Raw genomic sequence first — 109966 nt, 5'->3', positions numbered from 1 at the left:
TAGGTCGCTGTCTTTGGCCCTTGGAATTTGGTATGTTTTTCAGGCTCGGATCGGGTTCCGCATCTCACTCTTTCGCACAAAGCTGTGAGAGCCTTGGCCCGGCTGTGGCGCGTTTCTACAAGGCCGCTATCCTGCCTTTTGTCGGGCGTGCGGCGCGTAGGCGAACCTTGTCCAACAGGTGGGCCATCCAAATGTTTTTACGATTTAGACGTCTTTTTTCGATTTCAATTTCAGCCGCAGCGCTTGCAGCTTTGGCCGTGCCGAACGCAGTTGCGCAATCCGCTGGGGAAAACGCTCATATCGCTATCGAGAACCCGGCTGAGTTGTCCAAGGATGAGGCCCTGCGCATCTATCAGTCGTTGCAGAAGCGCATGGCGCGGGGTTACGGCGCTGCGCACTTGGACCAATTGCTGAACTATCAGAATTGGCAGCTGTACAATGATGCCCCCTATATTTCGGCTACGCATGGCCAGAGATATGTGAACAGCTATGCCAATCGAATGGCGTACAACTACGGCACCCTTGAGGCGGGCGAGAAACTGCCCCTCGGTTCGGTTCTGGCAAAGGACAGCGTCACGGTGACGGATGAGGGGAACGTCCATCCCGGCGCGTTGTTCGTGATGGAGAAGCTGGCTTCGGGCGCCAGTCCCGATACGGCTGATTGGCGCTATATCATGGTACTGCCAGATGGTTCGCTCTTTGGGGATACAATGGGTGACCGTGCTAGTTCGGTCGCCTATTGCCACAGTTGCCACGAAATGGTTGCGGACCGGGACTATACCTTTTTTGTACCCGAAGAGTTCGTCGTAGGTAACTGATCTCACTTCCCGCCGAAGCGAGCCGTGCCAATTACCTTGATCAGAGCCTGACGCACCGGTTCCGGTTGCGTCTCTATTGCGTTCAACACCTCGCGCAGTTCCGCGCGTAACCCGTGCATCTGGTCAATCAATGAGATCATCATCGACAGGGCGTCAGGCTCCATCTCGTATTGATCATGTAACTCGCAGGCCAGTTCCAGGCGGGCGGCGTCGAGGGTTCGATAGACCGGGCCTTTCTCTGTCTGCTCCGGGATCACAATCTCGGCGGCCAGGTACTCGGTCAGCCGGGTTGAGGTCAGGTGGGTGACGGTCGCAATCAACTGCTCTTCGGTCAGGGTACGGGTCATGACGGCATTCCTTTGCGCGGATCATAGCGGTGGTTTTCGCGCCAGGTCTCCATGAATTGCTTTAGCTCGTCGTCAATCCGGTCCGGCATCGAAACGGTCAGTTCGATCAATTGATCACCGCGTTCGCTTGATCCGCGTTTCTTCACGCCTTTACCGCGCAGGCGCAGCGTTTTGCCACTGCTGGTTCCTGCGGGAATGTTGACATTTACTCCACCATCGATGGTGGGCGCGCGGACTTTGCCGCCCAGAATGGCCTCGTCAATTGTGATTGGCAGGGTGATACGGATGTCATCGCCCAGACGCTCGAATACGGGGTGATTGGCAACCGAAACCGTGACCAGAGCGTCACCCGGCGGACCCTCGCCAAATCCCGGATCACCTTTGCCGCGCAGGCGGATGGTCTGTCCGTCCGTAATTCCGGCCGGGATTTTTACTTCGATCCGGTCGCCATCGGGCAGGGTCAGTTTCTGGCTGGCACCAAAGACTGCGTCCAGAAAGCTGATTTGCAGGGTATAGCTTCGATTGTGCCCCGGCGCATGGAAATCACCTCTACGCTGCCCAAAGCCACCGCGCCCGTGCATGAACTCGGCAAAGATGTCTGACATATCGTCTGGGTCTGCCGCCCGTCCGCGATAAGGGTTTCCGGCAGCCTCGGCATATTCGCGATAGTATTGCTGTTGCTGACGTTCCTGGCCTGACGCGTCAATCTCGCCCTTATCATACCGGGCGCGCGTTTCGGGGTCTTTCAGCAAATCATAGGCGGCGGCCGCAGCCTTGAACTTGGTTTCGGCCTCTGTATCGCCCGGTTTCAGATCAGGGTGGCAGTCTTTGGCGATACGCCGGTAAGCTTTTTTGATTTCGGCGGCGCTGGCATCTTTGGCGACACCAAGCACGGAATAGGGATCGTCGCTCATCTCACCTCTCGCGGGTCGGGCTGAACAGGATTGGTTTTATCATGCGATTTCACTCGTCCGAAAGGAAGAGGCATTTGAAACCGCTCGCAAAATCCTGCAAGCTTGTTAACATATGCATATTTAGGACTGTTTATTGACGGAGATCCCCAATGACGCGCAGACTCAAGTCTATTCTGGCCCTGCTGGCCGGCAATGCCATCGGGTTGTTGCTTGCTGCGCTGTTGCTGCCGGAATTTGCGATAAAGCCAATCTCCTTCATCGTTGTGGTGATTGTCTTCACGCTGGTGCAGTGGATCGCCGAGCCGCTGATCCTGAAACTGGGCGAGAAAAAAGCACCCGCGATCAAAGGTGGTATCGCGTTGATCGTGACATTCATCGGCCTGTTGGTGACTGATCTGGTCACGAATGGGCTGACAGTCGGTGGAATTTCCAATCTGCTGGCGGCAACGCTGTTGGTCTGGCTGGGCGCGTTGGTCGCCAGTGTTGTGCTGCCGATCTATGTGTTCAAGGAACTGCGCGAGCCGAAGAAATAACTACAGCGCGTTCAGGCTGCCCTTGATCGCTTGCCATAGCTCTTCCACCGGTTCACAGCCCACCGACAGGCGGATGAAGGCAGGATCAACATCATCGCCCCACCGCGCGCGGCGCTCGGCTGAACTGTGGACGCCACCAAAGGATGTGGCGGGGCGTAGCATCGGGCAGGTGTTGATGAAGGTTTCAGCCTTTTCCTCTGACCCCAGCGTGATCGACAGCAAGAAGCCGAAGCGCGTGGTTTGAGCCTTGGCCAGAGCGTATGATGGATCATCGGGTAGTCCAGGGTAGCGGATTTGGCCTACTGCCGGGTGCTCTGCCAACCGTTCCGCCAGAACTTGAGCGGACGCACACATGCGGTCAAACCGAACATCCAGCGTTTCCAGCCCACGATGCAGCAGCCACGCCTCATGCGGTCCGGGGATCGAACCCGAAACTTTCCGCCATTCCTCTACCCGCTCCATGATTTGCGCATCGCGGCTGGCGACGTGACCCATCAGCAGGTCGGAATGCCCGCCCATGGCCTTCGTGTCCGACGCAACCACAGTGTCGATACCCATATCCAGCGGCCTTTGACCCAACGGTGTCAGGGTCGTATTGTCGGCAATCGTAATTCCACCAGCCGTGCGCACCGCTGAGGCGATGGCAGGCAAGTCCATCATATCCAAACCGGGGTTCGAAGGGCTTTCGACAAAGACCACATCGAATCCGTCGAATCCACCATCGGCAAAGGTGTTGGTCGGGCGTTCAGTGACAGAGATGCCCAGATTGGTCAGGAACCTGTCGGCCAGAACCCGCGTCACGTAGTAGCCGTCCGACGGTATAAGAATATGGGATCCGGACTTCACTGTTGCGAACAACGCCGCGGAAATTGCCGCCATGCCGGATGGAAAGGTCAGGCAGGGCGCGTTTTCAAGATGGGCTAGTACATGCTCCAGATGCTGCCACGTAGGATTGTCGACCCGGCCATAGGTAGGCAAGCCATCCGGCGCGCCGGGCAGGTGGTACATGCTGCTTTGGACAAGCGGTAGCGCCACCGGTTCACCTGGTTTCAGTGCATTGCCACGCAGATGCAGCATCTCTCCGGTCTTCGAAGTCATTCGTCAACGCCCCGGAATTTCGTCGCGGGCCGGGGCGGGGTCCCAGTTCTCGATAATGTCGACCGCCTGTTGCGCGGTGTCCACGAAACGGAACAGATCGAGGTCTTCCGCCGAGATGGTGCCGGCGTCGGCCAGCGCCTCCCAATTTATGACCTTTTCCCAGAATGCGCGCCCAAACAGCAGGAAAGGTACGCGTTCCATCCGGCCGGTCTGGATCAGGGTCAGGGATTCGAACAGCTCATCCATCGTGCCGAAGCCGCCGGGAAAGATAGTGATGGCTCGGGCGCGCATCAAAAAGTGCATCTTGCGGATGGCGAAATAGTGGAAATTAAAGCTCAGTTCCGGCGTCACGTAAAGGTTCGGTGCCTGTTCATGCGGCAGCACGATGTTCAACCCGATCGAGCAACCGCCCGCATCGCTTGCGCCCCGGTTTCCGGCCTCCATCACACCGGGGCCGCCGCCGGTGACGATGACGTTCTCGCGGCAGCCGGTTGCATTGGATTTCTCGGTCATCAGCCGGGCGAACTCGCGTGCTTCGTCGTAATACTGCGACAGGCTGGCCAGCGTTTCGGTTCGGGCCGCGTGTTTCTGCGACGGCTCGGGAATGCGCGCCCCGCCGAACATGACGATGGTTGACGTGATCTCACGCTCGGACATGATCATCTCGGGTTTCAGCAATTCCAGTTGCAGGCGCACGGGCCGCAATTCCTCACGGCACAGGAAATCGTCATCCGCGAAGGCAAGGCGATAGGAAGATGAGCGCGTCTGCGGCGTGTCCGGAACCTCGCTCGCGGTTGAGCGGTCTGTCTGTGCGTCGCGGAAAGGGCTGAGGCGATCTTCTTTCATAGGTGACAGTTCCCTGCTTGCGTGTCCCGCAAACAGCTATAGGGTTCGCGCGCAGAGCGCCAGTCACGGAAGAACAAGAATGAATTGGAAGAGTGAAATTTCAGCAGCGGCAGATCGGATTGCCGGATATGCCCAGGTTACACCGGTTATGGAAAGCCACGCATTGGGGCTGGACTATCCCGTCGAGATAAAGCTGGAACACATGCAACATACTGGCAGTTTCAAAGCACGCGGGGCGTTTAACACGCTGCTTAGCCTTGATGTGCCAAAGGCGGGTGTTGTTGCAGCGTCAGGCGGCAACCATGGGGCGGCAGCAGCTTTTGCGGCGCGGGCTTTGGGGTATCCGGCCAAGATTTTTGTGCCAGAGATGGCCGGGTCCTCCAAGATTGCTCTGATCGAACGAACAGGCGCTGATCTGAGTGTCGTCCAGGGCGAGTACGCAAATGCGCTGACCGAAGCCCAAGCCCATGAAAAGGCAACAGGCGCGATGCAAATTCATGCATACGATGCACCGGCAACCGTGGCCGGGCAGGGCACCTGTTTCGCTGAGTGGGAGGCGCAAGGGCTTCAGGCGGATACCGTGCTGGTCGCTGTAGGCGGTGGTGGTCTGATCTCGGGCGCGCTGGCGTGGTTGCAGGGTGCGCGCAAGGTTGTGGCGGTTGAGCCTAAAACCTCCTGCGCGCTGAACGCTGCTTTGCAAGCAGGAGAGCCGGTGGATGTTTCCGTCTCCGGCACCGCAGCCAACGCGCTGGGCGCGCGGCGGATCGGGTCAATCTGCTTTGGTTTGGCGCAGGGGATGACCTCTGTTCTGGTAAGTGACGAGGCCATCGCCGAGGCCCAAAAGTTGCTGTGGCGAGCACATCGAATTCTGGTGGAACCCGCGGGAGCCACGGCCTTGGCCGCGTTGATGTCGGGGGCTTATCAGCCCACAAACGGGGAACGTGTCGCGGTGCTGGTCTGTGGTGGCAATATCTCACCCGACCCGCTGAGTGACTGAATCCGCACACATCAGCCGCAAAGCACGCGTTCAGCGTCGCATTGCGGCCAGTCCTTCGCTTGCGTATAGGCAACACAAACGTGAACAGATTCTGCAGGGAGCCGCCAAATGTCCAACGCGCAACTGGAAGCCGCCATCGAAGCCGCCTGGGAGGCGCGCGATACGATCACCCCCGCCACCACTGGCGAACAGCGTGAAGCGATCGAAGATACGCTGAACGCGCTGGACAGCGGGTCGCTGCGCGTGGCCGAGAAATTGGACAACGGCGACTGGCACGTAAATCAATGGGCCAAGAAAGCCGTTCTGCTGGGCTTTCGCATCAAGGACATGGAAATCCAGTCGGGTGGTCCGCAGGATGGCGGTTGGTGGGACAAGGTGGACAGCAAGTTCGCCGGTTGGGGTGAAAACCAGTGGCGCGCTGCCGGCTTCCGCGCGGTGCCGAACTGCGTGGTGCGCAAATCGGCCTATGTCGCGCCGGGCGTGGTGCTGATGCCCTCATTTGTGAATCTCGGCGCCTATGTCGACGAAGGGACCATGGTTGATACCTGGGCCACCGTTGGTTCCTGTGCGCAGATCGGGAAGAACGTGCACCTGTCGGGTGGCGTCGGCATCGGTGGTGTGCTTGAGCCGATGCAGGCCGGTCCAACCATCATCGAAGACAACTGCTTTATCGGCGCCCGGTCCGAGGTGGTCGAAGGCTGTATAGTCCGCGAAGGCTCGGTCCTGGGTATGGGCGTCTTTATCGGCAAGTCGACCAAGATCGTCGATCGCGAAACCGGTGAGGTCACGTATGGTGAAGTCCCGCCCTATTCGGTTGTTGTTGCAGGTTCGATGCCGTCAAAGAACAACATCAGCCTTTATTGCGCCGTGATCGTGAAGCGGGTGGACGAAAAGACGCGTTCAAAAACTGCAATCAACGATTTGCTGCGCGACTAAGACTAGAGCTTTCAGGAAATCGGGCTGTAGCCGTGTGCTACGGCCCTTTTTTGCGCCTCTATCCTTTTATCGGATAGCGGTCAGCCTCTTCAAACGCATCAATGACCCGCGTGCCGGCCTTGATCCTTCCACCATGTTCAACGCCGGACGGAATCGAATAGCTGTCGCCCGGTCGATAGGTTTTGGTCACTCCGCCGATGGTCAATTCAACCTCCCCTTCGATCACGGTGCCCCATTGCGCCTTGTGCGCATGCGCGGGCAATTCGAAATCCTTCAGGAAGGTAAAAAATGCGACCAGACCGGCATCTGACCGGATCACCGCAGTTTGCACTGTATCCTCGGGGAAAGGCACGTCGAGGCTGGGAAACTGGGTGATGAAATCCGGAAAGGGCATGGAAACGTCCTGTGTGGTTCGAGGTTGCTTTGCTGGCACTATGGCGTCGAAGCTGCGGCCCCGCAATTCCCGACTGCTTGACCGGGGGCGGACGCGCGGATATGGCCCCCTGCATGGAAAAGCAAAAGAAACCTTCCCGTCAGCAAGTCTATACCCTGCTGGTACAGATCGGTCGCAAAGAGGGCGATGGCCTGCCCGAAGGCGCGACCGGTGCGGCGTTGATGTGTTTCGCCAGCGGCGTCGATGAGGCCGAAGCCGTGCGCGAAACGGTGGCGATCCTCAAGCAAGCCGACACCGCACCGCTTGATGTCACAGGGTATGGCACCCTAGCTGAACGCGAAGCGCAGGGGCATGACATTGATCCTGATGAGCGGGCACTGATGCAGCGGGCGTTGGACGAGAACGCGGTTATCGTTGCGCAGATGACGCCGTTTTACGGAGATGAGGCACAGGCCTAGTTCCGCGCCCCGAACCATTTGCGGTAAATCTCTTCATAGGTTCCGTCTTCACGCAGCGACAGCAACGCCTGATTGACGTCCTCGACCAGGGGCGATCCGGTTGGGAAGGCGATCCCATAGCTTTCGCGCAGAAAGACGCCACCGGTCATCGTGGCGATCCGGCGCCCCTCGTGCGCAGCGTAATAGGACAGGATCGGCGCGTCGAAGACCACGGCGTCCAGATCTTTGTCCTCGAAAGCGGCCAGCAATTCTTCGAGGCCGGGATATCCGGTGAACTCGATCTCGCGCCGGTTCAGGAAATTTGCCGCGGTTGAGTCCGAGATCGTACCGACCTGCTTGCCGTACAGGTCGTTCACGGAATTCACACTACCGCTGATCGCGTCCACCGTCATGACCGAGGTGATCCGCGCGGTGAAAACCGACACGATAAACAGCGATGACACCACAAGGATAACACCCAGCAGGCGGCCAAACGGGGTGCGCGGCATGCGTTCCTCGAACCCGCCGTTCACCACAAGGTTCAAAGCCCACCAGAAGGAGGGGAACCACGCCTCATCCAGCTTTCGGTCAAAGTAAGGCTGTGCCCTGCGTTCGAACATCCACATCAGCATGCCGCCGCCCAGCAGGATGGCAAAGGCCAAGCCGATGGCGATGAACAATTCGCGTGACAACAGCGCCTGCAGCAGGGAAGGCCGCCGTGCGGCGTCGGACGGGACCATGATCTGCAAGCCGGCCTCAAAGATCGGTTGGCTGAAGTCCATCTGCGTCTCACGCGCGGCGGTAATCGAAATATTGGCAATGGCAAGATCAGCGGACCCCTGCCGGACCGCGTCCAGCATGTCACCGAAGCCTTCGACCCTGTTCACTGCAAAGTCCCAGTCTAGCGCCTGTGCCAGCACCGTGAGCAAGTCTATGGAAAACCCGGCCTGAGCCCCGTCTTCGACATAGGAAAACGGAGTGCGGGTCACCGTAGCGACATTCAGTGTCTGCGCCTGACCTTGCAGTGCAAAAACAGTGCAGGCCAAGCAGACCAAGGCAAAAAGGGCGCGTTTCATAGTCAGTTACCTGTTTCGCGCGGCTCTAACGCAAATGTGAACGTTGCGGCAAGGTGGTCGCGGGGTAAAGGCCCGTGTTTTATTGGTGTGTCAAATTGAAATAAGGGAAAAAAGCCTTTGGATTTGAGGTTGCAGGGGTTGGCAATCGGGCCAATTCGTTGAATCTGTGCGCGATCCACCGTGCAAATGAAACAAAGAGGCGCGACCATGACCGATCCTGTTCAACTGACTGCGGACCTGATCCGTTGCCCATCGGTCACACCCGAGGAAGGCGGCGCTTTGGTTTTGCTGGAAAATATTCTGGTTGCGGCCGGGTTTGAGTGTACCCGCGTTGACCGTGGCGGCATCAGCAACCTGTTTGCGCGCTGGGGTGAAAAAGGCCATGCGCGCAGTTTTGGGTTCAACGGTCACACTGATGTTGTGCCGGTTGGGGATGACGCCGCCTGGACCATGCCGCCTTTCGGGGCGAAAATCCGCGATGGTGTGATGTTTGGGCGTGGGACCACCGATATGAAATCCGGCGTGGCGGCTTTTGTTGCGGCGGCTGTCGATTTCGTCCGCGACACGCCGCCGGATGGTGCGGTCATTCTGGCGATCACCGGCGATGAGGAAGGTGACGCCATAGATGGCACAACTGCGCTGCTGGACTACATGGGCAGCAAGAATGAACGCATGTCCGTCTGCCTCGTGGGCGAACCGACCTGCCCCAATACGATGGGCGAGATGATGAAGATCGGGCGGCGCGGTTCAATGACCGCGTGGTTCACGGTAACGGGCGTACAAGGTCATTCTGCCTATCCGCATAGGGCCAAGAACCCCCTGCCTGCCATGGCGCAGTTGATGCACCAGTTGGCAAGTCACAGGTTGGATCAGGGCTCGGATCATTTCGATGCTTCGACATTGGCGGTTGTGACGGTCGACACCGGAAACACGGCAACCAACGTGATCCCAGCGCAATGTCGTGGGGCGGTGAATATTCGTTTCAACGATCTGCATTCCGGAGCAAGCCTGAGTGAGTGGCTGCGGGCCGAGGCCGCCGCCGTGGCCAAGGCCCATGACGTTGAGATTGACGTAAAGATAAAGATCTCGGGCGAAAGCTTTCTGACCCCACCCGGCCCCCTGTCCGATCTGGTGGCAAAGGCGGTTGAGGCAGAAACAGGCATCCGGCCTGAACTCTCCACCACGGGCGGTACCTCGGACGCGCGATTTGTGAAAAACCACTGCCCGGTGGTCGAGTTCGGATTGGTCGGCAAGACGATGCATCAGGTGGATGAATGCGTTGAAGTGGCCCAGATCGAGCAGCTTAAGGCGATCTACACGCGGATTCTGCGGGACTATTTCGCCTGAACCATGCAGCGCACTCTGGTCATTATGGTGAAAGAGCCGCGCCCGGGCCGTGTCAAAACGCGCTTGGGCCGCGATATCGGAATGGTCGGTGCAGCGTGGTGGTTCCGCCACCAAACACGCGCCCTGATCCGGCGGCTGCGAGACCCACGCTGGCAAATAGTGTTGGCGGTGTCGCCGGATCGCGAGGGGCTGACCAGCCGTATCTGGCCCGCCGACCTACCGCGCGCAGCGCAAGGGAGCGGTGATTTGGGTGACCGTATGCGGCGGATGTTGCAGGGCATGCCAAAAGGACCCGTTTGCCTGATCGGAGCGGATATACCGGGAATCACGCGCGGACATATCGCCCAGGCGTTCAAGGCTTTGGGCAGGGAACAGATGGTGTTTGGCCCCGCGCCTGACGGGGGGTATTGGCTGATTGGCGCACAGCGATACGGTGCGTTGCCTTCAAGCTTGTTCAACAAGGTCCGCTGGTCGACCGAGAATGCTCTGGCCGACACGCTAGCGTCGGTTCCGGGTACGCGCGTGGCCTTGCTGGATCAGTTGCGCGATGTCGACACGGTTGCCGATCTTAGGCACTGATCCTTTTTGGTCATGACGCGGTCGCGTCCCCGTGCTAGGCCGGAATTATGACTCGCATCCCCACCAAGCAGGAGGTCCTTGACTGGATCTCGGCGAACCCCACACTGACCTCGAAACGCGACATCGCCAAGGCCTTTGGTATTAAAGGCGCGGATCGGATTGATCTAAAGCGCGTGCTCAAAGAGCTTGAGGCCGACGGGCATCTGGAAAAGCGCAAGCGCAGCTACCGTGACCCGGACCGCCTGCCGCCGGTCAGCGTATTGCAGGTCAAGGCTCCGAACGAGGATGGAGACCTGTTCGCGCGCCCGCTGGAATGGCATGGCGAAGGGGTCGAGCCGATTGTTCTGATCATCGCGCGCGCCAGTGACCCGGCGCTGGGCGAAGGCGACCGCATTCTGGCGCGCCTGACGGTGGTACACGAAGCCGACCACAATTACGAGGCCCGCCTGATCCGCCGTATCGGGACCAACCCGCGCAAGATCGTCGGTATCTTTCGCAAAGGGGCCGAGGGCGGCCGGATTGTGCCTATCGACAAGGCGGGGTCAACCGAATGGCTCGTGCAAGATGGCGCAGTACTTGGGGCCAAGGATGGTGAATTGGTCGAGGCCGAACAGGCCGGACCCAAGAACCGCATGGGCCTGCCCCGCGCGCGTATCGTCGAACGGCTTGGTGATCCCACGGCCCCCAAGGCAGTATCCCTGATCGCGATCCATCAACACGGCATCCCCGACGACTTCCCCGATAAGGTGATTGACGAAGCCGATAAGGCCAAACCTGTTGGCCTGAAAGGGCGCGAAGACTTGCGGGACATGCCGCTGCTGACCATCGACCCGTCGGACGCGCGGGACCATGACGACGCGTGTTATGCCCATGCGGACGATGATCCGAAAAATCCCGGCGGCCATGTGATCTGGGTCGCAATTGCCGATGTTGCCGCCTATGTATTGCCCGGCAGCGCGCTGGACCGCGAGGCGCGCAAGCGCGGCAACTCCAGTTATTTTCCTGACCGCGTTGTGCCGATGCTGCCCGATCGTCTGTCGGGCGATCTATGTTCACTGCACGAAGGCGTTCCGCGCGCCTGTATCGCTGTTCGGATACAGATCGACGCTGACGGCAACAAGATAGGCCACCGCTTTGTGCGCGGCCTAATGCGCTCTGCCGCGTCGCTGAACTATGCCGAGGTTCAAGAGGCCATCGACGGCACCCCTAACGACCGCACCGGGCCGTTGTTAGAGTCTGTTCTTAAGCCGCTCTATGCCGCCTATGCCGCACTGAAAAAGGCGCGGGCTGTTCGGCAACCGCTGGAACTTGACTTGCCGGAACGCAAGATTGTTCTCAGTGAAACGGGCAAAGTAACAAGCGTGGCTTTCCGCGAACGTCTTGATGCGCACAAACTGATCGAGGAATTCATGATCCTCGCAAATGTTGCGGCCGCCGAGACCCTGATCGCCCAGCGTCGCCCGCTGCTGTTCCGCGTGCATGAAGAACCCGCGCCCGAGAAACTGGAAAGCCTGCGGGAAACCGCGCAGGCGGCGGGGCTAAATCTGGCCAAGGGACAGGTGTTGCAAACCCGTCACCTGAATGCGCTGTTGAACGCCGCAGCGGGGACCGAAGATGCCGAACTGATCAACCTGACCACCCTGCGATCAATGGCGCAGGCTTATTACAACCCCGAGAATTTCGGCCATTTCGGGCTGGCGCTGCGAAGCTATGCGCATTTTACCTCGCCCATTCGCCGTTATGCCGACCTCGTCGTGCATCGGGCGTTGATCTCGGCCCATGGCTGGGGCAAGGACGGGTTGACCGAAGATGAAATCGCCAGGCTGGAAGAGACGGCCACCCATATCTCGGATACGGAACGTCGCTCAATGATGGCGGAACGTGATACGACCGACCGTTATCTGGCTGCCTATCTCAGCGAACGCGTGGGCAATGAATTTACAGGCCGGATCAGCGGCATAGCCCGCTTTGGCGCGTTTGTTAAGATGGATGAGACCGGTGCGGATGGGTTGGTTCCCGTGCGGTCTTTGGGGCGTGAGTATTTCCATTTCGACCGCGAGGCCGGAACGCTTATGGGGTCGGACACCGGGCTGATCATCGCCATAGGCCAGCGCGTTACCGTCCGTCTGACCGAGGCGACGCCTGTCACCGGTGGGCTGGAACTTGAACTGCTTTCGATTGATGATCAAGCATTGCCACGCGGACGCGGGCCAAAGGGGCGGCCAACGCGGCGCAAGGCAGTCAGCACTAAGCGCAAGAAAGATAAGATAAAACGCAAGGTCGAGCGCAAGCGGCGGGCCAGATAGTGATTTGGGCGGTGTAAATTCGCGCAGTCCAAAATCATCAGCGCTTTGAGAAGTTCCGGTTTTACGCTATCCTTGAGATGAGCAGTAATCAGGAATTTCGGAATGCGTAAATGCGCAAGTGGCATCATAGCCGCAGCATTATGGGCATCCATATTGCAGGCGGAAATCATCAATCAACCGGGTGAATTGACCTCTATTCAACTGGCCTCGGCGGATGTGACAGTGTCCATCAGACCAGTCGTGCGGCCATCAGCGAAGGAGTACCGGGTGTCGACCGAAGGAAACGCGCGGTTCCAAGCGTGGCTAGGGGCGTTTCGTGAACGTGCGGGTCAACAGGGCATTTCACATGCGACACTGGACCGGGCGCTGGCGGGCCTGACCTACGACAAAAAGGTCATCGAACGGGATCGCAACCAGGCCGAGTTTTCCAAGCCCATCTGGGAATATCTGGACACTGCTGTTTCGGATAGGCGAATAGCGAACGGACGCGCCGGGCTGGAGCGTCATGACAGGACACTGACGCAGATTGAGGCGCGTTATGGCGTCGAGAAAGAGGTTGTGACCGCGATCTGGGGGCTTGAAACCTCGTTCGGAACATTCCGGGGCAATGATCACACGATCCGGTCGCTGGCGACTCTGGCCTTTGATGCGCGGCGGTCTCAGTTTTTCGAAGCGCAACTGGTCGCGGCGCTACAGATCATTCAGGCCGGTGATGTCAGCCCCCGCAACATGGTCGGCAGCTGGGCCGGGGCGATGGGGCATACGCAATTCATGCCCACCTCATACCTTGATCACGCAGTGGATTTCGACGGTGACGGGCGGCGCGATATCTGGTCCAAGGACCCAACGGATGCGCTGGCCTCCGCCGCCGCGTATCTGGCGCGGCATGGGTGGACCAAAGGTCAACCTTGGGGGGTTGAGGTGCGGCTGCCCAAAGGGTTCGACTTTGCCACGGCCAAGCGGGACTATACCTTATTGCCATCAGACTGGGCGGCGCGCGGGGTGGTTGGGCGCAACGGAAAACCGATCCCTGACCACGGGCGGGCCTCCATCCTGTTGCCTGCAGGCGGGCAGGGCGTGGCGCTGATGATCTTTGACAATTTCGGCGTCATTGAGAAATACAATGGTGCGGATGCTTACGTCATCGGAATTGGCCACCTGTCGGATCGTTTGGCTGGCGGCAAACCATTTCAGGCCGATTGGCCTCGCGGTGATCGGGTGCTGAGTTTCACCGAAAAAAAGGAACTGCAAACCCGCCTGACCCAGGCCGGATTTGACACGCAGGGCATTGATGGGCGCAACGGTCCAAACACGATCAACGCCGTGCGAGAATATCAACTGGCGCAGGGGCTGCTGCCAGACGGATACGCGAGCTTAAAGCTTTTGGAGCGGCTGCGTTAAGAAATGAAGCGTCTCGCAAGCGGGACCGTTGTCCAAGGTGCTGCCCTGTCACTCATAGTCAGCGCCCCGGGAACGGGTTTTGGAGCTTGGCGACTTTGTCTGCCCCATTTCGTGCTCTATGAAAGGCTGTCACAAAGGATCGGAGAACCTGCCTCAGGTGCGCCAGACTGTCGCCGTTCCCTGGTTGGTGCTGTCTTTTTTCAGAACGCGCCTAGCTGTCTTCTCAAAGATGAGGAGATTTAAATGAAAGACACATACGACACCGAAAGGCCAGACGCTGTCGCGCAATACAAACGCGAATGCAAGCAAGCCGAGAGGGTAAGAGTACGAAACGGTATTGTGGCCATGGCCGCTTTTTCGCCCCTGTGGTCAGCCGCAGACCCCAAAAGCCGCTTGGCCTATTTTAACCGCATAGCGCCTTTTGTGTTGATCGGAACGGTCGTCGCATTCGCGGGCACGGTTGTCTTGGGGCTTGTCTGAAGCCTTTGGTAAATCCTGTGCCGTCGTGATCATGCGTAGCAAATATGATCCACGGTTTAGCATCAATAAAGGCGGCGTTTTAGCGCCGCCTTTCTGTCAGGTAAGAATGTTGGTTTAGGACGCCGCCTTCATCAACCCTTGATCGATAATGTCTTTTTGCGCCTCGTCCAGTGACTTGTGGATACGCACGAACATCTCGTCGATATCCGAAGGGGTTAGGATCAGCGGGGGCGAGATGATCATCCGGTCGCCCACATGGCGCATGATCAGGTTGTTAGAAAAGCAGCGGTCGCGGCAAACATAGCCAACCGTACCGGGCGCAGAGGCAAACTTGGCGCGGCTGGCCTTGTCCGGCGTCAAGGCGATGGATGCCATCATCCCGACGATCTTGGCTTCGCCAACCAATGGATGATCGACCAGCGCCTCCCATTTCTGCTTCAGATAGGGCGCGGCCACATCGCGGACGTGATCGACGATCTTTTCCTCTTCGAGAATACGCAGGTTTTCCAACGCGACGGCTGCGGCGACCGGGTGACCGGAATAGGTATAGCCGTGGTTGAATTCGGTGCCACCGATGACCTCGGCAATCTCATCATTGACGATGGACCCGCCGATAGGCGCATAACCTGAACTGAGACCCTTGGCGATGGTCATGATATGCGGCTTGATCCCTACGGTTTGCGAACCGAACCAGTTGCCGGTGCGGCCGAAACCGCAGATCACCTCATCCGCGATCAGCAGGATATCGTATTTGTCACAGATGCGCTGAACTTCTGGCCAGTACGTATCGGGTGCCACGATCACGCCGCCCGCGCCCTGCACGGGTTCGGCGATAAAGGCCGCAACGCGGTCTTCGCCCAGTTCCTGAATGGCTTCTTCCAACTCGCGCGCGCGGGCCAAGCCGAACTCTTCGGGCGTCATGTCGCCACCTTCGGCCCACCAGTTCGGCTGATTGATGTGGTGGATATTCGGGATCGGGATACCACCCTGCGCATGCATTCCCGCCATACCGCCCAGCGAGGCCGAACCCACGGATGAGCCGTGATAGGCATTGTGACGGCTGATAATGATGTTCTTGTCGGGTTGGCCCTTCTCGGCCCAATATGTGCGCACGAGGCGGATATTTGTGTCATTCGCCTCGGACCCGCCGGCGGCAAAGAAGACGTGGTTCAGATCACCGGGCGCAAGATCGGCCAGCTTTTTGGCCAGCGCGATGGCAGGCACGTGGGTCGTCTTGAAGAATGTGTTGTAATAGGGCAGCTCACGCATTTGGCGATATGCAGCCTCGGCCAGTTCATCGCGGCCATAGCCGACATTGACGCACCACAGACCGGCCATGGCGTCAAGAATCTGCTCACCATTGCTGTCTGTCAGATAGACGCCATTCGCGCGGGTGATCACGCGGGCCCCTTCTTTGCCAAGCGCGCCGTTGGCTGAAAACGGGTGCATGTGATGGGCGGCATCCAGCGCCTGCAATGCGGCGGTGGGCATGTGGTTGGTGATGGTGGACATCCGGAAATCTCCTGCAAGAGCGGTTGGCGTTCACAATATGATCAAATTTTTCCGTGTCAATCGAATCGCGTGGGCTGAGCATTGGTCAGCGCCTCGGCCATCAGTTCCATCCCCTGTTCGATGTCCTGTGCGGTCGCTCTGGCAACCCCATCGGCATTGCGCGCGCGCAGTGACTCGATGATATCCTTATGCCGATCCGGTAGGCTTTGCGTGCCGAACCGACCGCAAACCACCCGCAGCGATGGCCCGAATCTGAGCCAGAGCCGCTCGGCCAAGTCACTGAGAATCGGGGCATGGGCGTAGGAATACAACGTCTCGTGAAACGCGTGGTTCAGATGCAGGTAGCCGCTGACATCCCCATCTGCAATTGTGCCATCCAGACGTTGGTCGATAAGCTCAAGATCGTCGATATCAGTGCTGTTCACATTTTCGGTCGCGCGCTTCGAAAGCTCTGATTCTATTGCAATTCTGGCGAAAATCATCTGCTCAACGTCACCAGATGACAACAACGGCACGCTGACCCTGCGATTGCCTTGAAACACCAGCGCACCGTCCGAGATCAGACGGCGGATTGCTTCGCGCACCGGAGTCATTCCGACACCTAGTGATTCCGTCAAACCCTGGATCGTGACAGGTTGGCCGGGCACCAGCTCACCAAACATGATCTGCGCCTTGAGGGTTTGATAGACCTGTTCATGTGCTGGCCTTTTTTCAGCCTCTTCCAACGCGGCCGATGCCTTATTTTTGATCAAATCCAATTGGTTTGCCCTGTTTCCAATGAAGGTGACTTGTCAGGTATCTGACCTCGTGAAACCATACGCTGGTTCGGGGGAAAACGCAAAACTTGATCAAATCAAAAAAAACGGGAAAATACCCTTACACTTGCAGGGAGAAAAAAATGTCAATCAAAACGCTGAGCATGACTGCGGTCATCGCATTGGGGACGTCGGCGGCCTTCGCCGAAGAGGTGCGCGTATACAACTGGTCCGACTATATCGACGAAGACCTTCTTGAGAAATTCGAACAGGAAACCGGTCTGACGCTGATTTATGATGTGTTCGACAGCAACGAGGTTCTGGAAACCAAGATGCTGGCCGGCGGGTCAGGCTATGATGTGGTGGTGCCGTCCGGTACATTCCTGCAGCGCCAGATTCAGGCCGGCGCGTTTCAGGAACTTGATCAGTCCAAGCTGTCGAATTCCGGCAACCTGTGGGACGTGATTCAGAAGCGTACGGCGGGATATGACCCCAATAACGCGTATTCAATCAACTACATGTGGGGCACGACCGGCCTTGGTGTGAACGTTGACAAGGTCAAAGAGGTTTTGGGCGATGACGTTGCCCTCAACAGTATGGACTTGGTACTGAAACCTGAGAACATGGAAAAGCTGGCCTCGTGCGGGGTGCATTTTCTGGATGCTCCGTCCGAGATCATTCCGATGGCCTTGCAGTATATCGGTGAAGACCCGGACAGCCATGACACGGATGTCATTGCAAAAACCGAAGAGGTTCTGATGGGCGTGCGCCCACATATCCAAAAGTTCCACAGCTCGGAATACATAAACGCCCTTGCTAATGGCGACATCTGTGTCGCTGTCGGCTGGTCGGGTGACATACTGCAGGCACGGGATCGCGCGGCCGAGGCTGACAACGGCGTGAACATTGAATATCACCCCTTCGCCGAAGGATCGCTGATGTGGTTCGACCAGATGGCCATTCCGGTGGATGCCCCGAACCCGGAAGGTGCGCATAAGTTCTTGGATTTCATTCTAGACGCCAACAACATGGCGGCAGCATCGAACTATGTGTATTACGCGAACGGCAACAAGGCCTCGCAAGAGTTCCTTGAAGAAGATGTAATCGGTGATCCGGCGATCTATCCGGACGATGCGACCATGCAAAACCTGTATATCACGACGCCTTACCCGTCCAAAACACAGCGGGTCGTGACCCGTCTTTGGACCAAGATCAAATCCGGCACCTGATCTGATTTGTTCATGCAAGGCGGCCTGGCCGCCTTGTTTTTTTACCAGATTGTCGAACGGGGGCTGTAGTGAACTCTGACGTCTTTACGCCGTGGGAAGATCCGCAGGCGAAACCTTTGATCCAGTTCCGGAATGTTACCAAACGCTTTGGCGACTTCACGGCCATCGACGACCTGTCTCTGGATATATTCGAGCGTGAGTTTTTTGCGCTGCTGGGGCCTTCAGGCTGCGGCAAAACCACCATGATGCGGATGCTGGCGGGATTCGAAAAACCGACCGAGGGGCGCATTATTCTGGGCGGGCAGGACATTGACCCGATCCCGCCGAACAAAAGGGCGGTCAACATGATGTTCCAGTCCTACGCGCTGTTCCCGCACCTCAGCGTCCGGGACAACATCGCCTTTGGCCTGCGCAGGGACAACATGCCCAAACATGATCTTGAAGATCGCGTCGAAGAAATGTTGCGACTGACACGGTTAGAGCGGTTTGCCCGACGAAAACCGCATCAGATTTCGGGCGGGCAACGGCAACGGGTGGCGCTGGCGCGGTCTTTGGCCAAGGCGCCAAAGCTGCTTTTGCTGGACGAACCACTGGGTGCGCTGGACAAGAAACTGCGGCAGGATACGCAGTTCGAACTGATGGACATTCAGGAAAAGACCGGCACGACCTTCGTGATCGTCACCCATGATCAGGAAGAAGCCATGACCGTGGCCAGCCGCGTTGCGGTGATGGACCAAGGCAAGCTGATGCAGGTGGCGACGCCGGACAAGATCTACGAAAGCCCGAACTCGGTCTACGTGGCGGATTTCATCGGTGATGTGAACATCATCGAAGGCCGGGCCACGGCGAACGGAGACGAAACCTATCAGGTCGACTGGGCCGAGGGGCAGGCACCGCTGACTGCGACTTCAGCCACCGGGTTTTCGAACGGACAGACCTGTCACCTTGCCATCCGGCCCGAAAAGGTGACGATCTCGGTAGATCGCCCGGCAGATGCGATCAACGCGGTGCAAGGCAGGGTGCATGACATCGCCTATTTGGGCAACCTGTCCACATATCATGTCGCACTGCCGAACGGCACGATCATCAAGGCGCAGACGGCCAATACCCGCCGCATCTCGCGCCGGTCCTTTACGTGGGAAGACCCGGTCTGGCTGTCCTGGACAGCGACGGCCGCGGTTCTGCTGGCCGACTGATGCGCCGCGCGTTTCTGATCGCCGTTCCATATGTCTGGTTGCTGGCGCTATTTCTGGTGCCGTTCTTCATCGTTCTCAAGATATCGTTGTCAGATACCGAGTTGGCCATCCCGCCATACACTCCGACACTGGACCTGTCGCAGGGCTGGGCCGGTATCAAAGCCTTCTTCAGCCAGTTGGATTTCGAGAATTTCGTCTGGCTGACCGAGGATGATCTTTACTGGAAAGCCTATCTTTCCAGTGTCCAGATTGCCGTCATTTCGACCGTTCTGACCCTGCTGGTGGGGTATCCGATCGCCTACGGCATGGCCCGCGCACCTGCGGAGTGGCGGCCGACGCTGATGATGCTGGTGATTTTACCGTTCTGGACCTCGTTCCTGATCCGCGTTTACGCTTGGATGGGCATCCTGTCGAACGAAGGCTACCTGAACCAGTTCCTGCTGTGGACGGGCATCATCTCGACCCCGCTGACCATTTTGAACACCAATACGGCCGTGTATATCGGCATCGTCTACACCTATCTGCCCTTCATGATCCTGCCGATCTTTTCCTCGCTTGAAAGGATGGACGAATCCCTGATCGAGGCCGCCGAGGATTTGGGCTGTTCGCGCCTGCAGGCGTTTTGGTTGGTGACGATCCCGTTGTCGCGCCCTGGCATTATCGCTGGGTGCTTCCTTGTCATGATCCCGGTGATTGGTGAGTTTGTTATCCCCTCGCTTCTGGGTGGGTCTGGCACGTTGATGATCGGTAAGGTGTTGTGGGAAGAATTCTTCTCAAACCGCGACTGGCCGGTTGCCAGCGCCGTGGCGGTTGTTTTGCTGCTGATACTCGTGGTGCCGATCGTGCTGTTCCAGCGTAACCAGCAAAAACAGGCGGAGGCGGAAAAATGAGCAGATTAAGCTGGTTTAACACAGTCTCGCTGACACTGGGGTTTGCGTTCCTGTACATCCCGATGATCATCCTCATTATCTTCAGTTTCAACGAAAGCAAGCTGGTTACGGTCTGGGCCGGGTTCTCGACCAAATGGTATGGCGCGGTGGTTCAGAACGAGGCGTTTTTGGATGCCGCCTGGGTGACTGTACGTGTTGCCGTGGTCTCATCAACTTTGGCTACCATCCTTGGGACTGCGGCGGCCTATGTGCTGGTACGCGGCGGGCGGTTCTTTGGCCGTACCCTGTTTTCGGGCATGATCTATGCGCCGCTGGTGATGCCCGAGGTGATCACCGGCCTGTCCCTGCTGCTGCTGTTTATCGGCATCGGCTTGGATCGGGGTATTGTTACCATCGTTCTGGCGCATACGACATTTTCGATGTGCTTTGTCTCGGTCGTGGTGTCGTCGCGTTTGGTGACTTTCGATCAGTCGCTGGAAGAGGCAGCGCTGGACTTGGGGTGCTCTCCGGCGCAGGCCTTCAGGCTTGTGACCCTGCCGATCATCGCGCCTGCGGTAATTTCCGGATGGTTGCTGGCGTTTACTTTGTCGTTGGACGATTTGGTGATCGCATCCTTTACATCGGGCCCGTCAGCCACGACCCTGCCGATCAAGATTTTCTCGGCCGTACGTTTGGGCGTCAGCCCTGAAATCAACGCGCTTTCCACGATCATGATCGCGGTTGTCACGGTGGGTGTCATCACCGCGTCGCTGGTGACCAAGCGCGCGATGGTGCGGCAGAAGCAGGATGAATTGGCCGCCGCGAAAACGGAATGAAACGGCTGTTCCCGACCTACACCTACGGACCCGGTCCGCGGACCAACTGTTGGTGGGATGAAACAATCGCCAGCCCGGACTGGCCAGTCTTGCAGGGTGATTTGAACACGGATGTCGCGATTGTCGGAGGCGGCTTTACAGGCCTGTCCGCCGCGCTGCATCTGGCCGAGGCCGGAGTACGCGTAGCAGTGCTTGAGGCCGAGACGCCGGGCTGGGGCGCATCGGGGAGAAATGGCGGGTTTTGTTGTTTGGGAGGCTCGAAACTCAGCCAGGCCGCAATGGTTCGCCAGTTCGGAGAGGGTGCCGCGCAGCGCTATGCGCAGGCTGAAAAAGACGCAGTTCACCTTGTCGCGGATCTTTTGAAGGACCAAACCATCGAGGCCGAAGTGCATTCGGCAGGGGAAACCCAACTGGCCCACACGCCCCGCGCGATGGACTCGTTGCGAAAACAGGCCGAGACGTCAGGCACCCTTCACGAAGCAAGTGACCTGCCTGCGCTTGGCTTCGGGGGCGGGTTTCATGGCGGATACACCAACCCGGTCGGCTTTGCCCTGAACCCCAGAAAGTACCTTTTTGGTCTTGCGGGGGCGGCTCGTTCATTGGGGGCTGATTTGTTTCGCAACAGCGCGGTTCACGGACTCCGTAAAACGCAATCCGGGTTCGAACTTGGCACAAAAAATGGCTGTGTCACAGCGCGCAATGTTTTGATCTGCACCAATGGATATTCCAGCGAGGATGTGCCGCCCTGGATGTCGGGCCGCTATATGCCTGCTCAGTCCACAGTTCTGGTAACCCGCCCGCTCACGGAGCCCGAGTTGGACGCGCAAGGCTGGACCACAGATCAGATGGCCTACGACACCCGGCATTTGCTGCACTACTTTCGCCTGATGCCAGATCGGAGATTTCTGTTCGGAATGCGCGGCGGTTTGCACTCGTCCCCGCGGGCTGAGGGAGCGATTCGGCACAAGGCTGTCCGGGACTTCCGGCGAATGTTCCCGGCGTGGGCTGATGTCGAGGTCACCCATATGTGGTCCGGCATGGTTTGCCTGTCGCGGGGTCTGACACCTTTTGTGGGCGCAGTGCCGGGCCAGCCCGGCCTGTTCGCGGGTTTTGCCTATCATGGGAATGGGGTGGCGATGGGGAGCTATTGCGGACGCGCGCTGGCTCGGCTTGTTTTGGGGCAGGCAGATGACCTACCCGACCCGATGACGCGCATCCCGGCGCGTTTTCCCCTTGGCCGCTGGCGGCGCGCGCTGATGCCGCCCGCTTATACGATGATGGCCGTTTTAGATTGGTGAAGACGACAGCGCAGCGCGTTCCAGTTTTAAACCCACTGCGTAGTCCGAAGCACCGTTTTCAATCCGCCAAAGGCAATAGGCTGCCATCCGCCAAGCATACCAGCACCGAAGCGATTTGTACCGTTCCACCGTGTCGGCGCAACCATAGCCAGAAAGGAACAGACCTTCCTCTGCAAGTGTCAAGGCTTTGCCCCGGTACAGGTACTGCATGGCAGGCGACAGGAACAGCGCGAGGTCCTCGCACGGATCACCCTGCGCGGGGCATTGCCAATCAATAAGGGTCAAACCCGAGGGCGCCACTAGAATGTTCCCAGCAACCGGGTCGCCATGTATCAGGCAGGTGTGGTGGGTCGGCGGAATGTGATCGTCGGGCCGCAGCGCCTCTAACTTTTGCCGCATGCCAGATCTGCACCGATCAAGAATGCTCTGCCCGTGGCGGGCCAGGTCCATACTGCCATTACACCCCTTGGGTGCTTGTATCTGCAGATCAAGCTGATGCAGATTACGTAAAAGATCTGCCACTGGCGCAACTCCCTCTCGCCACGTGGACCCCGGTGCGTGGTCGTAAAAGACCCAGCGGTCATCTTGGAGCTGGCCGGTCGCGCGCAGGCGGGGCACAAACCCTGTCTGCTCCAAGACAGTAAGGCACTGCGCCTCGAGTTCACCGTCGTTGCGAAATAACGGGTTGCGCAGGCCGGCGCGGTAGAGTTTCAGGACCTTGCCGCCGTTTTCCCCGATCACCTTCCAAACCTGATTGGTACGTCCGCCATACAAGGTCTGGAATTGCGTTTCCGCAGCTATCAGGCCTTGATCGCGCAGTTGCGCAACCAGTTGGATCGGAGGGCTGTTCGGGTCAGGCAGGGGGATCACCAAGACGATACGCGAGTCGCATGTCGCACTGGTGTGGCTCGTCCCGGCCAGTAGATCAAGCTCAGGTGCTTACCAAAGTCACCATCCAAACCGGAACGGACTGCCCGTTGTCCAGTGTCAGCGAAACCGTCCCATCCGCGGCCTGCGCTTCGACCACCTTGCTATAGGGTGAGACTGACAGCGTCGATATCAATTCATCCTCATAGTAGCTTTCCAGCGTCGCTGAATAGCTGCCCGAAGGAAGAGGGCTTCCATCGCTTGCTATGCCGTCCCAAGTGAATTCAGACTGGGTCACGGGAATGGATACCCGATCAACCTCGGTTCCTTCACTGTCAACGATCACCATCTCGGCGCTGTCTGCCTCTGCTGCGGCCTGTCCATGCATGGTCACCGGATCGCCATCAAACTGGAACGAGGTTGTCTGAACAGACATGCCGACCCAACTTGCAAGCTCGTCGAGCTTCACGCTGCCCAAAGTCAGCGCCAGTTCTGACAGGCGATCGTTTGTTTGCACCTGCTGTTCCACCATCGAGAACTGAGCCAATTGCGAGGCATATTCAGCAGACCCAATCGGTTCCAACGGATCCTGATTCTGCGCCTGTGTCGTCATCAACAACAGGAACGTGTCGAAATCCGACGCGATTGAGGACGTCCTGGATTGGGATGCGGACGTGACCTGCGTGTTGGTCTGGGTTGTGGCTTGTGTTGGGTTGATCATGGTCAAAGCCTCATGTCGATTCGGCCTTCAGGGCCTAATTTTGGAGCGGCTGGTGCAGCCTCGGTGATCTGTTCGGGCTGTGTGTCCGAAAACCCTGCGCCTTCGCCTGTATCAGAGTCGCTGTGCTGTGACCCTGCAGATGTCCCAAGGTCAAAAGACAGGTTGCCGAACCCGAAGTTCTGGAATTCTGCCTCAAGAACCGAAAGGTGGCGGCGCATCATGTCCAGCGTCTCTGGACGTTCGGCTGAGATCGTCATGTGCAGACCGTCTTCGCGACCGTTTAAGACAATCGAAACGCGCCCCAACTCTTCAGGATTCAAGGCGACTTCGATCGTTCCGGGCTGCCCCCGGGCAGAAACGACGGTTGCCATTTGATTGGCGACTGCGCGCGCCGTTTCAGCCCGTGCCGTTGCCGTCGTCGTCGTTTGCGTCATGGGAGTAGAATCGCGTGATGATGAAAGTGTTGTGGCCTCCCTGCTGAGTAGGATGTCTTCAATCTCGGTTGTCGGGTTCGCCTCGGATTGAAGGCCTTGAGGGTCGGCGGCAAAAAGCTGTATCTGGACAGGCGTCGGCGGCGTGCGACCGGGTTTTACTGCCTCCGGGCGACTAGCCTGCGGCACGGCCCGGGTGGCAGGTGCCTCTTTTTCAGGCCGGGGAGGGGTTGGAAGGTCAGGCGTTCCATCAGGGGGAGCATCTGGTGTCGCCAACCCCACGGGGACGCCATTCGGCCTAGCGACGATCTGTGAGGTTTTTTTCGGAGGGACCGACGCGAAAATTAGGGCCTGAACGGTCGGTGCAACTTCGGCCTGCGTGGGGCGCGGCTGTGATTGCACTGTATCACTCTGCGCGACTACCGGTTGCGTGTTAGCGGACGTCTCAGCTTCAACAACGACAGCCGGGGCCGCTACAGTTGGCTTTTCAACCTGCCTTTTGACGGTCGGATTCTCAGCTATTTCAGCCGCAGCAGGGCGTATTTCGGTGAGCGGCTGATCCTGCGGCTCAATTGGTAAAGGCGCGACCTCACCATCGACAACGATGATTTCCGAGTCCGGTGCCAAATCAGGATTCTGAATCGCAGGTTCGGCCGTTTTTTGTTCGTTTGGCTGCGCGTCGGCCTCTTGATCCATGACCGTTTGAAATGACTCGGCGCCGTTGGTGTTGCTTGCGTCTTTCGCGGCAGCCGCAGGTTTCATGGCGCCGCCCGACGCAGGCATCAGTGCTGAAATAGGGTTGGGCATTTTGCTCCGACTCCGTTTGTGTGATCGGCAACCTGCCCGCAGGAAGTTACGTTTATTTTAACCGCTTTCGCCTTTGATCAAGAAAGTTCGATGTAAATTTCGGAGAATATGATGAAGATTTCTGGATCCCTGCCTGGCACCCATCCGCCAACCACGGCTGAGAAATTGCAAGCTGCCGCTGTTGAGCTGGAGGCGGCGTTCCTGGCTGAAATGCTCAAGTCCTCTGGTTTGGGCAAGACGCACGATTCCTTTGGTGGCGGTGCCGGCGAGGAACAGTTCTCGTCGTTCCTTGTACAGCATCAGGCGCGCACGCTGGCTGAGGCTGGTGGTGTTGGGCTGTCCGAGATTCTGTTCCAATCCATGATGGAGAAAACAAATGCCGACCAATACTGATACCGACCTGATCCGCTCGCTTGAAGATGTGCTGGACCTTGAACGCACCGCGCTTGTCGATGGTGATCTGAACAGACTGAACCAGGTGGTACCGGAAAAAGAAAAACTGATTGATACGATCAATGAACTTCAGGTCTTTGAAAGCGCCGAGTTGATTCGGTTGCAGAAAAAGGTCGAACGGAACCAGCTGTTGCTCAACAGCGCCGCCGAAGGGATTCGCGCCGTGGCCGACCGCATGGCTGAACTGCGTCGCGTTCGGCAAGAGTTCACCACCTATGGCGCGGACGGGCAGCGCAACGGGTTCGCTGTGCGTCGCAATCCAAAGCTGGAGAAGCGGGCATAGGTACGGGTTTGATTCAAATTCAAAATTTTTGGCCGAGGGGCTTTAGCACTCCGTTAGGAGGTAATGGGCAAAGGTGGTCCTGCACCTGATACAACAGGTGGCGCGAACAGCCCGACGGCGGATCGCATAGCTCAGAACGACGTCAAAGCCCGCTTACGGTGCGGGGTAAGCATGGGCGCAAAGTGCCCGAACACAAAGGAAGAAAGCTATGTCCAGCATTCTGACAAACAATGGCGCAATGGTGGCGCTGCAAACCCTGAAAATGGTCAACAAGAATCTGGGGCAAACCCAGAACGCGATCGCAACTGGTAAGGATGTTGCAACCGCCAAAGACAATTCGGCAGTTTGGGCGATCTCCAAAGTTATGGAATCCGACGTCAAGAGCTTCAATGCGATCAAAGACAGCCTGGCACTGGGTGAATCGACTGTTGCGGTGGCTCGTAACGCGTCAGAAACCGTGACCGACCTGTTGATCCAGATTCAAGAGAAAGTCGTCGCGGCCCAGGAAGACAACGTCGAACGGGATAAGATCGATGCCGATGTTACAGCGCTGAAAGACCAGATTGTTTCGGTTGTCAGCGCGGCCCAGTTTAACGGTCTCAATCTTGTGAACGGAGACACAGCATCAGCTAAGATTCTGTCGTCGTTGGATCGTGACAGTTCTGGTGCCGTGAAGGATTCTTCGATCACCGTTAATGCTCAGAACCTGTCGACCGGCGGCTACTCGGCGAAAAACGTTCTTGATGATTCTGACAACGCAAGTACTGACGGAGATGTGGCTAGCTTTTCCTTGGACAAAAACGGCGGTTCGGGAAACCTTAACTTCAACAGCGGAACTGACAATTTTGCAGTGGGTGACAAAATCTCAGTCACCGTAGGTGGCCAGAGCGTATCCTATACGGTGCAGGCATCTGATATTGATGCAGTCTATAATGCGCCCAACACCGATACCAAAGTTGCAGCTGGCTTGAAGAGCCAAATCGACGCTTTGGGTATCCAGGGTCTTACGATTACCCAAACTACAGATGAACTGGCCTTTGCGACTGCTGCAGCGGATCAGGATTTGACCGTTTCGGCACAGTTTACCAACGCAGGTTCCGGTGGTCTGGGTGCGTTGTCTTCAATTGACGTGACGACAAAAGCTGGTGCAACTGCTGCCTTGGGTACGATCACGGGTCTTATTGACACCGCCATCGATGCGTCGGCCGCGTTTGGTTCGGTTCAAAACCGGATTGAGACCCAGAAAGAGTTTATTGCGAACCTTACTGACTCGTTCAAATCCGGTATCGGGTCGCTGGTTGATGCCGACATGGAGGAAACATCGGCCCGCCTTCAGGCCCTGCAGGTACAACAGCAGTTGGCAACCCAGTCACTGTCGATCGCCAACCAGGCACCGCAGTCGATCCTGTCATTGTTCCGTTAATCTTCGGAATCCGGTCGGGGCGCAACTACGCGCCCCGACCCTGACCGCCAAAAGACGGCCTATTGGAAGGAATTCAAGTGACACCGCAAACTCTTGCCCGGCGCGCATATGCGCAGACCGCCGCCCCGACGCGTACCCCGCGCGACACCGAATTCGAAGCGATTTCAAGGATCACCCATAGGCTCAAGGCTGCGACCGCCCGGCGCAAAACCGACTATGCCGAGTTCGTTCAGGCACTCCACGAAAACCGTCGTTTGTGGACCGTTTTGGCCACGGGTGTGCTGGATTCCGACAACGCCCTTCCCGACGATCTGCGCGCGCGGGTTTTCTATTTGGCAGAGTTCACGGAACAGCACAGCACCCAGGTTCTGAGCAACAATGCGACCGTAGAACCATTGCTTGAGATCAACATGGCCGTCCTGCGTGGCCTGCGGCAGATTGGTTTGACGTGATGGCTGGGCTGGTTCTGAAACTGGCACCGAAAGAGAGGGTGCTAATCAACGGTGTGGTCGTGGAGAATGGCGACCGCCGCAGTCGGTTTTCGATAATGACGCCTGGGGCAAATGTCCTGCGTCTGCGTGATGCCATCCATCCTGATGAGGTGAATACCCCGGTTCGGCGGGTCTGTTATGCTGCCCAGCTTGTTCTATCCGGTGACATGGAGCCCGAACAGGCGCGCCAACAGCTTTTGCGGCGTGTTGAGGAATTGAGTCAGATTTTTACCGACCTGGACAGCCGTCAGGTGCTGTCTGAAGCCACCGAAGCATTGCTGGCCAAACAGTATTATAAATGCCTGAAATCGCTGCGCGCCCTGTTGCCGCGCGAAGAACGCCTGATGGCGTATCAGCAATGACTTTTCAGCCAGTAGTCCCCGCAAACGGAATCGTGGGCTGGCGCTTTCTGCAGCGTACCTACGACTCGCAACTGCAGAGTTTTTCATCCTCCTCTGTTAATGAAAGAGAGACCAAGTACTTTTTGGACAACATCAGCAAGGTTCACACAGCTGAGGATTTGGTTTCGGACCGGCGCTTGTTGCAAGTGGCGTTGGGGGCCTTCGGATTGGACGGTGACATCAACAACCGCTTCTTCATCCAGAAAATACTGTCCGATGGCACCACAGCTGGTGACGCGCTGTCAAACCGGCTGGCTGACAAGCGATATCGGGAGTTCTCCAAGGCATTTGGGCTTGGGCCGGGTGAAATTCGCAAAACCGGGTTGATCACGTTCATGGAGGAGATTGCCCAGGACAATGTTGTGTCCCAGTTTGAAGTCGCAGTCGGTGAGTCGGATGAGACAATGCGTATATCGCTTTACGCACAGCGCTCCTTGGCGGATTTGGCATCTCAGGACAACAGCGTAGATACCAAATGGTTCGATCTGATGGGCCAGCCGCCGCTGCGGAGCATGATGGAGACGGCTTTGGGTCTGCCGCCAAGCTTCGGGCAAGTTGATATCGACAGGCAGCTTGAGGTGTTCAAAGACAGGTTGTCACGTCTGACAGGGTCAGATGATCTTGCGCAGTTCACCGATGAGGCCGCCATTGCCAAGCTGACGGATACATATCAAGCCCGCAGTCAGATAAAGCAATTGCAAAGCACGATATCACCGGGTCAGACGGCATTGATTCTGCTCAGGGCATAACGCGGTAAATTTGGATTTTCCGCGAATTCAGGTACCAAAAAAGCAAATCATACCAGGCAGCAATCCGTCTGGCCGACGAACATTGCGGGCCATTAGGCATTCAGCACTGCATCCGCCGACGTACTTAGTGCAAAGGATGTCACAGGCAGTGACACGTTGTGCAGTTTGATATCGCCTAATGGTATGGCGCTGGTGCATGCGGGTTGTATATCCCCCGAGACGACAATGCGCTGCCCCGACGACTTACCGTATTCACCCAGTCGGGCTGCAACATTCGCGGCCTGACCGATGACAGTGAAATCCAGCCGCTCACGCGATCCAACATTGCCATAGGTAACCTGCCCGTAGGCAATCCCGATTGAGCAATCGCAATGGGGTTCGCTGCCGGATTGGCGCAGTTCACCGAGTTTTTCGACGATCGCAATCGCTGAACGCTGCGCATTGCCGCGCGCCACGATTGAATCCTCGCCCTCGGGAAAGACCGACAGAACAGCGTCTCCGATGAATTTCAAAACCTCGCCACCGTTGTCATGCACGATGCCTGATACGGTTTCGAAAAAGTCGTTAAGCAAGTTGATATAGTCCGCGCGGCCAAGCTGTTCCTCAAGACTGGTGGAATTGCGCAGATCGCAGAACATGATTGCCGCGTCGATCTCATCCCCATCGCCACGCCTGATTTCACCGCCTAAAACCCGCGCGCCCGAGCGTTTGCCCACGTAGGTCTCAAGCAGAACCTGCGCATTCTCGCGTTGCATGAAAACTTCGTAGAACCGGGCTATGACCGACGAGCATTCGAAAACCAGCCCAAGATTCTCGGTAGTGAATCCGTCTGGGTGATCGCACGTCAAGGTAAGAACATTTGTGCGCCCATCCGAAAACGGTAGCGGCATCGCGACGTAGTCGGTTGCACCCTTGGCCCTGAGGTCTTCCATTATGGGAAAGCTGTTATGCGGGTTGTCGTCATTCAGCCGCTGACGCACACCACCCAGCCCATTGGAGACGTGGCGCAAAGGGCTGTTGATATAGGCCGGGTGGTCATGGATTTCATAAGTTGGCACATTGGTCGAAATCTCGGCTGCGCCCTTTTCCCAGATATAGTGCTTGCCCGCAATCAGTGGATGCAAAGACCACGTCAGAATGCTGAGACGCTGGATCGCTATCCCATGCTCCAGCATCTTTTCGGCAAGCGCCTTGGTGAAAGCCTCGGGCGTCTTGCTGTCAGATGCGCGGCGCATCAACCAGTCGATCAGCGGGCCGCTGATATTGCCATCCTCAGCATCCCGCAAAGTGTTATTGCCCAGGTCGACATGCGTGTAGGCGTCCGGTACAAAGCCAACATAGCCCCGAATGGCAAGGCTTTCAGGCAGCGGGTCTTCGTAGGCCCAAACAGAGTTGGCCAACCGCCGGTCTTCCAGAATAACGTCGTGATAGGTCGCCGTCCCCTTGAACGGGCAAAAGGTCTGTAACTCGCTTTCATCACCCATATCGACGCGAACATCTGCGCGGGGGACGTAAATGGTGGCTGGCAAGCGCGTTTCGTACATCACCTTTGCACGGGTACTTTCAGCCAGTAGGGTTTTATCCCGATAGATCGCGACCCGCCCGGTCAGGTCTTCGACCGAGATGCCAAAACCTTTGGTCTTTGGGGTGGTGTGCACATTCATCATCAGACTCCCTGACGTGACTATTCCATAGCATGGGCCTTACATAGTTGTATTCCAAGGGGTGTGACCGGTTTTTTGGCGCGCATGACTAATACGACGTGCTCAAACCATTTGAATCACGTCTTTTTCAATCGACAGCATGTAGCCTTTTTTGGCGATATTCTTGACCAACAACTCGCTGACCATCTGATTTCCCAGGGCATCCCGCAGCCGCTTGATACGGGTGGCGCCTGCGGATTCGTCGCAATCAGCGGCGTTTCTACCCGAAATCATCGCCTCGATCTGGGCGCCGGACAGAACTTCGTCATCCAAACGGGATTCAGCCAGTACCGACAGCGTTTCCATGGCGGCGGGGGTCAGTTTGAAATCCATGTTGTTGAGGTAAACGGTATTTTCCTCGCGGCTGATCAAAAGCGAGGTGACCTGAATTCCGGTCCGTTCGATCTGGGCCATTCGTCTGTTCAGCAAGACCAGCATCACCAGAAAAACCAGTGCCGATACCAGCATGGCGGTGGCAAAGACCAGCAGCACGAAAATCACCATGCGATAGCTGGACAGGGTATCGGCAAAGGCCGTGCCGGATTGGGCCAGAATCTCAAGCAAACGAATCTGGGCCTGCGAGGTCAGATCGCTTTCGACGAACAGGCGCTCGACCTTGGCGTTGAAGGCATTGGCATCCGGCAGCGTCCAGAACAGGAAAACGGCTGCCGTCACCAGGATCACGACGATCGCCGCAATGCCGGCGCCGACCAGCCTGACACCGGACCGGCGAGCCTCAGTAACGGAGATAGAATTGTCCGGCATTGGCCTTCCTTTTATCCAACCCTTCCGATCCGAACACGGATATGACGTTCAGCAGGGTCCAGCCCGACCCTTTGAGGCGCTGGGCGACTTCTTGATTTGCCTGCCCCTTGCCGCAGGATGACACCTGCATAACGCCATAGTGCAGACGCAGCGGATTGTCCTTTTTGGCCTTGTAGTCGGCATAGCAGTCCTCCGCCGCAGCGGCGGAGCCAAGCGATATCAGGGCCAGTAGGACCAGAGAAGAGAGGATCTGTTTCATAGGCCGCATCCTGCGCATGGGTTGTCGCGATATTCAATAACCGAAGGGGTTTTGCGGGGTTGTTATCGGATAGCGGGGACCCGTTATTGCTTGTCTGGGCGGGGATTTCCAGTGTCACGGCATCGAGCATACGACCCGTAACCGGGTCACCTCAAGACACCTGAAGGACAAGAACCATGCACAAGAAATTCATAGCTTTGATCGTGGCCTCGGCGGTTGCCATCACGGGCATTTCAGCGTCGCAGGCGCGGGCGGCAGATGTTGGGGATATTATTGGCGGGCTGGCTGCAATCGCGTTGCTTGGGGCCGCTGTAAAGCACTTCAGCGATGACGACAAAAAGAACACCGTTACACACAACTACAATCACGTATATAAGGCACCGCATGACCACGTGTATAAAAGGCCAAAGGACAGGCCGCATCACGTTCGTCCACTGCCGAAACGTGTTGCGCGCTATACTCTGCCGCAACGATGCCTGCGTACCTTCAAAGGGTATTCACCTGATCAGCGGCTGTTGGGGCAGACTTGCTTGGGGAACCATTACAAATACAGCGACAGCTTGCCGAACCAGTGCAAGGTCAGGTTCTGGAATGGCAAAAAGGTCAAGCGCGCCTACCACCCTGGCTGCCTGCGTCAGCGAGGATACCGTGTGGGTTCCAGATAACCGGTTTCGAGCAGGAGCGGCGCCAAAGAAGCGCCCCGCGGGAGAGGGTGGCGCAAGCTACCCTCTCTTTTCTCCTTGCGATGGTCTTAAAAACGCGATTTCCCGAAATGTATGACGTTACCGGATTATGAAATTGAGAAAGCCGCCCTTGCGCAGGGATATCTGCGGATCGCCGGCGTTGATGAGGTAGGCCGCGGGCCACTGGCCGGCCCTGTGGTCGCAGCGGCAGTGATTCTGAACCCCGAGGATATTCCCGCAGGATTGCACGATTCGAAAAAGCTGACGGCGAAGCGGCGCATCGCGCTTGAGGCTGTGCTGCGTGACCGGGCAGAGTTTGCCGTGGCCGAAGCCTCGGTGGCCGAGATCGATGAACACAACATATTGCGGGCATCACATCTGGCGATGGAGCGTGCGGTGGCGGCTTTGGACCCAGCGCCGGACTTTCTGCTGATTGATGGAAACATGGTTCCGCGCGGTCTGACGATCCCGGCCCAAGCCGTGGTCAAAGGTGACGCGCATTCTGTATCAATTGCGGCTGCTTCGATCATAGCTAAAAACTGGCGCGATCAACTGATGGTGGATTTGGCGCAACAGCACCCCGGCTATGGGTGGGAGACAAACGCCGGTTATCCGTCGAAACAACACAAAGAGGCGCTGCAAAATCTTGGTGTGACCCCACACCATAGACGTTCGTTCAAACCCGTCCACAATATCTTGTATCAAGAGTAAATCGTAAGTCCATGATTCAAAAAAGAAATTGACGGCGATTCGTCTTTGACTCATCCTTGTCTCAACCAAATGAGCGCAAAAGCGCCGTGGAACTTGAGGCAGCAATATGACAACGATCAAGACAAAGGGCGCAGCCGCGCTCTCGTTAAACACGATTCTATCCGGGGACTGCATCGACGTGATGAACAGTCTGCCCGAGGCGTCGGTGGACCTGATTTTTGCAGATCCGCCCTATAATTTGCAGCTGAAAGGCCAGCTGCACCGCCCCGACAACAGCCAGGTAGACGCGGTCGACGATCACTGGGACCAGTTTTCCAGCTTTGCTGCCTATGACCAATTCACCCGCGACTGGCTCAAGGCGGCGCATCGCCTGCTCAAACCGAATGGCGCGATCTGGGTTATTGGGTCTTACCACAATATCTTCCGCGTCGGCTCGGCCCTTCAGGATGCTGGGTACTGGATTCTGAACGATGTGGTCTGGCGCAAATCGAACCCGATGCCGAACTTCCGCGGCAAGCGGTTCACCAACGCACATGAGACGATGATCTGGGCATCCAAGCGCGAAGGCGCGAAATATACGTTCAACTATGAGGCATTGAAGGCGCTGAATGAAGGTGTGCAGATGCGCAGCGACTGGGTGTTGCCGATCTGTACTGGTCACGAACGCCTGAAAGATGAAAACGGCGATAAGGCGCATCCGACGCAAAAGCCTGAATCGTTGTTGCATCGTGTTCTGATCGGCTCGACCAATCCAGGCGACGTCGTGCTGGATCCGTTCTTTGGCACCGGTACAACAGGCGCGGTTGCAAAGATGCTGGGGCGTGAATTCATCGGGATTGAGCGTGAGGAAAGCTATCGCAAGGTGGCCGAAAAGCGTATCGCAAAGGTCCGCAAATTCGACCGTGAGGCGCTGGAGGTCAGCGCCAGCAAGCGCGCCGAGCCTCGCGTGCCGTTCGGCCAACTGGTTGAACGCGGCATGCTCCGCCCGGGTGAAGAGCTTTACTCCATGAACCAGCGCCACAAAGCCAAGGTTCGCGCTGATGGCACCTTGGTCGGACAAAACGTAAAAGGCTCGATCCATCAGGTCGGGGCGCATTTGGAGAATGCACCGTCCTGCAATGGCTGGACCTATTGGTGCTTTAAACGCGATGGAAAGACAGTTCCGATCGACGTTCTGCGTCAGCAGATACGGGCCGAGATGCACAACTAATTTACGAACACCGCCGGTGCCTGTGGCCTGACACAAGGCACAAAGCCTTGCCCCGCCGAGTCCGGCGGGGTCTTTTGTTTTTCCGGGCGTTTGGTTTGAACATGCGCTTTCTGTATTCTGCGGCGCAGTGAAGGAGCTTGTGCAATGTCGGACACTACAGCCAGCGGATCCCGCTTTGATCGGTTTTTCGTGACCCGCCCGGACACTTTCGACCTTGAAAACAAATACACCGAAGCCGCGCTGGAGCGTCACAAACGCGAAGGTCTGGAACTTGCCGTCCGTGCGCGCTGGCTGGCGATGGCGCTAACCGGGGTGCTGTTGGTTTTCCTGAACCCTCAGTGGGATGTGTTGTGGTATCACTTCATTCTGCTGCTGATCTGTGCAAATGGATGGCTGATCCGACGGGCCGGGCGCGTTGGGCAATCACGGGTCGAGTTGCTGCTGATCTTTGTGGACCTGCTGATCATGACGCTTGGGATGATCCTGCCCAACCCGTTCAGCGACGATATCCGGCCTTTGGCGATGCAGTACCGGTTCGATAACTTCCAGTACTTCTTTATCATTCTGGCAGCGGGCACGCTGGCATACTCATGGCGGACGGTGGTTGCGATCGGATCATGGACAGCCGGGATTTGGACCGCGGGATGGATTATTGCCTGGTGGGTGGCGACCCCGATGCCCGGCCTTAGCGAGCGAGTGGCCGATGCTTTGGCCGGCTATCCGGCGGTGGCCGAGCTTTTGGACCCCAACAGCTTTATGCCGCCACATCGCATCCAGGAGGTAATCGTATTCATGATGGTGGCGGTGACGTTGGGCGTGTCGATGCGGCGCCTAAACCGGCTGCTGATGACAAATGCGGGGCTTGAACGCGAAAGGGCGAACCTGTCGCGATATTTTTCACCCAACGTTGTGGAAGAACTCAGCCAGAACGACGAGCCTCTGAAGCAGGTCCGCAAAGAGGACGTAGCTGTTTTGTTCATCGACATCGTGGGGTTTACGAAATATGCCGCAGGGCGCGATCCTTATGATGTCATCGAAGTGTTGCGGGGGTTCCACGCTCGTATGGAATCTGCGGTGTTCCGCCATCACGGGACGTTGGACAAGTATTTAGGCGATGGGTTGATGGCTACGTTCGGAACACCGGTGCCAACGCCGCTGGATGCCAGTAACGCGGTATCCTGTGCGGTGGATATGGTCGGCGTCATTGATCGCTGGAATTCGGAACGCCGCCGCGCAGGAGAGCCCGAGATTAAGGTTGGAATAGGGGTCCACTTTGGGTCTGTGGTGCTGGGCGATATCGGTGCCAATCGACTGGAATTCGCGGTGATTGGCGATGCCGTGAATGTGGCAGCCAAGCTAGAGGCATTCACACGGGATATTCCGGCAAGGGTCGTGATCAGCGAAGCAGTTCAAAGCCAGTTGGAATGCGAAAGTTATAGTGCATCAGATGTGATGGCAGGATTTGAGAGCCAACAGAATCAGACCGTTCGAGGCATAGACGCCCCGATGAACCTATGGGTGATGCGGGAATAGCGGCTCCCGCCGATCTTCCATGCATCGAAGATGCAAGTCAGATCGTTGGGCCGGGCAGCGCGCTATGGCGCGCTGCGGTCACGCGCGCGGCAAGGGGTTTTGCGACCTGTTGTAGGGGACCCAATCCTTGACCTCGGGGTAATGCTGGCGCCGCCATGCGCGGACGCGCGGGTTCATCACACGGCGCCAGAGTGGCGGGATCATCGCAGCGACTGTCATGACTGGATAGCCATAAGGCAATTGTGGCGCAGTTTCGTCGGGGTGATTCTGCAACAGCGGAAAGCGGCGGTTCGGTTTATAGTGGTGATCCGAGTGGCGTTGCAGGTTGATCAACAACCAGTTCGACGCTTTTTGTGAGGCATTCCAGGAATGACGCGGTTGGACGTGTTCATATTTGCCATCTCCCAGATGTTTCCGGGTCAGGCCGTAATGCTCGACGTAGTTGACCAGTTCCAGCTGCCAGATGGCGGTGCCGGCCTGGATAAGGAACAGGGCGAGGCCGGACCAGCCTCCGATCAGGGAAGCAAGCCCAAGCATGGTGCCCTGCAGCGCCCAGTAGCGCCAGAACGGGTTCGCGGGATCGGTCCAGGGTCGATCTTTGCGGGCCAGCTTGTCGCGTTCAGCCTTGAAGGCAGAGACGAGGCATTGTTTCAGCACGCGCGGGTAAAAGCGGTGAAAGCCTTCGTTGTATCGCGCGGTTACAGGGTCGCGCGGCGTGCCGACAAAGCGGTGATGCACCAGCAGATGTTCCGAGCGGAAATGCGAATAAAGCACCATTGCCAATAAGAAGTCGCCCAGCCAGCGTTCGAACCGTCCTTTTTGGTGCATCAACTCATGGCTGTAATTGATACCAACTGTCCCCGAAATCACACCCATTCCAAAGAACAGACCAATCTTTGCCAGAGTCGACAGGTGGTCAGCATGTGTTGCGTACCAGATCAATCCGTAAAGGGTCAGAAACTGCACCGGAACCCAGACCTTGGTCAGCAGGACGTACCAGCGCAGAACCGGGTCTTGAGTGTCGGGGTCGGCGTTTCGAATTTCAAGCCCGGTCAGCCGATCCAGAACAGCAAAAGCCCACCATGTCGACAGCGGCACCAGCAGAACCCACCAGCCACCTGCAATCGCCGTAAACCAGATCAGTGGAATCAACAGGAATGAGACCCAAAAGGGCAGGGCCGATTGCCAGCGGGACAGAGTTTCTGTTGCGATCATTCCCAAGCTCCGAACAACTGGGCCGAGACTAGTCCAAGTCCGATACACCGCACAATGGGTTACCGATTGCGCCAAAGGTCATGCGCCTTGCGCATCACGGTTGGCAGGTCGCTGGGGCGGAAAGCATGTTTGTCTAACACGATTAAATCGTGCGGGTGGAGCCCGGCAGGCAGCGGGGCGGTCCATACGCGCAGGATCAGGTGGAAATGGGTGAACGTGTGGCGAACCTCACCCGCCAATTCCTGCCAGTCCGCTGCAAACGGGTGTGCCTCGACCGGTGCATCTGACCAATCGGACCCGGGCCAGCCCAGCATACCGCCGAGCAGCCCCTTGTCGGGGCGACGCTCCAACAACAAGGCTCCGTCTTCGCGCTGGGCTATGTAGACATGGCCATAACGCGTTGGCTTGGGCTTTTTCGGCGTTTTATGCGGCAGATCGGTCTGTGTTCCGGCCGCGCGGGCCTGACAGGGGTCCCGCAGCGGGCAAATTCCACAGGCGGGTGACTTGGGTGTGCAGATCGTGGCACCCAGATCCATCACCGCCTGTGCGTAGTCGCCGGGGCGCGTGTTCGGCGTAAGTGCAGCGGCCTTGTTTTTTAGTATAGGCTTTGATCCCGGCAGCGGCTCGTGGATGTCATGCAGGCGGGCCATCACGCGTTCGACGTTGCCGTCCAGCACCGTTTCGGGCCGGTCAAAGGCGATGGCCGCGATAGCAGCGGCGGTATAGGGACCGATCCCCGGAAGTTTCAGCAGGGCATCGTAGGTATCGGGGAATGCTCCGCCATAATCGTCGGCCACCACACGGGCACATTTCAGCAAGTTGCGGGCGCGGGCGTAATAGCCCAGCCCGGCCCATTCCCCCATCACCTGATCGTCGGGGGCGGCAGCCAGCGCCTGAACTGTCGGCCAACGCGTGGTGAAGCAGGTGAAGTAGTCGCGCACAGCAGCAACGGTGGTTTGCTGCAACATCACCTCGGACAGCCAGACCCGGTAAGGGTCGGGCATAACGCCTGCTGCCCGGTCGCCCGGCCCAACGCGCCACGGCATCGCACGGGCGTTGCGGTCGTACCAGTCCAGCAGGTCGGTGCTTAGGTCAGATTGAATAGCGTCACGCAAGTTTTATCTATCTCTTTGTCGGGTTTCTCTGGCGCCCGGTGTCATGCCCATTACAATAGCGGCGCAGGAGTTGGAAACCAGATGCAGCGCAGACGTTCTTCGACCCGCGGGTTCAAACGCACCGCGACATTGCTGAACGACCAGATCAGGCGCGCCGGGGAGAGCCGGGGTTTTGCCGTGTCACGTCTGTTGACCCATTGGGCTGAAATTGTCGGGCAGGATCTGGCCGCTATCGCAAGGCCGGTGAATGTCGGCTATGGCAAGGGCGGTATTGGCGCGACGTTGACGGTGCTGACCACCGGTCCGCAAGCCCCAATGCTTGAGATGCAGAAAGAACAATTGCGCGACAAGGTGAACGCGGTTTACGGCTACAACGCCATCAGCCGGGTGCGCATCACGCAGACCGCTCCGACCGGGTTTGCCGAGGGGCAGGCCAGCTTTGACCACAAGCCGAAACCGGCAAAACCAAGAATCAATCCACAGATTGCAGCCGAGGCAGACCGGACCGCACGCGAGGTTCACGATGGTGATTTGCGCGCGGCCCTTGAACGTCTGGGTCGTAACGTTCTATCCAAACAAAAACGCTGAGAAAGGGCTGAGAAATGAGCCGTATTGCAACTGGAATCTGCGCGGCTGTCGCCATTGCCGCAGGCGGCTATTGGCTGTCGCTGTCGAATTCAACGTCTTCGTATCCGCTGATTAGTAGCGCCGAAGCACAAGAAGCCGACCTAGACACCTCGACAATTGTCGAGATGGTACAGGGGGCCGAGGATGCGCCGGTCGAAATCATCGAGTATGCCTCTTACACCTGTCCGCATTGTGCCAATTTCCATAACGGCCCGTTCAAACAGTTGAAAAAGGACTTCATCGACACTGGTAAGGTAAAATTTATCTACCGTGAGGTGTATTTTGACCGATATGGTCTGTGGGCCTCGATGGTTGCGCGTTGCGAAGGGCCTGAAAAGTTCTTCGGGATTTCTGATTTGATCTATGAAGGTCAATCCGAATGGACGAAGGCAGGCGGCCCTGCCGAGATCGTGGATGAACTGCGCAAGATCGGGCGACTGGCCGGTATCGACAATGATCAGCTTGAGGCTTGTCTGCAGGACGGCACACGCGCTCAGACGCTGGTGGCCTGGTATCAGGAAAACGCCGAACGGGACGGTGTTCAATCCACCCCGTCGTTCATCGTTAACGGACAGAAAGTGGGCAACCAGTCTTATGCCGATTTCAAGAAGCTGATTGAGGCTGAACTGGGTAGCTAAGCAATTGATGCGACCGGCTTGTTCAGGGCCGGTCGCCTTTCAAGGCGAGGGGGCAACCCGCAACAGCATCTGCCGGATCTTGTCGGGCTCATTTACCCTCAGACGCACCGGAAGGGTGATCACCTTGCTTCGAAATGCGGGTGGCAGGCGAACGGCGTCTTTTTCCGTTGTAACCATCTGCGCGCCTAACAGGCGGGCGTCGTTTTCCAACCGCGTCATCAGCGCCGGGGTCAACGGCTGGTGATCATCCAGCGCTTCGGCCCTTAGCAATGTAGCGCCTTGTTGGCGAAGGGTGGCAAAGAACTTCTCGGGATAACCGATCCCTGCAAAGGCCAAAACAGGCGTGTCCCTCCAATCCATACCGGTTTGCAGGGGTTCAACCGCTCCTGTTGCATGGGGTTTGGTCAGGGCTTGCGCCCAACGAGCCACAAATTCGGTTTGCGCCGCGTCATCACCCAGAGACAACACCAGATCAGCGCGCTTTAGCCCGATATCGACAGGTTCACGCAACGGTCCTGCTGGCAGGCACAACCCATTGCCAAAGCCACGTGCCGCATCGACCACGATAACCGAGAAATCCTTGACGACCGACGGGTTCTGAAACCCGTCATCAAGCAGAATCACAGTTGCCCCTGCTTCCGCTGCGGCTCGGGCACCGGCGGCGCGGTCCTTGGCGACCCAGACCTCGGCAAAGGCAGCCAGCAACAATGGCTCATCCCCAACCTGTGCGGCGCTGTGTTTGGTCGGATCGACCTGCACCGGACCCTCCAGTGACCCACCGTGGCCGCGTGTGACGACGTGTGGCTGATGCCAGGCGTCGCGCAGTTGCTCGATCATCCAAATCACGGTCGGCGTCTTGCCGGTGCCACCTGCGTTCAGATTGCCGATGCAGATGACCGGAACACCGGGTTTGTAGCCCACGCCGACCGCGACCCGCCGCGCCGTGGCTGCGGCGTAGACGTGCCCCAGCGGCGCCAGAAGACGCGCGCGTAGATCCAGTTGGTCCGGCGCTGTGTTCCAGAAGTTCGGTGCCCGCATCACTTCGCACTCCGCTGATCCAGGCAATCCTGTACCATATCGACCAGTTTATCCGCCTGGGGTGCGCCGTCGGAAACGATCCGCCATCCCGCCAATGCCATATCCGCGGCGCGGTCCGGCGAAAGCAGCTCAACCACAGCGTCACCCAACTCGGTTGCCGTTCTGACGATGCGGGTTGCCCCTGCCTGATCCAACTGATCGTATATCTGCTGATGCCGATGCACAAATGGGCCGTGGATCACGGATGAGCCAAGCGCAACGCCAACCAGTGGATCATGCCCGCCCGCGCCCCGTTCAAGTGAGCGGCCCATAAAGGTGACAGGCGAGACCCTGTGCCACAAACCCAGATCTTCCTGTTCGGACGACAGTATGACCTGCGTAGTGTCTTCGATCTGCCCGCCCGTATCCCAATTGGTACAACGCAGGTCCATGTTTTCCAGGCGGCGGTGCAGCGGCTCGGCCTCGGCCACGTCCGCCACATGCAGCACCAGCGTTAGCCGCGGCAGTATCCGCAGCGCCTGACGATGGGCGGTAAGGACCGAGATGAATTCCGTATCCAGCACACAGGCTGAAAGCCAAACTGGACGCCCGGCCAACGCGTGGGTGATCTCGATCAGCTCATCTTCAGGCCAGGGTTTAGGGTTTGGGCTCACGTGCAGGGGTGGAGCCTCGGACACCTTGCTTGACGCGATACCAAGGCGGCGGATGGTGCGTACCGTTTCGGGTGTTGTGGCCAGAATCGATTGAAAGCAATCCAGCGTAAAACGGGTGATATCGGGCAGCCACCGGGCACCGCGCGCGATGTTGATGTCGATCTGCGCCTCAATAAGGATCAGGGGGATACCCCGCTCATCGGCGCGTGTAATCACATTTGGCATCAGGCCGCCCCCGACCCATAGGCCGATATCCGGGCACCAATGATCAAGAAATGCCCGCGCGGCGCCAGTCTGTTCCAGCGGCAGATCGACAAGCGGAAACTCGGACCGATCCCAGCGCGACAGATCGGCTCCGGGCGGCGTTGTCAGCAGTACATTCAAATTAGGCCGGACCTGTTGCAGGCGACGGCAGAAATCGGTCACCGCGCGTTGACGGTCTTGGGTGCTGATATGCGCCCAAATGACTTCACCTTCTGGGCGCTTGGGGTAAGATAAGGCGGCCGCGTTAGGTACGCCCCAGGACAGAACCCGATATGCAGCCAGGCTGAGCGAACGCGGCTTGCTCATGGGCGAATGCCGGTGCTGTCGGGGTCAAGCCGTGCCCGCAAGATCTGGTGTACTGCCGCGCCCGCCGCAATCACGCCGTTCAGGCGTGGATTTGCGTTGTTGAATCGCAGAGGATGACCCAACCGGTCAGAGCAGGTGCCGCCCGCCTCGCGGATAATCAGGTCGCCTGCGGCGATATCCCATTCCCAACTCGGCCGAAGCGTCAGCATCCCGTCGAACCGGCCTTGTCCGACAAGCGCCAGGCGATATGCAAGCGAGGGGCGGTAGACTCGTTTGAATTCCGGCACTTCACCTTGCCGCCAATGGCGCGGGTCGAGATTGGGCTTGGCGGCCAGAATCTCGGCCGTTTCCAAGGCTGAAACGCCGGAAACGCGGATCGGGGCACCGTTTAACGTCGCGCCTTGCCCCTTTGCAGCCGCGTAAAGCAGATCGCGCCGCGGCAGGAAAATCACCGCTGCCGTTACTTCGCCCCGCTCGGCGACCGCCAGAGAGTGCGCCCATGTGCGCGATCCTTCGGCAAAGCTGCGGGTGCCATCAATGGGGTCGATGATAAACAGACGGTCCTTCGACAACCGGGCGCTGTTATCTTCGGTTTCTTCGCTCAGCCAGCCATAGCCGGGCCGGGCGAATGGCAGGCGCTGTTCCAGCATGGCGTTTACGGCAAGATCGGCCTCGGTCACAGGCCCAGCACCGCCCGGTTTATCCCAGCGTTGCGCCGTGTCGCCCGAATACCGTGTTGCGATCTTTCCGGCCTCTAATGCGGCGTCGATCAGAAGTTGCAGGTCAGCTGCCGGCAAGTGTCATTCCTTCGACCAGAATCGAGGGGACAACCCGCGACAGCCAGGGCCGCGCGTCGTTTGCCGGGATGATCCGTTTCAGCATATCGCGAAGATTGCCAGCGATGGTGCATTCATTGACCGGGTGCGTAATCTCACCGTTTTCGACCCAGAACCCCGAGGCCCCGCGCGAATAATCGCCGGTGTTCGGATTGATGGTGGACCCGATCATCGACGTCACCAATAGTCCGGTGCCCATGTCGCGAAGCAGGTCTTCGCGGCTGTGTTTGCCCTGCGTCAGACTCATGTTCCAGTTGCTGGGCGATGGCGGTCCGGATACACCGCGGGCCGCATTGCCTGTCGAGGTCATCTCCAGTTTGCGCGCGCTGGACAGGTCCAGGGTCCAACCGGTCAGGACACCATTTTCGACAATGGCACGCCGTTGCGTCGGCAACCCTTCGGCATCAAAGGGGCGCGAGCCTGAGATGCGCGGGCGGTGTGGGTCTTCGATCAGCGACAGATGCTCTGGCAGCACTTGCTCGCCCAGAGAATCCTTAAGCCAAGACGCCCCGCGTGCAATTGCGGCCCCGTTGCTGGCCGCCAGCAAATGACCGATCAGCGAGGATGAAATTCGTTCGTCAAACAGGACTGGAAACGTACCGGTGGCAGGCTTGCGGGCACCCATCAAAGCCACGGCGCGTTCGCCGGCGGTGCGGCCGATCTCGTCGGGGTTGCGCAGGTCGCTTTGGAAGGTGCGGCTGTCGCCGTCATAGTCGCGCTCCATCCCGGTGCCTTCGCCCGAGATCGCCACGCAAGAGGTGGATCGGCTGCTGCGGGCATAACCGCCGGAAAAGCCATTGGTTGCCGCCAGATGCACGCGATGTGTGCCATAGCCCGCCGCCGCATCCGAAACTTGCGAAACGCCGTGAACTGCAAGCGCTGCCGCTTCGGCCGCCAATGCATCTTGCAACAGATCCTCAGCCGCCGGTTCCTTGGCTGGATCGAACAGTTCAAGCGCGGAAAGGTCCCAGCCGGTGGCCAACTGGTCCGAATGAGCTAATCCGGCAAACGGGTCCTCTGGTGCCTCGCGGGCCATGGCCACGGCGCGTTCGGCCATGGTGGCCAGTGTTTCGGGGCGGCTGTCCGAGCTGGATACAATCGCCTGCCGCTGACCCAGCAAGACCCGCAGGCCAAGATCAGTTCCCTCTGACCGCTCGGCATGTTCCAGCGCGCCGCCACGGACTTCGACAGATACCGAAGATCCGTCGATCACAATGGTATCCGCGGCCTCCGCCCCGGCTTTGCGGGCGGCGTCCAGCAGGGCATGGCTGATATCTTCAGGTGTACGGGTCATGCGGCCTCCGGTTGCAATGCACTGGACCTAGCCTTGGACTGCCGTTCCCGCAAGACCTGCTATGAAAAGCAGCCGTTCAGCTTTTGTCAAAAAACTGCGGAAACTTCGTGTGCGGCCGTAAAACAGGCTGCGTTGACCGGGATTTTTCGATACAGGTTCACCAGGGCAAAGGCGCTTTGTTTTCGGGCCGTGCAGATGGGAAGTGACCAACATGAAAGACAACCTGACCCTGCGCGGGGTGGAAATACCCGACGATCCGCAGATCATTACCCAAAAAGTAAAACGATCCATCGTTGCCGAGCGATATGAAAAAGACGAGGTGAGCGGGCTGCCAAAGTTCATCGACCCCAATGACAGGGTTGTCGAACTTGGGGCTGGGATCGGGTTTATTTCATCTTTTCTTGTTACACGTATGGGTGTGCGCCGTGTCCTGTGTGTCGAGGCAAACCCCGTGCTATGCGAGTTTATCGGACGTGTGCACGCAGCCAATGACATTTCAGATGTAGATGTCGTTAACGCGGTTGCCCGTACTGACGGGCAAGACCTGGGTACAGCCAGATTCTACGTGCGGGAACCTTTCTGGTCATCCTCAATGGACCCATCCCCGGACTATGTGAAAGAGATCGGCGTCCCCGAATGTCAGTTGTCAGATATACTGCGCGACTTTGATGCCAATGTCCTGATTGTCGACATAGAAGGGGGCGAGAGTCATTTGTTTGCCGGTGCGGACCTTGCCGACGTGCAAAAAGTCTACCTTGAAGTGCATACGCGCAAGATCGGTCTGCGCGGCATCAAAAAGTGTTTTGATGATCTTTCTGCGCTTGGATTTGTCTATGACCAGCGCGTCAGTTGTGGCGGCTCGGTCTTGTTTCGTCGGATAGGAACGCGCTGACAAGGGTGGGGGAAGGCAGCGATGCCACCTTCCCCCAATTTGTTACTTGATGCGCTGACCATTGGCCAGAATCTGACCGTCTTCGGTGAATTCGATCTTTGAGTTCAGCGTGTCCGGTGCGTCGCCCGGAACAGCCATCATGCCCATCATCATGCGCGCGCCAATCGCTTCGTTCTCGTCAACGAGGCCCATGCTGATCAGCGTGTCGATCAAGGCGTTGGCACCCACCAGTTGCAGGTTCGCCACGCCCGTAGGGGTTGGCATACCGTCAAACTCGGCCGCGTTCGAATTGTCGAAGGTAAAATCGCCGTCACCGGTCAGCTTGGCACCAACCAGCGAGACCAAAAGTTCGTTGATCTTCAGCGAATGCAGCTCGCCCGGTGCTTCGCCCGATTTCTCCATGGCTTCGACCGATTCCGGATCGAACAAGTTCGTCAGTATTTTCGCAGTACCGGTTGCGTCCAACGCAATGGTTGCAGGGTTACGCGGCAAGGCGCCTGCCGGATCGAACATGCTCCACAACACATCCGACATGGTGAAATCCTTCAAGTTCATGGCGAACCCAAAGGGCTGAACCTCTTCGGATTGCTGTACCGGGAATTCGAATTTCATACCGGCATTTGCCATCGCGATTTCGATCGGAAAGGGCAGGTCATCCGTGGTCACCGCCAGTTTCGAGCTGTTCTGCTCGACATCATAGGCCAAGCGCTGATCGTCGATGCTGACGCCGAAACGCCCGCCTTCGGATTCGCTGCCCATCGAGAATGCCTCGCCCTCGCTGGTGCCTGCAATCGCGGTTTGACCCGAGGCATAGGTAAACAGACCCGAGAATGAAAAGCCGTTTTCAAAGAAGGCTTGCGGGTCTGACCCGTCGAAATTGTCCGGGACCACGCTGGTGCCCTCGAACGTAAGCTGGTTCAGCGATCCGTTGATCTTGCCGTCATCCGAGCCTTCGGGATCGTTGAACACCAGATCGTAGGTGAGCGTCGCGGCTGTCATATTCTGATCAACTGACCGGGAGTCACCGATTTTCATCCGCGTGCTGCCAGCCAGGTCGGTCAGTTTCAGATCCATGTCCAGACTGTCTTCTGGAATGGTCTCGTCATCGACTTGCAGGCCGCCCAGTTTCAGTCCAAGCGCTGGCGCGGAATAGTCATAGGTCATATCGTCAGGATCGCCCGAGACCACCATCTCCAACCCTGTGTGGTAGTATTCGATATCGACCGAGAACGCCTCGCCATCCTCTTCACCGGACAAGGTCATCGGAAGGCTTTCCGGCAGACCGATATTGACTGTGCCATCGCCGTTTTCGGTCAGGGTCATCTGCGGGACGCTCATTTGAAACGATCCGCCAGCGTCCGGAACAGTGGCGACCACCTTCATATCAGTGATGGTGGTCACATTGCCTGCTGTCGATTGCTCTGCCGATACCGTATATCCCATCTGGGACAAGTAGGCTTGCCAGTCATCCCACACCTGTTGGGCGGTGACGTCGGCGAGCGCGCCTTGGGTGACAAGGGCATAAGCTAAGACTGCGCCGCTGCTGCGACGAAGGAAAACGGACATCTGAGAACCCTTCTTTATCAATTTGCCGGCATCGTCGTGCCTGCAGAGGCAGGCGTCAAGGGGCAAGGGCTGGACCCTTTCCCCCTTGGCGCGGTAGAGATTCACTTAATCTCAAAACAACGGAGGTACAGGGTGGAAATGCAGGGCAAAACCGTACTGATAACAGGGGCCAGCCGCGGCATCGGGGCCGAGGCGGGGCGCGTTTTTGCCGCGGCGGGGGCAAATGTTGCACTGGTGGCGCGCAGTGGCGATCAGATCGGCGCACTTGCTGAGGCACTGGGTGATCAAGCCATGGCGCTGCAATGTGACGTCAGCAATTTTGCGCAGGTCGAACAGGCCGTCGCAGAGTGTGTGGACCGTTTCGGCGGGTTGGATGTCGTGATCGGCAACGCGGGTGTTATTGATCCGATCTCTCATTTGTCCAATGCCGATGTCGCAGCCTGGAGCGCGGCCATCGATATCAATCTCAAGGGTGTGTTCTATGGAATGCGCGCGGCGCTGCCTGTGATGCGAGCTGCCGGAGGGGGGACGGTGATTACCGTTTCATCAGGCGCGGCGTCTAATGCAATTGAAGCGTGGAGTCATTACTGCGCCTCGAAAGCTGGGGCAAAGATGTTGACCGAATGCCTGCATCTTGAAGAGTCGATACACGGCATCCGCGCCATGGGCCTTTCACCCGGAACTGTTGCCACGGATATGCAGCGCGTGATCAAGGCCAGCGGCATCAACGCCGTCAGCCAGTTGGAGTGGAGCGATCACATCCCCGCCGACTGGCCCGCCCGGGCGTTGCTGTGGATGTGTTCGTCCGATGCGGATGAGTTTTTGGGCACCGAAATTTCACTGCGGCGCGAAGATATCCGCAAACGGGTTGGGTTGACGTGATCGAATTGACCAAGGCAGATGGGTTGTGGACGGTCACGCTCAATAACCCGCAAAAGGCCAACGCTTTGACGGCTGCGATGCTAAGTGATCTGGCCGAAATTGCCGAGGCCGCGACCGAGGCGCGCGCTCTGATCCTGACCGGTTCGGGCAAGGTGTTCAGCGCGGGGGCTGATTTGGGTGAGGCGCGGGCGGGCCTTGCTACCTCGGACCTGTGGGAGCGGATATCGGGTGCAATCGCAGCTTTGCCCTGTCTTACGGTTGCTGCCTTGAACGGAACGCTGGCAGGTGGAGCCAACGGGATGGTCTTGGCCTGTGACATTCGAATTGCTGTACCGCACACCAAGGTCTTTTATCCGGTGATGAAGTTGGGCTTTCTGCCGCAACCATCAGATCCCGGGCGCATGGCCGCCTTGATCGGTCCAGCGCGCACCAAGATGATACTGATGGCCGGGCAAAAGATCACGGCTGAGGAAGCCTATGGCTTTGGGCTGGTTGACAGGGTGGTTGAGCCCGATCAACTGATGCAAACGGCGCATGAGCTTGTCGCTGACAGCCTGGCCGCCACGCCTGAGATTGCGGCAGGGATCGCAACGATGTGCCGATGAGATTGTCCGCATTGTTTCTGCGTGTCGCGAACCCCGAACGGCTTGCAGGTTTCTATGCGGATGCTTTGGGCATGACGGCACAAGCACAAGGGCCGAACCGCAGGGTTGGCTATGCCGGTCAGGACGCGGACCTTCTTTTGATGCCGGGTGGAGGTGGATATAAGCATGACGGCGGACAAAGGTACTGGAAGATCGGGATCACCGTGCCGGATGTTGATCTCGCCGTATCCCGTCTGCGCCAAAAAGGTGTCGAAGTCTCGGAGCCGAAACAGTTTCTCGACATCGGCTATATGTGTCACCTAAAAGACCCGGAAGGGTTTGTAATCGAGTTGCTGCAACATGATTTTCAGGCCAACCGCCCCTTGAACGTCGCCGATCCCACTGCGCCATTTACAAAAGCTTGCGTCGGCCAGATCACCTTGCGCACGGGGGATATCGCCGCCGAGGATGCCTTCTGCCGTTCCCAAGGTATGCGGCTGTTGTCAATTCAGGATGTGGCCCAATTGGGGTTCGACCTGCATTTTTATGCCTTCACCGATGAAATGCCGCCAATCCCTGACATCTGGTCTGTTGGAAACCGCGAATGGCTTTGGAAACGACCGTACACAACGCTGGAATTCCAACATCTCGCCGGGGCGCAATTTGCGCCGGTGCCCGATTATCGCGGGTTAGAGGTTCAGGGGCTGGCGGGATCCGTGCGCGATGCCTTTGGTGATCCCGTCCGGCCAGGTTGATCACCGCCCGCGGCGTTTGCCCGGAACTTTCGACCGAAAGCCGGGTGGACGTTTCCGGACCCACCGCAGGAATTTTTCAAGCCGGGGATGACCGCGCAGAGCCTCGATGGAGTTGAACTCGCGGGCCAGTTCCGCTTCGGTCAGGGTGGCGTGAACCTCTTTGTGGCAGATGACATGCAACAAAACCGTCGGTCCGCCCTTGCCCCCTTTGAGTTTTGGGATCAGATGGTGCAGGCTGCCGCCCCCAGTCGGAATGGGGCGGTCACAGAGCGGGCAGATCGGATCACTGTTCGACATGGCTCACGTAGAAATGCGCGGGATGGAGCGGAAAGCAAGGGGGCAGTCGTGGCGCAGGCAGTGATAATCGGGGCTGGACCCGCAGGTTTGATGGCTGCTGAGGAATTGTCTGCCGCTGGCCATGACGTTCTTGTGGCCGAGGCCAAGCCCTCGGTCGGGCGCAAATTTCTGATGGCGGGCAAATCAGGTCTGAACCTGACCAAGGATGGACCCCTTGAGACTTTGTTACAATCGTATGGGGACTCGGCAAGCTGGCTGCGCCCTATGATTGCCGATTTCGACGCCACCGGCGTACAGTGCTGGGCGCAAGGGTTGGGGCAAGAGGTATACACCGGTACGACAGGCCGGGTATTCCCAACGGTGATGAAAGCTTCGCCGCTGTTACGGGCGTGGCTGTCCCGGCTTGAGGCCGCGGGCGTTCAGATCAGAACCCGCTGGCGCTGGCTGGGTTGGAATCGCGATGCGCTGCTGTTCGAAACACCGGACGGTCAGCAGCAGCTTACGCCGGATGTGACAATACTGGCACTGGGAGGGGCAAGTTGGGCAAGGCTGGGGTCAGACGGAAAGTGGGCAAAAACATTGGGGGACGCAGGTGTCGCGACGGCCCCTTTCGCACCAGCGAACGCTGCCTTGTCCGTTGGTTGGAGCGATCATATGCGACCGTATTTCGGTTCGCCGCTCAAGTCGGTGCGCTGGATGGCTGGAAAGCTGCAAAGCCGGGGCGAGGCCACAATCTCGGCAAGCGGGTTAGAGGGCGGGGGGATGTATTCCCTGACCCCAGCGTTGCGTGAGGGTGCGCCGCTCTACCTTGATCTACTGCCAGATTTGGACCAAGCGGCTCTGCAATCCCGGCTTGATGGAAAGAAATCCAAGACCACGCTGTCACAATGGCTGAAAAAATCACTCCGCCTGCCGCCACAAAAGATCGCGCTGTTTCATGAGATGACCAAAAGCAACGGTCTGCCGCAGACGCGATGGTCCGAGGCCCTCAAGCGTCTGCCGATCCGATACGATAGCCTGCGTCCTATGGACGAAGCGATTTCCACCGCGGGCGGCGTCAAGCGGACTGCTTTGGATGGTGGGCTGATGCTCACCGCGATGCCCGGTGTGTTCTGCGCCGGCGAGATGTTGGATTGGGAGGCCCCAACCGGCGGCTATCTGCTGACCGCCTGTCTGGCGACCGGGAAATGGGCCGGGCGATCCGCCGCGGAATGGTTGCGCGCGGGTTAACGAGACCGCGCCAGCATTGCCAGGCGAATCATCGCGCGTTCAACCAATGCCATTGCGGGTGCTGTTTGGCCTGCTGAGCGCAGAGACAGGTCGGTATCGGTCAGGACGGTCAGCGCAGTCTGCAATTTCGGTGCGCCCCAACCTTGCGCCTGCCGTAGAATCCGGTCGCGGCGTTTGCCATAGACCGGTGGCCGCAGCTTACCGATCCCCTGTGCCGCTCCGCCGGGGTCGGACGCACAGGCATAAAGCGTGCGAAAATGCCGGGTCGCACCGATGCACAGACTGACCGCGTTGGTGCCTTGGGACTGCAAGCGCCGAATCAGCGGACCTATCTCGCCGGCACGGCCCTCGGCGACTACGTTCAGAACATCATCCAGCCCGGCCTCGGTTGAGCGGGGGGCGCAGGCCATGATATCCTCGATAGACAGCTCTGACCTGTCGCCGTACTTGTAGAGCGACAGTTTTTCGATGGTTTGCGCAAGATCACCCGGGCTGATCGCGGTCGCTAACTCGACCAATGCAGACATCGAATCATTGGGGATGTTGTCCAACCCGGACTGCTTAAGAACCCGTTCGACCTCGCCCCGGGATGGTGGGTCGTCGTAGATACCGGCCGCATAGGCCGACGGGTGTGCCTCGAACGCTTTGCGGATTTTCGAGCTCGGTTTGAGTTGCCCGGCAGTAACGATGATCTGGGCGTCACCCGGAGCCCAATCCTCGAACGCGGCGATGATCGCGGGGGCGGCGACGTCCGTAGTGTCTTCGACAAAGACGGCGCGCGGCCCGGGGAAAAAGCCCACCGCCTTGACCGCATCCAGCAACAGGGCAGGATCACCGCGTAGATCAGCGCCCGGCATCCGGGTCAGGCGCATTTCTTCTTCGGCATTGCTGCCCAGTAGTGCGGCCAAAACCTGTTGGCGTTTCAAAGCCACGCGCATCGCATCTGCGCCATAGATCAAAAGCCCGGCCTTGTCGGCGTCGGGCCGCGCGAAATACCCCTCAGCCTCGCGCGGGCTGAGCTTCATGAGCCAAGACCCGGCGTGGCATAAAGCTCGTTTACGATCTGGTCCGCCAGGATCACCATCAACCTTTGCCGGGCATCGCGCTCGTCCGCCAAGGTTGAGACCGTCGAACCGGCAGCTGAATAACCGACGAAATTATTGACGGCACCGGAAGCAACAACCTGACCCGTGCTGTTGGATTTCAGGGCGTAATTCGCTCTGCCTTCAATGGTATAGCGGTTGATCTCGTTGGTTGGGGTGATAGCGGCCGACCGGATAACAGTCGCGACACTCACGTCCAGATTGTAGTCATTACCCGAATTCGCGCTGCGACCCAGACGTTGTTCAAGATTCTGGACCATCAAGTAGCTGTCGGTCGAGTTCGGGACTGAAACGGCAACCTTCCCATTCAGCGCTGCGCCCGACCCGCCGGGTGCATAGACCGGCTCAAAGCCACAGGCTGCCAGCGCCAGCGGCATCAACAACAGGGTTCTGCGGTCAAACAACGACATTCACGATCCGGCCCGGGACAACAATCACTTTCTTCGGCGCGGCACCATCCAGCGCTTTTTGGACAGCTTCGGTGCTGAGCGCGATTTTTTCAACCTCTGCCTTGGCCAAATCCTTGGCCACGCTGATTTCCGCGCGGCGTTTGCCGTTGATCTGGATCGGCAGGGTGATGGTGTCGTCGATCAGCATCGCCTCATCCGCGACAGGCCACGGGGCAGTGGCAACCAGCCCCTCGCCGCCCAAAAGCTGCCAGAGTTCTTCCGACAGATGCGGGGTCATGGGCGACATCAGCTGCGCCAGTGTTTTGGCTGCCTCGCGTTTTGCGGCTGTGCCTGCCTTGGATTTCGCCAGCGTGTTGGTAAAGGCATAGAGCTTGGCGATGGAGGCGTTGAACCCAAAGGATTCGACCCCACCCGTCACGTCATGAATGGCCTTGTGCATCTCGCGCAGCAGGGTTTCGTCGTCGGCATTGGCCGGAACGTCTGACGCGGCGATCTCGGTTGCGATGCGGTGAACGCGGCTGAGGTGCTTGAATGCGGCTTCGGCCCCGGATGCGGTCCACTCTACGTCACGCTCGGGCGGCGAGTCGGAGAGCACGAACCAACGCGCGGTGTCTGCGCCAAAGGCCGAGATAATGCTGACCGGATCAACAACGTTTTTCTTGGATTTCGACATTTTGGCCGAAGGGATGATCTCGACCTCTGTCCCATCGGCCAGTTTGCCGTCGGTCACATCCTCGGGCAGGTGATAGACCGGGCGGCCTTTTTCATCGCGTGTCTGGTATATCTCGTGCGTCACCATGCCCTGCGTAAACAGGGCATCGAAGGGTTCGATGGCTTTCTTGGGCAGGTGGCCGGTAATGTTCATCGCCCGTGCGAAGAAGCGGGAATAAAGCAGGTGCAGAATCGCATGCTCGATACCACCAATGTACTGATCGACATTCATCCAGTACTCGGCCTCGGCCAGATCGGTGGGTGTTTCAGCGCGCGGAGCGGTGAATCGGGCGAAATACCACGACGAATCAACGAACGTATCCATCGTATCGGTTTCGCGCCGGGCAGATCCGCCGCATTTGGGGCAGGTGCAGTCGCGCCATGTCGGATGACGGTCCAGCGGGTTTCCCGGTTTATCGAAGGTGACATCGTCGGGCAGACGGATCGGCAGGTTTTCTTTCTTCTCGGGCACAACGCCGCATTTTTCGCAATGCACCACGGGAATCGGACAGCCCCAATAGCGCTGGCGCGACAGGCCCCAATCACGCAACCGGTACTTGGTGACGCCTTCTCCCCAACCCGCCTTTTCGGCGAAATCGACCGTGGCGTTGATCGCCTCGTCGCCAGTGGCCTCGGTCAGGCCCGCAAAGTGATTCACCCAGCGGACTTTTTCGGTTTTGGGCGGGACGAATGCAATCTTGTCGACCGGAGTGCTGTCATCCAGCGCAAAAAACGTGTCGATCACGGGCAAGTCATACTTGCGGCAGAAATCCAAATCGCGCTGGTCATGCGCCGGGCAGGCAAAGATCGCACCGGTGCCATAATCCATAAGGATGAAGTTCGCGATCCAGACCGGCAGTTCCCAATTGGGGTCCAGCGGGTGTTTGACGCGAATGCCGGTGTCGTAACCAAGCTTCTCGGCTGTCTCAATGGCTTCTTCCGTAGTGCCGCCTTTGCGACATTCTGCAACAAATTCAGCTATTTCAGGGTTTTCGGCTTCCAACTGTCTGGCTATCGGATGATCCGGTGAGATACCGACAAAGGACGCGCCCAACAGCGTATCGGGGCGCGTTGTGTAAACGGTGATCGGCTCTCCCCCGTCGGTACGCGCGAACCCGAATTGCAGTCCGCGCGATCGGCCGATCCAGTTTTCCTGCATCAGCCGCACCTTGGCAGGCCAATTGTCCAGTGTATCCAGTGCCTCAAGCAGCTCTTCAGAATAATCCGAGATCTTGAAGAACCACTGTGTCAGTTCCCGCCGCTCGACAAGCGCGCCTGAACGCCAGCCGCGCCCGTTTTCGACCTGTTCATTGGCCAGAACGGTCATGTCGACCGGGTCCCAGTTTACCACAGCGTTTTTGCGATAAACCAACCCGGCCTCAAGCATATCTAGGAACAAGGCCTGCTGCTGACCGTAGTATTCGGGGTCACATGTGGCGAATTCGCGGGACCAGTCGATAGACAGACCCAGTGGTTTCATCTGCCCGCGCATGTCGGCGATGTTGCCATAGGTCCAGTCCTTCGGGTGGCCACCAATCGCCATCGCAGCGTTCTCTGCCGGCATTCCGAACGCGTCCCAGCCCATCGGATGCAGCACGTTGTGCCCGGTCGCCAGTTTGTGCCGCGCAATCACGTCGCCCATCGTGTAGTTGCGCACATGCCCCATATGGATTCGGCCCGACGGGTATGGGAACATCTCAAGCACATAGTATTTCGGCTTGTCCGCCGTGTGGTTGGCGGTGAAGATTCCGGCCTTGTCCCAGGCCTCTTGCCATTTTGCTTCGATTTCGGTGGCCGAATAGCGAGACATCGTGCGGTCCTTCGTGAATGAAAACGCCGGGCGTGAACCCGGCGTGGTAATATTGCGATTTTCGGCGGGTTGCTAGAGCTTGTTGTCCGCAATGCGCAACTGACGGGCGCGGGACAGGATCGCATCTTCGACCGCGCGAGTGGTTGCCGCGCTAACCGGGTTGCCGCCGCTGGTCTGCAAAGCAACTCTCAAAGACCGCGCCGCAAGGGCCGGATCGCTGATGTGAACCGTTGCCCTATATTGCCGCCCCCCGCCCGGAGGTGTGCCGTAACCTGTTACAATTACACCGGTAAACGGGTCAATCTCCTGAACGGGCAGGAAATTCAGAACATCCAGTGATGCAGCCCACAGATAGCGATTCACGTTTGTGACCTGCTCGGCATCAGCCGTGTTGAAGACATCCCAGATGGTCGAGCGGTTCGGATCGTTCAGTTCCTGCTCATCGGAATTGCCGCCGGTTGCAAGCGAATTCGGGTTAGGCGTGGCGCCCCGATTCTCTCCGCAGGCCGACACGGCAGCAGTCACTATGATCAAACCGAAAATCGTCTGCAGGCGCATTGTCGACTGGTCCTGTTCACTTTGGTCTACATTGTCTGAGTGATACTCCTAGACAAGGACCCGTTCAGCAACAACCCTATTATTGTCACATATGGTTTGGTGTGGGGTCCATCCGGCCCTCAAATCCAACTGTGGCATCCTTGCACCAATTCGGGGTCAATGAGCGGGCAGTCCTTATGCCAAGCTTGCGTAAAGGGGGCAAAAAGAGCGAAACGGTTCCCGTGCTGAGACATATGCTATGGCATGTGTCGAGTAGATAAACTTTTTGAAACCGAGGGAAACAAGATGAAAAAAGTTCTCTTCGCAACGACGGCTCTGATTGCAACCGCAGGCGTTGCGGCCGCCGAGTCCGGCGTTAACTTTAGCGGTTATGGCCGCTTTGGTATTGGGTACTCCGAAGACCGTACCGGTGCCGTAACCAACTTTAACACTGGCGTGGTTACAACCACCACCACAGGCGGCGCGACTGTAACTGGTACCACTACAGGTACTGCAGTTGTTGACACCGACGACGCAATCCTGGTTTCGCGCTTCCGTCTGAACATTGACGGTTTCACCGAAACCGATGGTGGCGTTCGCTTTGAAGGCCGTGTTCGTCTGCAAGCCGACGAAAACTCGTCGACCGGCGAAGCCAACTCGGCTGGCCTGAACGGCGCGCGCTTCTCGGTTATCTACGGTGGTCTGCGTGTTGACGCCGGCAACGTTGCCGGTTCGTTCGACAACCTTGCAAACTACTACGGTAACGAAGTTGGTCTGGAACTGTTTGCTGGTCAGTACTCGGGTGTTGACTACAACTTCCTGGCTTACAGCTCGACCGGTTCTGGCGCGAACGCTGTGTTCTTCCAGTACGCAGTTGGTGACTTTGCGTTCGGCGCATCGTACGACCAAGCGACTCTGGGCCTGAACGGTGCTGCAGTTGACGCTGACCGCTGGGACATCAGCGCGACCTACTCGTTCAACAACATCACCGCAGCGATTGCCTACGGTCAGACTGATCTGGACGACTTCGGTGGTAGCGATCCAAGCCTGACAGTTCTGACATTGGGCGGTGAATTCGGCGACTTCTCGGGTACCGTGTTTGTTGCAGACGACGCCACCGAAGTTGACGCAACTGACGGCACCGCATGGGGTCTGTCGGCAGCCTACAACCTGGGCGCTGCAACCACCCTGCTGTTCACTTACGGTGACGGTAACGCGGATGCAGACCTTCAGCAGGTTGCTCTTGGTGCCATCTACGACCTGGGCGGCGGTGCATCGCTGCGCGGTGGTATCGGTGTGAACGACTGTGACGTTTGTGACGACTCTTCCGTCGTTGCTGACTTCGGTGCGCAGTTCAACTTCTAAGTTGATCTGAACCGAAAGGTTTAAGGGCAGGTCTTCGGGCCTGCCCTTTTCTTTTGTGCCGACATGGTGTTTTGCTGCGCATGAAGCAGATTGAGGTACCCTATCTATGTCGCTGCAAGATATCACTGCCCGTATTGCCAAGGCCGAAAGCGCCGCAGGGCGGTCTGCGGGGTCTGTTAAATTGATCGCAGTTTCCAAGGTGCAACCGGATGAGCGCGTGCAGGCCGTACTAGAGCAGGGCCATCGGTGTTTCGGCGAAAACCGGGTGCAAGAGGCCGCCGGAAAATGGCCGCGTTTTACCGAGCAGTTTCCAGATGTTGATCTGCACCTGATTGGCCCGTTGCAAACCAACAAGGCCCGTCAAGCGTTTGACTTGTTCAGCACCATCCACTCGGTCGACCGGCCCAAGCTGGCGAAAACACTGGCGCGGCTGGCGCAGGAAATGGGTAAATGCCCGGACCTGTTCATTCAGGTCAATACGGGGGAAGAGGATCAAAAGGCAGGTATCCTGCCCGCTGATGCAGATGCCTTTGTTGCGGAGTGCCGGGATCTGGACCTGCCGGTGCAGGGCTTAATGTGTATCCCCCCAATAGATGAGGAACCGTCCCTGCATTTCGCCTTGCTGGCCAAGATCGCAGAACGCAACGGGCTTACCGGTCTTTCGATGGGTATGAGTGGCGATTTCGAACAGGCCATTGCGCTGGGCGCAACCCATGTGCGCGTGGGGTCGGCAATTTTTGGTGAGCGCGTTAAGCCCGGGGAATGATCAGGCGCGTACCCAATGAAACCCGCTCAGCGATCCAATGTAGGTGATCGCGGCGAAACGCAACACAGCCTTCGGTCGGGAATCCCGGACGCCGCCATTGGTGAATAAAGATCGCCGACCCACGACCCGGCACCGCGTTGGGCCAGTTCCAGTCGGTGATCAGCACCAGATCATATAAAGGATCGGCGCGTCGCAGTTTTTCATGGCTGAAACCGTATGGCGCAGTGACCAGTTGGTTGTAGCGGTTGTCGCGGCCATCGTCCGACCAGAGATCGCGCGGGCCAATGGGAATCGCCCAATTGGCAGGACAGGCCATCCGGTCCGGCCGATAGAGCATCCCTACGATGTGATGCACACCGGCGGGCGTGGCCCCGTCGCCCTCGTGCTTGGTGTTTGTTAAGCCGCCTTTGCCGATCACGCACGGAAACATCCGACCCGCGAATCGAGTTCCGCGAGGTGTCAGAACCAGATCATTTGACGTCAAAGCAAATGCCCCGATTTTGCGGCCTTTGTCGCCAGGTAGCCCCGGTTATGGGCCGTTTCGCCGACCTTCAGCGGGACGCGTTCAGTGACGGCAATCCCGGTCTTTTCCATCATCGCGATTTTTGCAGGGTTGTTGGTCAGCAGACGTACCGAGTTGAATCCTAGGGACTTCAAGATATCCGAACCCAACCGGAAATCCCGTTCGTCATCCTCGAACCCCAGTCGATGATTGGCCTCGACCGTATCGAACCCCTGATCCTGCAGGAAATAGGCCCGCATCTTGTTGGCCAGACCAATGCCGCGCCCTTCCTGGTTCAGATACAATAGAACCCCGGCACCTTCTGCGCCCATCTGTGCAAGCGCGCCCCTCAGTTGCGGACCGCAATCGCATTTCAGGCTGCCCATAAGGTCGCCGGTGAAACAGGCCGAATGCAACCTGGCGAGAACCGGCTTGTCGCGATCCGGGCGTCCGATTTCGACGGCATAGTGCTCCTCGCCACCGTCTTCGGGGCGGAAGATGTGAAGCCGCCCAGCTTCGGACACTTCCATCGGCAAACGGGCCGCGGCCACCTCGTGCAACTCACTGCGATCAGCCAGATGCGGCGCTGCGCTTGCGTGATCGATACAGGTCAGGCCATGGGTGGCGGCAAAGCTGCGCCCATCCTCGATTGGCACAACAACAGCCGCAGGTAAAAGCCGCGCCGACTTGGCCAAGGCAATAGCGATGCGATGCAAGTTGGCATTGCCCTGACGCCGAGTCATCAGAGGACCTTTCATCGGGGCATTCAGGTCGTCCGACGGATCGGCGACAGCCTGAACCCACGCGATATCCGCATCCATTGGGATGATCACCCGCGCAAGATCGCCATCATAGGCGCGCGCTTTGAGCGTCTCGGCCCGCCGTACGGTTACAGCGACGACCGGATCCTCTCCGACGCTACGCAAATCCGCAAGCCGCTGCGCGCTCAGCGTCTCGGTTGCGATGGCTAGCACGCTGAACCCGCTGTCATCTGTCAGGGCAACAGGAACCCCCATACGCAAATCCGCACGGGCCCGCGCCAGCAGTTCTGAGATATCCGGAACAAGGCTCATCGGTCGTTTCCTGTCACATTTCGGCCTTCCATTAGCCTGATCTGGCAATAATGTGAAATAATTCCTCTACATCAGACACGAGAGCGTGAGTGTGTTGCAGCAAACCTTGTTGATTGCATCTTCTGCGCGCAAGTGGTGGAAAAGGTTTGGAGGACCCGACATGGCTCAGCTCAAAAAAATCCTGCTGGTAGATGACGATGAAGACCTGCGCGAGGCGCTAAGTGAGCAGCTTGTGATGACCGAGGATTTCGATGTGTTCGAAGCTCAGGACGGTCAATCCGCGATGGAGCGCGCACGCGAAGCGATCTATGATCTGGTCATCTTGGATGTGGGCCTGCCAGATACCGATGGTCGGGAACTGTGCCGTCTGATGCGGAAACAGGGTGTCAAAAGCCCGATACTGATGCTGACGGGCCATGACAGCGACGCTGATACCATTCTGGGTCTGGACGCAGGCGCCAACGACTATGTCTCTAAACCCTTTAAATTCCCGGTCTTGCTGGCCCGTATCCGTGCCCAACTGCGCCAGCATGAACAGTCAGAGGACGCGGTTTTCGTACTTGGCCCCTACACGTTCAAGCCTGCGATGAAAATGCTGATCACCGAAGAGGATCGCAAAATCCGGTTGACCGAGAAAGAGACCAACATTCTGAAGTTCCTGTACCGCTCCGCCGATGGTGTGGTAGCACGCGACGTTCTGCTGCACGAGGTTTGGGGTTACAATGCGGGTGTCACCACGCACACGCTGGAAACGCATATCTATCGCTTGCGTCAGAAGATCGAGCCCGATCCATCCAACGCGCGCCTTTTGGTCACAGAATCGGGTGGATATCGCTTGGTATCATAACTCGTTGTGGATTGACGTGCATCAAAGTGATACTCTGGATGTGTAATTAGTTTACTCCCAACCCGCGCATGTCCGGGTTATGACATGCACCTCCCTGTTGGACTGCCGGGCCCTTGGGCCCGGCCTTTTTTTGTGTACGCGCGGACCGTTCTGCAGCGGTGCTTTCTGCGGTAGGAAAACCTGAAATGACCAGGATTGAATTCACCCGCCTGCCGGATATCGACGCACAAGAGATTTTGTCCCACATGTCAGACCCGCGCTTGATGGAACATATGCCTTTACTTACAGGTACTTGGGGCTTGTCTGATGTGGTTCGTTTTGTCGAAGCTAAGGAACAGTGCTGGACACGTGATGGGTTGGGGCATTGGGCCATTTTGCAAAACGGAAACTATGTCGGTTGGGGTGGGTTTCAGAAAGAAGAGAACGAGTGGGATTATGGTCTGGTTCTTAAACCGGACTCATTTGGGCTTGGTGGGCGGATCACCCGGAAAGCACTGGACTTTGCCGCTTCAGACCCGCGCATTCCGTTTGTCACGTTTCTGCTGCCGCCGTCGCGGACAAAGACCGGAGCCCTGTCAAGGCTCGGCGCAGAGTTCGTGGGCGAGACGGAGTATGAGGGTGCCCCGTTTCGAAAGTACCGGCTGAACACGGGGTGAAGTCACGCGCCGTTTCGCGATAGTGATGCCACTGTTAGGGTTTTCCGATGGCACCCCGGCCCGCACCGCGCTAGTTTCCGGTCAATCGCGACAGAGGATTCCCCGAATATGCCCTTTACCCTTGCCACCTGGAACATCAACTCGGTCCGCCTGCGCGAGCCTATCGTCCTGAAATTGCTGCAGGAAGAGGCTCCGGATGTGCTGTGTTTGCAGGAATGCAAGTCTCCGGTCGACAAGATCCCGACCGAAGGGTTCGCTGCGCTGGGCTACACTCACATGATCGCGCGTGGCCAAAAGGGTTATAACGGTGTCGCCATCCTGTCACGGATTCCGATGGAGGAGGTCGGCGACAAGGACTTTGCCGGTCTGGGTCACGCCCGCCACATCGCAGGGCGGCTGGAGAATGGTGTAACCATCCATAATTTCTACGTTCCGGCGGGCGGCGATGTGCCTGACCGTGAGGTGAATGAGAAATTCGGTCAGAAACTCGATTACCTCACCGATATGCGGGACTGGTTCCATGCCGATAAACCCCAGAAATCCATTCTGGTCGGTGACCTGAATATCGCCCCGCGCGAGGACGACGTTTGGTCGCACAAACAATTGCTCAAGGTCGTCTCGCACACGCCGATCGAGGTTGAAACGCTGGCCGAAACCCAGGATGCGGGTGGTTGGGTTGACGTAACCCGGCAGGATATTCCCGATGGGCAGCTTTATAGCTGGTGGTCTTATCGCGCACGCGATTGGGATGCGGCGGACAAGGGGCGGCGGCTTGATCACGTCTGGGCCACGCCCGATATTTCAAACGCAGGTCATTCCAGCCGTGTTCTGCGCGATGCGCGCGGATGGGAGAAGCCGAGTGATCACGCGCCTGTTTTTGCCAGTTTCGACCTGTAATTGCGCAACTCTACCCTTGGTTTCCGCTGCCAGCGGTTGCATATAAGGCTCAAGTTCGAACCGGAGAGTGAATGCCATGGACCTTCTGAACGCCGCTGCCAGCCCTGACACCACCGATCTGATCAAGGACGGGTCCGAGGCCACGTTTATGGCCGATGTGGTCGAAGCATCGCAGGAAGCGCCGGTCATCGTTGATTTCTGGGCGCCTTGGTGCGGCCCATGCAAAACGCTGGGCCCGATGCTGGAAGATGCCGTGACCGCCGCCAAGGGTGCGGTGAAGATGGTCAAGATCAACGTGGACGAGGCGCAGATGATCGCAGGACAACTGCGCATCCAATCGATCCCGACGGTGTATGCCTTCTACAAGGGTCAGCCTGTGGATGGGTTTCAGGGCGCACTGCCAGGGTCCGAGATCAAGGCGTTCATCGACCGTGTGATCGAAGCGGCGGGCGGCGAAAGCCCCGGTGGTCAACTGGACGAAGCCGTTGAGGCCGCCGAAGAGATGCTGGCCGCTGGCGCCGCCAGTGATGCCGCGCAAACATTCGCGGCCATTCTTGGCGAAGACCCGAACCATGCCGCGGCCTATGGCGGCTTGGTCCGCGCCCATATCGCGGCTGACGATCTGGAACAGGCCGAGGCGATCCTGAACGGCGCACCGGCCGAAATTTCCACCTCGACCGAGGTTGAGGCGGCACATGCGCAGCTGGAACTGGCAAAGCAGGCCGCAGATGCGGGCCCGGTCGCCGATCTGAGCGCCGCGGTCGAGGCCGATCCGGACAACCACCAAGCCCGTTTCGATCTGGCGCAGGCCCTGCATGCAAACGGCGATGTTGAAGAAGCCGTTGCTCAGTTGCTGGAGCTTTTCCGCAGGGATCGTGAGTGGAATGAAGGCGCTGCAAAGGCGCAGTTGTTTACGATCTTCGACGCGCTCAAGCCCAATGATCCGATTGTTTTGAATGGGCGGCGCAAACTCAGCTCGATGATATTTGCCTAATCTCCGATCAGAGCTACACTCGGGTACATGATGCATCCCGCTGATCTGCCTGAAACGGTGTCCGTTTTTCCATTACCGGGGGCGCTTTTGCTGCCCCGGTCCCGCCTGCCTCTGCACATTTTCGAGCCGCGCTATCTGCAAATGTTGGATGACGCCCTGAAAACGCAGGAGCGATTGATTGGCATGGTGCAGCCGAACCCATGCAAGAGTAATGAAGGCAAGCTGCACCAGATCGGCTGCGCCGGTCGCGTGACGCAGTTCTCGGAAACTGAAGATGGCCGATATCTCATTACGCTTTCGGGTGTATCGCGGTTCCGTATCCGATCCGAATTGGACGCGTTTACGCCTTACAGGCGCTGTGCGGTGTCATGGGAAGGGTTTGACCGTGACCTCGGCAAGGTGGAAACGGACAAAGGCTTTGATCGCAGGCAGTTCATGAACCTTCTTGAACGGTTCTTTGCGTCACGCCACCTTTCAACCGACTGGGACACACTGAAAGATGCCGAGGATGAGCTATTGGTGAACTCGCTCTCCATGCTGCTGGATTTCGACCCCGAAGAAAAACAGGCGCTTCTTGAAGCTCCTTGCCTTCGTACGCGGCGTGAGACATTGGTGACACTTATCGAAATTGCCATGCGCGGCGGAACGAATGAGGAAAAGCTTCAATGACCGAGCCTGAACACGCGTTTGATCGACACATGCTTGAGGCTCTGATCTGTCCACAGACCCATACCACGCTGCACTACGACACAGAAAAGCAAGAGCTGGTGTCCAAGGCGGCGGGTCTTGCCTTTCCCATTCGCAACGGTATCCCCGTGATGCTGGTGGATGAGGCGCGCGCGCTGGACTAGATCGGGCGGCCTTGTAGAAGCTTGGGTAAATCCCCGGTCAACCCGGCGGCTTCCCGCACGAAGCCGCGTCGCAGACCGGGTAAAGAGCCTACGATCCCCATCCCAATATCCCGACCCATCCGAAGTAGAGGATTGTCGTTGGAAAAAAGCCTGTTGAACAAATCTGTCGCCATCGCCAGCGAGGCAGTGTCAAAGCGGCGCCATGCCTGATAACGTTCCAGCACCGTGACCGAACCGATATCTTCGCCGCGGCGTCCGGCAAGGGTCAGCACCTCGGCCAGTGCGCCGACATCGCGCAGGCCCGCGTTCAGACCTTGTCCGGCAATGGGGTGCATGCCGTGTGCGGCATCTCCGACCAAGGCCAGACGATCCGCGATGAAAGAGTTGGCGATGGTCAGGTTCAGCGGATAGGTGAACCGGTCTCCGGCAAGTTTGATCTCACCCAGGAAATCACCGAACCGGGGCCGCAGGACTTGTAGATAGTCGGCTTCGGACATGGCGTTGATCCGCTCAGCCATTTCGGTCCGCTCGCTCCATACGATGGAACTGCGATTGCCAGTCAGGGGCAGGATGGCCAAAGGGCCGGGCGGCATAAAGAATTGATGTGCGATGCCGTGATGGGGCAGCTCGTGCTCGATGGCGCAAACCAGCGCTGTCTGACCGTAATCCCAGCCGGTGCGCTTGATCCCCGCTCGCGCGGCAGTACCACTGCGGCGTCCATCACAGCCGACCAGCAGATCGCCAGTCAAGGTGCTTCCATCATCCAAGGTCAGCGTAACGCCGTTTGCGTTGCTCTCTTGTGCGACAACCGTCTTGCCACTGAGTTCCGTGATGGCCTTTTCCTCGGCCATTGCGTCCAGAAATGCGCGCCGCAGGTGACGGTCTTCAACCATATAGCCCATCGGGCCTTCTTCGATCTCGGCATGGTCGAAATGTATGAAAAAAGGCGACGGACCTGCCCCTGCGTGCCCGTCGGTGACTTTGATCTCCAACATCGGCTGGGCGTGTTCGACCACGCGGTCCCAGATCCCGATCGCATCCAAAAGGCGTTGTGATGCAAGCGCCAGCGCGTAAGAGCGCCCGTCAAAGGCCGCATTCTTGCGCACCTTCTCGGCCAGTGCGTCAATCACAGTGACGGAATGCCCCGTCTGCGCGAGGGCCAACGCCAAGGCCGGACCATTCAGGCCTCCGCCCACGATCAGGATGTCGGGTTTCTTTTCCATGCGGTGCAATATGCGCGCCCATTCGGGATTGTCCATGTGCGGTCCTGTCGCTACCGTCGCCAAAACCTAGAATTGAGAAGGGGGCAGGGATGCAGGATTGGCTGACCATGACGGCGTGTGATCTGGGTCGGGGCATCGGAATGGGGCGAATCGACCCTGTGGAATTGACCGAGACGTTCCTGTCGGCAATCGACGCGCATCCCCACCGTGACCGAATTTACGCGCGCGTTACCCATAACCGCGCGCGCGTCGAGGCTGCAGCCGCGCACGAGCGCGCCAAGCACGGTCTGCGCCTGTCACTGCTGGATGGTGTGCCGATCAGTTGGAAAGACTTGTTCGATACTGCGGGCATAGCGACCGAGGCGGGTTCTGCCCTGTTAAAAGGCCGCGTACCGCAGGCTGACGCGGTCGTGTTGCGCAATGCCACAGCCATGGGCGCGGTATGTCTTGGCAAAACGCATATGAGCGAGCTGGCCTTTTCCGGTTTGGGCCTGAACCCGATTACCGAAACACCGCCTTGTATTGACAATGAAAAGGCTGTTCCCGGCGGATCATCCTCGGGCGCAGCGGCATCGGTCGCATGGGGGCTGGCTGCGGGCGGTATTGGCTCGGACACTGGGGGCTCGGTGCGTATTCCGGCGGCTTGGAACAATCTGGTCGGGCTAAAGACCACCTCCGGGCGAATCAGTCTGGAAGGGGTTGTACCTTTGTGCCTGCGCTTCGATACCGTTGGCCCGCTGGCGCGTTCGGTCGAGGACGCGGCGCATATGCTGGCGCTGCTTGAGGGAAACAGCCCCGCCGACCTGAGAGGGGCCAGCCTGAAAGGCCGCCGTTTTGCCGATTTGCAGAATGTCGCAAAAGATGACCTGCGCGGTGCACCGCGCGCAGCCTATGACGCGTCACTGGAGCGTCTGCGCAATGCCGGAGCCCAGATCGTACCCATCGAAGTGCCCGAACTGAACGAAGCGATGGGTCTTTCCGGCGTTCTTTACACGACCGAAGCTTACGGATTGTGGCGCGATGTGATCGAGGCCAACCCAGACGCGATGTATCCCGAGATATTAGAGCGTTTTCGTGCCGGAAAAAACGCCGCGGGTCCCGATTATGTTGCCGCTTGGTCCACGCTCAAGGCGTGCCGCGCCGCTTGGGATGCGGCCACGTCCGGCTTTGATGCTGTTCTGGCCCCCACCGCACCCATCCTGCCGCCGAATCTTGAAAGGTTAATGAGTGATCACGACTATTACGTCACCGAAAACCTGTTGGCGCTGCGCAACACGCGGATCGGGAATCTCATGGGTCTGGCCGCGCTGAACTTGCCGACAGGTACCCCCGGGTGTGGGCTTATGATGTTGGGCTACCCGGGTTCGGAAGAGGCGCTTTTGCGTCTTGGTTCTGCGGCCGAGGCAGCGTTGGCCTGAATGCCACAATCCCCTGATTCGGCACCTCTTTGTCTGGACGAAGCAGGGTGCGGTCTGTAATCTTCTGGAAAAACGGGGCGAAATGACCCCGATATTGAGGCAGTAGTTATGAATTTTCCCGAGCGGTTTTCGAACCTACCGGAATATGCATTCCCACGTCTACGCACCTTGTTGGACCACCACCAACCGGGTGGAGACGTGATTCACATGACCATCGGGGCGCCGATGCATGATTTCCCGTCGTGGGCAACGGATGTGATCATGGAAAACGCAGCGGGATTTCAGGGCTATCCGCCAAATGAAGGTACGGTTGAACTGCGCAGCGCGATCACCAACTGGATTGGCCGCCGCTACGGCGTAACCATGGACCCCGAGACCAATGTGATGGTCCTGAACGGCACGCGCGAGGGGCTGTACAATGCCGCCATGGCGCTGTGCCCCGAACAGAAAAATGGGCAAAAACCGGTTATCCTATGCCCGAACCCGTTTTATCAGGTGTACATGGTTGCCTCGATCTCGGTCGGGGCAGAGCCGGTATTTGTGCCCGCCACTGCCGCAACCGGTCATTTGCCGGACTATGCAAGCCTTCCCGATGATGTTTTGAACCGCACCGTTGCGGCTTATATCTGTTCACCGGCCAACCCGCAGGGCGCCGTTGCGTCGCGTGACTATTGGGCCGAATTGATCGGTTTGGCCGAGAAATTCGATTTCCGGATTTTTGCTGACGAATGCTATTCTGAAATCTATCGCGACAAAGCACCTACCGGCGTGCTGACCGTGGCGCAGGAATTGGGAACGGACCCCGAACGGATCACGCTTTTCAACTCGCTGTCTAAAAGATCAAACTTGGCCGGCTTGCGCTCAGGGCTGATTGCGGGTGGCCCTGAGACGATCAAACGGGTCAGGCAGTTGCGCAACTATGCAGGGGCACCCTTGCCCGCGCCGTTGCAGGCGGCGGCGGCCCGCGTCTGGGCTGACGAAGAACATGTGGCCGAGAACCGCGCGCTGTACCAGGAAAAATACGCGATTGCCGATGAGGTGTTTGCCAATGTTCAAGGCTATATGCCGCCAGAGGCCGGGTTTTTCCTTTGGTTGCCGGTCGATAACGGTGAAGAAACCGCATTGAAGCTGTGGAAGCAAACCGGTGTTCGGGTCCTACCGGGCGCTTATCTTTCCCAAGGTGATCCGGGGCAAAACCCGGGCGAACATTTCATAAGGGCTGCCCTGGTGGCCCCAAAAACAGAGTTGCAGCAAGGGCTGATCAAGCTCCGCGACTGCATCTATTCGTGAGGTACGAGGGCAAAATGGCATCATATAACGCGCGCAAACGCGATCCATTGCTGGACAGCACGACCCAGGCGGCAATTGAACGACGCAGCAAAGAGCTGATCGGGATCGCGCTGATCCTGCTGGGGTTGGCCTCGGCCGCGATGATATGGTCCTACACGCCCGATGATCCGAACTGGATGGTTTCGACCGATGCGCCGGTGCAGAACTGGATGGGTCGGATCGGCGCATCGATCGCTGCGCCCCTGTTCATGATCGTGGGCTGGGGCAGTTGGGGCATCGCGCTGGTGCTGATCGGTTGGGGTGCGCGCTTTACCGGCCATTTCGGTGAGGATCGCGCGGTCAACTGTCTGATCTTCGCACCGATCTGGATTGCGGTTGTGTCCGTTTACGCGGCGACGCTGGTGCCGGGTGAGGCGTGGCGCGCCACCCACAGCTATGGTCTTGGCGGGTTGTTCGGCGACACCGTGATGGGTGCGTTGCTGACCCTGCTGCCGCTTTCCTCGCATTTCATGGTCAAGCTGATGTCGTTGGCCATGGCGGTTGGGATGCTGGCGCTTGGTGTTTTTGTGCTGGGCTTCACCAAAACCGACGTGCGCAAGGGGTTCCGCGCCTTCCTGTTAGGCTTAGTGATGTCCTACGACATGCTGATGAACGTGCTGGGTCGAGGGGCAGCTGCGACTGCACAGGCCGCCCGAGATCGCCGCGCACAGTGGGATGAACGCAAGGCAGCGCGGGCCGAAGCTGCCGAAGCCGTGTTTGACGATGACATGGCCTATGCCGATCCGGTATTTGAAGACCTTGAATATGCCGAGCCCGAGCCTGCAAAGCCGGGGCTTCTGGCGCGGATGCCCAGCCTGATCCGTCGACCCGAGCCGATGCCTGAACCTGAATTGATTGATCAAGACCCCGTTGCCGGTTTTGATGAAATGCCGGGTGAGGATCGCATCCGGTCCAAGATCTCTGCCGCCGTTCGCAATCGCAAAGTGGCTACCGGAGAGATGACGCCCGAGCCTGATCCGAACCTGCCGCTGACCAAGGGTCGGGGTCGGGGACCTGACCCATTGATCCTGAACCCAAGGGGCACGGGTGAACTGCCACCCGAACCGCCTGTGACTGCCGCGGGTTTGTCGCCCGAACCCATGCTGACTGCGACCCCTGACCCTGAATGGCAGGACTCCTTGCATGATGACTTTGCGCCCGAGCCGTATGACCAAGACGATGACGTGTTCGAAGACGCAATAGAACCGGAACCTCAGCCACGCCCGGCGATGAAAATTCCGGTGGCCGAGCCGCGCAAACCGGTGGTGGCGCAACCCGTGCGCCGTACTCCGCCGCCCTCGCGCCGGGCCCAGGCCGAGGCGCAGCCAGCATTGTCTTTCGAAGAAAGGTATTCGGATTTCGAACTGCCGCCGCTGAGTCTTCTGTCCAATCCCGCCAGCATTCAGCGCCATCACCTGAGCGATGAGGCACTGGAAGAAAACGCGCGAATGCTGGAAAATGTTCTGGACGATTACGGCGTAAAGGGTGAGATCGTCAGCGTCCGCCCCGGCCCCGTTGTCACGATGTACGAATTGGAGCCAGCCCCGGGGTTGAAAGCCAGCCGCGTGATCGGCTTGGCCGATGATATTGCGCGTTCGATGTCGGCCCTTTCGGCGCGGGTTTCGACTCTGCCAGGGCGTTCGGTGATCGGCATCGAACTGCCAAACGAAAACCGCGAGATGGTGGTGCTGCGCGAGATCTTGGCCAGCCGTGATTTCGGTGATGGCAACCAAGCACTGCCGCTGGCACTGGGAAAAGATATCGGTGGCGAATCCGTCGTAGCCAACTTGGCCAAGATGCCTCACCTGTTGATCGCCGGGACAACTGGTTCGGGTAAGTCGGTGGCGATTAACACGATGATCCTGTCGCTGTTGTACAAGCTGACACCGGATGAGTGTCGCCTGATCATGATCGATCCGAAGATGCTGGAACTGTCTGTCTATGACGGTATCCCACATCTGCTGTCGCCCGTTGTGACCGACCCGAAAAAGGCGGTTGTGGCCCTGAAATGGGTCGTGGGCGAGATGGAGGACCGCTATCGCAAGATGTCCAAGATGGGCGTGCGCAACATCGCTGGGTACAACGGTCGAGTGAAGGATGCGTTGGCCAAGGGCGAAATGTTCAGCCGGACGGTCCAGACTGGGTTTGATGAGGAAACCGGTGAACCGATGTTCGAAACCGAGGAATTCGCGCCCGAGGCGATGCCCTACATCGTCGTGATCGTCGATGAGATGGCCGACCTCATGATGGTTGCCGGCAAAGAGATCGAGGCTTGCATCCAGCGTCTGGCACAGATGGCGCGGGCTTCAGGTATTCACCTGATCATGGCGACACAGCGCCCCTCGGTCGACGTGATCACCGGCACGATCAAGGCGAACTTTCCGACCCGGATCTCGTTCCAGGTCACGTCGAAAGTCGACAGTCGCACTATTCTGGGCGAAATGGGTGCCGAGCAGCTGCTGGGGCAGGGTGACATGCTGTATATGGCGGGTGGCGCCAAGATCACACGCTGCCATGGACCGTTTGTTTCGGATGAAGAGGTTGAGGAAATCGTCAACCACCTGAAACAGTTCGGCCCACCGGATTACGTCGGCAGCGTTCTGGATGGACCTGCAGAGGACAAGGCTGATAATATCGACGCCGTTCTAGGGCTGAACACCGGTGGCAACACCAATGGTGAGGACGCGCTCTATGACCAGGCGGTGGCGATTGTGATCAAGGATCGCAAATGCTCAACCTCTTACATCCAGCGGAAACTTGCCATTGGCTATAACAAAGCTGCGCGGCTTGTTGAGCAGATGGAGGACGAAGGTGTTGTTTCGTCAGCAAATCACGTCGGTAAGCGGGAAATCCTGGTCCCCGAGCAATAGGATATTTAATAACAAGGGCAAAGCGCATATCTGTGGGGCATGAAACAGATTGCCCTTGCCCTTGCCTTTTGCCTTGCCGCGCCAGCCGCCTGGGCTGCCGAAAAGCTGCCCTTGTCACAAATCTCTGACTATCTGAACGGCCTGAAAGCGGTTGAGACCACGTTCACGCAGGTCAACGATGATGGCTCATTAAGCACTGGAAAGTTGTGGCTTCAACGGCCCGGCAAGATGCGGTTCGAGTATGACCCGCCAAACAGCGCTGTTGTTTTGGCGAATACTGGAACCGTGAAAATCTTTGACCCGAAGTCGAATCAACCACCCGAGCAATACCCGTTGAAACGAACGCCCCTGTCACTGGTGTTGGCGCGCAATGTGAATCTGGGGCAGGCGAACATGGTGGTAGGTCATGATTTCGATGGCACTGCTACGGTTGTCACCGCTCAGGACCCGAAAAACCCTGAAACTGGACGGATTGAGCTGATGTTCACCGACAACCCGATTGAGCTGCGCAAGTGGGTTATTCATGACAATGCAGGCAGCCAGACAACCGTTCTGTTAGGACAATTGAACACAGGCCCGAACCTGAGCCGGGACCTGTTCTCATCTTCAAAACGAAGCGGGTCAAACAATCGCTGACCCGCGTGGTTTTTAGTGGCGGCACCCAGCCAGTTGCGCCTGATATAGCTTAGCGCGGGCATCTACGTCATTGGCGACATTCAGCAGCCAAGTCTTGCTGTAGTGGCTACCCCGGGCATAACCCGAGTGACCCTCATGATAGGCGAGGTACTGGTTACGTGTGTCGCTAGGGTGGATGCCGTTCCGCGTGTAGCTTTTGTTCATGTACCAGCCGATGAAGTCCGACGCATCGCGAATGCGGTCACGCTTGGCCCGACGTTTGCCGGTTTCCTTCTGGTATTGTTCCCAAGTACCATCCAACGCCTGACTAAAGCCATATGCGCTGCTCTGACGACCCATCGGTATTACACCCAGAACGTATTGGTGCGGCGTGCGTGCGTCATGCCGATAGCGACTTTCCTGATAAATCGTCGCCATCTGAACGTGAACGGGGACGCCCCATTTGCGTTCAGTGTTTTTGAAGGCCTTTATGAATTCGGGCCTTTCACGCGCAATGCTGCACGCGTCATTCAGCTTGCTGGGCGGCTGTTTTGAACCACCCCCACAGGATGCCAAAAGCAGCACCCCGAAGAGTACGATAAGAATTCTGCTCATGTGCCTCGTGCCTTTTTTCTTTATTCTAGCGTAAATTGCGGTTTTGGGAAATCACATTCGTCATAGAATAATAGCTAGAATTAAGGGCATTGCGCCTATTGAAAGGGCGGTTGAGACCATGACCATTCCGGCGACGGCATCGGAATCGGCCTCGAACCGTTCGGCCAATAGGTATGAGGTCACGGCCACCGGCGCGCAGGCCTGTAGCACCAGAACTCCGAAGGCCGCGGCATCCAGACTGAACACAACTGCAACAGCCCATCCTAAAACGAAGCAGACCGCCAGCTTCAGGAATGAAAGCCAAAATGCCTGACCCAAGCGATGCGTTGTCAGGCGTGCCACCGCAACGCCCAGAGTGATCAACATCAGGGGCACAGCCATCTGTCCCAACAAATCTAGGGTGTTGGTCAGGAACACAGGCGTTTCCCAGCCCCGCCACAAAAACAAGGCACCCAACAGGGTCGCCCAGACAATCGGTTCGCGCGCGACTTTTCCGAACGCGCCTTTGCCAGCCACCAGATAAATGCCGTAAGTGAATGAAAACAAAGCTGTAGTTGACAGGAAGATGACGGCATAGCCCAGTCCGGCCTGACCAAACGCAAACAGGCACAAAGGTAGGCCAAGGTTGCCTGTATTCCCGAAGATCAGCGGCGACAGGTAGGTGCGCTGCTCAAGCCTCAGCCCGCGTGCAATCACCCAGAATACCCCCGCCATCGCCAGATGTGCTGCAACGGTTGCAACGGTGAAGCGAGAAAGATCTTCCCCCGGAATATCTGTTTTCATCAGCGCTACAAAGATCAGACTGGGCACCGCAAGGGTCATGGCAAAGCGCGTGACGAACTGCAGTCGGTACTCAAACCCGAGCTTGACCCACGCAAAACCGATTCCCGCCAGAAGAAAAACCGGCGCCACGATTTCGAAGACTGTTGGCAAGAGGTTCACAGACTGTTTCCCTAAATTTCAGATCAATCATTGGCATTTCGGCCCGGAAACAGGTAGTAAGACCAGTGGGGGCAGAGATAATGCTGAAGACAAACGCCAAATACGGTTTGGGACAGGTGGTCCGCCATAAGAAACATCCCTTCCGAGGGGTGATTTTTGACGTCGATCCAGAGTTTTCGAATACGGAAGAGTGGTATCAGGCCATCCCCGAGGATAGCCGACCCGTCAAGGACCAGCCGTTTTACCACCTGCTGGCAGAAAACGATCAATCGTTCTATGTCGCTTATGTTTCTGAACAAAATCTGGTTGCGGATCAGTCCGGTGAACCGGTTGAACACCCAGATATTCCCGATATGTTCGGCCCGTTCGAGAATGGCGCATATCCGCTCCACTTTCATTTGAACTGAAGTCGTTCGACCAGACGTCTGTCCTTTAGTACCCAAGCGCACATCCGTCTTTTCGCGGGTCGCTTGCGCCCTGCAATACACCGCTTTCACAGATTCGAATTGCCTGAGCACCGCCTAACGGTGTTTCCGATACTTGAATATTGTGACCAATCTCACACAATTGTTGAGCAACCTTGGGCGAAATTCCGCGCTCAAGCTTCAAAAAGCCTTTGTCGAAAAATGCGCGCGATCCATCGATGCTGGCCTGCAGGCCCATGCTGTGGTCGGTCAGGTTTGACACGAACCGCGAGTGGCCGGTGGGTTGATAAGCACCGCCCATTACACCAAACGGCATAAGAACGCGCCCATCTTGCTTTAGCAATCCAGGAATGATCGTGTGCATTGGCCGTTTGCGACCGCCCAATTCATTCGGATGATCGGCTTGCAGGGTGAAGCCCGACCCCCGGTTCTGCATCAGAATGCCATATTTTTCGGACGCGATTCCCGACCCGAAGCTGTGGAAAATGGAATATATCAGCGATACCGCCATCCGGTCCCGATCCACGACGGTGATGTACACCGTATCCTTGTGAACGGATTCGGTCAGAGGGGCTGCTGCAGCCATGGCCCGTTTCGGATCAATCAGAGCGGCAAGGCGGTCCGCCACATCCTGATCTATGAAGCGATCCGCATGTGTCGTATGATCGGGGTCCGCAATGAACCGGTTGCGCGCATCATAAGCGAGCTTCGAGGCCTCGGTCTCGATATGCAAACGCTCCGCCCCGAACGGGTCCATTCTGGCAAGGTCAAAGCTTTTGAGAATGTTCAGCAGCAGGATGGCCGTAGCACCTTGACCGTTTGGCGGATGCTCAACCAGTTCCAGGCCGTTGTAGTTACCACTGACGGGCTGTGTTTTCGTGCAAGAGGTGTCTAAAAAATCCTCGGCCGTGTGGACGCCACCGAGTTGGTTAAGCGTCGCGATCATGTCATCGGCGATTTCACCGGAATAAAATGCATCTCGCCCATCCTGCGCGATCCGACGCAAAACCTCGGCCTGACCGGGGAAGCGAAAAACCTGCCCGGTCTCAAGCGCTTTGTCGTTTATCAGGTAATGCGAACGCGCTGCACCTTGCAGCGTTGCTGCACCAATCTGCCAGTCAAAGGCAACCCTCGGGGCAACCGGCACGCCGTTTTCGGCATAGTGAATGGCGGGCTGTAACAGGGCATCCAGCCCCAGCTTGCCCTCGGCCTGCGCCAAGTGGCAGAAGGCATCCACGGCACCAGGGACAGTCACCGAATCCGCCGTATTCAGCGGGACCGCCTTTAGCCCTTGTGCCCGAAGTTTTTCAGCATCGGCAGCAGCCGGTGCACGGCCCGAGCCGTTCAGGGCGCGCACCTCATCCTCACCCGCGCGGTTGAAAAGCACGAAACAGTCACCGCCAAGCCCGGTCATCTGGGGTTCGCATATGCCCAGCAGAACTGCACCGGCGATTGCGGCATCCATTGCGTTGCCACCTTGGGCTAGAATGTCCAAAGCCACCTTGGCCGCCAACGGGTGCGACGTCGCGCACATCCCTTCGGTGGCCAGAACTTCGGACCGGCCCGGTGTTTGAAAATCCCGCATGGTGATGTCCCCCAGATTCAACGCGCCGAACCTATCGCGCGGCCCGTGGTTGTCCAGTAATATCAATGGGAAATTCCTCGGCGCCGTTCACTGGGTGGGGGCTGTGACACATGGCGCCGAGGGAAGCTATCTGAGCTACGGGTTCTTTTTTGCCCTGCGTTTGCGGCGGCACAATGGTTCGATCTGGGCCTTATTGTGACAATTTTTGGTCGTCACGCGGTTTGAACGAAGTCGAAGCGCAACGACAATCGGTTGCGCCCGTTGCTACGCTCATAGCGGATTTCGCTAGTCAGTTCATGGATCAGAAACCAGCCAAACCCCCCTTCGGGCAGTTCACTCAGTGTTGATCCAAGTGGGGCAAGGATGCCGTCCGGTATACATAGCCCAGGCAACGGGTTGCCGGTGTCCGTGATCAGAACATCCAGCCAAGTCTTGTGTAATCGGCACCGAATCTCGACCTTGGCAGGGGCGAGGCCAGCATAGGCATGTTCGACAACGTTGTTGATCGCTTCGGCTAGGGCAATCTTGACGTCGCCCGCCCAAGGGGCCGGAAGCCCTTGGGCTTCCAGGTCTTGGCTTATTCGAGCGACCCCGGCGCTGGCCTTAGACTGGGTCGCTAGGAAGCTCAAATCCAAACACTTGCCGGTTTGCATGGGCATCGCGCCTATTCAGAGAAACAAAGGCGTCAGTCTGTTGCGGCTGACAGGGCGTCATCAAGCGTTGGGTACAGTTTGAACACTGTATCCATGCGGGTGAGTCGAAAAACCTTTTCGACAAAGGGTTGAAGGCCGGCCAGGTCCAGCCTGCGGTCACTGCCAAGCTGCTTCATCGAGGCGACGATCGCGCCCAGCCCGCTTGAGTCGATGAATTCGACATTAGTCAGATCGAGCACAACCCTGGGGGCACCACTTTCCGCTTCGCCCCGCATGTTTTCCTTGAATTGAATTGCCATGGCCGCATCAATGCGGTCGCAATGCACCTTGATGATCTGGGTTGCGTCGTTTGTTGTGCTGGTCAGGGCCATGCGCGACGGTCCTTTAATCTGAAGGTTGCTAGTAGAAATACGCTAGACGACAAATCTTACCATTCGGTATCCATCGACTGGCAAAACAGGAGAAGCATCGTGAAACAGGTCGTTATTGCCGGCGCAGCACGGACGCCCATGGGTGGGTTTCAAGGAGTATTCGACGGTGTTGCCGCATCCGAGTTGGGCGGTACCGCGATAAGGGCGGCGCTCAAGGGCGCTGGCGCAGAAACCGTTGACGAAGTTTTGATGGGATGCGTCCTGCCTGCAGGGCTGGGTCAAGCACCTGCGCGCCAGGCCGGGTTTGCGGCCGGCCTGGGGGAAGAAGTGCCTGCGACAACGCTGAACAAGATGTGTGGATCAGGTATGAAGGCCGCAATGATGGCCTTTGATCAGATCGCGTTGGGCCATGCGGAAACCATGGTAGCAGGTGGCATGGAAAGCATGACCAATGCCCCATACCTGTTGCCCAAAATGCGTAGCGGTGCGCGGATCGGGCATGGTCAGGTCGTGGATCATATGTTCCTGGATGGGCTCGAGGATGCTTATGACAAGGGCCGCCTGATGGGAACCTTTGCCGAGGACTGTGCCGAGGCCTATCAGTTCACCCGTGAGGCACAGGACGAATACGCGCTGCAATCTCTGTCGAATGCGCTGTCGGCGCAGGAAAGCGGTGCATTTGAGGATGAAATAACTCCGGTCACGACCCGCACACGCAAGGGCGAAGTCACATTCGCGGAAGATGAACAGCCAAAATCCGCACGGCCAGAGAAAATTCCGACGCTGAAGCCAGCGTTTCGCAAGGATGGTACGGTGACGGCGGCCAATTCATCGTCAATTTCTGACGGTGCTGCGGCCTTGGTTCTTGCCTCGGCCGATGCGGCAGAGGCGCAAGGCCTGACCGTGCGCGCCCGGATCGTTGGCCATGCCAGTCACGCCCAGGCGCCGGGCTTGTTCACGACCGCTCCGGTTCCGGCAGCGCAGAAGCTGTTGTCGAATATCGGCTGGTCCAAAGATGATGTTGATCTGTGGGAGGTAAACGAGGCTTTTGCGGTGGTGCCCATGGCGTTCATGCACGAGATGGGGCTGCCGCGCGACAAGGTGAACGTAAATGGCGGTGCCTGCGCGCTGGGCCATCCAATCGGCGCTTCGGGTGCACGGATCATGGTGACGCTGCTCAATGCGTTGGAAAAGCGAAACCTGAAACGCGGTGTGGCCGCCATCTGCATCGGTGGTGGAGAAGGTACGGCCATTGCCATTGAACGGGTTTGACCCCTTGTCTTTTTCCGCATAGTGCGGGGGAAACGACCCGCAATGAGTATGACGATGACCGCTGACTACGACGCCCTCGCGAAAACCATATCTGCGCTGACCGAAGGCGAAACGGATCAGGTTGCCATGATGGCGACAGTCGCCTGCGAGGTGCACCATGCAGATGATCGGTTTGACTGGACCGGGTTTTATCGCGTTACCGAACCGGGGGTGTTGAAGATCGGTCCCTACCAAGGGGGTCATGGCTGCCTTGTCATCCCCTTTGGCCGAGGTGTCTGTGGCGCGGCGGCGCGCACGGGTGAGGTGCAATTGGTTCCGGACGTGGATGCGTTTCCGGGCCACATTGCCTGCGCCTCGTCCACCCGGTCCGAGATTGTTTTGCCGGTACGCAACGCACAAGGGGAGATAATCGCCGTCTTCGACATCGACAGCGACCAGCCAGATGCGTTCACCGAAGCGGACGCGTCTGCCCTGTCTTCAATCCTGACAGACGTTTTCGCCAGATAGACTCGACCGGGGTCAAGCCCCGTTCGAGATCAGTAAATCCGGAGTTTTCAATCAGGTTCCCAGTACCTTGGCTTTCTGAGCGGCGAATTCCTCATCCGTGAGGTGGCCTTTTTCCTTGAGACTCGCAAGCCGTTCTATTTCATCCGCAGCAGATACGGACGCGACCGAGCGGATATAGTCTTTCTGAGCCTCTTCAATCTGGTTCATGGTCTCAACGCTGTGTTGATGCATCTTGTCGCCGCGCACAATGAGATAGCACAGGACACCCAGCCATGGGATCAGGATTACAAAGGCAATCCAGAGCGCCTTGCCGCCTCCGCTCAGGTCTTTTGAGCGGAATACATCGGCGACAACCGATATCATCACCCAGAACCAGGCGACCATCAGGAACAGCCAGAAGATCGACCAGACTACGTCAAAGAAACCAAGCCCGTTTTCCATTTTCGTCTAATCCTTTAACCAATTGTAAGAAATCCCTGCGCTCAGAGATCACGCGATTGTAACAGGCAGGTGGCGCGTTGGTTAGAAATTTCTTTGGGTGCGATGCGCGGCTTACAGCGATGTGGGCAGGGTTTCGGATACAATCAGGTAAACCAGAACCGCTTGAGTCAAGAAGATCCCGAACAACCAGATCGAAAACCCGCGCTTGCGCGTCTTGTGCCGGAACATCCAACGCCCCAGCACAGCACCGGGGCTGCCGCCAAGCACGGCCAGCCAAAGCAAGCGGCGTTCCGGGACGCGGCGCTTTCGACGTTTTGCGAGGGACTTATCCCAACCAAAGGCCAGCAAAGTCAGGGTGTTAATCGCCCATAGGTACATCACTGCAATCCACATAGCCGTGGCATATCAAGCGGAGCGGCTGGCGCAAATGAAAAAACTCTTGGAAATTTCATGATTCTGCGACATCGTGAAAATTGAAAGCAAAATTTCACAAGGTGCCGCCCTGCCATGAACACCCAAGCCGCCCACAACGCGACACTCGGTGCGGATATTCGCGCCCTGCGCAAGGCGCGCGGTCTGACGCTTGTTGAGATCGCGACGCGGCTGAACCGCTCGGTGGGGTGGCTTAGTCAGGTTGAACGGGATATGTCGAACCCTTCAATTTCGGACCTGCGCCAGATTGCTGAATGTCTGGGCGTTCCGATGTCGATGCTATTTGCGCATTCCGCAGTGCCAGCTGACGAGCAGGGCTATGTCGTGCGCGCGGGAACACGTCGGCCTATGGGGTCTGGTGATGAGGGGTTGATCGAAGAGCTTCTTTCACCCGATCTGACCGATGATTTTGAGGTGGTGCATTCCACGTTCGAGCCACGGTCCAAGATGCAGAAACCGGCCAACAGACCAACGCAAGAGGTCGGCTATGTCATTTCGGGCCGGTTGGATTTGACCATTGGATCCCGACAGTTCACGGTAGGCGCGGGCGACAGTTTTCGCATCAAGCACGAACCCTATCAATGGACCAACCCCTATGATGAGCCTGCCCTGGCTATCTGGGTCATCGCGCCACCGGTGTATTGATGAGTTTTGAGGCCTGGACCATATTCGCGCTTTTCTGGGTGGTTTTCGTGACCACTCCGGGTCCGAATGCCGTTAATTGTATCTCGAACGGGATGAGCCTGTCTTTTCCCAAAGCGATGCTTGGAGTCTTGGCGATCCTGACTCAGGCGAGTGCGTTCCTGATCCTGTCGGCGCTGGGCATCACTGCGCTGATCGCGGCGTCTCCGACCGGGTTTTTCATCGCCAAGCTCGTGGGTGCGGGGTTTCTGATATGGGTCGGTGTGCGCGGTTGGGTAAACGCGACCAAGCCCGCCCCGGCCCGCGAACGACCCGCGCGGCATGTCTATCTGCATGCGTTGGCGGTAGCCACGATCAACCCCAAAAGCGTGGCCGGATACCTTGCGGCCTTTTCCCAATTCGTTCAACCAGACGTGCCGGTGTGGCAGCAGATGGGGGTGATCATGCCCACTGCGCTGATTATCACCACGCTCAGCTACACGGGGTTTACCCTGCTGGGCGCGCTGATGGGCAAGGCCGCGTTGGGGGCCGTGTTCAACATCTGGGTCCGCCGGGTGATGGCGGCCTGTTTCATTATTTACGGCGTGTTGCTGGGGGCCAGCTCCACGCCCACAACAACTAGGGGATAACGACATGCAAACTGGCTCATGTCTTTGCGGCAAGGTTGCGTTCACGATTGAAGGGGACCTCACCCCGCCTAACGCGTGTCACTGTGGTCAGTGCCGCAGGCAATCAGGGCATCTTTGGGCCTCGACCGTGACGCATGAGGACAACCTGAGCTTCACCGCGCAAGAGACGCTGGGCTGGCATCACGCGTCTGACATCGCCAAGCGTGGTTTTTGCAGCGCGTGCGGTTCGTTCCTGTTCTGGCAGCACAACGACGAGGACACGATCGCTATCTCCGTGGGCTCATTGGACGAACCCACCGGACTGAAACTCGCCCAGCATATCTTCGTGGCGGACAAAGGCGACTACTACGACATAAAGGACGACCTGCCCAAACGGGCACTGTAACAGGGAAAAAGACCAATGAACGATTTTCCGACAAAAGCCCGCGTGGTTATCATCGGTGGCGGTGTTGTGGGGGCTTCCTCGCTGTACCATCTGGCCAAGAAGGGCTGGACCGATTGCGTCTTGCTTGAAAAGAACGAGCTGACCGCCGGTTCAACCTGGCACGCAGCGGGCAACGTGCCGACCTTTTCAACCTCATGGGCAATCATGAACATGCAGCGCTATTCGACTGAGCTGTATTCGCGGCTTGCCGAAGAGGTCGACTATCCGATGAACTACCATGTTTCGGGCTCAATCCGTCTGGCGCATAGTAAGGAGCGGATGCAGGAATTCGAGCGCGCCATGTCCATGGGCCGCTATCAGGGTATACCGATGGAGATTTGGACCCCGGAACAGGCAAAGGAACGTTACCCGTTCCTTGAAACCCATGATCTGGAAGGTGTGCTCTACGACCCGACCGATGGCGATATCGACCCGGCGCAGCTGACCCAGGCGTTGGCCAAAGGTGCGCGCGACCTGGGTCAGAAGATCATCCGTTTTTGCCCGGCGACCGGGGTGACCCAGCAGGATGACGGCACATGGACGGTTCACACTGACAAGGGCGATATTGACTGTGACTATGTCGTCAACGCCGCGGGTTACTACGCGCAGCGTGTGGGTGAGTGGTTCAAACCCTTTGGCGGTCGCACTGTACCCGCGATGGTCATGAGCCATCAGTACCTGTTGACCGACGAGATTCCCGAGATTGAAGCCTGGACCAAGGAAAACGGTGGCAAGCTGCCGTTGCTGCGGGACGTGGATGTTTCTTATTATCTACGGCAAGAGAAGAACGGATTTAACCTCGGCCCCTATGAGCCCAACTGCAAGGGCCACTGGATGACCGAAGATGATCCTATGCCCGATGATTTCAGTTTCCAGCTTTGGAACGACGATCTGGACCGGATCGAAGAAATCGTTACAGACGCGATGGAGAGGGTGCCACTGATGGCTACCTCGGGTGTGGGCCGCGTAATCAACGGCCCGATCCCATACGCGCCGGACGGTCTGCCGCTGTTAGGACCCATGCCGGGCGTGAAAAATGCGTTTGAGGCCCACACTTTCACTTTTGGAATCGCGCAAGGTGGAGGGGCCGGTAAGGTGCTGGCCGAATGGATCGTCGATGGCCACACTGAATGGGATATGTGGGCGGTCGATCCGCGCCGCTATACCGATTACACGGATCAGGATTACTGCAACAAGAAAGGGATGGAGGTCTATGGCAACGAATACGCCATGCACTTCCCCCACCATGAATGGCCTGCCGCGCGGGACAAGAAACTGTCACCCGTACATGAAAAGGTCAAAGCGCTGGGCGGTGTGATGGGTGCCTATAACGGCTGGGAGCGCGCCAACTGGTTCGCAAAGCCGGGCGACGACACATCGCTTGAGGCCACACATACCTGGGGCCGTTCGGGCCCGTGGGCGCAGCGTATCAAAGAGGAATGTGAGACCGTGCGGGACGACTGCGGCGTGCTGGATCTGCCAGGGTTTTCCCGGTTTAAAATACAGGGTCCGGGCGCCGACGAATGGCTGCGGGGCCTTGTAACGGGCGCGCTGCCCAAGATTGGTCGCGTCGGGCTGGTGTACTTCGCCGATGAACGTGGTCGCATCCTTACGGAAATGTCTGTGACGCGTGAGGCCGAAGACCTCTTCGTGCTGGTGACTGCGGCCACGGCGCAATGGCACGACCGCGAATGGCTGGAACGCCACATGCCCGCTGACGCGGCCTTTACGTTGGAAGATTGGACGACACGGATTAGCACACTGATCGTGACCGGCCCAAAGTCGCGCGAGGTGCTCAGCAAGGTTTGCGAGGCAGATCTTTCGCTTCCATGGCTCAGCTTTCAGGAGAGTGAAATCACCGGCGGCTGGGTTGCGCTTTTGCGCGTGTCCTTCGCGGGTGAGCTAGGGTGGGAGGTTCATGCAGAAAACGCGGATATGCCTGCCATTTATGACGCGATTCTGGGGGCCGGTGCCAAGCCTTTCGGTATGTACGCTTTGAACTCACTGCGCATCGAAAAGGGATACCGCGCGTGGAAGGGCGATCTTTCGACCGACTATTCGCTGTTGGAAGGTGGCTTGGAGCGGTTCGTCAAACTTGATAAACCGCAGGATTTTCCGGGTAAGGCTGCGATCCTAAACGAAAAACAGCAGGGTGTGAAAAAGTCATTTGTTACCCTGACCGTGGATGCGGATGACTGCGACGCGCCGTACATGTCGTGCATTTGGCAAGGTGACCAAATCGTGGGTGAGACGACCTCGGGCGCGTGGGGCTACCGCGTCGGCAAGTCCATCGCGCTGGGCATGATCAAGGCTGAACTGGCAAATCCGGGCACCGAGCTTGAGGTCGAAATCTACGGGCAAAAGCACCGTGCCGTGGTAGAAAAAGACCAGCCACTTTGGGATCCTGAGAACCAGCGGCTTCGCGCCTGACAGGAAACTGCCATGAGCAAACGATACGCCATACTGGGACCCGGCGAGGGTCCCAATTATAATTGGAAGAATGACCAAACCCTTTTAAAGGCGCCGGTTCAGAACACGGGCGGTGCATAATTCCGATGGGGTCAGTACCACCACATCTTGACGACAACACATAAAGGTGAAATCCAATGACCCTCCCCAATCACATGTCCGGCGTTTACCTGACCCGACACGGTGGGCCAGAGGCTCTGGAATGGCGCGATGACATACCGGTGCCAAGGCCCGGTCCGCGGCAGGTTGTGGTTCGGGTTGCAGCGGCGGGCGTGAACAACACCGATATCAATACGCGGGTTGGCTGGTATTCCTCGGACGTGACTGGTGCCACGGATGCCGTCGATCAGGATGTCGAGGCCGGAGGCTGGGGCGGTGCGTTGCAGTTCCCGCGCATTCAGGGCGGTGATCTGTGCGGGATAGTAGCGGCGGTTGGGCAGGGGGTAGCGTTCCGACCCGGCCAGCGCATGACCTGTCCGATCAACCTGCCACGGCCAAGACCCGGAAACCCGACCGGTTTTATTGCATTGGGTTCAGAAATGGACGGAGCTTTTGCGCAATATTGTTTGGTCGAGGCTGATGATCTTTATGATGTTTCGGCGTCACCCCTGTCGGATGTCGAGATTGCCGCGATCCCCTGTGCTTTTGGCACCGCCGAAAACCTGCTGACCCGCGCAGGTGTGAGCCCTGGACAGAACGTGCTGGTTACCGGCGCATCGGGCGGCGTTGGACTGGCCACCGTGCAACTGGCGGCGTTGCGCGGGGCAACGGTTTGGGGTGTGACCAGCCCAGCCAAGGCCGAGGTTGTCAAAAGCCAGGGCGCTTTAGATACGTTCGACCGTGACGCGACATTGCCCACTGACAAATTCGACGTGGTGATCGACGTTGTGGGCGGACCTGCGTGGCCCGGTCTTATACTCGCGCTGAAGCCGGGTGGACACTATGCGGTTTCGGGTGCCATCGCTGGCCCGATGGTGCAGGCTGATTTGCGCGACATCTACCTGCGCGACATCACCATTCACGGCTGCACCCATCAGGCCTTCGAGGTATTTGGACGACTGGTTGAGATGATCAATAACGGTCGGATCAGACCTTTGATTTCAAAGACCTATCCGCTAAAAGACATCGCCGCTGCGCAGGAGGATTTTCAATCCAAATCGTATCCGGGCAAACTTGTTCTGATCCCCTAACTAGGCTGAAAACATGGCGAATATCACTCTTTTGGATGGCTCAATCGGGCAGGAATTGGTCAAACGCAGTGGTGACAAGCCAACACCCTTGTGGTCGACCCGCGTCATGATCGACCATCCTGAGCTGGTCGGGGATGTGCATGCAGAGTATTTCCGGCGCGGGGCGACGGTGGCCACAACGAACACCTACGCCATTCACCGGTCGCGGCTTGCGCGGGAGCAGATGGAAGACCAACTGGCGGATCTGGTCAATGTGGCACTGACACAGGCCGAACAGGCGCGCGGGTTGAATGGCGGGCGCATAGCCGGGGCGCTTGGGCCTTTGCTGGCCTCTTACCGGCCTGACCTGAAACCAGATGTGGACGACGCCGCCGCAAAATTCGCTGAGCTGGTGAACCTTATGCGCGAACGCGTCGATCTGTTCCTGATCGAAACCGTTTCCTCGGTGCAAGAGGCCGAAGGTGTTTTGCGCGGTACTGCGCATGGCGGCAAACCGGTCTGGCTCGGGCTTTCGGTTATGGATGATGACGGGACACGGTTGCGTTCGGGCGAGCCGCTTTCCGATATCGCTCCGGTGGTGGATCATTTCGCGCCCGAGGCTGTTCTGATCAACTGCTCGCGCCCCGAGGCCATCCCGGCCGCGCTGAAGATCATCGCAAAACTGGGGCGCCCATTCGGCGCCTATGCCAACGGATTCACGCGCATCACCCAGGGGTTTTTACAGGACGCGCCCACGGTGGATGCACTGGAACAGCGTCATGATCTGGGACCTGACGCCTATGCGGATCACGCGATGGGCTGGGTGGCGCAAGGGGCAACCATTGTTGGCGGCTGTTGCGAAGTCGGGCCGGATCATATCGAAACCCTTGCCAACCGGCTGCGCGCAGCCGGTCACCAGATCGTCTAAGAGGCAGCGGATGGGAATACCGGCGGACGCTTCAACACAAACGTGCGGCATCGCATCGGTAATAATCGCCGATACTGTGACGGTTTTCGCACATTTGTTGTCGGTCTTTCATGGCATTTTAGGACAAACCTGACACAGCGGAGATTTCAGGATGGTTGATCTTCCCAGCAAGGCCCGAGTGGTGATCATTGGCGGCGGCGTTATCGGATGCTCGGTCGCGTATCACCTGACCAAGAAGGGTTGGAAGGATGTAGTACTGCTTGAGCGCAAGCAATTGACCAGCGGCACCACATGGCACGCGGCAGGTCTAATTGCGCAGCTACGTGCAACGGCGAACATGACCAAGCTGGCGAAGTACAGCCAAGAGCTCTACGGCGCGCTTGAAGAAGAAACTGGTGTCGCCACCGGGTTCAAGCGATGCGGATCAATCACCGTCGCGTTGACTGAGGAACGCAAGGAAGAGATTTATCGCCAGGCCGCCATGGCGCGCGCTTTTGGTGTTGAGGTCAAAGAGATTTCGAATGAACGCGTGCAGGCGCTTTATCCGCATCTGAACCTCGACGGTGTCAAGGGTGCTGTCTACCTGCCGCTGGACGGGCAGGGTGACCCGGCAAATATTGCCCTTGCTTTGGCCAAAGGCGCCCGCCAGCGCGGTGGCATCGTCAAGGAACGTGTGAAAGTCACCGATATCGTCAAGCAGGGCCGTGAGGTAACGGGTGTGGATTGGGTGGCGGATGACGGCAGTGCCTCGGGCCATATTGAATGCGATATGGTTGTAAACTGTGCAGGCATGTGGGGCCACGAAGTTGGCCGCATGGCTGGGGTGAACGTCCCGCTGCACGCGTGTGAGCATTTCTACATTGTCACCGAAGCCATTGACGGCCTGAGCCAATTGCCAGTGCTGCGCGTCCCCGACGAATGCGCCTATTACAAAGAAGACGCGGGTAAAATGCTGCTGGGCGCGTTTGAACCAAACGCAAAGCCCTGGGCGATGAAAGGGATCCCCGACAGTTTCGAATTCGATCAGCTACCCGAGGATTTTGACCATTTCGAACCGATCCTTGAGGCCGCGTGCAACCGTATGCCCATTCTGGCCGAGGCGGGTATTCATACCTTTTTCAACGGCCCGGAATCTTTCACGCCTGACGATGCCTACCATCTGGGCCTTGCGCCCGAGATGGATAACTTCTGGGTGGCGGCCGGGTTCAACTCGATCGGTATCCAATCGGCGGGCGGTGCCGGTATGGCGCTTGCAGAATGGATGGATAGCGGCGAGAAACCGTTTGATCTGGGGGATGTGGATATCGGCCGGATGCAGCCGTTTCAGGGCAACAAGCAGTACCTGTTCGAACGGTCCAAGGAAACGTTGGGTTTGCTATATGCTGACCACTACCCCTACCGCCAGAAGGCGACCGCCCGCGGCGTGCGCCGGACCCCGTTCCATCACCACCTCAAGGAACAAGGTGCGGTTTTCGGCGAACTGGCAGGTTGGGAACGCGCCAACTGGTTTGCCAGTGAAGGGCAGGAGCGCGAATACCAATACAGTTGGAAGCGCCAAAACTGGTTCGAGAACTCAGCCGCGGAACACCGCGCTGTGCGCGAGAATGTTGGCATGTACGATATGTCGTCCTTCGGTAAAATCCGCGTCGAAGGGCCGGATGCCGAGAGATTCATGAACTACATCGGTGGCGGTGACTATTCGGTGTCAACTGGCAAGATCGTTTACACGCAGTTCCTGAACCGTTCAGGCGGGATCGAGGCGGACGTGACCGTCACACGCCTGACCGAGACCGCTTATCTGGTTGTCACCCCGGCAGCGACCCGTTTGGCGGACCAGACATGGATGATGCGCCACGCCGGTGATTTCAATGTTGTCATCACGGATGTGACCTCTGGCGAAGGTGTTCTGGCTGTTATGGGCCCGAACGCGCGCGCGCTGCTTGAAAGAGTGTCGCCGGGTGATTTTTCGAACGCGACCAATCCATTTGGCACCGCGCAAGAGGTCGAACTCGGCATGGGGCTGGCACGTGTACACCGCGTCACATATGTGGGCGAGCTGGGGTGGGAGGTCTATGTCTCGGCGGACATGGCTGGCCATGTTTTTGAAACCCTGTACGAAGCCGGGCAGGACATGGGGCTGAAGCTTTGCGGTATGCACATGATGGATAGCTGCAGAATCGAAAAGGGGTTCCGCCATTTCGGCCATGACATCACCTGCGAGGATCACGTGGTCGACGCGGGCCTTGGCTTTGCCGTGAAGGTGGACAAAGGCTGTGATTTCATCGGGCGCGAGGCCGTAATTGCGCGCAAGGAAAGCGGGCCAAAAAAGCGTCTGGTGCAGTTTAAACTGACCGATCCTGAACCGTTGCTGTACCACAACGAACCGATCATTCGGGATGGCGAGTATGTAGGCTATCTGAGTTCCGGTAACTACGGTCATACCCTGGGTGGCGCCATTGGTCTGGGCTATGTCCCGTGCGAGGGGGAGAACGCGGCGGATGTTCTGGCTTCGGACTATGAGATCGACGTGTGCGGTGTGAAAGTTAAGGCAGAGGCAGCGCTCAAGCCGATGTACGATCCGAAATCCGAACGCGTTAAAGTGTGATCAAATCGTCGGGGCGCTTCTGCGCCCCGGCCCTTCCCGACCGGCCGTCACTAGTAGGACGGATACATCAGCATTCGTGATGACCTTGTTCACAGTTTTCTGAGTTCCCAAGCGCGCCTGAATTGCCATAGAGAACCAGGGTATCAGTCGGAGACTCACCGTGGCAGACAGCCCCTTACCGCCCAACACTATGGACACGCCTAAAGGGCTGGCGCTGGCTGTTACGGCATACGTCCTGTGGGGCTTTCTGCCGTTGTATATGAAGGCCATTGCGCATGTCGGGGCGGTCGAGATCGTGTCGCATCGTATCATCTGGTCGGTTCCCGTTGCGGGCCTGCTGTTGGTGGCGCTGGGGCGCACGCGGGATTTGAAGGCGGCACTGGTGAACCTCAAGATGCTGGGGATGGCTTGCCTGACGGCGGCGCTGATCTCGGTGAATTGGGCGATCTATGTCTGGTCCATTGCAAATGACCGGGCTTTGGATGCAGCGCTTGGCTATTATATCAACCCGTTGTTCAGCATCGCGCTTGGCGCGGTTCTGCTGCGCGAACCGTTGACAAAAACGCAACTGGCGGCGGTGGCGATTGCCGCACTGGGCGTGCTGGTTCTGATTGTCGAGGCAGGCAGCTTGCCCTGGCCCGCGCTGGGGTTGATGGTGAGTTGGGGGTTCTATGCCTTTTTCAAACGGTCCCTTCCCATTGGGCCCAATCAGGGTTTTTTGCTTGAGGTTCTGATCCTGCTGATCCCGGCCTTGGCATATGTCACATGGCTGGGCGTGCAAGGCACGGGGCATTTTGGAGTCACCGCGACGGACACAATGCTGCTGGCGGGGGCCGGGATCGTGACGGCGGTGCCGCTGCTCGTCTATGCCAATGGGGCCAAGCTGGTACGGCTGTCGACGATGGGCATCCTGCAATATATCGCTCCGACCATGATCTTTATCACCGCAATCACTGTTTTTAGCGAACAGATCGACCGTGGGCGCATGATTGCCTTCCCGCTAATCTGGACCGCTTTGGTGGTTTATTCGATCCCGATGATCCGGCAGGTGCGCGCTCAGGCTTGATGCAGCAGGCGGGCGGCATCTTCGGCCCATATGGCATAGGCTTTCGAACTGGGGTGATATCCGTCAGGGGCGGCAAGGGCCGGGTCGTCGGGTAGGTTCAGTTTCAAATGCCGGACTTTTGGAAAACTGTCTGCGACCTGCTGCAAACCCTGATCCAGTCGCGCGGCCTGACGTCCAAGAACCCAGGCCAGCGGTTGTGGCAAGGCCGGGAACCTTTGCATCTGTGGAACCGCAGTGACCACAATCCGTCGCGCGCCCAGACGACCGGACAAAAGGTCAAGCAATTGGGTCTGCTGCGTGATGAACTGTTGGCGCGTCACACCTCGGGTCACGTCATTCACGCCAAGCGCGGTGACCGCCATATCGAACTGGTCATTGATTTTGCCAAGCCGGTCAATCGTGTCCTGCGTCCGATGCCCGGTCGTGGCCTCAAGCCGCCATTCAACAGCATAGTGCTTGGCCAATCGGGTGACGAGATGCCCGGACAATGCTTGCGCCTGTGTTCCCGCGCCAACCCCGGCAGCAGAACTGTCTCCGGCGATCAGCAGGCGCAATCGGGGGCCGCGCCCTATGCGCCCTTGGCGTGGGCCAACCGGTTCGGGCAGACGTTGCGCCTTGCGGCGTACCGATAGGCCTTGAGCAGCCAGAATCGGCAGCAAGGGCAAGCGGAGCAGTTGATCTGCGGCAACGGGCATCGTCAGCTCAGCGCGCTTTTGAATTCAAGGAACCGTGCGTCTGTCATGATGCGCGCCATCATCGCCTCACGCAGCGCGCCGATGGTCTTGTATGGCCGCATGACGACCTCGAACTCCTGGATCAAGCCATCCTTGTTGAGGGTTATCAGGTCAACGCCCACGGCATCCAGTTCTCCGACCTTGCATTGAAACTCCAGGGCCCAATCGTTGCCTTCACCCATCACACGGCGATAGCGAAAGTCAGAAAAGACCTGCCCCACATGCCCCAGTACGGCCGCCACGGGCACACGCCCGGTCCAGGTGCTGTAGTAAGTCGGCGGAGAGAACCGAACATCTTCGGACAACAATTCGCAGATCAGGCTTTCATCGCCTTTGGCAACCACCTCTTGCATGCGTTCGATTGTGGGGTGCATGGGGCCTCCTTACCTTTTGGGGCAGAGTTGCGGAACCAGTCCACTCAGGCAAGCCCGACGTTGCGGGAGGTCGCGCGCTGCGATACGCAGGCGCGCATGAGCGAGACTTATGACCCCCCGATGACACCCTTGGATGTATTGCACGAGGACGCGCAGTTGATTGTGGTGAACAAGCCTGCGGGCCTGTTGTCAGTGCCGGGGCGGGGCGCGCATCTGGCCGATTGTCTGCTGGCGCGGGTTCAGGCGGCATTTCCGCAGGCCCTATTGGTGCATCGGCTGGATCGGGATACATCCGGCGTCATGGTCTTTGCACAAACCCCCCATGCGCAGCGGCACCTGGGCTTGCAATTCGAGAACCGCCAGACCCGAAAGACCTATGTGGCGCGTGTCTGGGGGCGGGTCGCTGAAAAAACGGGAACAGTTGATCTGCCGCTGATCGTGGATTGGCCCAACCGACCGCGTCAGATGGTCTGTCACGAGACGGGCAAGGCAGCCATCACAGAGTGGCGCGTCGTGAAGCATGAGGGTGAAACGACCCGCCTTCGGCTATTTCCAAAAACAGGCCGTTCGCACCAGTTGCGCGTACATATGCAGGCGCTGGGTCACCCGATTCTGGGTGACCCGTTTTACGCCGAAGGGCCAGCGCGGGATTTCCCGCGCCTGATGCTGCATTCCGAAGAGCTGCGGCTTAAACACCCCGAAGGCGGTGTTTCGATGAAGTTCCGGGCCAAAGCGGATTTTTAGAACTCAGGCCGGTTTTCTAAAAAGCCGCTTCAACTTTCCGAGAGAAAACCACCTTTTGCGTGTCTTAGGACTAGACAGGCTGCAGTGTCGAGCCAAAGCAATCTCGCGCTCGATTTCGAACGCCCGCAAAGCGTGGTCCTGAGACCATTGACCAAGTTTCAGCGTCATCATGACGTGGTTGTCGAGGCAGGGCATGTTCTGTCTCCGTTTATTCAAGAACGGGCCCAGCTTCGCGCATCACTCCTGACACTACCCTGTCAGGGGCTAGTGCTAAGATGTCAGCAGATCGCACGGAGGAACACATGCGCCGCTCAACCAGATTGTTTGAAATCATCCAGATCCTGCGGGCCGCAGGTGCGCCGGTGACCGCCGAGGAACTGGCCGCGCAGCTGGAAGTTTCCGTACGCACTGTTTATCGCGACATTGCCGAGTTGCAGGCTCAGCGGACACCTATCGAAGGCGAGGCGGGGATCGGCTACCTTATGCGGCGCGGGTATGATCTGCCGCCCTTGAACTTCGACGCAGAGGAAGTCGAGGCACTGTGGGTCGGTCTGTCGCTTCTGGCACGAACCGGAGACAGCCACTTGCAGCGCGCCGCCAACCGCATCTGCCAAAAGATTGAGGCGCTGCATTGCCCTGCGGATTGGCTGCATGTTGCGCCGTGGGGCGCTCCGGTTGATGATCCGGCCAAGGGCTGTATTCCTGTTGCCAGTTTTCGCGAAGCGATCCGAGCCGAACAGAAAATTCGCATAACTTACGAGAATGGCGATGGCGGTCGCACGGAACGCGTGGTCCGCCCGGTGGCGCTGATCTATCATACCGAATGCACGATGCTGGCGGGGTGGTGCGAACTGCGCGACGCTTTTAGGCATTTCCGAACCGACCGCATCTGGGCCAGCGAATATGTTGGGCAAAGCTTTTCGGGACAGGCAAGGTCGCTTCGGGAACTCTGGCAGGAACGAAACAGTGCACAAATACTGGCTGGGCGATGCGACCCGTCCGTATTGGCGGGTATTCGCTGATTTCAACTGATTGTTGCTTGAGCCTAACTGCGGGTAAAGCGATATACTGCACCAAACAATATGCACTCGGAAAACGGGCGCCGGAGCAGAAGGTGATATCATGTCGATTTCCAAATTTTTTATTCCCGCCGGACTGGGCGCGGCCATGATGCTGGCCGCCTGTGCCGATCCGGGCACGCTGAACTTACCTGCCGATCCCAATCAGAACACCAGGCAGGGCGCAATTCTGGGTGGCTTGGTTGGTGCCGGGGTAGGTGCTATCGCGAACAGCTCTGACCCGCTTTTGGGTGCGGCTGCCGGTGCGGCGATTGGAGCCGCCGGGGGTGGTCTGATCGGCAATCAACTCGATAGACAGGCGGCTGAACTGCGCCAGCAACTGGCCAATCAGGGCATTATCGTCACCAATGCCGGTGACCGCCTGATCGTTACCGTGCCGAATGATATCACCTTTAATACCGACAGCGCGACAGTTCGCCCGGCGCTGCGGTCTGATCTGGTGCGGGTGGGGCAAAACCTTGTGAATTACCCCAATTCGAACGTTCAGGTCATCGGCCATACCGACAGTGATGGGGAGGCGTCCTACAACCAGGCGCTGTCCGAACGCCGCGCCCGATCGGTGGCAGACATCTTGCAGGCCAATGGCGTCAGCGGTGCCCGGATTTCAACGCTTGGTCTTGGGGAAAGCCGGCCAGCCGCCTCGAACCTGACGCCCGAAGGTAAGGCGCAGAATCGTCGGGTCGATATCGAAATCGTTCCCAACGGCCGTACCTGAGTATTCAGGGCGCGTTTCGACGCGCCCTGATAGCACATTGACGGCGCGTCACATGGGCTTTGGCGTACGTAGAATCTGAACTAGCTATTGGGAAATTACAATAGCGGAGCTTATGAATGTCCGAACCGATCCTTCTGAGCCTCTCGGGCTCATTGCGCCAAAATGCGACCAACCGAAAACTGCTGCGGGAGGCCGCGCGCCTGTTTGCCCCCGGAACACATATTGAGGCAGATCTGAACCTGCCCTTGTATGATGGGGATCTTGAGGATGGTGAAGGCATTCCCGAGGCCGTACAGACTTTGTCCGACCAAATCGTGCAGGCCCATGCGGTCATCATCTCTACCCCGGAATATAACAAGGGGCCGTCTGGCGTTCTGAAAAATGCGCTGGATTGGGTCAGCCGAACGGGCGGGCGACCTTGGGCTGACAAACCGGTGGCCGTGATGTCCGCCGCCGCTGGCCGCGCTGGTGGCGAGCGCGCGCAGATGGTGTTGCGCAGCTTCATGGTACCGTTCCAGCCGCGTATCCTGCAAGGGCCTGAGATGCACCTGGCCGACAGTTCCAACGAGTTTGATGAACACGGTAAACTCACCAGCGACCGCTATGAAAGCACGCTGCGGACCCTGATGGAAAAGCTAAGGGCCGAGGCGGGTTTCTAGCGCTTGTTCCCGCGTGAACGGCTGCCTAATCTGCCGTCATGACAGTGGAAATTCAAACCGATGTAATGGACCCGGCCCGCGCCGCTGCTCTGCTGGTGGCGCTGGGGCAAGAGGGGGGTGTTGAACGTGGCTCTCCACTGCCGTCGTTTTTTCACCAGCTTTATTTCTGGTCGCCGCGCCCACCCTCTCAGCTTGGTCGGGACGGGCACCCGAGAGTTGGCGAAGGGGTGATCCCCGATATGGGGCTGTCCCGCCGGATGTGGGCGGGCGGACGGTTGCAATTCGATGCGCCTTTGATCGCGGGCCGAGGAGCCGAGCGGCGAACCACCTGCGAAAATGCAACCTCAAAGATAGGGCGCACCGGGCCGCTGGGGTTTGTCACTCTGCGCCACGAAATCTGGCAAGACGACGCCTTGTGCCTGACCGAATGGCAGGACTTGGTTTACCGTCAGGACCCCGCTGCTGATGAGATCAAGCCAACGCCCCCCGCCGCCCGCACCGATGAGACCGACCAGCGCGATGTCACGTTCGATTCGACCTTGCTGTTTCGCTATTCGGCGCTGACCTTCAATGGTCACCGTATCCACTATGATCTGGACTATGCCCGCGATGTTGAAGGCTATGCCGGGCTGGTGGTGCATGGCCCGTTGCTTGCGCAATTGCTGATGCAGTTTGCCGAAGACATGCTGGGGCCGTTGGCGCAGTTTTCTTTTCGCGCCACAGCGCCCTTGATGCATTTCGAAACGGCGACCCTTTGCCGGGAAGGCCATGCGCTGTGGGTGCGCGGCCCTGATGGGCGGCAATGTATGACGGCCAAGGCTGTTCCGCGATCAGAGTGAAGCCTCAGGCCGGAAGTCCATGGGTATATTATCGGTTCCCTCAAGAACCAGATCGGCCATCACCTCGGCGATCTTCGGAGCCATGCCAAAGCCAATCTTGAAACCTCCGTTCGCGATGAACCGACCTTGGTAGAGCGGGTGAGCGCCAAGCATCGGCGCGCGGCTTTTGCTGCGGGGCCGCACTCCGGCCCACCTTTCAAGAACCTCAGCACCATGCAGCACCGGCACGGCGCGAGTTGCCCGCTCGAGCACATCGTCCAAGGCGGTATCTGTGCTGGTGGGGTCATCATAGTCACGCTCTGACGTGGAGCCGATCGCCAGTGTGCCGTCCGCATGAGGGACGAAGTGAATGGCATCAGCGAACAGTTGCGGCACGTCGCCCGCGTCGAACCGCAGCAATGCCGCCTGACCCTTGACGCCATTGCCGACCGTTTTCCCGAATGCGGCGGAAAGCTCTTGTAATCCGGCAAGACCCGTTGCGTGGACCACCTGCCCTTGGTCCGGCGCGTCCGTGACCACGTTGACCCCCATCACCGCCAGCGCAGACACCAGCGCGGCACAGGCGCGGCGGGGGTGCATCCGGGCGCTTAGCGTATCGTGAATCACGAAACCGGTTGGGCTGGGTGGGCACCATGAGCCAAGTGTGCGGCTTTCAACCACGCGCCATTCTGCGCGACCCTGCCAAAGCTGCGCGGCAGTCTTCGCCCGCGCGCGGGCAAGTTCTAACGTGCGGTCATCTGCGATCGGCTGCAACCGTCCCAACCGCGCATATCCGGAAGAGACTCCTCCGGTTGCTTCAACGTGTTTCCAGAAGGGTTCGGCCATCAACAGGCTGCCGAACTGAAACGCCTTTTTAGCATTCCAGTTTTCGGGCACATGCGGGGCCAGCGCACCGACCAGGCCACCGCTGGAACCGGCACCGGGGCCAAACGGATCGACGACCTGTACCTTGGCGCCGCGCCGCGCGCATATCCACGCGATGGACAGGCCAAAAATACCCGCGCCACGCACCGTCACATCGGCCATTGCCATTCCCCTTGTCCTTGTTCAGTGTCGCGCCGGTGACTACAGGATTCCCCGATGGCAGACCAGCACGCCGAACTCACATGGACCGAGGATCACATCCCGGTCTCGGATCGTTTCGATGACCCCTATTATTCCTTGCAGAACGGGTTAGAGGAAACCCGGCACGTGTTTTTGGCAGGTAACGATCTGCCTGCGCGGTTTGCACCGGGGTTCCGCATTGCCGAACTGGGCTTTGGCACGGGTCTGAACATGCTGACCGCTTGGTCCGAATGGGAAAAATCCGGTCAGACAACGCCCTTGTTTTTCACCAGTTTCGAAGCGTTTCCAATGACCGCGCAGGATATGGCGCGTGCGCTGGCGGCCTTTCCTGAATTGGAACCATGGGCCGCCCGTTTTCTGGCCCGGTGGCGCGGCGGCACATGCAAGCTGGATACTCTGCACCTTGAAGTTATCGAGGGTGACGCGCGCCAGACGTTATCCGCATGGACGGGTCAGGCGGATGCCTGGTTTCTGGATGGATTCTCGCCTGCCAAGAACCCGGAATTGTGGGGCGCTGACCTGATGCAACAGGTCGCCAGCCACACTGCCAAAGGAGGGACCGCGGCGACCTATACTGCAGCGGGATTTGTGCGGCGTGGGTTGCAAGAGGCGGGCTTTGCCGTATCCCGCACTGCCGGATTTGGCCGCAAGCGCCACATGACCCGTGCGGTCCGGCCATGACACAGAAGAACAACGCCCGTGCAGGCATCGCATTGATGATTGCCGCGACAATCGTGTTTGCCCTTCAGGACGGCATCTCGCGCCACTTGGCAGGCACCTATAACACCTACATGGTTGTCATGATCCGGTACTGGTTCTTCGCGGCCTTTGTCATCGCCTTGGCCGGACGCGCACCCGGAGGCTTAAAGGCCGCGTCGCAGACCAGTCAGCTTGGGTTGCAGGTGTTTCGTGGCATCTTGCTGGCGGCCGAGATTTGTGTTGCCGTTTTTGCCTTTACGGTTCTTGGCCTGATCGACAGTATGGCGGTCTTCATCTGCTATCCCCTCTTGGTCGCAGCGCTCAGTGGCCCGGTTCTGGGTGAAACTGTCGGCTGGCGCCGCTGGACTGCAATCAGTGTGGGATGCATCGGTGTGCTGATCATCCTGCAACCCGGAAAGGGCGTCTTCAATCCTTGGGCTGTACTGCCTTTGATGTCGGCACTGATGTTTGCGGTCTACGGCTTGCTGACCCGCTATGTCGCCCGCAAGGACAGCTCGGCCACCAGTTTCTTCTGGACCGGCATCTCCGGGGCCGTGACGATGACCCTGGTTGGCATGTGGTTCTGGGAGCCGATGGCCCAATCGGATTGGGCGTGGATGGCCCTGCTGTGCGTCAGCGGTGTAAGCGGCCATTGGCTGCTGATCAAATGTTATGAAATGTCTGAGGCCAGCACGGTGCAGCCTTTTGCCTATTTCCACCTTGTATGGACCGCCATCCTTGGCATCTCGGTCTTTGGTGAGGCGCTGCGGCCAGAGGTCGTTCTGGGCGCAGCACTGGTCGTAAGCGCTGGTCTGTTCACCCTATGGCGCGAAAGACGCCAGGGTTGACCCGATCAGCTCTTGCGAAAACGGAATCGGTAGCGCGGGCTGACCCAGCCGCGCGCGGTAAATCGGCAGGCTTTCCGCCACCCGCATCACGTAGTTTCGGGTCTCGCTGAACGGGATGGTTTCAATCCAATCGACCACGTCGATCTGACCGGTGCGGGGATCGCCATACCGCTCCATCCACGAGAGCGGGCGGCGGGGCCCGGCATTATAGCCAGCGGCCATCATCACTACGTTGCCGTTGAAATCCGCGGCCAGCCCAGACAGATAATTCGCCCCCAGCTTGGCATTGTACTGCCAGTCAGAGGTCAGCTTGATCGTCTTGTGCCCGCTGAGGATGCCAAGCTCTTTCGCGACCAGTTGCGCCGTGGCGGGCATCACCTGCATCAAGCCGCGCGCGCCCGCGCCGCTGATCACCACCGGATCAAACTCGCTTTCGCGGCGGGCGATGGCCAGCGTCATCTCTTTCGCCATGGGCAGCCCCATATCGGCCACCGGGTGAACCGGATAATAGGCCGCAGGTAGAACAATACCGCTTTGAGCCGCGCGTTTTGCGATCATCACCGCCAGATGAGGCTCGTTCAACTCGATCACCAGATCACCCAGCTGCGTTGCTTCAACCTGATCCAATTCTTCAACCAGATGGGTCAGGAAACGTTCGGCCAGATTGTCTTCATCCGCGCGCAGCAATAGCAGGCCAGCCTCCAAGACACTGGAATCAGCAAAGTCAGCCTGTTTCCAATGCGGTGCGCGGCGGGGGTTTGCCAGATCGCTGTCAAAAGGCCGTCCGATCCGCTCGGCTGCCAAAAGGCCATAGAACGAGGTTTGGTGGTCGGCACCCATCGCATACGCTGCGTAGGCTTTGTCAGCATCACCCAGCGCCGCATAGGCCCGCCCCAACCAGTACCCTCCGCGCCCTTTCGAAATCGGTGATTGCACAGCCGCCGAGAAATTCTGGAAGTGCCGTACCGCTGTGGCAGGGTCATTCAGCTTGCGCAATGCGAGAAATCCGGCCAGCCATTCCAGATCTGCATAGGCATAACCCATTTCCGGAGTCATGTGATGGTTGGCCGCGATCCGGTAGGCCCGATTGGCGTCTCCGTTGCGCATCTCAAGCCGCGCCAGTCGGCGACGCCCCTCGGCCCATTTGTCGGGCTCACCCAAGGCATCCGGCCCGGTCGAGCGCGTCAGCATCAGTTCAATTGCACTGTCGTCCAGCTCTTTCTTGTCGCGCCAAACAAAGCGGTCAAAGGCCAGCCCAGGTGCCTCCGCCACGGATTTTGGAACTGCGGCGACTTTGCCATCAACGCCGGGTTGACGTTTCTGCAAGGCGATCCGTGCCTCGGCCAGCTTGCGCTGATCGGTGCTGACCAGCGGTAGCATCTGCGCAGCGCTGACAAGGTGGTTGTCCCACAGCATCCTGTCCAACCGGGCCGCGTGGTGGGGTTTCAGAAGCTCGCCGAAGTTCTCCAAGTAGTCTTGTTGCAAACCCTTGCCCATCGGCATGGTCCGCCACGCGGTCACAAGATCAGCCTGCGCCTCGCCCTGACGCCCTTTCGCCAGAAGTGCTACGGCGTAGTTCAACGCCCCTTCGGCGGTTTGCGGTGGTTTACCTGCGTAGAATTTCAGCACCCGGTCGGGATCAGCGCCGGTAAAAGCCGGCTCACTTTTGCGCCGCAACCAGGCCAGACCCGGCCAATCCGGCCGGCGATCCAGAAACACAAGCACATCGCCCGAGCTGCCATACCCCTCGCGCAGCCAGTGCCAGACGATGATATCACGGCTGACCGACCCCCGTTGGCCCGAGACCCGCAAGGCCGCATTCCAATCGCCTTTGCGCATTTCCGCCATTCCGGCGCGCAAATCGCCCACCGCATCGGCTTGTGCTTGCCCAACTGACCCAAGAATCACCGCTATCAAAAGCGCCAGAACGCGTGTCATGCCTTGCATTTCCTAACCAACCAAGGATACAGCCAATCAGGATAAACCTTGCGCTGCCGGGATCAACTCACATCGGCTGGATTGTGATAACTCAGGGCGCAAAAAACACACTAACTGCACCCTAAGGAGCGTGTCATGTTCAAAGGCTCAATGCCGGCCCTCGTCACCCCGTTCAGCAACGGCGAGTTGGACCTGAAAACGCTCAAACACTTGGTGGAATGGCAGATTCAGGAAGGCTCGACCGGGCTGGTGCCTGTGGGCACCACCGGCGAAAGCCCGACGCTGGGCCATGATGAGCATGAAATCGTTGTTGAAGAGGTGGTCAAAGCTGCAGCCGGTCGTGTTCCCGTGATCGCCGGGGCGGGTTCGAACAACACGGTTGAAGCGATCCGGTTCGTGCGATTCGCGCAGAAGGTTGGCGCTGATGCGGCGCTGGTTGTGACGCCTTATTATAACAAGCCCACCCAGAAGGGTTTGATCATGCATTACCGCGCTCTGCATGATTGCGCGGATATTCCGATCATCATCTACAACATACCCGGGCGTTCAGTGATCGACATGACGCCTGAAACCATGGGTGAGCTTGCCAAGCTGCCGCGTATCATCGGCGTCAAGGACGCCACAGGTGATCTGGCCCGTGTCAGCCAGCAACGCGCCACCTGCGGGCCGGACTTTTGCCAATTGTCGGGTGAGGACGCCACTGCGTTGGGTTTCAATGCGCACGGCGGCGTCGGTTGTATCTCGGTCACCGCAAACGTCGCGCCGAAGCTGTGCGCCGAATTCCAGCAGGCCACATTGGACGGCGACTATGCCAAGGCGCTGGCGTATCAGGATCGTCTGATGCCCCTTCACGAGGCGCTTTTCATCGAACCGGGACTTGCCGGAGCGAAATACGCGCTGAGCAAGCTGGGCCTGTGCAGCGAGGAAGTGCGTTCGCCCCTGACAACGTTGGAAACCAGCACCAAAGCAGCGATTGACGCGGCGATGGCGCATGCGGGGCTTTTGAAATAGGGGAATCGGGGCCTGTTTTGATCTCTGCAGGCTCTAATCGCTCATAACACTTTGCAGGTGCCGGGTCTTGTCGGGATTGCGCACCATGTAGATGGCGGTGATTTTGCCTTTGTCGATCTTCACCGATGTTGCTTGCAAAGTACCGCCCGGCTCGCGATTGATGATCGCGGGTAAACCGTTTAGCTGACACGCAACCCAGTGAGCTGGCTGGGTTGCCGAAGGTTTACGCGACAATCCGGCAAAGAACCGAATGACTTTATCCCGCCCGACAATCGGGTTCAGGGTCGCGATAATTTTACCGCCGCCATCCGAATGGAGTTGGACATCGCGTGACAGCAAATCGGTCAGGTGCTTGGTGTCCCCGCTTTTAGCTGCGCTGAAAAACGCATTGGCCAGTTCTTGACCGTGCTCATGGTCCACACGGGCGCGGGGCTTCGTGTGTTCGATGTGTTTCCTGGCGCGGCTTACAAGTTGGCGGCAACTGCTGTGACTACGCTCAAGCGTTTTGGACAACTCATCGTACGAGCACTCAAAAACGTCATGCAGAAGGAAGGCGGCGCGTTCCAGGGGTGACAATCGCTCTAGCGCCATCATCAACGCGACCGAGACATCGCGGTCAAGCCTTTCTGTTGCGTCGTCGGTGACGAGTGGTTCCGGCAACCACTCACCCGGGTATGCGTCACGGATGGCTCGTGCCGCGCGTAGATGATCAAGGCATAGTCTGGTGACGACTCGGATCAGGTAGCCGGTTTCGTCCCGTACCTTTTCTGCATCGACACGTTGCCAGCGCAGATAGGCGTCTTGAACGATATCCTCGGCATCGCTGACCGATCCGAGCATGCGGTATGCAACCGAAAAAAGGCGTGGTTGCAAATCGACAAATGCCCGATCCCTGGGCTGTGTATGTGATCGGGTCACGCGGCCACTTCTTTGGCTTTGGGATGCGGAACCGCGAAGCCGATGGCCAAGCGATTCCACGCGTTGATCTGGGTGATCACCAAAGTCAGCGCCACTTGGTCATGTTCCGAAAATTGGGCAGCCATGGCGCTATAGACGTCATCAGGGGCACGGTTGGTTTCAACTCGTGTCAGGGCTTCGGCCCACGCAAGCGCGGCACGTTCACGGTCTGAATACAGCGACGACTCGTGCCATGCGTTCAACAGGTGCAGGCGATCTTCGGTTTCACCGTTGGCGCGGGCGTCATGCGTGTGCATGTGAATACAATAGGCGCAGCCGTTGATCTGCGACACCCTAAGCTTGATCAGTTCTTTCAAACTGTGTTCCAGCCCGGATGCGCTCAGGCGTTCTTCCATATCGAGCATGGGTTGAAGCAAGTTGGGGGCAACGGCAAAGTGATTGATCCGAGGGGACATCGTATACTCCTGCTTTTAAAGTTAACAAAAACAGGACATGCGTGGCACCGGATTTGTGACAGGCTCAGAGAAAAAAATCCCACAAGGTCTTTTCCCGGTCAGCGTTTGCCGTAGTACAACCCGACCACATGCTCGGCCTGCGCAAAGAACAACCACCGAGACGTGGCGACCCCGGCAAGATGTGAAAGGACAGCCAACAGGGCCAAAACGTGTTTTACTGCGGTGCTTTCAACCGGAGGCACGATCAAAAGCAGCGGTAGACCGAAAGCCAGGCTGAACGCTATCAATCGCAGTTTTTCGGCATGTTTGCGACCAACCACATAAACGAATTCGCGCAGTAAGTAGTTCGTGCCCGTATGTGGTGGCTCGAATGCGCGGACGGTGCCGCGCGCACCAAGCCCGGTGGCAGTGCCCAGATCGGTGCCGGACTGCTTTAGCGCGATGTCTCCCTTCCGCCAATATAGCACCTGTACCGCGGCAGCGATCGACAAAAGCGGTATGGCCAGCGTGATTTGCCCCGCCAAGAGGGCTCCTCCGGCAAGGCTGAAGCTTAGGAACATGGCCGGCGTCAGGTTCATGTTCCACCGCGGAATGGTCTTTAGCTGGGTATAGATCATCGAGGTGGTAAAAACCGTCGCCAGTGAAAACGCCGCGCCAAGGACGCCAAGACCGCTCCAGCGCTGCCCGAAGAATACGGCGCCGATCGCGTAAAGCCCCATGAGCAGCAGCGCAATGACGGCACACCAGCCTTCGCGGCTGAGCCAGCTTGAGCGCCACTGCGTGAACGCTTTCCATGCGCGTTCGGGATGACCCAGATGAAATGTCGAAGCCAAAAGGCCGCCGACGGAGAGCCCATAGGCGATCAGGTAGAAACCGAAAGCCACCCAGCCCGCGACGTCCGGCATGCCGAGGCCCAGGAAAAACAGCAGTCCAAAGCCAAGACCAGACAAGGTGGTGAAGAGAATGACGGAAGGGGCCGGGTGCATCAGAGCTTCTCCAATGTCTTGTCCAGCCAGCCCAGAAAGCCCTTGGGCTCGTCGGCGACAGGGGCCAGCAGCGGGGCAAGAATGTCGATCTGGTCCTCGATCTGATCCTTTGGTCGCGGCGGCAGGTATTTGTTGACGGGTTTGGTGCCCATTTCCGGCATCAGGTCCATGCCTTCGCGTTCGGCAACCAGTTTGCTGACGTCGCTGTCGGGATCGCCGAGGTCGCCGAAATGGCGGGCACCGGCCGGGCAGGTGCGCACACAGGAAGGCACGCGGTCTACTTCCGGCAGGTTTTCGTTGTAGATGCGGTCAACACACAGCGTGCATTTCTTCATCACCCCTTCGGCTATGTCCATTTCGCGCGCTCCATACGGGCAGGACCACGCGCAAAGGCCACAGCCGATGCAGTCGCTTTCATTCACGAGGACAATGCCGTCTTCCACGCGCTTGTAGCTGGCCCCAGTGGGGCAGACAGTCACGCAGGGCGCGTCCTCGCAATGCAGGCAGGATTTGGGGAAATGGATAAGCTGGGCAGGTCCGTCTTTTGGCTGCACCTCGTATGAGTGCACACGGTTCAGGAAAGTACCCGATGGGTTTGCCCCATATGCATCCTGATCGGACAGCGGCGCGCCGTAATTCTCGGTATTCCAGCCTTTGCATGAGATGACGCAGGCATGGCAGCCGACGCAGGTGTCAAGGTCGATGACCAGTCCCATTTTACGGTTGGTGGATTCGGGAAGCTGGGTCATATCAGGGAACCTCGGCTGTGGTAGGCGGGGCAGTGGTAGGCGGGGGAGGGGGCCAGCCCCCTCTTGAGCCTGCGGCTCAATTCACCCCCGGGATATTTTTGGCCAGATGAAGGGCGGATCCGGGTCATTTGCCAACCTTCCATGCAAGATCTTTCGGACCGGTGCCTACTGGGGATTTTATAGGGGCAAATTCGGGCTGGCTTTCTGCATCGGTTGGCGGGTCGGCCTTTTCGATTCTAACCTTGAGGTCGAACCACGCGGCCTGACCGGTCACCGGGTCAGAGTTGGCCCATCGCATCCCATCCCCTTTTGGTGGCAGCAATTCGTGAATCAGGTGGTTCAGCAAAAAGCCCTTGGTGGCCTCTGGCGCATCTTCCTGCAACGCCCATGCGCCTTTGCGTTTGCCAATGGCGTTCCATGTCCAAACCGTGTTCTCGTTCAATGCGGCCATTTCCATGACGGGTACTGTGATCTCTCCGTGCGGGGACGTGACCTTGGCCCAGTCGCCATCTTTCAGCCCGTGTTCGCGCATCAGCTTGGTTGGTACGTATAGCGGGTTGCGGCCATGCAATTGGCGCAGCCAAGCGTTCTGAGTACCCCAACTGTGATACATAGCCATTGGTCGCTGGGTCAGGGCGTTAACCGTAAAGCCTTCGTTGCCCTGCTGATTGGTTTCATACCAGATGGGCAGCGGGTCCATTGCGTGTTGAACCCGTTGGCGCAGATGATCCGGCGGTTGGCAGTCGCCATACCCCTCGGCGGCCAGTTGAAACTTGCGCATAGGTTCCGAGTAGAGCTGAAACAGGTAAGGCTGGGGGCTGTCATACAGGCCTATACTCGCTGCCCAGTCCTGATAGGCCGTGTTCCAGGGTTTGTAGTAATCCGCACCTTTCGGGATATGCGAGACGAAGAAGCCGCCGTTTTCGATGTAGCGGTTTAGCTGGTCTGGGTTGACCTCACCACGCCCGACCTTGTCACCGTTGCCGCGGAACCCGGCCAATGGTCCGATACCCGGTTTGCGCTCGTGGTTGACGATGTAATCGGCGTAATCTTTCCACTTGGGTGTACCGTCCGCGTTGGTGAAACCGGGCAGGCTCATGCGGTTGGCCAGTTCGATCAACACTGACTGAAAACCACGCACGTCTCGGTCGGGTTCCACGACAGGCCAGCGGATCGCATCGGCTGCGGCGTCGGCCTCGCAGATCGGACGATCCAGCAACGAGATACAGTCGTGACGTTCCAGATAGGTCGTGTCAGGCAGGATCAGATCCGCATAGGCGACCATTTCCGACGAATATGCATCAGAATAGATGATGCGTGGGATAACATATTTTCCATCCTCATTGCGGGCGGTCAGCATCTCCATCACGCCCTTGGTGTTCATTGAGGAGTTCCACGACATGTTCGCCATGTACATGAACAGCGTGTCGATCTTGTACGGATCTCCTGCCGCGGCGTTCGAGATAACCATGTGCATTAGGCCGTGGGCCGACATCGGGTTTTCCCAGGTAAACGCCTTGTCGATGCGCTGGGCGGTGCCGTCGTCGTTGAGCAGCAAATCCTCGGGGCCGCGTGGAAAGCCGAGATGCGGACCCTCTAATGGGCGTCCCGGTCGGCGGTCGCCATGCGGGGTGGGGTGCGCCTCGACCGGTTTCGGATAGGGCGGTTTAAAGCGGAATCCGCCTGGCACCTCGACCGTCCCCAGCAGGATTTGCAGCACGTGCAGGGCGCGGCACGTCTGGAAGCCGTTGGCATGGGCCGAGATGCCACGCATGGCGTGAAAACTGACCGGGCGGCCGATCATCTTCGAGTGTGTCTCACCCCGGAAGTCGGTCCATTCTTGGTCCAGCTTGATGGCCTCGTCAAACGCGACGCGGGCGATCTCGGCTGCGATGGCGCGAATGCGCTTGGCGGAAATGCCGCAGCGTTCGGCCACAGCCTCGGGTGCGTGGTCGTCGGTTAGGTACTTCTCGGCCATAAGGTGGAAGACCGGGCGATGGGTGACACCGTCCCTTTCGTAAGTCGCCGACAGGTCCGGGCGCACGCCTGGCTTGTCAAAGGCGGTGGGTTCGCCAGTTGTACGGTCGATCACCAGCGGCCTGCCATCCTCATCCCGCAGAAACAGACCCTTTTCCGCGCCTTCGGCCCCGTTCACCAGAACCGGCGCGTTGGTGTAACGGCTGAGGTAGTCAAGGTCGATCTTACCTGCCTTCATCAGCACGTGGATCAGCGACAGAATGAACAACCCATCGGTGCCCGGCGTGATCCCGACCCAGTCATCAGCAACGGCGTTATAGCCCGACCGGATCGGATTTACCCCGATCACCCGCGCGTCGCGCGCCTTGATCTTGCCAATACCCATCTTGATTGGGTTGCTGTCGTGGTCCTCGGCCACGCCGAACAGCAAAAACAGTTTGGTGTGATCCCAATCGGGCTGGCCGAATTCCCAAAACGCGCCGCCCATCGTGTAGATGCCGCCCGCTGCCATGTTGACGGAGCAGAACCCGCCATGGGCTGCATAGTTGGGCGTACCGAAATTCTGTGCCCAGAAGCTGGTGAAGCTCTGGCTCTGGTCGCGGCCGGTGAAGAAGGCCAGCTTGTGCGGGGCGGTTTCGTGCAACTCGTTCAGCCAACCCACGGCAGTGCTGATTGCCTCGTCCCACTCGATCTCGCGAAACTCACCTGATCCGCGCGGGCCGACCCGGCGCAGCGGCTTGCGCAGGCGCGACGGTGCGTTGACCTGCATGATCCCCGCGCTGCCCTTAGCGCACAGAACGCCCTTGTTCACCGGGTGGTCGCGGTTGCCCTCGATATAGGCAACCTTACCGTCCTTCATATGCACGTTTATCCCGCAGCGGCAGGCGCACATATAGCAGGTGGTCTGCCGAACTTCGTCAGAGACTTTTGGCGAAAGATCGAGGTCTGGTTGCTGACTCACGTGCTTGCTCTCCGGTGTGTGTCCCGTTGCGGTGCCTCTGCATTCAACAGGCGTAACGTATCGCGTGCAATCTGCTTTTCTTCTTCGGCGGGAACAATGTGGATGGGAACGTGTCCCAAAAAAGACAGGTGTTGCATGATGTTGTGTCGGACGACGCCTGCATTTTCACCGATGCCCCCGGTAAAGGCGACTGCATCCAGCCCGTCCATCGCGACAATTGCGCTTCCGGCGTGGCGCGCGGCCCAGTAACAGAAGTGATCAACCGCAAAGCGTGCCGCGTCGTCGTCGCGGCGCAAAAGTTCGGCCATGTCATTTGTACCGGCCAGACCCCTCAACCCACTTTGCGTATTGAGTATCTTGTCGGTCTGCTTTTGCCCATATTCCTGAACCAGCCGCAGAACCGCCATGCCATCGATGGCACCGCTGCGGGTACCCATTGTCAACCCGTCCAGCGGGGAATAGCCCATACTGGTGGCCATGCTTTTCCCGTCGAGAATGGCGCACAGGCTGGCCCCGTTTCCCAAGTGGAACGCCAGTAAACGCGACGGCAACGCATCACCAAAATGTTCTACAAGCGCCGCATAGCTGAGCCCATGAAACCCACTGCGTCGCAAGCCGAGCGACCGGGCTTGTTCGGGCAGGGCGTATGTCGTCGCGACGGCCGGGTTGCTGGCGTGAAAGGCCGTGTCAAAACACGCGAACTGCCGTAGGTCAGGCATTTTGTTCGCCAGGCTTTGGATGGCCGTCAGGTTGTGGGGGTTATGCAGCGGGGCCAATGGAATGCAGGCGGCGATCTGATCCAGCACGGTTTGCGTCACCCGTGTTGGCTGCGTCAGTTCGGTGCCGCCATGGACCACGCGGTGACCGGCTGCGCTGAGGTCCGACAGGCTGATACCTTGCTCCTCCAGCGCCTCTAACACCTTAGTCAGAGCCACCGCGTGATCAGGTGTCTCGACACTTGCGGTGACGTCGCCAAGTTTCAGCCGCGCGGCACCGCCGATTTCTGTAACCGCAGCGGACAGGGCCGAGGTAAGGTCAAGCTTGAAAAGCTCGACCTTGATCGAGGACGATCCTGCATTGACGACAAGGATCATAGATCCCGGCACGTCAGATTGTGCATAGGTACGGTTTCGGTCAATCAAAGGCTCCTGTTGTGGAGGCAGGCAAGCAGAGGCTTGCCTGACCGTTCAATGTTGCGGTGACATATCTGCCGCGTCGACTCCGGCGACTGCAACTGGCTTCTTCATCGCGTCGCGGCGGAACGGCTCACCCAATTCCTGATTGATCATGACTTCAATTAGGGTGGTCGTGCCATTCTTCTGATCTTCGATCGCCTGTTTCAGCGCTGCGGTCATTTCGTCCATGGTGCGGGCGACGACACCCTTGAGGCCACAGGCCTGCGCGATGCCGGCGTAGGATACCTTGGTGTCCAGCTCGGTTCCCACGAAGTTGTCGTCGAACCACAGTGTCGAGTTGCGCTTTTCCGCGCCCCATTGGTAGTTGCGGAAAACGACTTGCGTCACGGCCGGCCATTCCTCGCGGCCGATGGCGGTCAGCTCGTTTACTGCGATGCCAAACGCGCCGTCACCGGCAAAGCCCACAACCGGCACATCCGGGCAGCCGATCTTGGCGCCGACGATGGCGGGCAAGCCATAGCCGCAGGGGCCGAACAGGCCGGGCGCAAGGTACTTGCGGCCTGCTTCAAAAGATGGATAAGCGTTGCCGATGGCGCAGTTGTTGCCGATATCAGAGGATATGATCGCCTCTTTCGGCAGGGCCGCCTGAATGGCGCGCCATGCCATGCGGGGGCTCATCCAGTCGGGCTTGGCCGCGCGGGCGCGTTCATTCCAGGTGGTGCCAGGGTCGTCGTCTTCGTGATCCATGCTGGAAAGCTGCTGAGCCCAGGCAGATTTCTTCTGTGCGATCTTTGCCTTGCGGTCCGCGCGGCCTTCATCACCGGCGGTGCCGCTGAGCTGTGCCAGTATGCCCTTGGCCACTTTGGCGGCGTCCCCGATAATACCGACCGTGACCTTCTTGGTCAGACCGATACGATCCGGGTTGATGTCAACTTGAATGATCTTGGCATCGGCTGGCCAGTATTCCATGCCATATCCCGGCAGGGTCGAAAACGGGTTTAAACGGGTGCCCAGACACAGGACTACGTCGGCCTCGCTGATCAGCTCCATCCCGGCCTTAGAGCCGTTATAGCCCAGCGGTCCAGCAAACAGAGGGTGCGAACCGGGGAAGGCGTCGTTGTGCTGGTAGCCAACGCAAACCGGTGCGTCCAGACGCTCGGCCAACGCCTTTGATGCCTCGATCCCGCCGTCAGACAAAACCACGCCCGCTCCGTTCAGGATGACAGGGTTCTTGGCGTTCGACAGCAGTTCGGCGGCCTTTGCGACAGCGGTTTCACCGCCCGAGGGGCGTTCGAACTCGACAATGGCAGGCAGTTCGACATCGATGACCTGAGTCCACATATCGCGCGGGATATTCAACTGGGCCGGGGCACTTGCACGTTTGGCCTGTATTATCACGCGATTCAGAACTTCGCAGACGCGGGTCGGATCGCGGACCTCCTCCTGATATGCGACCATGTCTTCGAACAGCTTCATCTGCTCGACTTCCTGAAAGCCACCTTGTCCGATAGTCTTGTTCGCCGCTTGCGGTGTGACCAGCAGTAGCGGAGTGTGGTTCCAGTACGCGGTTTTCACGGCAGTCACGAAGTTGGTGATGCCGGGACCGTTCTGCGCGATCATCATCGACATCTTGCCGGTGGCGCGGGTGTAGCCGTCGGCCATCATTCCGGCGCTGCCTTCATGCGCGCAGTCCCAGAACATGATCCCAGCCGTCGGGAATAGGTCCGATATCGGCATCATGGCCGAGCCGATGATGCCAAAGGCGTGCTCGATACCGTGCATCTGCAAAACCTTCACAAAGGCTTCTTCTGTGGTCATCTTCATCTGAGCGATCTCCGAGAATAAGTGGAACGGCGGGGCGGTTTGCGCTGCCTTTGCTTATGGTTTTGGCGTAAGGGAAGGGGCTGCGTTAGGGCCAGAACGAGGGGCGGATTAGGTCCAGTCTGGTGTTAGCTTGCGCGTATGGCATCAGCGATCAGCCTGACGCCCGGATCGATCCGATCCTGCCGGATCGAGGAATAGCCAAGGCGGTAGAAATTCTTTGGTTTGTCCAACCCAGCAAAGAAAGACGCCCCGGGTTCTATATGGACACTCTGGCCCCGCAGGGTGTGGGCCAATTGCGTTGTGTCGACGTGGTCAGGAGCTGACATCCACAGGGACGAGCCGCCCATGATCCCCCGTCCGGCGACGGTCAGACCGTGTTGCCCTATGGCTTTGTCCAATGCTTCGCGCCGCTGTGCCAGTGCCTTGGACATGCGCCTGATTTGCGCGTCGTAATGGCCCAAAGACAGGAAATAGGCTGTTGTGCGCTGAATATGGCCCGGCGGGTGACGCAGCACCAGGGAACGCAGCGCACGCGCTTCGCGGATGAACGGTTCGGACCCGACCATGTAACCCAAGCGCAACCCAGGAAAGATTGATTTCGAAAAGCTGCCAACATAGATCACGCGGCCATCCCGGTCCATCGACTTCAGCGCCGGAGAAGGGGCGCCCAGAAAGGCCATCTCGAACTCATAATCGTCCTCGACCACAATTGCATCCAGATCCCGTGCGCGCTCCAGCAGCTTGGTCCGGCGGTCAACGGGCATTGTCGCGGTTGTTGGGCATTGATGGCTGGGGGTCGTAAAAATGACATCGGTGCTGTCCGGTAAGGCATCAGGCGGCAAACCATCACGGTCAACGGGCAGGGCGGTCACGTTGCAATCCCAAGGGTCTAGCAGACTGCGGAGGGCATAGTAGCAGGGATCTTCGATCACGGCAGTCCGATTGCGGGTCAGTAAGATCCGAGACGCCAGCCACAGCGCGTTCTGCGCCCCCATGGTGATCAGAATCTCTTCGGGGCGGGCGGCGATACCGCGGCGGGGCAAGGTGTGGCGTGCGATGAACTCGACCAGCAGGGGATCATCCTGATCGACATAGTCGGCGGTCAGGGTGTCGAACTCTTTGTGTCCAAGCGCACGCACGGCGCAAAGGCGCCAGTTGGCGTGGTCGAACAGGGACTGATCGGCCTGACCGTAGATGAAGGGATAGCGATAGCTGCGCCAATCGGCCGGTTTCGCAAGCACATCCCCGCTCGAAAATCGACGGGCAAGGGCAGCGTTCCAGTCAACGGTTTCCGTCCCGCGCTGGACAGGCGTGTATTTGGGCGGCACCGGTGCGTTCTGCGAGACAAAATACCCCGACCGCCCCTTTGCCGTCAGGTAGTCATTGGCAAGCAATTCCGTATATGCGAGCGTCACGGTGATGCGACTTACCCCAAGATGGGCGGCCAGTTTGCGTGACGAAGGTAGTTTTTCACCGACGTGAAAACGCCCGGACAGAATGCCCTCGGCAATCATCTGCTGGATTTGGGCTTGCAGCGTGCCTTGCCCGTTGAGTTCAAGAAAGAATGTATCGACCGATATTACCATGAGGCTTTATAGGCTGGACTTACGGGGTGAGCAATCTGGACTTATGCCCTTTTGATAAATCCTGCGTCAGGTGATTGACTGAGGAATTCGATTGCATTAAATAACTATAAATCTAGTTTAATGGAGTAAGCGAATGTGGGAAACCGCGGCAGCAGGGTTTTCGGCCATGGGATCAGAGGCCCGGTTGAAGGTTCTGAGGACTTTGGTCCGGGCTGGGCAGGCTGGGCTGACAGTTGGTGAAATACAGGAACGGACGGGAATCGCGCCGTCGACACTGGCGCATCACCTCCGGTTTCTGGCCGCTGGTGGGGTGGTCGAACAAGAGAAGGCCGGGCGCAGCACGATCAACCGGGCCTGCTATGACGAGCTGAGGAGTTTGGCGCAGTTCATCCTTGCGGAATGCTGCGCGGACGAAGTGGGAAAGGCCGCGAATGATGGCTGAGTTAACGCAAAACCCCAAAGTGCCCGTAAAGGCGCTTGAACTGATCAAAACCCCATGGGCGCTGATCGTCGCGATCCTGATAGCCGTCGCGCTTTTGGACCCAGGCAACTGGATTGAGGTCGTTACCTTTGCCGGCAAGGCATTGGCCCATACCGGCCAGTACATCCTGTTTGCTGTTCTGCTGCTGTCCTATCTCAAGGCAACAGGGGCCGAGGTCATGGTCGCCCGGGCGTTTGAGGGGCGCGAGACACGGATGATTTTCCTAGCCGCCGTCTTTGGCGGGTTGGCCCCGTTCTGTTCCTGCGAGGTCATTCCGTTCATCGCTGGTTTGTTGGCGCTGGGCGCGCCGCTGTCTGCCGTGATGGCGTTTTGGCTTAGCTCACCCTTGATTGACCCGCCGACATTGCTGATCACTGCAGGCGCTCTTGGATGGCCCTTTGCGATCGGTAAAGCCGTTGCGGCGGTCGCGCTGGGTTTGTTCGGCGGCTTCGTCGTGCGCGGCCTGATGCGCTCGGGCGCTTTTTCCGCGCCTCTGCGCGAGTATAAACCGGCAGGCTGCTGCGGGTGTGGGCCCAAGCAGGATGACAAACCGGTCTGGAGGTTCTGGCAGGAACCTGAGCGTCGTCAGCGGTTCCGCGCTGAGTTCGTACATAACGGTCTGTTCCTGCTGAAATGGCTGGCCTTAGCCTACGTACTCGAGGCGTTGCTGGTCAACTACGTTCCGGCTGACATGATTGCCAACGTGGTGGGCGGCGAAGGGGTCATGCCCATTGTAATCGCCGCGCTGGTCGGGATGCCCGCCTATCTGAACTCATACGTTGCGCCGCCACTCTTGGCCGGTCTGACCGAACAGGGGATGAGCGCAGGTGCAGCAATGTCATTCATGATCGCGGGTGCCGTCAGCTCGATCCCGGCTATGGCAGCGGTCTGGTCGTTGGTCAAACCCAGGGTCTTTGCAACCTATCTGGGGCTGGGTGTCACCGGGGCGATCATTGCCGGTATTCTTTTCCAGATGATCTAAAGGAAAAACCGCCCGGAGATGCCTCCGGGCGGTTTTGCTTATTGGTTGGCCTCGCAGAGGCTCGGCTGTTTAAAACGGTACCGTGGTTCTCCGCTTTCGACGAACACGCGTTTTTCCACGCATGCAGTGGTGCCAACGGTTCGTGCAATATGTTCTTTGGGTTCGTTG

At 58.3% G+C, this 109966-nt stretch carries 115 protein-coding genes (1 of these 115 cut by a window edge); 66 read left to right on the top strand and 49 right to left on the bottom strand.

The genetic code is table 11. From position 1 onward, the window contains the following. Window positions 1-257: 257 nt before the first annotated feature. The gene (locus AC2FIT_RS03830; protein WP_496826797.1) at window positions 258-818 is read left to right on the top strand and encodes a cytochrome P460 family protein; all 561 of its coding nucleotides are present in this window, start codon (window positions 258-260) and stop codon (window positions 816-818) included. A 2-nt stretch (window positions 819-820) separates the two neighbouring features. Here the strand turns inward: AC2FIT_RS03830 and AC2FIT_RS03825 are convergent, their stop codons facing one another. Both AC2FIT_RS03825 and AC2FIT_RS03820 read right to left on the bottom strand, forming a co-directional pair. Then, window positions 821-1165, bottom strand: coding sequence for a chaperone modulator CbpM (locus AC2FIT_RS03825; protein WP_496826795.1), 345 nt, complete (start codon window positions 1163-1165; stop codon window positions 821-823). Then, window positions 1162-2079 (bottom strand): DnaJ C-terminal domain-containing protein, encoded by a 918-nt coding sequence (locus tag AC2FIT_RS03820; RefSeq protein ID WP_496826793.1) that lies wholly within the window; start codon window positions 2077-2079, stop codon window positions 1162-1164. Before AC2FIT_RS03820 ends, AC2FIT_RS03825 begins: the two co-directional genes overlap by 4 nt. Before the next feature lie 149 nt (window positions 2080-2228). Here AC2FIT_RS03820 and AC2FIT_RS03815 point away from each other — a divergent pair, with 149 nt between their 5' ends. Further along, window positions 2229-2612 (top strand): hypothetical protein, encoded by a 384-nt coding sequence (locus tag AC2FIT_RS03815; RefSeq protein WP_496826791.1) that lies wholly within the window; start codon window positions 2229-2231, stop codon window positions 2610-2612. Here the strand turns inward: AC2FIT_RS03815 and AC2FIT_RS03810 are convergent, their stop codons facing one another. Together AC2FIT_RS03810 and AC2FIT_RS03805 are read right to left on the bottom strand one after the other, a co-directional pair. Beyond that, window positions 2613-3710, bottom strand: coding sequence for a cystathionine gamma-lyase (locus tag AC2FIT_RS03810; protein ID WP_496826789.1), 1098 nt, complete (start codon window positions 3708-3710; stop codon window positions 2613-2615). Between the two features lie 3 nt (window positions 3711-3713). Then, window positions 3714-4556, bottom strand: coding sequence for an LOG family protein (locus AC2FIT_RS03805; protein ID WP_496826787.1), 843 nt, complete (start codon window positions 4554-4556; stop codon window positions 3714-3716). 79 nt (window positions 4557-4635) lie between these two features. On the opposite strand from AC2FIT_RS03805, the gene AC2FIT_RS03800 reads away from it, so the two are divergent. Together AC2FIT_RS03800 and dapD are read left to right on the top strand one after the other, a co-directional pair. Further along, complete coding sequence (locus AC2FIT_RS03800; protein ID WP_496826785.1) at window positions 4636-5553, top strand: threonine/serine dehydratase; 918 nt, start codon at window positions 4636-4638, stop codon at window positions 5551-5553. A 108-nt stretch (window positions 5554-5661) separates the two neighbouring features. Continuing rightward, the gene (gene dapD, locus AC2FIT_RS03795; protein ID WP_496826784.1) at window positions 5662-6489 is read left to right on the top strand and encodes a 2,3,4,5-tetrahydropyridine-2,6-dicarboxylate N-succinyltransferase; all 828 of its coding nucleotides are present in this window, start codon (window positions 5662-5664) and stop codon (window positions 6487-6489) included. Between the two features lie 58 nt (window positions 6490-6547). Here the strand turns inward: dapD and AC2FIT_RS03790 are convergent, their stop codons facing one another. Continuing rightward, window positions 6548-6883 carry a cupin domain-containing protein gene (locus AC2FIT_RS03790; RefSeq protein WP_224891027.1) on the bottom strand — a complete coding sequence of 112 codons (336 nt, stop codon included), beginning with the start codon at window positions 6881-6883 and terminating at the stop codon, window positions 6548-6550. A gap of 113 nt (window positions 6884-6996) precedes the next feature. On the opposite strand from AC2FIT_RS03790, the gene AC2FIT_RS03785 reads away from it, so the two are divergent. After that, entirely contained in the window at window positions 6997-7341 is a 345-nt protein-coding gene (locus AC2FIT_RS03785) for a DUF8846 family protein (protein WP_082677473.1), read from the top strand. Here the strand turns inward: AC2FIT_RS03785 and AC2FIT_RS03780 are convergent. Further along, window positions 7338-8396 (bottom strand): transporter substrate-binding domain-containing protein, encoded by a 1059-nt coding sequence (locus AC2FIT_RS03780; protein WP_496826781.1) that lies wholly within the window; start codon window positions 8394-8396, stop codon window positions 7338-7340. The two genes, AC2FIT_RS03785 and AC2FIT_RS03780, sit on opposite strands and share 4 nt — an antisense overlap. Window positions 8397-8603: 207 nt before the next feature. Here AC2FIT_RS03780 and dapE point away from each other — a divergent pair, with 207 nt between their 5' ends. The 5 genes from dapE to AC2FIT_RS03755 all read left to right on the top strand — a co-directional run bounded on the left by dapE (window position 8604) and on the right by AC2FIT_RS03755 (window position 14509). After that, window positions 8604-9743 carry a succinyl-diaminopimelate desuccinylase gene (dapE, locus tag AC2FIT_RS03775; protein WP_496826779.1) on the top strand — a complete coding sequence of 380 codons (1140 nt, stop codon included), beginning with the start codon at window positions 8604-8606 and terminating at the stop codon, window positions 9741-9743. 3 nt (window positions 9744-9746) lie between these two features. Beyond that, on the top strand, window positions 9747-10322 hold the full coding sequence (locus AC2FIT_RS03770; protein ID WP_496826778.1) for a TIGR04282 family arsenosugar biosynthesis glycosyltransferase: 576 nt from the start codon (window positions 9747-9749) through the stop codon (window positions 10320-10322). A 47-nt stretch (window positions 10323-10369) separates the two neighbouring features. Further along, entirely contained in the window at window positions 10370-12628 is a 2259-nt protein-coding gene (gene rnr, locus AC2FIT_RS03765) for a ribonuclease R (RefSeq protein ID WP_496826777.1), read from the top strand. Window positions 12629-12730: 102 nt separating this feature from the next. Continuing rightward, window positions 12731-14029, top strand: coding sequence for a lytic murein transglycosylase (locus AC2FIT_RS03760; RefSeq protein WP_496826776.1), 1299 nt, complete (start codon window positions 12731-12733; stop codon window positions 14027-14029). 243 nt (window positions 14030-14272) lie between these two features. After that, window positions 14273-14509 (top strand): hypothetical protein, encoded by a 237-nt coding sequence (locus tag AC2FIT_RS03755; RefSeq protein ID WP_496826775.1) that lies wholly within the window; start codon window positions 14273-14275, stop codon window positions 14507-14509. Between the two features lie 114 nt (window positions 14510-14623). Here AC2FIT_RS03755 and AC2FIT_RS03750 read toward each other — a convergent pair whose 3' ends face one another. Together AC2FIT_RS03750 and AC2FIT_RS03745 are read right to left on the bottom strand one after the other, a co-directional pair. Next, window positions 14624-16021, bottom strand: a complete 1398-nt coding sequence (locus AC2FIT_RS03750) for an aspartate aminotransferase family protein (protein WP_496826773.1) — start codon at window positions 16019-16021, stop codon at window positions 14624-14626. Window positions 16022-16077: 56 nt separating this feature from the next. Beyond that, entirely contained in the window at window positions 16078-16779 is a 702-nt protein-coding gene (locus tag AC2FIT_RS03745; RefSeq protein ID WP_496826771.1) for a GntR family transcriptional regulator, read from the bottom strand. 140 nt (window positions 16780-16919) lie between these two features. Here AC2FIT_RS03745 and AC2FIT_RS03740 point away from each other — a divergent pair, with 140 nt between their 5' ends. The 5 genes from AC2FIT_RS03740 (at window position 16920) to AC2FIT_RS03720 (ending at window position 22204) form a co-directional block, all read left to right on the top strand. Then, a complete protein-coding gene (locus AC2FIT_RS03740) occupies window positions 16920-18005 on the top strand; it encodes a polyamine ABC transporter substrate-binding protein (protein WP_496826769.1) in 1086 nt (361 codons plus the stop codon). A 68-nt stretch (window positions 18006-18073) separates the two neighbouring features. Next, window positions 18074-19201 (top strand): ABC transporter ATP-binding protein, encoded by a 1128-nt coding sequence (locus tag AC2FIT_RS03735; protein ID WP_496826767.1) that lies wholly within the window; start codon window positions 18074-18076, stop codon window positions 19199-19201. After that, entirely contained in the window at window positions 19201-20091 is an 891-nt protein-coding gene (locus tag AC2FIT_RS03730) for an ABC transporter permease subunit (RefSeq protein ID WP_496826765.1), read from the top strand. The genes AC2FIT_RS03735 and AC2FIT_RS03730 overlap by 1 nt, the downstream gene beginning before the upstream one ends. Next, a complete protein-coding gene (locus AC2FIT_RS03725) occupies window positions 20088-20906 on the top strand; it encodes an ABC transporter permease (RefSeq protein WP_068336958.1) in 819 nt (272 codons plus the stop codon). The genes AC2FIT_RS03730 and AC2FIT_RS03725 overlap by 4 nt, the downstream gene beginning before the upstream one ends. Beyond that, window positions 20903-22204, top strand: coding sequence for an NAD(P)/FAD-dependent oxidoreductase (locus AC2FIT_RS03720; protein WP_496826762.1), 1302 nt, complete (start codon window positions 20903-20905; stop codon window positions 22202-22204). The genes AC2FIT_RS03725 and AC2FIT_RS03720 overlap by 4 nt, the downstream gene beginning before the upstream one ends. Here the strand turns inward: AC2FIT_RS03720 and AC2FIT_RS03715 are convergent. From AC2FIT_RS03715 to AC2FIT_RS03705, 3 genes are all read right to left on the bottom strand, one after another. Further along, window positions 22193-23074 (bottom strand): phosphotransferase family protein, encoded by an 882-nt coding sequence (locus AC2FIT_RS03715; protein WP_496826760.1) that lies wholly within the window; start codon window positions 23072-23074, stop codon window positions 22193-22195. The genes AC2FIT_RS03720 and AC2FIT_RS03715 overlap by 12 nt on opposite strands. A 61-nt stretch (window positions 23075-23135) precedes the next feature. Continuing rightward, the gene (locus AC2FIT_RS03710) at window positions 23136-23792 is read right to left on the bottom strand and encodes a flagellar hook capping FlgD N-terminal domain-containing protein (RefSeq protein ID WP_496826758.1); all 657 of its coding nucleotides are present in this window, start codon (window positions 23790-23792) and stop codon (window positions 23136-23138) included. Between the two features lie 2 nt (window positions 23793-23794). Next, a complete protein-coding gene (locus AC2FIT_RS03705) occupies window positions 23795-25030 on the bottom strand; it encodes a flagellar hook-length control protein FliK (RefSeq protein WP_496826756.1) in 1236 nt (411 codons plus the stop codon). 108 nt (window positions 25031-25138) lie between these two features. On the opposite strand from AC2FIT_RS03705, the gene AC2FIT_RS03700 reads away from it, so the two are divergent. The 6 genes from AC2FIT_RS03700 (at window position 25139) to AC2FIT_RS03675 (ending at window position 28830) form a co-directional block, all read left to right on the top strand. Continuing rightward, window positions 25139-25423, top strand: a complete 285-nt coding sequence (locus tag AC2FIT_RS03700) for a rod-binding protein (protein WP_496826754.1) — start codon at window positions 25139-25141, stop codon at window positions 25421-25423. Further along, window positions 25407-25766, top strand: a complete 360-nt coding sequence (locus AC2FIT_RS03695; RefSeq protein WP_068336970.1) for a flagellar export chaperone FlgN — start codon at window positions 25407-25409, stop codon at window positions 25764-25766. Before AC2FIT_RS03700 ends, AC2FIT_RS03695 begins: the two co-directional genes overlap by 17 nt. Before the next feature lie 208 nt (window positions 25767-25974). Further along, window positions 25975-27189 (top strand): flagellin N-terminal helical domain-containing protein, encoded by a 1215-nt coding sequence (locus AC2FIT_RS03690; RefSeq protein ID WP_496826752.1) that lies wholly within the window; start codon window positions 25975-25977, stop codon window positions 27187-27189. Between the two features lie 77 nt (window positions 27190-27266). Next, window positions 27267-27641, top strand: coding sequence for a flagellar biosynthesis regulator FlaF (gene flaF, locus AC2FIT_RS03685; RefSeq protein WP_496826750.1), 375 nt, complete (start codon window positions 27267-27269; stop codon window positions 27639-27641). Continuing rightward, entirely contained in the window at window positions 27641-28042 is a 402-nt protein-coding gene (gene flbT / locus AC2FIT_RS03680) for a flagellar biosynthesis repressor FlbT (RefSeq protein ID WP_496826748.1), read from the top strand. Before flaF ends, flbT begins: the two co-directional genes overlap by 1 nt. Further along, complete coding sequence (locus tag AC2FIT_RS03675; protein WP_496826746.1) at window positions 28039-28830, top strand: DUF1217 domain-containing protein; 792 nt, start codon at window positions 28039-28041, stop codon at window positions 28828-28830. The genes flbT and AC2FIT_RS03675 overlap by 4 nt, the downstream gene beginning before the upstream one ends. Before the next feature lie 92 nt (window positions 28831-28922). Here the strand turns inward: AC2FIT_RS03675 and AC2FIT_RS03670 are convergent, their stop codons facing one another. The 3 genes from AC2FIT_RS03670 to AC2FIT_RS03660 form a co-directional block, all read right to left on the bottom strand. Then, complete coding sequence (locus tag AC2FIT_RS03670; RefSeq protein WP_496827160.1) at window positions 28923-30494, bottom strand: DUF427 domain-containing protein; 1572 nt, start codon at window positions 30492-30494, stop codon at window positions 28923-28925. A gap of 102 nt (window positions 30495-30596) precedes the next feature. Next, window positions 30597-31298, bottom strand: coding sequence for a winged helix-turn-helix domain-containing protein (locus AC2FIT_RS03665; protein ID WP_496826744.1), 702 nt, complete (start codon window positions 31296-31298; stop codon window positions 30597-30599). Continuing rightward, entirely contained in the window at window positions 31270-31557 is a 288-nt protein-coding gene (locus tag AC2FIT_RS03660) for a hypothetical protein (RefSeq protein ID WP_496826742.1), read from the bottom strand. The genes AC2FIT_RS03665 and AC2FIT_RS03660 overlap by 29 nt, the downstream gene beginning before the upstream one ends. A 176-nt stretch (window positions 31558-31733) precedes the next feature. Here AC2FIT_RS03660 and AC2FIT_RS03655 point away from each other — a divergent pair, with 176 nt between their 5' ends. The 4 genes from AC2FIT_RS03655 to AC2FIT_RS03640 all read left to right on the top strand — a co-directional run bounded on the left by AC2FIT_RS03655 (window position 31734) and on the right by AC2FIT_RS03640 (window position 35694). Then, complete coding sequence (locus AC2FIT_RS03655; protein ID WP_496826740.1) at window positions 31734-32222, top strand: hypothetical protein; 489 nt, start codon at window positions 31734-31736, stop codon at window positions 32220-32222. 111 nt (window positions 32223-32333) lie between these two features. After that, a complete protein-coding gene (gene rnhB / locus AC2FIT_RS03650) occupies window positions 32334-32951 on the top strand; it encodes a ribonuclease HII (RefSeq protein WP_496826738.1) in 618 nt (205 codons plus the stop codon). A gap of 106 nt (window positions 32952-33057) precedes the next feature. Next, window positions 33058-34161 (top strand): site-specific DNA-methyltransferase, encoded by a 1104-nt coding sequence (locus AC2FIT_RS03645; protein WP_496826736.1) that lies wholly within the window; start codon window positions 33058-33060, stop codon window positions 34159-34161. Window positions 34162-34305: 144 nt separating this feature from the next. Further along, the gene (locus tag AC2FIT_RS03640) at window positions 34306-35694 is read left to right on the top strand and encodes an adenylate/guanylate cyclase domain-containing protein (protein WP_496826734.1); all 1389 of its coding nucleotides are present in this window, start codon (window positions 34306-34308) and stop codon (window positions 35692-35694) included. Between the two features lie 78 nt (window positions 35695-35772). Here AC2FIT_RS03640 and AC2FIT_RS03635 read toward each other — a convergent pair whose 3' ends face one another. Next, window positions 35773-36909 carry an alkane 1-monooxygenase gene (locus tag AC2FIT_RS03635; protein ID WP_496826732.1) on the bottom strand — a complete coding sequence of 379 codons (1137 nt, stop codon included), beginning with the start codon at window positions 36907-36909 and terminating at the stop codon, window positions 35773-35775. Between the two features lie 59 nt (window positions 36910-36968). Next, on the bottom strand, window positions 36969-38024 hold the full coding sequence (mutY, locus tag AC2FIT_RS03630; protein ID WP_496826730.1) for an A/G-specific adenine glycosylase: 1056 nt from the start codon (window positions 38022-38024) through the stop codon (window positions 36969-36971). Between the two features lie 81 nt (window positions 38025-38105). Here mutY and AC2FIT_RS03625 point away from each other — a divergent pair, with 81 nt between their 5' ends. Then, complete coding sequence (locus tag AC2FIT_RS03625; RefSeq protein ID WP_496826728.1) at window positions 38106-38612, top strand: DUF721 domain-containing protein; 507 nt, start codon at window positions 38106-38108, stop codon at window positions 38610-38612. A gap of 14 nt (window positions 38613-38626) precedes the next feature. Continuing rightward, window positions 38627-39289, top strand: a complete 663-nt coding sequence (locus tag AC2FIT_RS03620; RefSeq protein ID WP_496826726.1) for a DsbA family protein — start codon at window positions 38627-38629, stop codon at window positions 39287-39289. Window positions 39290-39328: 39 nt separating this feature from the next. Here AC2FIT_RS03620 and lpxK read toward each other — a convergent pair whose 3' ends face one another. From lpxK to AC2FIT_RS03600, 4 genes are read right to left on the bottom strand one after another with little or no spacing between them, the layout of a single operon-like run. Further along, window positions 39329-40327, bottom strand: coding sequence for a tetraacyldisaccharide 4'-kinase (lpxK, locus tag AC2FIT_RS03615; protein ID WP_496826724.1), 999 nt, complete (start codon window positions 40325-40327; stop codon window positions 39329-39331). Further along, window positions 40327-41550, bottom strand: coding sequence for a 3-deoxy-D-manno-octulosonic acid transferase (locus AC2FIT_RS03610; protein ID WP_496826723.1), 1224 nt, complete (start codon window positions 41548-41550; stop codon window positions 40327-40329). The genes lpxK and AC2FIT_RS03610 overlap by 1 nt, the downstream gene beginning before the upstream one ends. Then, window positions 41547-42347 (bottom strand): inositol monophosphatase family protein, encoded by an 801-nt coding sequence (locus AC2FIT_RS03605; RefSeq protein ID WP_224890999.1) that lies wholly within the window; start codon window positions 42345-42347, stop codon window positions 41547-41549. Before AC2FIT_RS03605 ends, AC2FIT_RS03610 begins: the two co-directional genes overlap by 4 nt. After that, window positions 42334-43680, bottom strand: coding sequence for a TldD/PmbA family protein (locus tag AC2FIT_RS03600; RefSeq protein ID WP_496826720.1), 1347 nt, complete (start codon window positions 43678-43680; stop codon window positions 42334-42336). The genes AC2FIT_RS03605 and AC2FIT_RS03600 overlap by 14 nt, the downstream gene beginning before the upstream one ends. A gap of 211 nt (window positions 43681-43891) precedes the next feature. On the opposite strand from AC2FIT_RS03600, the gene AC2FIT_RS03595 reads away from it, so the two are divergent. Beyond that, complete coding sequence (locus AC2FIT_RS03595; protein ID WP_496826718.1) at window positions 43892-44572, top strand: FkbM family methyltransferase; 681 nt, start codon at window positions 43892-43894, stop codon at window positions 44570-44572. 42 nt (window positions 44573-44614) lie between these two features. Here AC2FIT_RS03595 and AC2FIT_RS03590 read toward each other — a convergent pair whose 3' ends face one another. Continuing rightward, complete coding sequence (locus tag AC2FIT_RS03590) at window positions 44615-46138, bottom strand: DUF2125 domain-containing protein (RefSeq protein WP_496826716.1); 1524 nt, start codon at window positions 46136-46138, stop codon at window positions 44615-44617. A 132-nt stretch (window positions 46139-46270) separates the two neighbouring features. Between AC2FIT_RS03590 and AC2FIT_RS03585 the strand changes: the two genes are divergently transcribed. From AC2FIT_RS03585 to AC2FIT_RS03575, 3 genes are read left to right on the top strand one after another with little or no spacing between them, the layout of a single operon-like run. Further along, window positions 46271-47020: an SDR family oxidoreductase gene (locus tag AC2FIT_RS03585; RefSeq protein WP_496827159.1), complete on the top strand. Its 750-nt coding sequence runs from the start codon at window positions 46271-46273 to the stop codon at window positions 47018-47020. Further along, complete coding sequence (locus AC2FIT_RS03580) at window positions 47017-47625, top strand: enoyl-CoA hydratase/isomerase family protein (protein WP_496826714.1); 609 nt, start codon at window positions 47017-47019, stop codon at window positions 47623-47625. The genes AC2FIT_RS03585 and AC2FIT_RS03580 overlap by 4 nt, the downstream gene beginning before the upstream one ends. Further along, window positions 47622-48359, top strand: coding sequence for a VOC family protein (locus AC2FIT_RS03575; protein ID WP_496826712.1), 738 nt, complete (start codon window positions 47622-47624; stop codon window positions 48357-48359). The genes AC2FIT_RS03580 and AC2FIT_RS03575 overlap by 4 nt, the downstream gene beginning before the upstream one ends. Here the strand turns inward: AC2FIT_RS03575 and AC2FIT_RS03570 are convergent, their stop codons facing one another. Beyond that, the gene (locus AC2FIT_RS03570; RefSeq protein ID WP_496826710.1) at window positions 48360-48656 is read right to left on the bottom strand and encodes an HNH endonuclease; all 297 of its coding nucleotides are present in this window, start codon (window positions 48654-48656) and stop codon (window positions 48360-48362) included. 48 nt (window positions 48657-48704) lie between these two features. Here AC2FIT_RS03570 and AC2FIT_RS03565 point away from each other — a divergent pair, with 48 nt between their 5' ends. Next, complete coding sequence (locus AC2FIT_RS03565) at window positions 48705-49886, top strand: TIGR03862 family flavoprotein (RefSeq protein WP_496826708.1); 1182 nt, start codon at window positions 48705-48707, stop codon at window positions 49884-49886. Here the strand turns inward: AC2FIT_RS03565 and holA are convergent. The 4 genes from holA to AC2FIT_RS03545 all read right to left on the bottom strand — a co-directional run bounded on the left by holA (window position 49883) and on the right by AC2FIT_RS03545 (window position 54478). Further along, window positions 49883-50911 (bottom strand): DNA polymerase III subunit delta, encoded by a 1029-nt coding sequence (gene holA, locus AC2FIT_RS03560; protein WP_496826706.1) that lies wholly within the window; start codon window positions 50909-50911, stop codon window positions 49883-49885. The genes AC2FIT_RS03565 and holA overlap by 4 nt on opposite strands. Further along, window positions 50908-51399 carry an LPS assembly lipoprotein LptE gene (lptE, locus tag AC2FIT_RS03555; RefSeq protein ID WP_496826704.1) on the bottom strand — a complete coding sequence of 164 codons (492 nt, stop codon included), beginning with the start codon at window positions 51397-51399 and terminating at the stop codon, window positions 50908-50910. Before lptE ends, holA begins: the two co-directional genes overlap by 4 nt. After that, a complete protein-coding gene (gene leuS, locus AC2FIT_RS03550) occupies window positions 51386-53920 on the bottom strand; it encodes a leucine--tRNA ligase (RefSeq protein ID WP_496826702.1) in 2535 nt (844 codons plus the stop codon). The genes lptE and leuS overlap by 14 nt, the downstream gene beginning before the upstream one ends. Before the next feature lie 72 nt (window positions 53921-53992). After that, the gene (locus tag AC2FIT_RS03545) at window positions 53993-54478 is read right to left on the bottom strand and encodes a DUF3576 domain-containing protein (RefSeq protein WP_496826700.1); all 486 of its coding nucleotides are present in this window, start codon (window positions 54476-54478) and stop codon (window positions 53993-53995) included. A 285-nt stretch (window positions 54479-54763) separates the two neighbouring features. Between AC2FIT_RS03545 and AC2FIT_RS03540 the strand changes: the two genes are divergently transcribed. Next, on the top strand, window positions 54764-55822 hold the full coding sequence (locus tag AC2FIT_RS03540; RefSeq protein ID WP_496826698.1) for a porin: 1059 nt from the start codon (window positions 54764-54766) through the stop codon (window positions 55820-55822). A 106-nt stretch (window positions 55823-55928) separates the two neighbouring features. Continuing rightward, the gene (locus AC2FIT_RS03535; RefSeq protein ID WP_496826696.1) at window positions 55929-56588 is read left to right on the top strand and encodes a YggS family pyridoxal phosphate-dependent enzyme; all 660 of its coding nucleotides are present in this window, start codon (window positions 55929-55931) and stop codon (window positions 56586-56588) included. Here AC2FIT_RS03535 and AC2FIT_RS03530 read toward each other — a convergent pair. Both AC2FIT_RS03530 and ribA read right to left on the bottom strand, forming a co-directional pair. After that, a complete protein-coding gene (locus AC2FIT_RS03530) occupies window positions 56572-57072 on the bottom strand; it encodes a L,D-transpeptidase family protein (RefSeq protein ID WP_496826694.1) in 501 nt (166 codons plus the stop codon). The two genes, AC2FIT_RS03535 and AC2FIT_RS03530, sit on opposite strands and share 17 nt — an antisense overlap. Then, window positions 57069-58163 carry a GTP cyclohydrolase II gene (ribA, locus tag AC2FIT_RS03525; RefSeq protein ID WP_496826692.1) on the bottom strand — a complete coding sequence of 365 codons (1095 nt, stop codon included), beginning with the start codon at window positions 58161-58163 and terminating at the stop codon, window positions 57069-57071. The genes AC2FIT_RS03530 and ribA overlap by 4 nt, the downstream gene beginning before the upstream one ends. A 160-nt stretch (window positions 58164-58323) precedes the next feature. Here ribA and AC2FIT_RS03520 point away from each other — a divergent pair, with 160 nt between their 5' ends. The 6 genes from AC2FIT_RS03520 to AC2FIT_RS03495 all read left to right on the top strand — a co-directional run bounded on the left by AC2FIT_RS03520 (window position 58324) and on the right by AC2FIT_RS03495 (window position 62408). After that, window positions 58324-59010, top strand: a complete 687-nt coding sequence (locus AC2FIT_RS03520; RefSeq protein ID WP_068337060.1) for a response regulator transcription factor — start codon at window positions 58324-58326, stop codon at window positions 59008-59010. A 185-nt stretch (window positions 59011-59195) separates the two neighbouring features. Further along, window positions 59196-59666: a GNAT family N-acetyltransferase gene (locus AC2FIT_RS03515; RefSeq protein WP_496826689.1), complete on the top strand. Its 471-nt coding sequence runs from the start codon at window positions 59196-59198 to the stop codon at window positions 59664-59666. A gap of 108 nt (window positions 59667-59774) precedes the next feature. After that, on the top strand, window positions 59775-60563 hold the full coding sequence (locus tag AC2FIT_RS03510) for an exodeoxyribonuclease III (protein ID WP_068337066.1): 789 nt from the start codon (window positions 59775-59777) through the stop codon (window positions 60561-60563). Window positions 60564-60639: 76 nt separating this feature from the next. Beyond that, on the top strand, window positions 60640-61557 hold the full coding sequence (trxA, locus tag AC2FIT_RS03505) for a thioredoxin (protein ID WP_496826686.1): 918 nt from the start codon (window positions 60640-60642) through the stop codon (window positions 61555-61557). Window positions 61558-61584: 27 nt separating this feature from the next. Further along, a complete protein-coding gene (locus AC2FIT_RS03500; protein WP_496826684.1) occupies window positions 61585-62226 on the top strand; it encodes an LON peptidase substrate-binding domain-containing protein in 642 nt (213 codons plus the stop codon). After that, window positions 62223-62408 carry a Trm112 family protein gene (locus AC2FIT_RS03495; RefSeq protein ID WP_496826682.1) on the top strand — a complete coding sequence of 62 codons (186 nt, stop codon included), beginning with the start codon at window positions 62223-62225 and terminating at the stop codon, window positions 62406-62408. Before AC2FIT_RS03500 ends, AC2FIT_RS03495 begins: the two co-directional genes overlap by 4 nt. On the opposite strand, the gene AC2FIT_RS03490 is transcribed toward AC2FIT_RS03495, so the two are convergent. Next, the gene (locus tag AC2FIT_RS03490; RefSeq protein ID WP_496826680.1) at window positions 62405-63667 is read right to left on the bottom strand and encodes an FAD-dependent monooxygenase; all 1263 of its coding nucleotides are present in this window, start codon (window positions 63665-63667) and stop codon (window positions 62405-62407) included. The two genes, AC2FIT_RS03495 and AC2FIT_RS03490, sit on opposite strands and share 4 nt — an antisense overlap. A gap of 53 nt (window positions 63668-63720) precedes the next feature. Here AC2FIT_RS03490 and AC2FIT_RS03485 point away from each other — a divergent pair, with 53 nt between their 5' ends. The 4 genes from AC2FIT_RS03485 (at window position 63721) to AC2FIT_RS03470 (ending at window position 69884) form a co-directional block, all read left to right on the top strand. Next, a complete protein-coding gene (locus AC2FIT_RS03485; RefSeq protein WP_496826678.1) occupies window positions 63721-65049 on the top strand; it encodes an amidase in 1329 nt (442 codons plus the stop codon). A 108-nt stretch (window positions 65050-65157) separates the two neighbouring features. Beyond that, window positions 65158-66339, top strand: a complete 1182-nt coding sequence (locus AC2FIT_RS03480) for an aminotransferase class I/II-fold pyridoxal phosphate-dependent enzyme (RefSeq protein ID WP_496826676.1) — start codon at window positions 65158-65160, stop codon at window positions 66337-66339. Between the two features lie 14 nt (window positions 66340-66353). Continuing rightward, window positions 66354-69248 carry a DNA translocase FtsK gene (locus AC2FIT_RS03475; RefSeq protein ID WP_496826674.1) on the top strand — a complete coding sequence of 965 codons (2895 nt, stop codon included), beginning with the start codon at window positions 66354-66356 and terminating at the stop codon, window positions 69246-69248. 39 nt (window positions 69249-69287) lie between these two features. Beyond that, entirely contained in the window at window positions 69288-69884 is a 597-nt protein-coding gene (locus AC2FIT_RS03470; protein WP_496826672.1) for a LolA family protein, read from the top strand. Between the two features lie 12 nt (window positions 69885-69896). On the opposite strand, the gene AC2FIT_RS03465 is transcribed toward AC2FIT_RS03470, so the two are convergent. Next, complete coding sequence (locus AC2FIT_RS03465) at window positions 69897-70478, bottom strand: transglycosylase SLT domain-containing protein (RefSeq protein ID WP_496826670.1); 582 nt, start codon at window positions 70476-70478, stop codon at window positions 69897-69899. Window positions 70479-70538: 60 nt separating this feature from the next. Further along, window positions 70539-71420, bottom strand: a complete 882-nt coding sequence (locus AC2FIT_RS03460; protein WP_496826668.1) for an AEC family transporter — start codon at window positions 71418-71420, stop codon at window positions 70539-70541. An 80-nt stretch (window positions 71421-71500) separates the two neighbouring features. Here AC2FIT_RS03460 and hspQ point away from each other — a divergent pair, with 80 nt between their 5' ends. Next, window positions 71501-71827 (top strand): heat shock protein HspQ, encoded by a 327-nt coding sequence (hspQ, locus tag AC2FIT_RS03455; RefSeq protein ID WP_068337094.1) that lies wholly within the window; start codon window positions 71501-71503, stop codon window positions 71825-71827. A gap of 25 nt (window positions 71828-71852) precedes the next feature. Here the strand turns inward: hspQ and AC2FIT_RS03450 are convergent, their stop codons facing one another. Next, window positions 71853-73430, bottom strand: coding sequence for a gamma-glutamyltransferase family protein (locus AC2FIT_RS03450; protein WP_496826666.1), 1578 nt, complete (start codon window positions 73428-73430; stop codon window positions 71853-71855). Between the two features lie 4 nt (window positions 73431-73434). Here AC2FIT_RS03450 and AC2FIT_RS03445 point away from each other — a divergent pair, with 4 nt between their 5' ends. Continuing rightward, a complete protein-coding gene (locus AC2FIT_RS03445; protein ID WP_496826664.1) occupies window positions 73435-73629 on the top strand; it encodes a hypothetical protein in 195 nt (64 codons plus the stop codon). A 13-nt stretch (window positions 73630-73642) separates the two neighbouring features. Here the strand turns inward: AC2FIT_RS03445 and AC2FIT_RS03440 are convergent, their stop codons facing one another. Both AC2FIT_RS03440 and AC2FIT_RS03435 read right to left on the bottom strand, forming a co-directional pair. Beyond that, window positions 73643-74059, bottom strand: a complete 417-nt coding sequence (locus AC2FIT_RS03440) for an ATP-binding protein (protein ID WP_496826662.1) — start codon at window positions 74057-74059, stop codon at window positions 73643-73645. A 56-nt stretch (window positions 74060-74115) separates the two neighbouring features. Beyond that, window positions 74116-74454: an STAS domain-containing protein gene (locus AC2FIT_RS03435; protein WP_224890971.1), complete on the bottom strand. Its 339-nt coding sequence runs from the start codon at window positions 74452-74454 to the stop codon at window positions 74116-74118. Between the two features lie 99 nt (window positions 74455-74553). Between AC2FIT_RS03435 and AC2FIT_RS03430 the strand changes: the two genes are divergently transcribed. Together AC2FIT_RS03430 and AC2FIT_RS03425 are read left to right on the top strand one after the other, a co-directional pair. Continuing rightward, on the top strand, window positions 74554-75726 hold the full coding sequence (locus AC2FIT_RS03430; protein WP_496826659.1) for a thiolase family protein: 1173 nt from the start codon (window positions 74554-74556) through the stop codon (window positions 75724-75726). A gap of 54 nt (window positions 75727-75780) precedes the next feature. After that, window positions 75781-76233: a GAF domain-containing protein gene (locus AC2FIT_RS03425; protein WP_496826657.1), complete on the top strand. Its 453-nt coding sequence runs from the start codon at window positions 75781-75783 to the stop codon at window positions 76231-76233. Between the two features lie 51 nt (window positions 76234-76284). Here AC2FIT_RS03425 and AC2FIT_RS03420 read toward each other — a convergent pair whose 3' ends face one another. Then, a complete protein-coding gene (locus tag AC2FIT_RS03420; RefSeq protein ID WP_068337109.1) occupies window positions 76285-76674 on the bottom strand; it encodes an SHOCT domain-containing protein in 390 nt (129 codons plus the stop codon). A gap of 111 nt (window positions 76675-76785) precedes the next feature. Next, a complete protein-coding gene (locus tag AC2FIT_RS03415; protein WP_496826655.1) occupies window positions 76786-77067 on the bottom strand; it encodes a DUF1294 domain-containing protein in 282 nt (93 codons plus the stop codon). Between the two features lie 114 nt (window positions 77068-77181). Here AC2FIT_RS03415 and AC2FIT_RS03410 point away from each other — a divergent pair, with 114 nt between their 5' ends. The 8 genes from AC2FIT_RS03410 to rarD all read left to right on the top strand — a co-directional run bounded on the left by AC2FIT_RS03410 (window position 77182) and on the right by rarD (window position 87038). Then, a complete protein-coding gene (locus AC2FIT_RS03410; RefSeq protein WP_496826653.1) occupies window positions 77182-77751 on the top strand; it encodes a helix-turn-helix domain-containing protein in 570 nt (189 codons plus the stop codon). After that, window positions 77751-78377: a LysE family translocator gene (locus tag AC2FIT_RS03405; RefSeq protein WP_475186779.1), complete on the top strand. Its 627-nt coding sequence runs from the start codon at window positions 77751-77753 to the stop codon at window positions 78375-78377. The genes AC2FIT_RS03410 and AC2FIT_RS03405 overlap by 1 nt, the downstream gene beginning before the upstream one ends. Window positions 78378-78381: 4 nt before the next feature. Then, window positions 78382-78762 (top strand): GFA family protein, encoded by a 381-nt coding sequence (locus AC2FIT_RS03400; protein WP_496826651.1) that lies wholly within the window; start codon window positions 78382-78384, stop codon window positions 78760-78762. 15 nt (window positions 78763-78777) lie between these two features. Further along, the gene (locus AC2FIT_RS03395) at window positions 78778-81231 is read left to right on the top strand and encodes a GcvT family protein (protein ID WP_496826649.1); all 2454 of its coding nucleotides are present in this window, start codon (window positions 78778-78780) and stop codon (window positions 81229-81231) included. A 176-nt stretch (window positions 81232-81407) separates the two neighbouring features. Next, the gene (locus AC2FIT_RS03390) at window positions 81408-82460 is read left to right on the top strand and encodes a zinc-binding dehydrogenase (RefSeq protein ID WP_496826647.1); all 1053 of its coding nucleotides are present in this window, start codon (window positions 81408-81410) and stop codon (window positions 82458-82460) included. Between the two features lie 13 nt (window positions 82461-82473). Continuing rightward, on the top strand, window positions 82474-83367 hold the full coding sequence (locus AC2FIT_RS03385) for a homocysteine S-methyltransferase family protein (protein ID WP_496826645.1): 894 nt from the start codon (window positions 82474-82476) through the stop codon (window positions 83365-83367). A gap of 151 nt (window positions 83368-83518) precedes the next feature. Then, window positions 83519-85972 (top strand): GcvT family protein, encoded by a 2454-nt coding sequence (locus AC2FIT_RS03380; RefSeq protein WP_496826643.1) that lies wholly within the window; start codon window positions 83519-83521, stop codon window positions 85970-85972. 190 nt (window positions 85973-86162) lie between these two features. Further along, on the top strand, window positions 86163-87038 hold the full coding sequence (gene rarD / locus AC2FIT_RS03375; RefSeq protein WP_496827157.1) for an EamA family transporter RarD: 876 nt from the start codon (window positions 86163-86165) through the stop codon (window positions 87036-87038). On the opposite strand, the gene AC2FIT_RS03370 is transcribed toward rarD, so the two are convergent. Further along, a complete protein-coding gene (locus tag AC2FIT_RS03370) occupies window positions 87029-87733 on the bottom strand; it encodes an SGNH/GDSL hydrolase family protein (protein ID WP_496826641.1) in 705 nt (234 codons plus the stop codon). The two genes, rarD and AC2FIT_RS03370, sit on opposite strands and share 10 nt — an antisense overlap. 2 nt (window positions 87734-87735) lie before the next feature. Next, window positions 87736-88146 (bottom strand): nuclear transport factor 2 family protein, encoded by a 411-nt coding sequence (locus tag AC2FIT_RS03365; protein ID WP_496826639.1) that lies wholly within the window; start codon window positions 88144-88146, stop codon window positions 87736-87738. 96 nt (window positions 88147-88242) lie between these two features. Between AC2FIT_RS03365 and AC2FIT_RS03360 the strand changes: the two genes are divergently transcribed. The 5 genes from AC2FIT_RS03360 (at window position 88243) to AC2FIT_RS03340 (ending at window position 92182) form a co-directional block, all read left to right on the top strand. Continuing rightward, entirely contained in the window at window positions 88243-88890 is a 648-nt protein-coding gene (locus tag AC2FIT_RS03360) for an RluA family pseudouridine synthase (protein WP_496826637.1), read from the top strand. Window positions 88891-89192: 302 nt separating this feature from the next. After that, the gene (locus tag AC2FIT_RS03355) at window positions 89193-89912 is read left to right on the top strand and encodes a helix-turn-helix transcriptional regulator (RefSeq protein ID WP_496826635.1); all 720 of its coding nucleotides are present in this window, start codon (window positions 89193-89195) and stop codon (window positions 89910-89912) included. Window positions 89913-90012: 100 nt separating this feature from the next. Then, a complete protein-coding gene (locus AC2FIT_RS03350) occupies window positions 90013-90684 on the top strand; it encodes a YiaD family glycine zipper/OmpA-like lipoprotein (RefSeq protein ID WP_496826633.1) in 672 nt (223 codons plus the stop codon). 116 nt (window positions 90685-90800) lie between these two features. Next, on the top strand, window positions 90801-91343 hold the full coding sequence (locus AC2FIT_RS03345) for an NADPH-dependent FMN reductase (RefSeq protein ID WP_496826631.1): 543 nt from the start codon (window positions 90801-90803) through the stop codon (window positions 91341-91343). A gap of 38 nt (window positions 91344-91381) precedes the next feature. After that, complete coding sequence (locus AC2FIT_RS03340; protein ID WP_496826629.1) at window positions 91382-92182, top strand: HTD2 family dehydratase; 801 nt, start codon at window positions 91382-91384, stop codon at window positions 92180-92182. Here the strand turns inward: AC2FIT_RS03340 and AC2FIT_RS03335 are convergent. Next, entirely contained in the window at window positions 92174-93214 is a 1041-nt protein-coding gene (locus tag AC2FIT_RS03335) for an NAD(P)/FAD-dependent oxidoreductase (protein ID WP_496826627.1), read from the bottom strand. The genes AC2FIT_RS03340 and AC2FIT_RS03335 overlap by 9 nt on opposite strands. Before the next feature lie 48 nt (window positions 93215-93262). On the opposite strand from AC2FIT_RS03335, the gene mnmC2 reads away from it, so the two are divergent. After that, entirely contained in the window at window positions 93263-93928 is a 666-nt protein-coding gene (gene mnmC2, locus AC2FIT_RS03330) for a tRNA (5-methylaminomethyl-2-thiouridine)(34)-methyltransferase MnmC2 (protein ID WP_496826625.1), read from the top strand. Continuing rightward, window positions 93925-94794: a DMT family transporter gene (locus tag AC2FIT_RS03325; RefSeq protein ID WP_496826623.1), complete on the top strand. Its 870-nt coding sequence runs from the start codon at window positions 93925-93927 to the stop codon at window positions 94792-94794. Before mnmC2 ends, AC2FIT_RS03325 begins: the two co-directional genes overlap by 4 nt. On the opposite strand, the gene AC2FIT_RS03320 is transcribed toward AC2FIT_RS03325, so the two are convergent. After that, on the bottom strand, window positions 94768-96732 hold the full coding sequence (locus AC2FIT_RS03320) for a lytic transglycosylase domain-containing protein (protein ID WP_496826621.1): 1965 nt from the start codon (window positions 96730-96732) through the stop codon (window positions 94768-94770). The two genes, AC2FIT_RS03325 and AC2FIT_RS03320, sit on opposite strands and share 27 nt — an antisense overlap. A gap of 135 nt (window positions 96733-96867) precedes the next feature. On the opposite strand from AC2FIT_RS03320, the gene dapA reads away from it, so the two are divergent. Next, entirely contained in the window at window positions 96868-97743 is an 876-nt protein-coding gene (gene dapA, locus AC2FIT_RS03315; protein WP_496826619.1) for a 4-hydroxy-tetrahydrodipicolinate synthase, read from the top strand. Window positions 97744-97776: 33 nt separating this feature from the next. Here dapA and AC2FIT_RS03310 read toward each other — a convergent pair whose 3' ends face one another. The 8 genes from AC2FIT_RS03310 to pdxR all read right to left on the bottom strand — a co-directional run bounded on the left by AC2FIT_RS03310 (window position 97777) and on the right by pdxR (window position 108335). Beyond that, the gene (locus AC2FIT_RS03310) at window positions 97777-98661 is read right to left on the bottom strand and encodes a sigma-70 family RNA polymerase sigma factor (protein ID WP_496826617.1); all 885 of its coding nucleotides are present in this window, start codon (window positions 98659-98661) and stop codon (window positions 97777-97779) included. Then, entirely contained in the window at window positions 98658-99116 is a 459-nt protein-coding gene (locus AC2FIT_RS03305) for a carboxymuconolactone decarboxylase family protein (protein WP_068337170.1), read from the bottom strand. The genes AC2FIT_RS03310 and AC2FIT_RS03305 overlap by 4 nt, the downstream gene beginning before the upstream one ends. Before the next feature lie 98 nt (window positions 99117-99214). Next, window positions 99215-100102, bottom strand: coding sequence for a dimethyl sulfoxide reductase anchor subunit family protein (locus AC2FIT_RS03300; RefSeq protein WP_496826614.1), 888 nt, complete (start codon window positions 100100-100102; stop codon window positions 99215-99217). Further along, entirely contained in the window at window positions 100102-100851 is a 750-nt protein-coding gene (locus AC2FIT_RS03295; protein ID WP_496826612.1) for a 4Fe-4S dicluster domain-containing protein, read from the bottom strand. The genes AC2FIT_RS03300 and AC2FIT_RS03295 overlap by 1 nt, the downstream gene beginning before the upstream one ends. Window positions 100852-100975: 124 nt before the next feature. Continuing rightward, window positions 100976-103789 carry a molybdopterin oxidoreductase family protein gene (locus tag AC2FIT_RS03290; RefSeq protein WP_496826610.1) on the bottom strand — a complete coding sequence of 938 codons (2814 nt, stop codon included), beginning with the start codon at window positions 103787-103789 and terminating at the stop codon, window positions 100976-100978. Continuing rightward, on the bottom strand, window positions 103786-104883 hold the full coding sequence (locus AC2FIT_RS03285; RefSeq protein ID WP_496826608.1) for an acetate/propionate family kinase: 1098 nt from the start codon (window positions 104881-104883) through the stop codon (window positions 103786-103788). Before AC2FIT_RS03285 ends, AC2FIT_RS03290 begins: the two co-directional genes overlap by 4 nt. A 93-nt stretch (window positions 104884-104976) precedes the next feature. Then, complete coding sequence (gene xsc / locus AC2FIT_RS03280) at window positions 104977-106749, bottom strand: sulfoacetaldehyde acetyltransferase (protein WP_496826606.1); 1773 nt, start codon at window positions 106747-106749, stop codon at window positions 104977-104979. Window positions 106750-106874: 125 nt separating this feature from the next. Continuing rightward, on the bottom strand, window positions 106875-108335 hold the full coding sequence (pdxR, locus tag AC2FIT_RS03275; protein WP_496826604.1) for a MocR-like pyridoxine biosynthesis transcription factor PdxR: 1461 nt from the start codon (window positions 108333-108335) through the stop codon (window positions 106875-106877). 133 nt (window positions 108336-108468) lie between these two features. On the opposite strand from pdxR, the gene AC2FIT_RS03270 reads away from it, so the two are divergent. Both AC2FIT_RS03270 and AC2FIT_RS03265 read left to right on the top strand, forming a co-directional pair. Then, window positions 108469-108777: an ArsR/SmtB family transcription factor gene (locus tag AC2FIT_RS03270; RefSeq protein WP_496826602.1), complete on the top strand. Its 309-nt coding sequence runs from the start codon at window positions 108469-108471 to the stop codon at window positions 108775-108777. Beyond that, window positions 108770-109798 (top strand): permease, encoded by a 1029-nt coding sequence (locus AC2FIT_RS03265; protein ID WP_496827155.1) that lies wholly within the window; start codon window positions 108770-108772, stop codon window positions 109796-109798. The genes AC2FIT_RS03270 and AC2FIT_RS03265 overlap by 8 nt, the downstream gene beginning before the upstream one ends. Before the next feature lie 38 nt (window positions 109799-109836). Here AC2FIT_RS03265 and AC2FIT_RS03260 read toward each other — a convergent pair whose 3' ends face one another. After that, window positions 109837-109966 carry the final stretch of a hypothetical protein gene (locus AC2FIT_RS03260; RefSeq protein WP_496826600.1) on the bottom strand. It continues 263 nt past the right edge of the window, so 130 of the gene's 393 nt are visible here — the last part of the coding sequence; the start codon falls outside the window, past its right edge — the gene reads right to left on this strand; the stop codon is at window positions 109837-109839.

This window comes from Ruegeria sp. YTSA135 (assembly GCF_059610165.1).
The sequence above is the reverse complement of the archived record's forward strand: the minus strand, read 5'-3'. Positions and strand labels throughout refer to the sequence as shown.

Bases quoted from the DNA above. Each gene is read 5' to 3' on its own strand.
- AC2FIT_RS03825 (WP_496826795.1), bottom strand. From the start codon at position 1,165: ATGACCCGTACCCTGACCGAAGAGCAGTTGATTGCGACCGTCACCCAC.
- AC2FIT_RS03820 (WP_496826793.1), bottom strand. From the start codon at position 2,079: ATGAGCGACGATCCCTATTCCGTGCTTGGTGTCGCCAAAGATGCCAGC.
- AC2FIT_RS03815 (WP_496826791.1), top strand. From the start codon at position 2,229: ATGACGCGCAGACTCAAGTCTATTCTGGCCCTGCTGGCCGGCAATGCC.
- AC2FIT_RS03810 (WP_496826789.1), bottom strand. From the start codon at position 3,710: ATGACTTCGAAGACCGGAGAGATGCTGCATCTGCGTGGCAATGCACTG.
- AC2FIT_RS03805 (WP_496826787.1), bottom strand. From the start codon at position 4,556: ATGAAAGAAGATCGCCTCAGCCCTTTCCGCGACGCACAGACAGACCGC.
- AC2FIT_RS03800 (WP_496826785.1), top strand. From the start codon at position 4,636: ATGAATTGGAAGAGTGAAATTTCAGCAGCGGCAGATCGGATTGCCGGA.
- dapD (WP_496826784.1), top strand. From the start codon at position 5,662: ATGTCCAACGCGCAACTGGAAGCCGCCATCGAAGCCGCCTGGGAGGCG.
- AC2FIT_RS03790 (WP_224891027.1), bottom strand. From the start codon at position 6,883: ATGCCCTTTCCGGATTTCATCACCCAGTTTCCCAGCCTCGACGTGCCT.
- AC2FIT_RS03785 (WP_082677473.1), top strand. From the start codon at position 6,997: ATGGAAAAGCAAAAGAAACCTTCCCGTCAGCAAGTCTATACCCTGCTG.
- AC2FIT_RS03780 (WP_496826781.1), bottom strand. From the start codon at position 8,396: ATGAAACGCGCCCTTTTTGCCTTGGTCTGCTTGGCCTGCACTGTTTTT.
- dapE (WP_496826779.1), top strand. From the start codon at position 8,604: ATGACCGATCCTGTTCAACTGACTGCGGACCTGATCCGTTGCCCATCG.
- AC2FIT_RS03770 (WP_496826778.1), top strand. From the start codon at position 9,747: ATGCAGCGCACTCTGGTCATTATGGTGAAAGAGCCGCGCCCGGGCCGT.
- rnr (WP_496826777.1), top strand. From the start codon at position 10,370: ATGACTCGCATCCCCACCAAGCAGGAGGTCCTTGACTGGATCTCGGCG.
- AC2FIT_RS03760 (WP_496826776.1), top strand. From the start codon at position 12,731: ATGCGTAAATGCGCAAGTGGCATCATAGCCGCAGCATTATGGGCATCC.
- AC2FIT_RS03755 (WP_496826775.1), top strand. From the start codon at position 14,273: ATGAAAGACACATACGACACCGAAAGGCCAGACGCTGTCGCGCAATAC.
- AC2FIT_RS03750 (WP_496826773.1), bottom strand. From the start codon at position 16,021: ATGTCCACCATCACCAACCACATGCCCACCGCCGCATTGCAGGCGCTG.
- AC2FIT_RS03740 (WP_496826769.1), top strand. From the start codon at position 16,920: ATGTCAATCAAAACGCTGAGCATGACTGCGGTCATCGCATTGGGGACG.
- AC2FIT_RS03730 (WP_496826765.1), top strand. From the start codon at position 19,201: ATGCGCCGCGCGTTTCTGATCGCCGTTCCATATGTCTGGTTGCTGGCG.
- AC2FIT_RS03725 (WP_068336958.1), top strand. From the start codon at position 20,088: ATGAGCAGATTAAGCTGGTTTAACACAGTCTCGCTGACACTGGGGTTT.
- AC2FIT_RS03720 (WP_496826762.1), top strand. From the start codon at position 20,903: ATGAAACGGCTGTTCCCGACCTACACCTACGGACCCGGTCCGCGGACC.
- AC2FIT_RS03710 (WP_496826758.1), bottom strand. From the start codon at position 23,792: ATGATCAACCCAACACAAGCCACAACCCAGACCAACACGCAGGTCACG.
- AC2FIT_RS03705 (WP_496826756.1), bottom strand. From the start codon at position 25,030: ATGCCCAACCCTATTTCAGCACTGATGCCTGCGTCGGGCGGCGCCATG.
- AC2FIT_RS03700 (WP_496826754.1), top strand. From the start codon at position 25,139: ATGATGAAGATTTCTGGATCCCTGCCTGGCACCCATCCGCCAACCACG.
- AC2FIT_RS03695 (WP_068336970.1), top strand. From the start codon at position 25,407: ATGCCGACCAATACTGATACCGACCTGATCCGCTCGCTTGAAGATGTG.
- AC2FIT_RS03690 (WP_496826752.1), top strand. From the start codon at position 25,975: ATGTCCAGCATTCTGACAAACAATGGCGCAATGGTGGCGCTGCAAACC.
- flbT (WP_496826748.1), top strand. From the start codon at position 27,641: ATGGCTGGGCTGGTTCTGAAACTGGCACCGAAAGAGAGGGTGCTAATC.
- AC2FIT_RS03675 (WP_496826746.1), top strand. From the start codon at position 28,039: ATGACTTTTCAGCCAGTAGTCCCCGCAAACGGAATCGTGGGCTGGCGC.
- AC2FIT_RS03670 (WP_496827160.1), bottom strand. From the start codon at position 30,494: ATGAATGTGCACACCACCCCAAAGACCAAAGGTTTTGGCATCTCGGTC.
- AC2FIT_RS03665 (WP_496826744.1), bottom strand. From the start codon at position 31,298: ATGCCGGACAATTCTATCTCCGTTACTGAGGCTCGCCGGTCCGGTGTC.
- AC2FIT_RS03660 (WP_496826742.1), bottom strand. From the start codon at position 31,557: ATGAAACAGATCCTCTCTTCTCTGGTCCTACTGGCCCTGATATCGCTT.
- AC2FIT_RS03655 (WP_496826740.1), top strand. From the start codon at position 31,734: ATGCACAAGAAATTCATAGCTTTGATCGTGGCCTCGGCGGTTGCCATC.
- rnhB (WP_496826738.1), top strand. From the start codon at position 32,334: ATGACGTTACCGGATTATGAAATTGAGAAAGCCGCCCTTGCGCAGGGA.
- AC2FIT_RS03645 (WP_496826736.1), top strand. From the start codon at position 33,058: ATGACAACGATCAAGACAAAGGGCGCAGCCGCGCTCTCGTTAAACACG.
- AC2FIT_RS03640 (WP_496826734.1), top strand. From the start codon at position 34,306: ATGTCGGACACTACAGCCAGCGGATCCCGCTTTGATCGGTTTTTCGTG.
- AC2FIT_RS03635 (WP_496826732.1), bottom strand. From the start codon at position 36,909: ATGATCGCAACAGAAACTCTGTCCCGCTGGCAATCGGCCCTGCCCTTT.
- AC2FIT_RS03625 (WP_496826728.1), top strand. From the start codon at position 38,106: ATGCAGCGCAGACGTTCTTCGACCCGCGGGTTCAAACGCACCGCGACA.
- AC2FIT_RS03620 (WP_496826726.1), top strand. From the start codon at position 38,627: ATGAGCCGTATTGCAACTGGAATCTGCGCGGCTGTCGCCATTGCCGCA.
- lpxK (WP_496826724.1), bottom strand. From the start codon at position 40,327: ATGCGGGCACCGAACTTCTGGAACACAGCGCCGGACCAACTGGATCTA.
- AC2FIT_RS03610 (WP_496826723.1), bottom strand. From the start codon at position 41,550: ATGAGCAAGCCGCGTTCGCTCAGCCTGGCTGCATATCGGGTTCTGTCC.
- AC2FIT_RS03600 (WP_496826720.1), bottom strand. From the start codon at position 43,680: ATGACCCGTACACCTGAAGATATCAGCCATGCCCTGCTGGACGCCGCC.
- AC2FIT_RS03595 (WP_496826718.1), top strand. From the start codon at position 43,892: ATGAAAGACAACCTGACCCTGCGCGGGGTGGAAATACCCGACGATCCG.
- AC2FIT_RS03590 (WP_496826716.1), bottom strand. From the start codon at position 46,138: ATGTCCGTTTTCCTTCGTCGCAGCAGCGGCGCAGTCTTAGCTTATGCC.
- AC2FIT_RS03575 (WP_496826712.1), top strand. From the start codon at position 47,622: ATGAGATTGTCCGCATTGTTTCTGCGTGTCGCGAACCCCGAACGGCTT.
- AC2FIT_RS03570 (WP_496826710.1), bottom strand. From the start codon at position 48,656: ATGTCGAACAGTGATCCGATCTGCCCGCTCTGTGACCGCCCCATTCCG.
- holA (WP_496826706.1), bottom strand. From the start codon at position 50,911: ATGAAGCTCAGCCCGCGCGAGGCTGAGGGGTATTTCGCGCGGCCCGAC.
- lptE (WP_496826704.1), bottom strand. From the start codon at position 51,399: ATGTCGTTGTTTGACCGCAGAACCCTGTTGTTGATGCCGCTGGCGCTG.
- leuS (WP_496826702.1), bottom strand. From the start codon at position 53,920: ATGTCTCGCTATTCGGCCACCGAAATCGAAGCAAAATGGCAAGAGGCC.
- AC2FIT_RS03545 (WP_496826700.1), bottom strand. From the start codon at position 54,478: ATGCGCCTGCAGACGATTTTCGGTTTGATCATAGTGACTGCTGCCGTG.
- AC2FIT_RS03540 (WP_496826698.1), top strand. From the start codon at position 54,764: ATGAAAAAAGTTCTCTTCGCAACGACGGCTCTGATTGCAACCGCAGGC.
- AC2FIT_RS03535 (WP_496826696.1), top strand. From the start codon at position 55,929: ATGTCGCTGCAAGATATCACTGCCCGTATTGCCAAGGCCGAAAGCGCC.
- ribA (WP_496826692.1), bottom strand. From the start codon at position 58,163: ATGAGCCTTGTTCCGGATATCTCAGAACTGCTGGCGCGGGCCCGTGCG.
- AC2FIT_RS03520 (WP_068337060.1), top strand. From the start codon at position 58,324: ATGGCTCAGCTCAAAAAAATCCTGCTGGTAGATGACGATGAAGACCTG.
- AC2FIT_RS03515 (WP_496826689.1), top strand. From the start codon at position 59,196: ATGACCAGGATTGAATTCACCCGCCTGCCGGATATCGACGCACAAGAG.
- AC2FIT_RS03510 (WP_068337066.1), top strand. From the start codon at position 59,775: ATGCCCTTTACCCTTGCCACCTGGAACATCAACTCGGTCCGCCTGCGC.
- trxA (WP_496826686.1), top strand. From the start codon at position 60,640: ATGGACCTTCTGAACGCCGCTGCCAGCCCTGACACCACCGATCTGATC.
- AC2FIT_RS03500 (WP_496826684.1), top strand. From the start codon at position 61,585: ATGATGCATCCCGCTGATCTGCCTGAAACGGTGTCCGTTTTTCCATTA.
- AC2FIT_RS03495 (WP_496826682.1), top strand. From the start codon at position 62,223: ATGACCGAGCCTGAACACGCGTTTGATCGACACATGCTTGAGGCTCTG.
- AC2FIT_RS03490 (WP_496826680.1), bottom strand. From the start codon at position 63,667: ATGGACAATCCCGAATGGGCGCGCATATTGCACCGCATGGAAAAGAAA.
- AC2FIT_RS03485 (WP_496826678.1), top strand. From the start codon at position 63,721: ATGCAGGATTGGCTGACCATGACGGCGTGTGATCTGGGTCGGGGCATC.
- AC2FIT_RS03480 (WP_496826676.1), top strand. From the start codon at position 65,158: ATGAATTTTCCCGAGCGGTTTTCGAACCTACCGGAATATGCATTCCCA.
- AC2FIT_RS03475 (WP_496826674.1), top strand. From the start codon at position 66,354: ATGGCATCATATAACGCGCGCAAACGCGATCCATTGCTGGACAGCACG.
- AC2FIT_RS03470 (WP_496826672.1), top strand. From the start codon at position 69,288: ATGAAACAGATTGCCCTTGCCCTTGCCTTTTGCCTTGCCGCGCCAGCC.
- AC2FIT_RS03465 (WP_496826670.1), bottom strand. From the start codon at position 70,478: ATGAGCAGAATTCTTATCGTACTCTTCGGGGTGCTGCTTTTGGCATCC.
- hspQ (WP_068337094.1), top strand. From the start codon at position 71,501: ATGCTGAAGACAAACGCCAAATACGGTTTGGGACAGGTGGTCCGCCAT.
- AC2FIT_RS03450 (WP_496826666.1), bottom strand. From the start codon at position 73,430: ATGCGGGATTTTCAAACACCGGGCCGGTCCGAAGTTCTGGCCACCGAA.
- AC2FIT_RS03445 (WP_496826664.1), top strand. From the start codon at position 73,435: ATGTCCCCCAGATTCAACGCGCCGAACCTATCGCGCGGCCCGTGGTTG.
- AC2FIT_RS03435 (WP_224890971.1), bottom strand. From the start codon at position 74,454: ATGGCCCTGACCAGCACAACAAACGACGCAACCCAGATCATCAAGGTG.
- AC2FIT_RS03425 (WP_496826657.1), top strand. From the start codon at position 75,781: ATGACCGCTGACTACGACGCCCTCGCGAAAACCATATCTGCGCTGACC.
- AC2FIT_RS03420 (WP_068337109.1), bottom strand. From the start codon at position 76,674: ATGGAAAACGGGCTTGGTTTCTTTGACGTAGTCTGGTCGATCTTCTGG.
- AC2FIT_RS03415 (WP_496826655.1), bottom strand. From the start codon at position 77,067: ATGTGGATTGCAGTGATGTACCTATGGGCGATTAACACCCTGACTTTG.
- AC2FIT_RS03410 (WP_496826653.1), top strand. From the start codon at position 77,182: ATGAACACCCAAGCCGCCCACAACGCGACACTCGGTGCGGATATTCGC.
- AC2FIT_RS03405 (WP_475186779.1), top strand. From the start codon at position 77,751: ATGAGTTTTGAGGCCTGGACCATATTCGCGCTTTTCTGGGTGGTTTTC.
- AC2FIT_RS03400 (WP_496826651.1), top strand. From the start codon at position 78,382: ATGCAAACTGGCTCATGTCTTTGCGGCAAGGTTGCGTTCACGATTGAA.
- AC2FIT_RS03395 (WP_496826649.1), top strand. From the start codon at position 78,778: ATGAACGATTTTCCGACAAAAGCCCGCGTGGTTATCATCGGTGGCGGT.
- AC2FIT_RS03390 (WP_496826647.1), top strand. From the start codon at position 81,408: ATGACCCTCCCCAATCACATGTCCGGCGTTTACCTGACCCGACACGGT.
- AC2FIT_RS03385 (WP_496826645.1), top strand. From the start codon at position 82,474: ATGGCGAATATCACTCTTTTGGATGGCTCAATCGGGCAGGAATTGGTC.
- AC2FIT_RS03380 (WP_496826643.1), top strand. From the start codon at position 83,519: ATGGTTGATCTTCCCAGCAAGGCCCGAGTGGTGATCATTGGCGGCGGC.
- rarD (WP_496827157.1), top strand. From the start codon at position 86,163: ATGGACACGCCTAAAGGGCTGGCGCTGGCTGTTACGGCATACGTCCTG.
- AC2FIT_RS03370 (WP_496826641.1), bottom strand. From the start codon at position 87,733: ATGCCCGTTGCCGCAGATCAACTGCTCCGCTTGCCCTTGCTGCCGATT.
- AC2FIT_RS03365 (WP_496826639.1), bottom strand. From the start codon at position 88,146: ATGCACCCCACAATCGAACGCATGCAAGAGGTGGTTGCCAAAGGCGAT.
- AC2FIT_RS03360 (WP_496826637.1), top strand. From the start codon at position 88,243: ATGAGCGAGACTTATGACCCCCCGATGACACCCTTGGATGTATTGCAC.
- AC2FIT_RS03355 (WP_496826635.1), top strand. From the start codon at position 89,193: ATGCGCCGCTCAACCAGATTGTTTGAAATCATCCAGATCCTGCGGGCC.
- AC2FIT_RS03350 (WP_496826633.1), top strand. From the start codon at position 90,013: ATGTCGATTTCCAAATTTTTTATTCCCGCCGGACTGGGCGCGGCCATG.
- AC2FIT_RS03345 (WP_496826631.1), top strand. From the start codon at position 90,801: ATGTCCGAACCGATCCTTCTGAGCCTCTCGGGCTCATTGCGCCAAAAT.
- AC2FIT_RS03340 (WP_496826629.1), top strand. From the start codon at position 91,382: ATGACAGTGGAAATTCAAACCGATGTAATGGACCCGGCCCGCGCCGCT.
- AC2FIT_RS03335 (WP_496826627.1), bottom strand. From the start codon at position 93,214: ATGGCAATGGCCGATGTGACGGTGCGTGGCGCGGGTATTTTTGGCCTG.
- mnmC2 (WP_496826625.1), top strand. From the start codon at position 93,263: ATGGCAGACCAGCACGCCGAACTCACATGGACCGAGGATCACATCCCG.
- AC2FIT_RS03325 (WP_496826623.1), top strand. From the start codon at position 93,925: ATGACACAGAAGAACAACGCCCGTGCAGGCATCGCATTGATGATTGCC.
- AC2FIT_RS03320 (WP_496826621.1), bottom strand. From the start codon at position 96,732: ATGACACGCGTTCTGGCGCTTTTGATAGCGGTGATTCTTGGGTCAGTT.
- dapA (WP_496826619.1), top strand. From the start codon at position 96,868: ATGTTCAAAGGCTCAATGCCGGCCCTCGTCACCCCGTTCAGCAACGGC.
- AC2FIT_RS03305 (WP_068337170.1), bottom strand. From the start codon at position 99,116: ATGTCCCCTCGGATCAATCACTTTGCCGTTGCCCCCAACTTGCTTCAA.
- AC2FIT_RS03300 (WP_496826614.1), bottom strand. From the start codon at position 100,102: ATGCACCCGGCCCCTTCCGTCATTCTCTTCACCACCTTGTCTGGTCTT.
- AC2FIT_RS03295 (WP_496826612.1), bottom strand. From the start codon at position 100,851: ATGACCCAGCTTCCCGAATCCACCAACCGTAAAATGGGACTGGTCATC.
- AC2FIT_RS03285 (WP_496826608.1), bottom strand. From the start codon at position 104,883: ATGATCCTTGTCGTCAATGCAGGATCGTCCTCGATCAAGGTCGAGCTT.
- xsc (WP_496826606.1), bottom strand. From the start codon at position 106,749: ATGAAGATGACCACAGAAGAAGCCTTTGTGAAGGTTTTGCAGATGCAC.
- pdxR (WP_496826604.1), bottom strand. From the start codon at position 108,335: ATGGTAATATCGGTCGATACATTCTTTCTTGAACTCAACGGGCAAGGC.
- AC2FIT_RS03270 (WP_496826602.1), top strand. From the start codon at position 108,469: ATGTGGGAAACCGCGGCAGCAGGGTTTTCGGCCATGGGATCAGAGGCC.
- AC2FIT_RS03265 (WP_496827155.1), top strand. From the start codon at position 108,770: ATGGCTGAGTTAACGCAAAACCCCAAAGTGCCCGTAAAGGCGCTTGAA.